This window comes from Sphingobacterium thermophilum, from assembly GCF_039541675.1.
Classification (GTDB): domain Bacteria; phylum Bacteroidota; class Bacteroidia; order Sphingobacteriales; family Sphingobacteriaceae; genus Sphingobacterium; species Sphingobacterium thermophilum.
In genome coordinates this window covers 57672-153587 of record NZ_BAABGR010000035.1, presented here as the reverse complement: position 1 = coordinate 153587, position 95916 = coordinate 57672, and the positions used below count along the sequence as shown (strand labels likewise).

The following is a 95916-nucleotide window of genomic DNA, read 5'->3' as shown; positions in this document are numbered from 1 at the left end:
ACCCGCGTCTCCGCAATATTCCGTATGCGCTGCCGTAGTGGAGCATCGTTCTTACGAACATTTTTATAATACCACACGGACGTACTCAGCAGTGATACATTGCATGCTCTGCGAAGGGAAACTCGATAATCAGAAACCAATCCAGCAACCATTTTTCGACGTTGAGCAGGATTTAATACTTTTTTTTAAAACGTCTTGCAGCATCTGCTTATCCAGGCTCAGATCCGCAACCAACTTTTTTAATTGAGCATTCTCCTCTTCAAGCTGCCGCAGACGGCGCAGTTCCGCTACCCCTAAGCCACCATATTTCTTCTTCCAGTTGTAGAAAGTGGCTTCACTGATTCCCATTTTGCGGCACACTTCCTCGACGCATGTACCGGTCTCGGCCTGCTTGATGGCAAAGGCGATCTGCGCTTCGGTAAACTTTGATTTTTTCATGGATATTCCTCCCGTTTAAAATTAGTAATTCATAAACGAATTCTCTACTTTTAAATGCTCCAGTTTTAAGGGGAGAGGTCATCGCAAAATGGAGGTGGTCGTATCATCTTTCCGGCAGGGAAATATTTGACAGGTACCATCTACCTGAAGTCTAATGTAACATTACATCTAGAGAGGGGAGCTGTCATCTTAGGTTCCAAAAACCCTTTCGATTACCCTTTGGATACGCTGGGTTCTATTACATGGAAGGCTTTGATCTATGCTGTACGTCAGGAAAATATTGCCATAACAGGGCAAGGTATGATCCAAGGAGGAGGCATAGACAATGCATTGAATACGTTGAATATGGTGCAGCGTGGTCTTATCGAAGATGAATTGAAATATGATCGTGTAAGGGAGTGGAAACGCCCGCAGAACATTTATTTCCTCGCTTGTAAAAATATAGTAATACAAGGGATAACATTGAAAGATCCGGCAAGCTGGAACCAAACCTACGACCAATGTGAGGACCTTTTGGTGGACGGTATCACCGTCGATAGCAAGTCGTACTGGAACAATGACGGTATAGGCTTGGTCGATTGTGTCAATGTGGTGGTAAGAAACTCTTTCTTCGATGCGGCAGACGATGCTATATGTCTCAAATCACATGATGCCACAAAATTTTGTGACAACATTTTAATCGAAAATTGTACGGCCCGCTCGAGCGCCAGTGCCTTTAAGTTCGGTACGGTTTCACGTGGAGGCTTCAGAAATGTTACCGTACGTAACCTCACTGTCTACGACACTTATCGCTCGGCCATAACTTTTGCTGCGGTAGACGGTGGTTTCGTGGAAAATATCTTAGTCGATGGCGTACGTTCTATCAATACCGGAAACGTCATATACCTGCGTATCGGCGACCGCTGGAGTAAAGGGAAAAAGCCTTCCATGAAAAATATTACTATAAAAAATGTATATGCTGAAGTTCCAGCAGCAAAGCCGGATGCAGGATATAGCTACGAAGGTCCTATAGAAGATTTGCCACGCAACATTTCTCCGGCAAGTATCGTAGGACTTCCAAATTACAAAATTCAAAATGTGCTGCTGGAAAATATAGAAATGGTATATCCGGGTGGAGGAGATCCTTTCTATGCTTACCGTGGTACAAAGGCTGAAGACCTTGAAAGCATACCAGAGATGGAAACGGCCTATCCGGAGTTCTCGCAATTCAAAGAGTTGCCTGCTTGGGGCTTTTATTTGCGTCACGTCGAAAACATCACTTTGAAGAATATAACCTTCAAAGCATTGAAAGCAGATTACCGCCCTGCCGTAGTGGCCGACAAGATCAGTGACTCCAGATTCGTCGATGTAAAGACAGTAGAACCCGATGCAGGACAAAAACAGCAAATTGTTATTTACAAATCGCCTAATACCGTAATTCAATAATCATGAAAAGACTTATTTATAGCTTCATCATAACACTATTCTTTATTCAGAACCTTTCTGCGCAGGAATACAATGCCTCTAAGTTTGGTTGCATATCGGATGGCATCACCAACAATACTACTGCCATACAATATGCTATAGACTTTATTTCGGCCAAAGGAGGAGGTAAGCTGAATTTTTATGTAGGACGCTATGTTACGGGGTCTCTGCAGCTGAAATCCAATGTTACCATCGAGCTTCATGAAGGTGCTGTATTGTTAGCTAGTCCCAATCCGAATGACTATACGCCACTGAAGGGAGAGCGTGCACTCTTGATAGGTGACAGTGTACAGCATGTTCATCTTACGGGAAAGGGTGTTATCGAATTTCAGCCGCAGGCTATGACATCCTTCATCGAAAAAATAAATAAGGCGGGGATACTAAGCTATGCTATAGAGCAGCAGCCGGCCTCTATCGCTTTAATTCATGTAGAAGATGTCAAGGTGGACAGCATCTTGATCTCCAAAAATGTTAACTCAGCTATCAATCGGCATTTACCATCGCCGTGCCCGACGGAGGCATAGCAGAAGATATCTTAGTGGATAGCCTATACGCCTATCATACCGGAAACCCTATTTATTTACGTATAGGATCTCGCTGGAATAACAAGCGTATCGGTGTTTTGAAAAATGTGACCATACAAAATTTCTATGCCGAGATTACGGAGGAAAAGCCTGATGCTGGCTATGTGTACGAAGGGCCTATTGAGGATAATCCACGCAATGTGTCTCCTTCCAGCATAGTAGGTCTGGAAAATATGAAAATTGAAAATATCATTCTAAGAAATATAGAAATTTCCTATCCGGGGAAAGGAAATCCTAATTATGCTTTTAGAGGGGTGTCGCCAAAAGATTTAGAATCTATCCCCGAAATGGCGGAGGCCTATCCGGAATTTTCTCAATTTAAAGAACTTCCTGCCTGGGGTGTTTTTGTGAAAAACGCGAATAACATTACCTTTGATAATGTGAAGCTTATTGCCCGCGACCAAGATTATAGACCTGCCATAGTATTGGACAAAGTAAACGGGCATACGCTAAAGGGTGTGAGGGTGATAGAAAAAGGCGTTAAATCCAAAAAACAAATTATAAAGCATAACACGAAATAGTATGATGAACCTCAAAAACATTTGCAGTATTATGGTCTTAACCGCTACGGTATTCTCCAATGCCGTCGCACAGAAAAGACCGGTAGACTATGTAAACCCGATGATAGGAACTGCCCGTATGGGACACACTTTTCCTGGAGCTACAGTACCTTTCGGCTCCGTACAGCTGAGCCCCGAAACGGATACCTTGTCTTATGAACATGAAGGAAAGTATAACAAAGACGTATATAAATATTGTGCCGGCTATCAGTATGAGGATAACTCCATTGTAGGGTTTAGCCATACCCACTTTAGTGGGACCGGTCATTCAGACTTGGGGGATTTCCTTATCATGCCGACAGTAGGAAAGTTGCAGCTTAACCCCGGCGTGGCACAGGATACGCGTACAGGATACCGCAGTAAGTTTAGTCATCAGAATGAGGTGGCGGAAGCCAACTACTATAAAGTGCTGTTAGAAGATTACAATGTGCAGGCTGAGCTGACAACAACCGAGCGTGTAGGCTTCCACCGCTATACTTTTCCTGACTCCAAAGAGGCACATATCATCCTCGATTTAAAGTCCGGAATTTATAATTATGACGGCAAGAATGTATGGACGGTGGTGCGTGTAGTAAACGACACCTTAGTAACAGGCTATCGCCAAACACACGGTTGGGCGCGCACACGTACCGTATATTTCGCCATGACATTTTCCAAGCCTTTCAAGAGTTATGGACGTAAAAGCTTTGACAAGAACCAGGTGTATAGAGGCTTCTGGCGTAAGTTCAATCAAGATGAAAACTTTGCTGACCTCGCCGGAAAAGATATGGTCATGTATTTTGACTTCGATACCAACAAGGATGAACCTGTTCAGATCAAATTTGCTATCTCACCTGTAAGTCAAAGCAACGCACTACAAAACCTTCGTGCGGAAGTGCCACATTGGGATTTCGACCGTGTCAAAGAAGCCGGCAAAAGCAAGTGGAACGAAGAGCTTTCCAAAATCGCAATAGAGACTATCACCGAAGATGATAAGGTCAATTTCTATACAGCCATGTACCACGCCTATTTAGGCCCTACCATCTATATGGATGTAAACGGTCAGTATAAAGGATTGGATCAGGAGGTACACACAGCTCAAGGGTTTACCAACTATACTACCTTTTCATTGTGGGATACGTTCAGAGCTCTCCATCCTTTCTTTAACATCCTCCAGCCGTCGCGTAATGCCGATATGGTGGAGTCTATGTTGGCACATTACGACCAAAGCGTGCTCAACATGCTTCCTATCTGGTCGCACTATGCCAACGACAATTGGTGTATGAGCGGTTATCATGCCGTTTCTGTCATAGCAGATGCCATCCTTAAGGGTGTCTATAAAGGAGACCCTCACCGCGCTTTGGAAGCTTGTATTGCCACCTCAAACAGAAGAGACTATGAAGGTATCGGTGAATATATAGATTACGGCTATATTCCGCATGAAGTAAATAGCAATTCGGTGTCTACAACCTTGGAATATGCATATAACGACTGGTGTATCGCCCAGTTAGCGCTTAAGTTGGGCAGAAAAGATGTGTACGACACCTACATGAAACGTGCTCAAAACTGGAAGAATGTCTTTGACCCTTCTATAGGCTTTATGCGCCCTAAGGATGCCAAAGGTAATTTTGTCAAAGATTTCGATGTATTGGATACACATGGACAAGGTTTTATCGAAGGTAACTCGTGGAACTATAGCCTGTTCGTACCGCAGGACCCTAATGCCTTGGTAGCCTTGCATGGCAACAAGAAAAGGTTTGTCAACTACCTTGACTCTCTGTTTACGATGGAACTTCCGGATAAGTATTTCGAAAATACAGAAGATATCACCCGTGACGGAATCATAGGAAACTATGTCCATGGCAACGAACCTTCACATCATGTGGTGTATTTATACAATTATGCCGGCACACCTTGGAAAACACAAGCCCGCGTGCGTCAAATCTTGAGAGCCATGTATCAGGCCCGTCACGATGGCTTGGGAGGTAATGACGACTGCGGACAGATGAGCGCTTGGTATCTTTTCGGCGCCATGGGATTTTATCCTATAGCACCGGGCTCGCTGCACTATGACTTAGGTAGCCCTCTCGTAAAACAAGCAGTCATCAATCTCGATAACGGAAAACAATTTGTCATCAGAACCAAAAACCAGTCCGAAAAGAACGTTTACGTATCTAAGGTTTTGTTGAACAATAAAGAGTTGGACAGAACATATATCACTCATGAGGAAATCATGGCTGGCGGAGAATTGTTATTTGTGATGAGTAGTAAACCGGTGAAGTAGGAAATGCGTGTTTTTTCAATTCTGTTCTTAATTCATTTTATAGGAATATCTTGGGGTGTAGCCCAAACTAATGATACTCTTTTTGTAAAGAAAAATTATACCAAACGCGAGGTATATATCCCTATGCGTGATGGCGTCAAACTCTATACGGCTATTTACGAACCGCAGGATAAAAGCAAAGATTATCCTATCCTTATGATTCGTACGCCATATAGTATAGCACCTTATGGAGAAAGCAACTATAAGGTACCTTTAGGTCCCAATAGGGACTATATGTATGATGGCTATGTTTTTGTATATCAGGATGTTCGCGGTAAATATATGTCCGAAGGTCATTTTATCGCGAACAGACCGGTAGCCACGGACGGTAGTGTTGATGAAGCTACGGACACCTATGACACTATAGACTGGTTGGTGAAAAATGTTAAATCCAACAAGAAAGTAGGCATATGGGGAGTTTCGTCTCCCGGCTTATACGCTTCCATGTCTTTGATAAACGCGCATCCCTGTCTAAAGGCAGTATCGCCGCAGGCCCCCGTAACGGATTGGTTTCTAGGAGATGATCGTCACCATAATGGTGCTTTCATGTTGATGGGGACCTTTTCTTTTTTGAGTTCTTTCGGACGCGAACGCGATTCTATTTCCACACGTCATCCAGGAGGATTCGGGGCTTACAACACTTCGGATACTTACAACTTCTACTTAAAGACAGGTGCGCTCAAAAATTTCAACGAGAAGCACCTCCATTATAAAAGCGTTCTGTGGAATGAGATGATGGCTCATCCCAACTACGATCAGTATTGGCAGGATCGCAATTATCTGAAGCATATCAATAAGTTTCATCCGCAGGTGTTGGTCGTAGGAGGTTGGTTGGTTTGACCAAGAAGATCTATATGGTCCTCTGAAGACCTATGCTCATCTAAAAAGACGAACCCTTCTCATACGCATTTTGTCATGGGACCGTGGTATCACGGCTCTTGGCTACGTGGCAAAGGGGATAGCCTTTTCAACTTGAATTTTGAAAGCAACACTTCGGAATATTACCGTAAGCATATAGAGATGCCTTTCTTCAGGAAATATTTGAAGGATGAAAGCGAAAGAGAAATTCCTAAGGTGCAGGTGTTCTTCACCGGTGCCAATTATTGGAAGACTATGGATAGCTGGCCTTCTCATAAAGTATCCGAAACACGTTTTTACTTACATGCCGACCGCACTGTTAGTTTTGTAGCACCACGAGCTGCTGAAGGTAAGCTTAACTATGACAGTGACCCTAACCATCCTGTGCCTTACACCAACGAAAGAACAGTATTTCGTGGGCATAAGTATATGGTTGAAGATCAGTTTTTTGCTGCTAAACGCCCCGACGTGCTGGTCTTTGAAAGTGATGTGCTTGAAGAAGATGTGACAATAGCCGGCAATATAATGGCAGATTTATATGTTTCGACGACAGGAACGGATGCCGACTTTATTGTCAAGCTTATAGATGTCTATCCTTATAATTCTAAATCCGCAATGTCAGACTATCAGCTGATGATAAGAGGGGAAGTCATGCGTGCCAAATACCGCAATAGCTTCTCTGAGCCGGAGCCTATGCTGCCGAATAAGACTTATCGCGTCAAATTTGATATGCAGGATGCTGCCCATGTGTTTAAGAAAGGACATCGCATCATGGTGCAGATACAAAGTACTTGGTTCCCGCTGGTGGACCGAAACCCTCAGAAGTTTGTAGATATCTACAAAGCGGAGGATAGCGATTTTAGCAAACAGACACACACTATTTATCTTAATAAAGAATACTCTTCAAGTTTAATTTTACCTGTTTTATATGAAAAGTAGACTGTTAGTTTTATTCTTGTTGCTTGCGACGGTGGTGTCAGCACAAGAGGAGTATGGAAGACGTATTGTCAAGGAGATTGCGTCGGCAAAATATTATGGTCGTGGATTTGTGTTTGACGGTGACCGCAAAGCAGCAAATTACATTGCCAAAGAATTTAACAACAATGGAATTGTACCTTTGTCAGGAACCGATAAAGGCTACTTCCAATATTTTACCCTTTCACCGAATACTTTTCCCAAGGAAACTACTGTTGCTATTGATGGGAAAAAGCTTAAAGTAGGATGCGACTTCCTTATCGATGCGGCTAGCAAAAGCATCAAAGGCTCTTTCGCGTGGATCAGATTGACAACAGATGATTTCACGAAAGACCTAGAGAAGGACATTCTTTCCAACGTCGCGTACCAAGGTCGATTCCTTTATATTGAAGAAAAGGAAGCTATCGCCCAATTGGGTAATGACACTTTTAGAAAATGGATAGAAGTCTTGAAAAATAAAGGTGTTCATGCCGGCGTAATTATAAATTCTTCCAATAAACTGTTGTGGAGAACGCTATTATACCAAATTGAAAAGCCTGTATTATATCTTAAAGATTTCGAAACATCAAAGAGAGAAGGTCTGTTGACACTTCAAGTAGTGGCAGAACATAAGAAAGATTACCAAACCCAAAACGTATGTGGCTTCCTTAAAGGAACTGGCGATACGGATTCGACTATCGTTATCACCGCCCATTACGATCATATAGGGGCTATAGGTAAAAATGTCATCTTCAAAGGTGCAAACGACAATGCCAGCGGTACGGCTCTGATGTTGTATTTGAGCAACTATTACGCTAAGCATCCTAGTAAATACGATATGGTGTTCTTGGCTTTCTCGGCTGAAGAGAGTGGTCTTTTGGGTTCTAAGTTCTTCGCTGAAAATCCCCTTATCGACCTGTCGAAGATAAAATTTTTGTTAAACCTAGATATGGCAGGAACAGGAGATGACGGTATACAGGTGGTAAATGGTTCTATATTCCGTAAAGAATTTGACCGTATGGTGGAACTGAATAAGGAGAACAACTTCCTTCCCGAGGTGCGTATCCGAGGAGAGATGAACCGCAGTGATCACCAGCCTTTCTACGAACGAGGTGTACCTTGTTTCTTTATCTATACTTTGGGTGGAATCAGTGCTTATCATGATATTTATGATGTTTATGAAACACTGCCTTTTACCAACTTTACGAATTACGCTAAGCTATTGATAAAGTATATAGACACGTTCAAATAGATTCAGCTGCTAGTAAGAATATAAATTCCTCTAATTATTTTATTAGAGGAATTTTTTTTATTAGTAATTTGGATAAGATGTGTGAGTTAAATGGAAATTCAAATTGTCATCGAGTTGCAAAAAAGTAATATCTTTAGTGACATGTTGAGGGTCAAAAGCATTGTATCATGACAGTATCCATTACCGAATTCTTTGATTCAATAGAAATTAGTGACTTATCTGCTACGCCAAAGTATAAGCAACTTGCCGATTCTATCATCAATGGAATTCATCATAAAATTTTCAAGAAGGGAGATGTCCTTCCTTCTATCAACGAAATTTCTAGCTTTTTGGAGGTGTCGCGCGACACCGCGGAGAAGGCATACAAATATCTAAAGAATAAAGGGGTGATCTATTCTGCTCCAGGCAAAGGTTTCTTTATCGCCGTGAATGAGCTCAAACAGGGACCACGCATTGCCGTCTTACTCAACAAGCTTAGTGAGCACAAAAAAATAGTTTACGATGCTTTCGCCAGCGAGATGGGAGAATGGTCCGCCTTGGATCTTTTCGTGTATAATAGCGATATCTCTTATTTGAAATCTCTACTCCTGAATTTTACTAAGACTTACGACCATTACGTTATCTTTCCACACTTTAAGGAAGAAGCAGATCAGGCAGCAGAAATCATTAGCCGATATATCCCTTCGGAGAAGCTACTGCTGTTGAGTAAACTTATTCCTGACTTGGAAGGAGAATTCCCCGCAGTCTTTGAGAATCATGAGAACGATATCTATACGGCGCTCAATAAGGCGATAGAGCATCTGAAAAAGTATGAGACCATAAAGCTGGTGTTCCCTGTTCATAGTGACTATCCGAAAGCCATAATCAAAGGATTCTATAAGTTCTGTCAAGAACATGGGATAGACCATACCCTTGTGTCCAATTTGAAGCAGGAGAAAATAAAATCTGGTACCTGTTATATCAATATCGTTGAACGGGACTTGGCACTTATGCTGGAAAAAATCCTTGCTCAAAAACTAGAGGTGGGAAAAGATGTAGGTATCATCTCCTATAACGAAACGCCGCTGAAAAAATTTATTCTGAACAGCATTACAACCATTTCCACAAATTTTGAATATATGGGTAAGGCGGCCGCACAGTTGATTAAAAACAAGTCGAAAGAGCATGTGGAAGTGCCATTCGACATTATCATAAGAGCATCTATCTAGTGAATACATCTCAAATAAAAGAGCTTTCCGTTAAGGAAAGCTCTTTTTTACTTAGTGGATTTTATAGGGTATTCTTTCATGATGCCGTGAATAAGGTTTGGCAAAGCGTTTATAGCTTTTTCTGGTGCATCGACTTCGGATGTTCCGCGTGCCTGCCAGATCACGGTTTTATTGTTACGGTCTATGGCTTCTAGGATGATATGTCCGTAGCGCACCTTCTGTTTGCCAATGGGAACGGAAGGTCCGTAGTAGGCATAGCCTGCCCAAGGATACCATCCCCACCAAGGTCCTCCCCATCCGAAATAAGTAGGATGACTATAGACTAACCTGCTTTTGTTGTTGACAATGGCTATATATCTAAAAAGTATGTCTGGATTTTCTTTGCTATAGGTAAGTCCGCGAGCTTCAATCTCTTTATTTGCCGCAGACATGATGTTGGCTTTTGCAATGTCGTTGTTATAGTAATCTTTAGACAATGAATCGACAGGAGGAAGCCAGCCGTAAGTTTTAAACTTACTGAAGTCTATCTCATACACACGTGTAGTATGAAAACGGTTGGTCGTACATGACGATAATATCCATATCGCCAGACCTATGAATATATATCCAAGATTTTTCATGACCAGGCTATTCTTGTTGTATAGCTTTGGACAGTCATAAATCCCATTGGTTTAATGCACTAAAAAATATTTTTAGCGACCAAAGGCATTGCCCTTCCGGCGCCAAATGCTTTAGGACTCACTCGTAGAATAGGAGGGGCCTGGAAACGCTTGAATTCGGCTCCGGCTAGCATCTTGGAAATGCGCTGTACTAGTGTTTCTTCAAAACCTAAATTTACGACCTCACTGCCCGATTTTTCTTTCTCTATAAGCTGATACAAGATAGCATCTAAGATTTCGTATGGAGGTAAGGAGTCAGAGTCTTTCTGGTCAGGACGCAGCTCTGCAGAAGGTGCTTTGGTTATTGTGTTAAGCGGTATAATTTCTTCATTGCGGTTAATGTAGTGGGCGAGCTCGTAGGCTTGGGTCTTATAAATATCGCCTATAACACTTAATGCTCCAGCCATATCGCCGTACAGTGTGCCATATCCCACCGCGGCTTCACTCTTGTTGGAGGTGTTAAGCAGGATGTATCCAAACTTATTGGATACGGCCATAAGCAGCGTTCCACGTGTACGTGCCTGTATGTTTTCTTCCGTAGTGTCCGGCTTTAGGCCAGCAAAAGCTTCTGAGAGGGTATTTTCAAAAGCTTGGGCAATATCTTTAATTGGTAAGATCAGATGCTTACAGCCTGTGTTTTCTACCAAAGCTAAGGCATCACTGATGGAGTGATCCGAGGAATAGATGGAAGGCATGAGTACGGCAAGTACATTCTCTCTGCCTAAGGCTTCGACGGCTAAGGCCGCCACTACGGCAGAGTCCAGTCCTCCTGAAAGTCCTAACACTGCTTTTTGGAATCCTGACTTGCTGAAGAAGTCTCTCAAGCCTAGAATCAGGGCATCATGAATCAGTGCTATTTCCGATTTTTCTTCCGTCACGGGTGGCTGTTCTGCTTTTAGTTCTTTACCCTGAAGTTCCACAAACTGCATATCTTCTTCGAAAGCTTTCAGCTCAGCAAGGACCTGTCCTTTGGAGTCGAGAGCCAAAGAGCGTCCGTCGAAGATGAGGTCTGTATGTGCTCCCACCTGGTTTACATACAAGAGGGGGGTCTGTGCCTTTTCAATATTGGAACGCAAGACTTCCAGACGTTTGTGGTAATGAACGTAAGAAAATGGCGATGCAGCGAGGTTAATGATGATATCCGGATTCTGCTTGCTGAGTTCCAGCATCAGATCTCCCTTGTACGAGTTGTCGAAATCGTTGTCCCAGAGGTCTTCACAAATGGTTAAAGCAATTTTGGTGTCCTTCAGCGTGATACATTCGTACACGTCGTTGGGCTCAAAATAGCGGTATTCGTCGAAGACGTCATAGTCAGGCAAGAGGGATTTGTGTACTGTGCAGGCTATTTCTCCTTTCGAAAGGACGACAGCAGCATTTACTAGGGCTTTGCCCTCGCCTTTAGGGTTTTTTAGTGGTACCCCGATGATACAGTCAATATCTGTACAGTGAGTGGCAATGTTTTCAAGAGATTTTCTACATCTTTCAATGAAAACAGCATTGCGAAGTAGGTCTTTGGCCGGATATCCTCCGACGGCCAGCTCGGCAAAGAGAATCAGATCTGCCTGCTGTTCTTTAGCTCGTTGGATGGCTTGAATAATTTTCTCTTCATTCGATTCAAAATTGCCGATATGATAGTTCAGTTGCGCTAATGCTATTTTCATTGTAGATGTATAAGAATATTATGTTAGAAGAATAAAGCCAAGTTAAGAGCTACGTATGATGTTTTTGGTTTTCCAGAATTGTTGATGGCACGTGTAAAGCCGTTGTTGAACGACAAGCCGGTCATGAAATTCATGTTGTCAGACAATTTCCATTCTTTTCCCCCACCGAGTTGCAAGCCTAGACGGAAAAGGTCATCTTTAGGGATGCTTGTCTTTTTGGTCTCTCCTTCAAGCCTTTGTCTTCCTGATACTTTAAATCCCGCAGTAAAACCGAATTGTCCGTAGAATCTGCCTGTTTCATTTTCTTCTGATTTCAATTTGATAGTCAACGGTATATCAACATATTGAAGACGTTGCAAATCGTATTTTACATCTGCATATTCTGCCTTCGAGGAAATAGTATTAATCAAAAGACCTGTAGAGAAATAATAATTTTTTGCAAAGCCTAAATCCGCGATTAGACCGTACGAGAATCCCACCTTAGCACCAGCATTGTTTTCGTCATCCGCAAATCTGAACCAGCCAATGTTAGGGTTTACAGAAAGTGCCAAACGAATATTCTTCTCGTCGTCGAAGCCTTTTGCTCTCGACTTAGTATAATAATCCTGAGCTTTTGCTGTGAATGCCATACATAATAAAGCGATGGCTCCTAGGGTCTTAACAGCAGTTTTGGTAAATTTTGACATACTTTTAATTTTAATGTTAAATTTGAGGTTTTAAAAATCGTGTTTTACATGAGAATTATATCACTACAAAAGTATTTCTTTTTTTTAATACTTGCCATAACTTCCTGTCGCGAATCCTCTACAATTCAGAGACCTGATGTGTCGGACATCGCCGTTGAGGTAAAAATAGAACGTTTTGATCAAGAATTGGGAAATTTACAGCCAGGGGACATTCTAAACAAAAATAGGAAATGGCAGCAGCAGTACGGCGAGTTTTATACAGACTTCATGGTACAGATGCTCAAGATTGGCAGCCCCAAAGATTCTGTCAATGTGCAGAAACAGTTGCAATATATTCTGCAGCAGAAAGAGTTTAACGGCCTGAGTGCTGCTGTACAAAAGAAATATCCTTCTATGAGCCAGTATGAAAAGGAAATATCTCAGGCCTTACGCTATATCAAGTATTATTTCCCCGAGTATAAGATTCCGCGTTTTATCACGTATTTCAGTGGTTTTGAATATCAAACACCGATTGGTGAAGACTATGTCGGAATAGGATTGGATATGTTTTTGGGTGCCGATTCAGAGTTTTATCCGGCACTTATACATTCCATTCCTTTATATATTTCCCGTCGTTTTGCTCCTGAATATATTACGCCAAGGGTGATAGAAGTCATACTGCGGGAGGACCTTTTTCCTATGGGAGAAGAGGTACAAAACACATTGCAACACATGATATATAATGGGAAAATTCTATATGCGATGGATGTCTTGTTAGAGGATGTCAGCGATGAGATTAAAATAGGATATACATCGGAGCAGATGGCTTGGGTCCGCAAATACCAGTCCGATATCTGGTCGTGGTTTATTCAGGAAAATCTGCTTTATAGCACAGATTGGAATCGAATACAGAAATATTTTTCGGAAGCGCCTTTTACGCCGGAGCTGGGAGAGAGGAACGAATCCGCCCCTAAGTTGGGGTCCTATATGGGTTGGATGATTGTCCGCCGCTATATGGAAAAACATCCGCAAGAGACCTTGAAAACGCTGTTTGCCAAAACTGATGCACAGCAGATCATGGAAGCCTCCAAGTTTAAGGGCAAATAAAAAAGCAAACCTGAAAGGTTTGCTTTTTTATTATTGGTTTCTACATTCGGATAAGTCAGTTCTTTATTGGATGTCCAATACCTCAAATTCATATACCAAAGGTGAATTTGCCGGTACTTTGCCAGAAAGACCTGTGCTTCCATACGCATAAATCGATGGCACCACTAGCTTGATTTTGCTTCCCTTTTTCAAACCTTTCTCGGTAAGCCCCACGTAAGGGATGAACGAACCGTTAAGGGAGTAACGCGCAGGGAAGAAAGCTACAAGCCAAGCATAAGTGAAAATGTTATTGTTGTCATTGGATGTCAATGAATATGTGGATCCTTCTGTATCCGAAAAGACAGGAGTATCACTGGTCAGTAGTTTTACCGAGTATTTTAACTTCCACGTTGGATACACTACGTTTGTCTGAGTAGCGTTCAATTTATATTCGTATGAGTCGTCTGTAGGTTGGGATAATATTTCATACCAAATACCTCTTTTTACTTGTTTGTTTAAAACTTCGAAAGGATATTTTGTGGTATCTTCAACAGCATTAATCAAATTAGCTTGAACGTACGCTTCGATTTTAGGTTTTTCAACACTTAAAATAGAATCCGCATACTGATCGTTTCTCAATCTTATTTCATTGATGTCCGGGCCATCGGTGTCGTTGCAGGATGTAAATGCTGCAGTGGATAAGGATACGACAAAAAGAAAGCGAATTAGTTTTTTCATAAATGGTATTTCGTGTTAATTAATGATGAAAAATATAGTTTTAAGTTTATAACGTTAAGATTTATACTTTTGCTACAGGGTGGCTGTCATTTTTTATTTTGTTGGACAAATGTTTTCTCCATGGCTGTCAACAGCTCGTCCAACTGTAAAACATTTAACAGTCCCTTTTGTTTGAAAACTTGTTGGTAACCGGGAGATAACAGAATCCAAGTGGGATAAGCCGCCTTGTCATTGTCGTTTAAGTGCTGCGTCAGTTCGTGGCTACCTACATTCACTCCTGATGGTCGGTAGAAATATTCTTTGCCTTGATAGATGACCCTTTCTCTGCTTTCACCGTTGAACTCCACGAAGTAAAAATGGGGGGATAGCTGATGAAACCTTTTATGTTTGCGGAGGATGTCTTTCTGGGATGCACAAATGGAACACCAGTCTGTAGAAAGCAAAATAAGCACCGGTTTTGGGGCATGGAGCATAAGGCTGTCCAGTTGATTAATATGTACTGAAAAAGCCTGTGCATGACTGTATTGCCATGCACAGAGGCTTATAATGAAAGCTATTAAGGTTGTTCTGCTCATAATTTTTAGAGTAGATTGTATCGTAAACCTAAAAATCCACGAGCTCCTTGATTAGGACCGTATACGTAGCTAGTGTCGAAAGGCAAGAGATTAGGATCGTCAATCTTTTCGAAAGGATCATGTGAACGGGAAATGATCTCGATACCTCCTTTTGTCGGTGTCCAGTTGAGGAAGTTCTTTACCCCACCGAAAATTTCCCATCCGTTATTGAATTGCTTAGTCACCTGAATGTTTTGGATGCTCCATGCTTTCGATTTGTCAGGACGAGGATCGTTTTCTCCTAGTGTCGGCAGTTTCATTGGTCCTATCAGGTTTCCCGTGTAGTCGAACGAGATTTTATGGCGTCTTAGGTTGTATCCTATAGTCCAGGTGCCCATCACTTTTTCTGTCAGCATCTGCTGCTGTCTGATTCCTTCTTCTACGCTATACACATCCATCAGTGTGGACCCTATCATTGCTTTAAGGCCACTGCTATGTGCCCAGTCAATATTTAGGGATACTCCTTTGGAGACAGCATGTCCTTCCAAGTTGCCATATATGATTTGATTTACATTGGTTTCGTAGTCCGGAATAATTTTGTTATCGAAATAGGTGTAAAAGGCGCTGGCATCCACAGAGAATACCGAACCGCCCGGCATGTAGAATTTTTTGATATAGTTTATATTTCCATTCCAAGAAGTTTCAGGTTTCAGGTTGTCGACAAACACCACTTGGCGGGCACCTGTAAGGGCTGCATGGTCTTCGGTGAAGATATTAGCCACACGGTAGCCGTTTCCTACGCCTATGCGTAGTACCTGAGTTCTGTCCTCCGAATTCCATTTATAGTTGATACGTGGAGAGAGGATACTTCCATGGATGGAGTTATAGTCATATCGTGCTCCCAATAGCAACTTGTGTTGAGGATGTATTGTGATCTCATCCTGAACAAAAAATCCCGGCAAATGTGTCTTGGAAGCTTCTGTGGTGGCTACGGTATTATCGTCATAATAGGTATAACGATAGGCTGCTCCCATCAATAGGTCATGCTTGCCGAATTCTTTACGCCAGGTCAGCTGTCCATAGGCAATTTTCTGATTGGCAATGTAGAAAGTGTTGCCGTAGGCACTGTTTTGGTCATGGCCGTTTAAGCTGAAGGTGAAAGTAAAATTTTCCGTAGTAGGCAAATCATAAGCCCCCATCAGTTCCCATCGTTTGGTATAGATACTTTCACCATACACTTCATCTCCACCGCGGAATTTGCGGGACCAGTTCATCTCACCTCCCCATCGGTCTTCATAAACATACCGAGCAGCGACGCTGAACAGTTTGTTATCTGCACGATCGATATTCCATTTGTTGAAGATGGATATTCTATTTTGGAGGGTTACGTCCGTAAAGTTATCTCCATTTTTATCTTCAGGGTTTCCGTATTTGAAGTAGTTGGCCCCCAGAAGAGATTGCGCTTTGCCGAGTTTAAATTTTCCTCCCACGTCAAGGTTGTATTCCTGCCATGAGGTACCGAAGCTTTCTACATTAAATCTTGGTGCCGAGGTTGGTGTTTTAGTGATGATATTGATAAGTCCTCCCACCGCTTCACTACCATATAGGGTAGAGGCGGGCCCTTTTACCACTTCTACACGTTCCACCAATGCCTGAGGGATTCCGTTCAGACCGTATACGGTAGATAGTCCCGAAACAATAGGCATGCCATCAATCATGACCATGGTGTAGGGCCCCTCTAGTCCATTGATGTGGATGTCACCGGTGTTGCAGATGCTGCAGTTTATCTGTGGGCGTATTCCATTAATATTTTGTAGGGATTCGAAAATTGTAGGAGCAGGGTTAGTTTGAAAGAACTTAGCGGTAAATACCTCCACGGGTATGGGGCTGTCCAGCTTAGAAACTTGCTTAAGGGAGCCAGACACCACTACCTCTTCGAGTTTATAGTCGTCTTTTTCTAAGATTATCTCTATCTCGTTCTTAAAGTCGGAGCTGATGGTTTTTTGTGTCAAGGCGTAGCCTAATGCTCTTACGGTAATTTTGGTTTTGCCTGCCGGAATTTGTAGGGTAAATTTTCCGTTAGCGTCTGTAGAGGTGGCAGTTTTTGTGCCATCTACGGTTACAGTAGCCTTTTCGATAGGCGTGTTATCTGTGGTTTTTACGATACCTTGTAAGATCTGTTGTGCCTGAGCAAAGAAAGTAAATCCTACGAAAGCGAGCATTAATATAATGTACTTGCAATATTGTTTCATATTGGTTTATAGCTTGTTTTACGATTAATATGGGTTATAGCATAAGCTGTATACAGCATTACAGTCAAGTTCCGGTCCTGGTCCTTGACTACGAATACAGGTACAGCACTGCCTAAAAGATTAGACAATAATCTTGCAAGGCATGATTATCATACCTTGAAAATTTTTATGTCAATCAAACAAGCGTCGGTGGGCCTCGTAGGTACGAATGGAAAATCGTTACAGCAGGGATAAAGCAGCTGTAAACGACATTTTTCTCAATAGGGAATTCAGGAAAGAAAGGAACTTCAAAGACCTGAATGTCTGTTTGTATGAAAGTTCCCTGATAGATGACGTCCAAGAAGCGTATTTCGGCGTCGCTCTTGTGTTTGTGTTTCTTGGTAAAATCATAAGGGTGGACGTGAATGACGATTTCACCCTTAGATGTTACCTCCTTGTGCATAAAGACTATTCCGCTAATCACAATCACACTCATCCACGCTGCTAACAGCGAGGCTATGAGTCGGCGATATGTCGAAATAGTGTGTACCATCTGATGATACAAATTTATTTAATCAGTCTATTATTTTCATCCGGGAAAACTACTTTCGGTTTATAGGATTTCGCTTCTTCCTTGTCCATGAGAGCGTAAGAGATAATAATGACGATATCTCCTACCTGCACCAGGCGGGCTGCAGCACCGTTGAGACAGATTGTGCCGGAACCTCTTTCGCCCGGGATGACGTAAGTTTCTAATCTTGCGCCATTATTGTTGTTTACAATTTGTACCTTTTCGTTAGCAATAATATCTGCTTCGTCCATCAAATCCTCGTCGATGGTAATACTCCCCACATAATTCAACTCGGCTTGTGTAACACGAGCACGGTGAATTTTGGACTTCATTACTTCAATCATCATAATACAAAGTTACGCTTTTTTAAAATAACGCGTTTTAGTCGTTTAACAGCATATTGTCAATTAATCTTACACCTTCAATCCAAGCTACTATATGTGCTACATACTGTTTTCCTGGCTCTATGCTGTCCGCTCTTTCGAGTGTTCGAGTCTCACTTATGGCAAAATATTCCAGATCTACGTCTCTTTCTGCAGCAATCATATTTTCTGCCAGCTGCTGAATTTTGTCCAGCGCTATATTTTCTTGGAAAGCTTGCTTTACGGCTGACAGCGTCCTGTAAAGGATGAGGGCTTTCTTTTTACCTTGTTCAGAAAGGCGCGTGTTTCGGGAGCTGAGTGCCAGTCCTTCCTCGCTACGTATAATGGGACAGATGACCAATTGTATGTTGAGGGTTTTAATCTCTATGAGACGCTGAATTACCATTACCTGCTGGAAATCTTTCTGTCCGAAGCACGCTATATTCGGGTTTACGAGCGTGAAGAGCTTGTAGACAATCTGCGTGACACCCTGAAAATGTCCAGGTCTTTGAGCTCCTTCCCATATTTGGTCAAGACGTCCTAGGTCAATATGCCATTGTTCCTCCGGGTCGGGATACATCTCTTCGACAGTGGGCAGAAAAAGGACGTCACATCCTTGCTTTTGTAACAAATCTATATCTTGTTCTATAGGTCTGGGATACTTTTCCAGATCTTTCGGATCGTTGAATTGCGTAGGGTTTACAAAGATGCTGCAAACAACAATATCTGCGCGTTGCTGGGCTTGTTGGATGAGGGACAGATGTCCTTCGTGCAAAGCGCCCATAGTAGGCACTAACGCTATTTTTTTGTGCTCCGCACGTGGCTTTTCAAGGTAGTTGCGAAGCTCTTTTTGGGTTTTGAAAATTTCCATATCTATATGGGTAAAATAGGGGTCAAAATTGCATAATAAATTTGTAATTAGAAAGGTATAAATCCCAAAGAATTGTAAAAATTGTTTATTATTCGTATCTTTGTGAACCGATTTTACTGTTCATATAAAAAAAACACAATTGGAGATGGCAAAAACGAAAATATTGTTTATTACCCACGAAATGTCGCCTTTCCTTGAAATAAGTAAAATTTCTGAAATCACACGCCAGTTACCTCAAGCGATGCAAGAAAAAGGATTTGAAATCCGTATTCTTATGCCTCGTTTCGGTAATATCAATGAGCGCAGAAATCGTCTTCACGAGGTAATAAGGTTGTCGGGAATGAATATTGTGGTGGATAATAACGATAATCCATTGATTATTAAAGTAGCCTCATTGCCAGCAGCACGTATGCAGGTGTATTTCTTGGATAATGAGGAGTACTTCCAAAGAAAGAAAGTATTCAGAGATGAAAACGGATCATTCTTTGAAGATAATAACGAGCGTTCTTTATTTTTCTGTAAAGGAGCGTTAGAAACAGTTAAGAAGTTAGGCTGGTCGCCGGATGTGGTACATTGCCATGGATGGTTTTCTGCTATGGTACCTATGTACTTGAAGAAGGTTTTCCATGACGACCCTACCTTCAAAGATGTGAAAGTGATATATTCTTTGTTCAACGAAGATGCTGACTTTGGTCAAGATACGTTGACTTCTAAATATGCCGAGATGGCTGCTCAGGAAGATGTAAGTGCGGATGATGCTGCGGTGTACGGCTCAGGAAGTTATGTAGATATTTACAAGGGAGCTTTAAGCTATACGGATGTTGTGGTGAAAGCTGATGACAACCTTAATGCGGAAGTGTTGAAGTTCGTGGATGACAATAATATTCGTGTCGTTACTCCTGAATCTTCTGATGATTATGAGAGCTATGCTGCACTTTACGAAGAGTTCTCTTCGGTAGAGGTGGAAGCATAAATTAACATACAACATACATTAAAAGGCTTTCCTGTCAAGGAAAGCCTTTTTGTTTTATAGCATAATTACCTTCTCAATGAGGGAGACTTTCTTATAATAGTCTATTACTTCGTCTGCTGTGGTGACGTACGTTTTTACGGTCAGTGAGTTGTATTTTCCTGTTTTAGAGTCTTTGGAAGAAATCTGTGTGCTAGGATGAGCAAATATTTGTGCTATATCCTCGCTTTTGTTTTCTCCCGCCGGTACGATAAATTTAAACGTATAGATAGAAGGAAACTGTTCTATATCCATCAGCTTTCTTCTGAAGCCTTCGTAAAAATCAGCGCCATTGTTATCGTTGATATCGTTGACGCTGATGTTATTGAACTTAGTCATTAAAAATCCTTTCTTATAAATATTTTCTTTGATAGGCAATTTATGTGCCGATGAAATATTGTCAGCTTTTAGGGACGAAATGTCTTGTCGGCGGCAAACTTTTTATTGGGTTTTGCCGACATCTCAAATTCCAGTTCTCCTCCCTGCATGATCAGTTCGTGTGTTATATAGCTATAAGGATAGTTTTTGCCGTTGAGTTTTACTTTGTTTATGTATATGTTTTTTGGTCCGTTATTTTTTGTTTTTATGCTAAATGTTTTTCCGTTAGGGAGATTGAAGGTGGCTTGCTGCATAAGCGGGCTACCAAAGACATATTTACCATCCATAGGATTAGCAGGATAAATTCCAACGGCTGAGAATACATACCATGCACTCATCTGTCCCACATCGTCATTGCCACAGAGTCCTGCAGGGTCGTTTGTGAAATATTTGGTCATGGTTTTATGCACTAGCTCAGCACCTTTCCATGGTGCTCCTGCATAGGCGTAAAGGTATGGTACGTGGTGGTTAGGCTCATTACCTTGAGCATACTGGCCTATCATCCCCGAGATGTCGGGAGAGGCGTTGTCGAGTTGTTCGGGTAGGTTAATAAACTCGTCGAGCTTTTCGACAAATTTTCTATCTCCTCCCATTAGGTCAATCAATCCTTGTACGTCCTGTGGCACCAGCCAAGTATATTGCCAAGCATTGCCTTCGCAGTAATCATTGTTTCTATGTTCGGCGTAAAAAGGGTCGAAAGGTCTTCTGAATGTTCCATTGGCATGTCTTCCGACGAAATGACCTACTTCAGCGTCGTAATAATGCTTGTATAGTTTGTATCGTTTTTCGAAGTATGCGGCGTCCTCCTGTTTGTTTAGGAATTTGGCGGCTTGGTAAGCTCCGAAATCGGCGATAGCATATTCCAATGCCCACGCTACAGATTCATTCGACATATTTTCAATAGGAATATACGTAAGTTTAGTCACGAAATCCAGGCCGTGCTCATACCCCATGGCGGTCGTTTTTATGGCTTCGTAGGCCAGTTCAAGGTCTTGTTTATCTATTAAGCCCTTAAGCATGGCGTCCGCTACTACTGGGATAGCTGGTAGTCCTACCATAGTGTTCGTTTCATTGGCCCACAGATGCCATACTGGCAGTTTGCCCTGTTGTTGATAGATATTCAACATAGACTTTACGAAGTTTTTGCTCTTTTGCTCTTCTAAGATTGTCATGAGGGGATGCAACGCACGATAGGTGTCCCAAAGTGAAAACACCGTATACTGTTGATGTGTTTTGTCGTTGTACACCTGTTTGTCCGTGCCCATATAGTCTCCGTTGACATCACTGAAAAGGGTAGGAGCGAAATAGCTGTGATATAAGGCTGTATAGAAGATAGTTTTAGTGTTATCGTCTGCCTGAAAGTCTATTTTTTTGAGCACATCATTCCATTTTTTCTGGGCCTTCTGTGTTGCTTTGGCGAAATCCCAATCCGGAATTTCAGCTTCTATGTTTTGCAAAGCATTCGTAGTACTTACAGGCGAAAGACCTACCTTCAGCTCCACAGGTTTAGCAGGATTGAGGGTAACGATGGCTTTGATACTTTTACCTTGGGCTACGCGGTAACCTTTTACTGCTGTAGAGTCGTTGTAGAAATCGATATTGTCGAATTTAGTGTTCGATTTGATAGCGAAATAGACTTTCTGGTCGTTTGCCCATCCTTTAGAGAAGCGGTAGCCGATGATGGTATGATCATCTACCCATTTGAGGTAGGTGTCTGTGGGGGTATCCCAGTTCATACGAAAGCCTAAGTCTATAAGCAAGTGGGGGTTGTCTTTCTTGTTGAAAGTGTATTTGTGGTAGCCTACCCTTTCTGAAGCCGTTAATTCGGCAAGGATGTCGTAATCTTCCAGAAGCACTTTGTAGTATCCGGCTTCCACCTTTTCATTGGCTTTGCTGATTTTCGAACCATATCCCTTATCCATTTGGTTGAAAGGAGCTGGATGAAGGTGTGGAGAGCCATTAGCCGGTAAGATCAAGATGTCATTCAGGTCACCGATACCTGTTCCGCTGAGATGTGTATGGGTAAAGCCTAATATTTCTTCGCTGATGTAGTTGTATCCGCTACACCAATCCCAACCGTTAAAGCGGTCCCAGGTCTGGGCAATCTGGCTAGGTCCCAGCTGTACCAATCCGTTAGGGACGTTAGCGCCGACGAAGACATGGCCATGGTCTGCCGAACCTATATAAGGATTGACATATTGAATATAACTGGGTTCCTGAGCTTTAGCAGCAGAAGAAGCGATAATACTGAAAGCGATAGTTATCGTAGTCCTGAATATCCATTTCATGGTGAACTATAATTTAATGTTTATAATTTTCTGTTAAATTAAAACCTTTTAGCAAAATACCCTAATTTTATATTGCAAAATTTTCCTTTTTTGTGTTATAGGGCTGTTTTAAAGAGAAATTTGTCTTTTTTTGTGGTTATTGGCTTTATTTATTAAATTTTATCTACTTTTATTAGAAATTAAAAAGATATATTGAATTTGTCCTAAATCATATTCAATAGGTTCCTTCAAAAGCATTTGCGTATATGAAAAAACGGCTTTCAATTAGTGATATAGCTAATGATTTGGGTATTTCGGTGACGACGGTATCTTTTATTTTGAATGGAAAGGCAAGAGAGAAAAGGATAAGCGAATCCTTGACTAAACGGGTGCAGGAGTATGTCAAAAAGGTAGGATACAAACCTAATCAGCTGGCTAAGAGCTTACGTACTGGCAAGACTAAAAGCATTGTTTTGCTGGTAGAAGATATTTCCAATCCTTTTTTTGCGAATATTGCCGACCATATCGAGCAGCAGGCTTACGAGCATGGTTATCACATTATATATTGTAGTGTGAAGAATGATGAGCAACGGGCTAAAGAGTTGATTAATCTATTTTATGACAGGCAGATTGACGGCTTTATCATAGCACCTACAGAAGGTCTTAGCGATGTGATAAACGTGTTGTTGAAGCGGGGTGTGCCTGTGGTGCTGTTTGACCGTCCTTTGGTAGATGTGGATGCCCATACAGTAATTACGGAAAACGAAAAAGGAGCTTTTGATGGAACGATGTTTCTCCTACAGGAGAAGAAAGCCAAGCGTATAGGTTTCGTCACTATTACGAGCAGCCAGTCGCAGATGAAGGGAAGGCTTGAGGGATATATGAAAGCCGTGGATAGCGTAGGGATGGACTTGCTCGTAAAGAAAATCAATCCTTCGCAGAAAGATGAGGAGGTGGTAGATCAGTTGCGGGATTTTATTCAGGATAACAAGTTGGATGCTATATTTTTTGCCACCAACTATTTAGCAATAAATGGGCTACGCGCTATAAAAAAATACAAATTAGATATAGAGAAGCTGGTTTCCTTTGATGAGAATGCCGCTTTCGAGTTGGTAGTACCACCAGTGTCGGCTATTTCACAGAATATTCCGGAAATAGCCAAACAGGTAGTTCGTATTTTACTGAGTCAAATCAACGGTAAGCTGGAAAGCGTGGAGAAGGTAGTCGTTCCTTGCAAGTTGATAGCCCGTTAGGCTATTTTTCTGCAGGAACAAACTTCATGGAGATAGAGTTGACGCAATGTCTCACGTTTTTCGGGGTGAATCCTTCACCTTCGAATACATGGCCTAGGTGTGCACCGCATTTGTTACAAAGGATTTCTATTCTACGTCCATCAGCATCCATCTCTCTGCGGATGGCTCCCGGAATTTCGTCATCAAAGCTAGGCCATCCACAATGGGACTCAAATTTGTCTTCCGAACGATAGAGAGGAGCATCACACCTTTTACAGATATAGGTTCCCTTTTCTTTATTGTTTAACAATTCACCCGTGAAAGGCATTTCTGTGCCTTTATGAATAATAACATACTCTTCTTCTGGCGTAAGTTTATTATATTTATTGCTGTCCATAGTCGTTAAGGTTTTATGTCTATTGTTGTATTGACAACTTATTAATGATATGACAATTATTATACCTATAATATAGTGATATTTTTTTGTGCGCATCATACAAAGTTAACATATATAAAGCAATAAAGTTTGATCCGGATAGAGAAGTATTTTATTTGAGTTAAATTGGCTTAAATGGCTAATTGAATAATATTTATAGAATAAAACAGGAGGGGTGGAGTCGAAATTGTTGACGCGTTAATTTTGCTTATTTAGAATGATTTTAAATTGATAATTTGAGTCATTAAATTGTCAGGGATTGCTTATAAAGTTATACTTTTGTGCATTGTTTGGTGGGTGAAGACCATTCAGGCAGTGCAAAGTAATTTTTATATTCATAAATAAATAGTATAAAGTGCTAAATATGAGAAATATCTCATCCGTTTTGGGAAGATTTGCGAAGTCAATATCAGTTAGCTTGGTATTGTTATTTGCTGTTACGATGTCGTCGAATGCGCAGGATGCTAAGGAAGGAGCAGCGTTGTTTAAGGCGAACTGTACCGCTTGTCACAAGGTGGACAGAAAATTGACAGGTCCTGCTTTGGCGGGGATGACTGAGCGTCACTCTGAAGAATGGTTGATTAAATGGATCAGAAACTCACAAGCGTTGATCGCTTCAGGAGATCCTGTAGCTAACCAGATTTTTGAAGAGTACAACAAGGTTGCGATGCCTGCGTTCTCGCAATTTAGTGATGACCAAATCAAAAGTATCATTGCTTATGTAAAGGAAGAGGAAGCAAAAGCAAATGATCCTAACAAGGGAGGTGCTGCTGGTGCAGCTGCAGCTAGTTCGGATGTAAACAACTTGATGATCGTAGGTATTGCTGCGATTTTGTTGTTGGCTATCGGTGTGATTGTGATCTTAAGTCGTGTTATCAAGACTTTAGAGAAAGTTATTGCCAACAATGCTGCTGCTATTGAAGCTGCTAAAGCACGCAACGAGGCTTACGAAGAATCTCGTAAAGTAAAATTTGCTCAAAAATTCCTAAAAAACAAAAAGCTTGTCGGCTTCACTGCTTTGATGGTTGTGGCTTTACTAGCTGTGTTGGGCTGGAAAACAATGTGGAACGTAGGTGTTCATACGGGTTACAAGCCTGTACAACCTATTAAGTTCTCTCACCAAATCCATGCTGGTGTAAACCAAATCGAGTGTCAATACTGTCACGGCGGAGCTTACAAGTCTAAGAATGCCTCTATTCCATCGGCTAATATCTGTATGAACTGTCACAACACCATTACTGCGGCAGATCACTATGATGGAGAAATTTCACCAGAAATCTTGAAACTATACCGCGCCGTGGATTGGGATCCTGATACACGTACTTACGGTAACAATCCTCGTCCTATCGAGTGGGTTAGAATCCATAATCTTCCAGATTTTGCGTATTTTAATCACTCTCAGCACGTTAGTGTAGCTGGTGTGGCTTGTCAAACTTGTCACGGTCCTATAGAAACAATGGAGGAAGTTTATCAATACTCTCCATTAACAATGAAATGGTGTGTGGATTGTCACAGAAATACAGAAGTTAATGCTGACAATAAATACTACGATCAGTTGATCGAAGCACACGAGAAGTTGAAAAAAGGTGAGAAGATGACTGCCGCAATGATTGGTGGATTAGAGTGTGGTAAGTGTCACTATTAATAATAATTTAATTAGGGAAACGCAATCTTATATACAGCTTAAATGGATAGCAATAAAAAATATTGGAAAGGTTTAGAAGAGTTAAATCAAACTCCTGCTTTCGTAGAAAAAAGCAAGGGTGAATTTGCTGAGCCTATTCCTGTAGAAGATGTATTAAACGAAGCAGGCTTAAGTACAAGAACACCTCGTCGTGATTTCTTGAAGGCTTTAGGTTTTGGTTTGGGAGCTGTTACGTTGGCGGCTTGTAACCGTACTCCGGTGCACAAGGCTGTTCCTTACGTTATCAAGCCAGAAGAGGTAACTCCTGGTATTCCAAACTATTACGCTTCATCATTCAGAGGACAAAGTATTTTAGTAAAAACGCGTGAGGGTCGTCCTATCTTCATCGAGCCTAACCCTAACGCTGTCGGATTGAACCAAGGTACTGATGCTACAACTACTGCGTCGGTATTGGATCTTTACGACATGTCTAAACTACAGAATCCTCAATTGGACGGAAAAGATGTAGAATGGTCGAAATTGGATAGCGCCGTAGTCGCAGCGTTAAATAAAGCTGCACAGGCGGGCAAACAGATTGCTATCGTTTCTACGACAATCAATTCGCCATCTACGTTGGCTTCAATCGCTAAGTTGACCGCCAAATATCCTACTACCACTTTGGTACAAGTAGATCCTGTATCGTATAGCGGTATCATTGAGGCTAACAAAAATTCATTTGGCAAAGCTGTAATTCCGTCATACAATTTTGGTAAAGCACAAGTGGTGGTTTCTGTTGCTGCTGACTTCTTAGGCACATGGTTGGCAGGAGAGGAACACACACAAGACTATATCAAAAATCGTGACTACAAATCATTGAAGAATGGTAAGATGTCACGTCATATCCAGTTCGAGTCGGGCTTATCTATGACAGGTTCGAATGCGGATGTGCGTATCGCTATCAAGCCATCCGAGGAGGGTGCCGTGTTGATTTCGTTATACAACGAGATTACAGGTCAATCTTTAGCAGGTGGTACTACAAATAAAAAAGCACAGACAGCGATCAAGTTGGTGGCTAAAGAGTTGGTAAATGCTAAAGGTGCTGCTGTTGTAGTGGCAGGTGCTAACGATGTGAACATCCAATCATTGGTAAATGCTATCAACACTCAGTTAGGCGCTTACGGTACTATCATCGATTTAGACAACTACTCTAAGCAATATCAAGGTTCGGACGCTGCATTCCAACAATTCTTGGCTGCTGCTAAAGCAGGACAAGTAGGGGTAGCAATGTTCTTGAATAGCAACCCAGTGTACAATTACTTCAATGCTGAAGAGGTTAAGGAAGCTCTATCAAAAGTCGACTTTACCTTGTCTTTCTCTGACCGTAAAGACGAAACAGCTTCATTGACTAAAGCTATTGCTCCTGTTCCTACATTCTTGGAATCATGGGGTGATGAGTCAGCCAAAGAAGGTTTATACACTATCGTTCAGCCTACTATAAATCCAATTTTCAATACACGTCAAGCAGAGCAAAGTTTCTTAGTATGGTCTGGTGACAATACCAGCATCTATGACTTTGTAAGACAAAATTGGGAAGCTAACATTTTAGCCGGAACAGGCAAATCGTGGAAGGAGATTTTACAGGCAGGTTACTTATACAAAGGTTCTGCTTCCGGATCCGCTTACTCGGCAAATGTAGATGTGGCTGCTGTTGCTGCCGCTATTGTTGCTGATGCGAAGAAGATTGCCGGTGATGTAGAATTGAAATTATACGAATCTCCGGTAATGCGCGATGGTCGCTATGCGAACAACGCATATCTGCAAGAGTTGCCTGATCCAGTATCGAAAGTTACTTGGGACAACTTCGCTGCTATCAACCCTAAATTTGCTGAGCAGTTAGGTTTGAAAGAAAATGGTAAAGTGAAGGTAGAAGCTAACGGTAAATCTATCGAATTACCGGTATTGTTTCAGCCAGGTCAAGCTATCGGTACCGTATCTATCGCTGTAGGTTACGGACGTACAGCCGTAGGTAAAGCTGGTGACAATGTAGGTAAAAACGCCTATCCTTTGGCTTCTCTAATCAACGGTACAGTTCAGTTTGTTGCTAAAGCTACTGTTTCTAAGGCTTCTGGCACTTACGAATTGGCACAAACACAAACACACCACACAATCGAAGGTCGTAACATCATCCGTGAAACTACTTTCGCTAAATATCTGAAAGATCCTAACTCAGAAGCAGGTCGTTTCACAGATACACACAAAACATATGACTTGTGGAACAAGTATGAAGCGCCAGGTCACAAATGGGTAATGGCTATAGACTTGAACGCTTGTACAGGTTGTGGTGCATGTATTGTAGCATGTAATGTAGAGAACAACATTCCTGTGGTAGGTCGTGACGAGGTACGTCGCCGTCGTGAAATGCATTGGTTACGTATCGACCGTTACTATACTATCTCTGACGAGGAATCAAATAAATACACTAAAGAAAAAGAAATCAACAAAGCTGATGCTTTAGATTTCGAAAATGTGTCAGTAGTTTACCAACCGATGTTGTGTCAGCACTGTGACCATGCACCTTGTGAAACAGTATGTCCTGTGTTAGCGACAGTTCACTCTTCAGAAGGTCTTAACCACATGGCTTACAACAGATGTTTCGGTACACGTTACTGTGCTAACAACTGTCCATACAAAGTACGTCGTTTCAACTGGTTCAACTACTGGAATGATTCACGCTTTGATAACTATTTGAATAACGAGTTTACACAATTAGTATTGAACCCAGATGTGACAACACGTTCGCGTGGGGTTATGGAAAAATGTTCAATGTGTATTCAACGTATTCAAGCTGGTAAGTTGAAAGCCAAAATGGAGAACCGCAAGTTGGTAGACGGAGATGTTAAGATGGCTTGTCAGGCTGCATGTTCGGCAAACGCTATCATCTTCGGTGATGCTAACGATCCTAATTCGGAAGTATCGAAAGCATTACGCAACGAGCGTGTTTACTATGTGTTAGAAGAGATCAATGTTCAACCGAATATCGGTTACATGACTAAAGTTAGAAACACATTTGAAGCATAATTTTATTCTTTATTTGAAATAAAACAACTATGTCATCGCATAACGAATCAATATTAAGAGAACCATTGGTGACCGGTAAAGACATCACGTATGCACAAATTACGGATGATATCTTGCTACCGGTTGAGAATAAGCCCAACAAAGCTTGGTGGATAGGTTTTATCGTAGCCGCATGTGGAGCTATGTTATGGGTTATAAGCGTTGGATACACGTTCTGGACAGGTATCGGTGCTTGGGGACTAAACAAAACAGTAGGTTGGGCGTGGGATATTACCGACTTCGTATGGTGGGTAGGTATCGGTCACGCGGGTACGCTGATTTCTGCCGTGCTCTTGTTGTTCCGTCAAAACTGGCGTAACTCGATCAACCGTTCAGCGGAAGCGATGACGATTTTCGCCGTTATCTGTGCCGCAACATACGTAGTAGCGCACATGGGTCGTCCATGGTTAGCGTACTGGATTTTCCCTTTGCCAAACCAATTTGGTTCATTGTGGGTTAACTTCAACTCACCATTGGTATGGGACGCCTTTGCGATCTCAACATATTTCACAGTATCGTTAGTATTCTGGTATTGTGGTTTGTTGCCAGATATCGCTTCTGTGCGTGACCGTGCTACAGGATTAAGAAGAAGAATCTATTCTATATTATCTTTCGGGTGGAATGGTTCGGTGAAGACATGGCAACGTTTTGAAATCGTATCCTTGATCTTGGCCGGTATTTCTACACCGTTGGTACTTTCGGTACACACTATCGTATCCTTCGACTTTGCTACTTCCGTAATTCCGGGATGGCATACGACGATCTTCCCTCCATATTTCGTGGCGGGTGCGATCTTCTCGGGATTTGCGATGGTACAAACCTTATTGTTGATCCTTCGTAAAGTATTAAACTTCGAGCACTACATTACGATGTTCCACATCGAGTCGATGAACAAGATCATCATGGTGACAGGTTCTATCGTAGGTATTGCTTATTTAACTGAGTTGTTTATCGCTTGGTATTCAGGTTCAGAATACGAAATGTATGCCTTTGCAAACCGTGTTTCGGGTCCTTATGCTTGGGCGTACTGGTCGATGATGACTTGTAACGTAATCTCTCCGCAGTTGTTCTGGTTCAAGAAGATTCGTACAAGTATTCCTATCTCATGGGTATTGTCTATCGTGGTAAACATCGGTATGTGGTTTGAGCGTTTCGTGATTATCGTTACCTCACTACACCGTGACTATTTGCCATCATCGTGGGCAATGTTCTACCCTACATGGACTGACGTAGGTATCTTCGTAGGATCTATCGGCTTATTCTTCGTATTGTTCTTATTGTTCTTACGTTTCTTGCCAGGTATTGCGATTGCAGAGGTTAAATTGTTGTTGAAGAGCGCAAGTTTACAACATAAAACTAAGCTGGTTCAAGAAGGTGCATTCCCTGAAGAACAAGTGGAATTCTTTAGAGAATCATTGGATAAATACGATTCGGTTACACAAGAGGATATTAACGCTTTACGTAAAAAATAACAGCAATGAGCAATACAAAATATATAATTGGTAGTTTTGCCGATCCTGATGATTTGATGCACGGGATTGAAAAATTGCAAGCAAACAACATAAGCATATATGATTGTTATACGCCTATGCCTATCCACGGGATAGAAGCTAAGTTGGGCGTAAGACCATCACGCTTGCCGATAGCAGCTTTCTGCTTTGGTGCCTTAGGTGCGATATTAGGTTTTAGCTTACTCTACTATACAATGGCTTATGATTGGCCTATGAATATCGGTGGTAAGCCATCATTGCCATTACCAAACTTTGTACCTGTGACATTCGAGTGTACTATCTTATTATGTGCATTGGGTATGGTTGCAACTTTCTTTTTCCGCAACCACCTGTTCCCGGGCCGTGCACCTCGAGTGATGGATTTGAGAGCTACAGACGATCGTTTTATTTTAGCAGTTGACGCTCGTGAAAATACAGATCATGCTTTGGTTGACAGATTATTAAAAGAAGCTGGAGCAGTAGAAGTTAAGTACAATGAAAGAAAATATGTTAGTTATGAATAAGAAGAATTTTCTTGGCGCTGTATGTATGGCTGTAGCTTTCGCAGCAGTAACTACTGCTTGTGGGGATGGTACTACGCGTAGTACTGGTTGGGAATTTTCGCGCAACATGTACGATCCTATAGCATACAACCCTGATCAGCCAAACAATAATTTTAAAAATAAACAAACAGCTCAAACTCCTCCAGCAGGTACCTTGCCACAGGGATTTGAAAAGTTTGGTGAAGAATACGCTAATACACCTGAGGACTATGAAAGAGCGGGACGTGAGTTGACAAACCCACTTCCTGTGAATGAGAAAAACCTGGCAGAGGGTGAGCACCTATATTTGGTGAACTGTGCTGTATGTCATGGTAAAGAAGGTAAGGGTGATGGTTCGATTACAAAGGATCGTACGGTGACCGATTCAAGAGGTACTCGTCAATTGGAGAACTTCCCGAATCCTCCAGCGTACACCAGATCTAGTGGAGCCAACTCGTCAAGAGGTGGATTAATGGCAGATTTGACTGCCGGAAAGATTTATCATACTATTTACTACGGTTTGAATGCAATGGGATCGCACGCATCTCAATTGAATCCTGAAGAGCGTTGGAAAGTAGTTATGTATGTTCAAGAATTACAAAAGAAATAATCTAACATCAATTTAATAAATGGGAACTCACAATCATCATCACGATTATAATTTCAGCGAGCAATATACATTTGCTGGTACAGCGAAGGTTGTTAGCTTAGTTGCTGTTGTATTAGGTGTTGCTACCATTGCATATGGTCTTTCTACCGGTGATACAACGCGCACTTTCGCAAACCTACTATTGATGGGATATTATTTTGCTTGTGTATGTGCTGCTGGTGCCTTCTTTATAGCGCTTCAGATGGTTACTCAATCTGGATGGTCAGTAGGTATGCTGCGCATTCCTCAAGCTATGGCAAGTGTTTTACCTATCGCCGCAATAGTATTGTTTGTTATTGCTGCTGCTGGATTAAACACACATACGTTGTATCATCACTGGGCAGATCCAGAGCTATTGGATACTAACAGCCCTAAGTATGATCCAATCATTGCTGGTAAGTCGGCTTTCTTGAATGTTCCTGCATTCTTGATCCGTCAGATCTTATTCATGGGATCTTACAGCATCTTTGCATTCATCATCGCTAAATTATCTTACAAAGAAGATTTAGAAGGTGGTCTTAACTCCTATAAGAGAAGCTTCAAATTATCAGCTATCTTCTTAGTAATCTTTGGTTTCACTACGCCTATATGGTCTTTCGATACTATCATGTCATTGGAGGCACACTGGTTCTCTACAATGTTCGGATGGTACAATTTTGCGGCTATGTGGGTAAGCGGTATCGCTGCTATCGTAGTAATCCTTGTTTTATTGAAGAAAGCAGGCTACATGGCATGGGTTAACGAGAACCACTTGCATGATTTGGGTAAACTTATGTTCGGTTTCTCAATTTTCTGGACATATGTATGGTTTGCTCAGTTCATGTTGATTTGGTACTCAAACATTCCGGAAGAGACTGTTTACTTCTACAAACGTTGGGAGCCTGAGTACAAACCTTGGTTCTGGCTAAGCATTGTTATCAACTTCTTGGCGCCATTGCTAATCTTAGTTGATAGAGACGCTAAACGTAAACAAAACATCATGTTGTTCGTAGCGATCTTATTGTTGTGCGGACATTGGTTAGATTATTATATTATGGTTATGCCTGGTACTGTTGAGGCTGACAGACACTTCGGATTGATTGAAATAGGTACTGCTATTGGTTTCGCCGGTCTGTTTACTTTCTTGGTAATGAACAAGATCAGTAAGCATGCCTTGGTTCCTAAGCATCATCCATTCCTTGATGAAAGCTTAAACCATCAGATATAATTATAATATAGATTGAAGCATTTACGTTCAAACGTTTATATAAGAAATGAATTTAAAAAGTAATATCGGGTTAAAATCCATAGCGGGTTTACTACTATTAATCAGCATGTTTTTTGCATCGCCGGTATCGGCAGTGCAAAGTGATTCTACAGTAGTTGACACAACAGCAGTAGCTGCTGCTCCTGCTACGACGGTAGATGGCGCTGCTGCAACGACAGATTCAGCTGCTACGTCTGCGGTGGAAGCATCATCAAGTGATGCTAGCGCTGCCGCTACTACTACAACAACTACAGAAGAGGTGAAGAAAATTGACCCTCAGGTTTACAAAAACTTCTTCTACTATGTGTTGTTATTCTTGGTAGTATGTACAATTATTGCCATAATCGGTAAGATTCATTCGATTTATGTGCTGACAAGAAAAATGAACGGTAAACACAACGAGTATGCTAACAACAACTTGCAAGCTGGTTTGTTTATCGCGTTCCTAGTTGTTTTCTTAGGCGGTGTTTACTATACATACGATGTTTGGGGTAGCTGGGCTTGGAGAGAAGCTGTTACGGAGCATGGTAAGGATATCGACCGTATGTTTATCATCACATTGGCGATTACCACGACAGTATTGGTGTTGACACACATCGTTCTATTGTCTTTCACTTACATTTATAGAGCTCGTGCTAAACGTAAAGCTTACTACTACCCACATAATGATGCTATCGAAAGATTGTGGACTATCGTTCCGGCAATCGTTTTGACTGTGTTAGTGTTGTTCGGTTTCTTTACTTGGAGATCTATCACCAACATTCCTGAGGAATTGCAGAAAGAAGCTATCCAAATTGAAGTATTAGCTGAGCAATTCAAATGGAACATCCGATACCCAGGTGTTGACGGTCAGATTGGTAAGCGCAACTATAAGTTGACTACACCATCAAACCCTTACGGTATCGACTTCAATGATAAAGCGGCGTGGGACGATTTACAGACTGATGATATCGTTATCCCTGTAAATAAATCAGTTCGTTTCCATGTTCTTTCAAAAGACATTATCCACTCATTCTATATTCCAGATTTCCGTGTGCAGATCAACGCGGTACCAGGTATGACCAACTATTTCCAATTTACGCCAACTGTAACTACAGAAGAGATGCGTGATAAGTTGAACGATCCGAATTACGACTTTATCATGTTGTGTAACAAAATCTGTGGTTCTGGTCACTACAATATGGGTAAAAAGGTAATTGTTGTTACCGAAGCTGAATATAAGGAGTGGTTAGCAAAACAAGGTAAATACTTCACTGAAGATTTGCAGAAAGAATTTGCTGCTAATAACGTTGAATTGGAAGGTGCTAAAACAGCTTCAGTAAATTAATTATAGAAGATTTTTTATAAAGTAATATGTCAAGTACAGTTATATCACACGACGCAGCTCATCACGATGGACATGGACATCACCATGAGACGTTCCTAACTAAATATGTATTTAGTCAGGACCACAAGATGATTGCGAAGCAATTCTTGATCACTGGTATCATTATGGCGCTTTTCGCCATGGCTTTATCACTTTTGTTCCGTATCCAATTGGCGTGGCCAGACAAAGAATTCCCTATTTTAGAGGTGTTCTTAGGAAAATGGGCAGAAGGTGGTCGTATCAAACCTGATTTCTTTTTGTCATTAGTTACTATTCACGGTACTATGATGGTATTCTTCGTATTGACTGCGGGGCTATCAGGTACTTTCAGTAACTTGTTGATTCCATATCAAATAGGTGCCCGTGATATGGCGTCTCCTTTGATGAACATGTTGTCCTACTGGTTCTTCTTGGTGGCGTGTGTTATCATGGTAGCGTCTTTCTTTGTAGAAAGTGGTCCTGCTTCAGCGGGATGGACTATCTATCCTCCTTTGTCCGCCGTTCCTACTGCAATTGCAGGGTCGGGATTGGGTATGACCTTATGGTTGGCTAGTATGGTATTGTTTATCGCTTCTCAGGTATTGGGTGGTGTAAACTATATCTCTACTATATTGAACATGCGTACCAAAGGTATGGACCTTTGGAAAATGCCTTTGACTATCTGGGCGTTCTTCCTTACAGCTATCGTAGGTTTGTTATCGTTCCCAGTATTGGTGTCGGCAGCGGTATTGTTAATTTTCGACCGTTCTGTTGGTACGTCGTTCTACTTGTCAGACTTAGTTGTTCAAGGACAGATCTTACCTAATGAAGGTGGTTCTCCTATCTTGTTCCAGCACTTATTCTGGTTCTTAGGTCACCCTGAGGTATATATCGTAGTAATGCCTGCGTTAGGTTTGACGTCAGAAGTTATTTCTACAAACGCTCGTAAGCCTATCTTCGGTTACCATGCCATGGTTTACTCTTTAGTAGGTATTACAGTGTTGTCATTCATCGTATGGGGTCACCACATGTTCGTAACAGGTATGAACCCATTCTTGGGTGGTGTATTTATGATCACTACCTTGATTATCGCTGTTCCTTCTGCGGTGAAATCGTTCAATTATATGGCTACATTGTGGAGAGGTAACATTCGTTTCACTCCGGCGATGATGTTTGCCATCGGTATGGTGTCGTTTTTCATCTCAGGAGGTTTGACAGGTCTATTCTTAGGTAACGCTACGTTGGATATCAACCTTCACGATACATACTTTGTAGTAGCTCACTTCCACTTAGTGATGGGTTCAGCTTCTATCTTCGGTATGTTGTGTGGGGTTTATCACTGGTATCCTAAGATGTTTGGTAGAATGATGAACGAGAAGTTAGGATATTTCCACTTCTGGTTGACATTCATCGGTGCTTACCTGGTGTTCTTCCCAATGCACTTTATGGGTGTGGATGGTGTTCCTCGTCGTTACTATGCTTTTACAGAGTTTGCCTTCATGGAAAAATGGGTATCAGTAAACGTATTGGTAACATGGGCGGCTATCATTGCGGGTCTAGGACAGATAGCTTTCTTGATTAACTTCTTCGGTTCTATCTGGAAAGGTAAGAAAGCTACTCAAAACCCTTGGAATTCGAACACATTGGAATGGACTACTCCTGTAGAGCATATCCACGGTAACTGGCCTGGAGAAATTCCTACAGTATATCGTTGGCCTTATGACTACAGTAAACCAGGTCACCACGAAGATTTCATTCCTCAGACTGTTCCTTTCTCTGAGACTATGAGTTCGAATATGTATCACGACTTCGAAGGAGATGAAGAAGCGATCCGTATTCAGGAGCAGTGGAACAAAGAAAATAATAGAGTAGTAGAAGGTTAGGTCTTGGGCCTATCCTTCTATTACAAAATATTTTGAATTGAAATAAAGAGAGAGTAATGTATCCAGCAGGTGAAAAAAGATTTATAAATGCTAATAGGTTCACTATTATCGTCTTATTTCTTGTCATCATTGCTGGAGGTGTGGTGAGAAGTACTGGCTCAGGAATGGGATGCCCCGACTGGCCGAAATGTTTCAACCGCATTGTGCCGCCTACCGACATAAGCCAGCTGCCCGAAGGTTATGAGCAGCATTATGTGGAAGGAAGGATAAAGAAGAACGAACGTTTTGCCAAGCTGATAGAACGTTTGGGCTTCGCGGAAATGGCAGATAAGATTCGACATGATGAATCCATCAAGCAGCATGAGGACTTTAATGTTGCGAAAACATGGACAGAATATATCAACCGTTTGGTTGGTGTCGTTTCAGGTTTTGCTTTACTTTTCACAGCCTTTTATTCCTTCATTTATGTCAAGTCAAAACCATCTATTGTAGTTTGGAGCGTTCTTAATGTATTGTTTGTAGTTCTTCAAGCTTGGTTGGGATCTATTGTTGTATCTACCAACTTGATGCCTTGGATTATTACAGTACATATGTTGTTAGCATTGTTAATAGTAGGAGTGAGTATTTATACATTCTATCTTGCTACGACAATGCGCAATAAAAAGATTTTGGTCAATTATCCTTCTACCGGACTGAAGGTTCTGGCTATCATATCCTTGATTATTACGATTGTTCAAGTGGTATATGGCACCGAAGTGCGGGAGATTATTGACCAGCTGAATGTGAAAGGACTTCCTCGCGAGCAATGGATAGAATCGATAGGTGTCAATTATGACATCCACAGAATGCTTGCGTATGTTACTCTTTTGATTACTGTGTTATTTTTCTTCTTGGTGAAAAATAGATTCAGTAAATCGTCACTACAGAGTAAATATGCATGGGTAATATTGATATTGGTAGGAATACAAATGTTGTCTGGAATAATATTAGTTAGATTTGCAGTTCCAGCTTTTGTTCAGACAACACATCTAGTAATTGCAAGTTTGTTTTTCGGAGCTCAGTATTATTTGATGCTGTTGATGACGAAGCTGAAAAGGTAGATAATGGTAATTGTCGCCGGAGGATAAGGAGTAAGGAAGTCAAATGAAAACTTTTATTTCAGATTTTAACAAGCTTGTCAAATTACGATTGACGTTAACTGTTGTTTTTTCTGCTTCCATATCGTTTTTGATGGGAGCGAAGCAGCAGGGTGAAATAATGTGGATCAACTGGTTGATGCTGACGATAGGCGGTTTCTTGGTGACGGGAGCGGCAAACGGCTTCAACGAGATTATAGAGAAAGACATAGATAAGCTGATGAAGCGCACTATGGACCGTCCTTTGCCGGCGGAGCGTATGACTACAGGTCAGGCGCTAGTATTAAGTGTTCTTATGGGCATTTTAGGTACTTTGGTGTTGGTGAAGCTTAACTTTGTGGCGGGCTTGCTTTCTGTGTTCTCTATCTTTTTGTATGCTTTTGCCTATACACCGTTGAAACCAAAGTCGCGGATTGCCGTATTGGTGGGTGCTATTCCGGGAGCTTTGCCTCCGCTGATAGGATATTTTGCAGCTTTTGAATCTTTAGGATTCGGATTAGCCTATACGGAAGTCAATGAATATGCTATCGTCGTGACGCCGTTCATATTGTTCTTGATCCAGTTTTTCTGGCAATATCCTCATTATTGGGCTATTGCTTGGGTTGCGGATGAGGACTACAAGCGGGCGGGCATCAGGCTGTTACCATCACTGGAGAAGGATAAAGTTTCTGCTTGGTTTATCTTTATCTCTTCTTTGCTGATGATTCCGGTAGGTTTTCTGCCTATGTATTTCGGCTTCGGAGGATGGGTATTTACAGCAGTAGCGTTACTAGGGGGGCTGGCCTTCACTTGGTATGGTTACAAGCATCTGGTGGAACGCACCGACATGTCGGCGAAGAAAGTGATGTATATATCGTTTCTTTATCTGCCTTTGATTCAATTAATATTATTATTTGATTTTATTCCTTTCAAATAACGTAAATGGAAGTGAACGACATAAAATTGGAAGAACTACGTAAACAGCGTAAGGCCAAGAAATTCAACCTTTGGTTGGGTATGATTGGTATGTTTATGATGTTTGCAGCTCTTTCAAGTGGATTTATTGTGTATACGGCGAGTGGGGTAGACAAAGGAATTAAAACTATTTTGCCTCAGACATTTGTTTACAGTACAATAGTTATTATCCTTAGTAGCGTTACTTTGCATATGGCTTTTAAGGCTGCGAAGGTTAACAATTTGGCTAAGCAAAAACTATTGTTGTTAGCAACGATTGTTTTAGGCATTGTGTTCTTTGTATTGCAAGTACAGGCTTGGGGGATATTGACAAGTCAGGGGGTGTATTTTATCAATAATAATGCATCACAGTCTTTTATCTATATTTTTACGGGCTTGCACTTAGCGCACATTATTGCAGGAATATTGGTGCTGTTGCGTGCCTATGTAGGTGCGGCGAAGCCTATTCCACAAGACAATAATGTGTTTAGAATGGATCTAGCGACAATTTTTTGGCATTTTCTAGATCTTTTATGGATTTATATATATGTTTTCTTACTTTTGAATCAATAATAGTAAACAATGAGTACAACAACTGTATCGCACTTGGATAAGGTTAAAGACGGGCCATGGTCTGGTGGTAAGTCGCCTTGGAATTTAGAGTATGGAAAGATCATGATGTGGTTTTTCCTAATTTCAGATGCTTTTACATTTTCAGCATTCTTAATTTATTATGGTGCTCAAAAATTTGCGCAACCTACATGGATTGATGCGGACAAAATTTTCCAATCTATTCCGGGGATTGCTGATTCAGGGCAACCATTGGTGTTCGTAGGTATTATGACATTCATTTTGATTATGTCATCGGTAACTATGGTGTTGGCTGTAGAAGCGGGACACAGAAATTCTAAACAAGAGGTCGTGAAATGGATGTTGTGGACCATCTTAGGCGGTTTATGTTTCGTAGGCTGTCAGGCTATGGAGTGGTCACACTTGCACCACCAAGGATTCTGGTTCGGAAGAAACCCTGCTACAGGTTTGACTGATCCGGATGCTATTGCAGCTGCCTTGCAACCATACTTCTCTAAAGAGATTTCGTACACAGCAGCATTGCAATTCTCTAACTTATTCTTCACTATTACTGGTTTCCACGGCTTCCACGTATCCGTAGGGATATTGTTGAACATCATCGTGCTTTTCATGACTTTAAACAACACTTTCGAAAGAAGAGGTACTTACCTAATGATTGAGAAAGTAGGTTTATACTGGCACTTCGTGGATTTAGTGTGGGTATTCGTATTTACATTCTTCTACTTAATCTAATTTGTGGACTTATAATTTTTATAAATAGAAAATGGCACATCACGATCATATAGCAGCACATGATGCTCACGAGCACGGTGAAGGCATGGACAAAAAACGCATTTGGAGTGTATTCTTTGTGTTGTTAGCATTGACAGCATTGGAATTCTTAATTGCGTTGGGATTTGTTCATCACTGGGGTATCTTACAAAAAGGTGCTTTAGTTAATACTATCTATATTGCATTGACGTTGTTGAAAGCTTACTACATTGTAGCATTCTTCATGCACTTGAAATTCGAGAAATCTAGTTTCATCGTCATCTGTAGTATAGTCTTTATTTTCATTGTTTACTTCATCGCTTTATTGTTAATTGAAGGCGGTTATTTGTTGCATCATTTCAATGAACATCCGCTTTATCCTAACAAGTAATAATGACTAAAATCTCAAACAAGAGAAATATATCAAAGCTTATAATCCTGGCAATGGTTTTACTGGTGCCAGGATTTTTGTATATAGCCATTAATAAAATCGCTTCGAATCAATATCTGAAGCTGCCTATATATGGTGAGAAAACCTTGTCTGGTAAGATGAACCGTAAGATGGGACGTGAAATTCCTGACACGGTATATCATCAGATCAGGCCGGTAGCGTTATACGACAGCGAAGGGAAAGCTTCAAAATTTTTGCAGGAAGATACGGTGATTACCGTGGTACATCTATTTGTTGCTAAGGACGACGGTTTATCCAAAACCTTGTTGACCAGCGTGCAGCCTGTGGTGGAGCGCTTCAGAAATATTCATAAAGTGAAATTTTATTCTATCTCATTGAATCCTGAAGAATCCCGAGAGGATCTTGCATATATCCAAAAATCATATGCGCGTCAATATCCAGATACCTGGTTTATTGTAAGGCCGGATTCTGCTATCTTTGACTATGTGCAGGATAACTTTTTGATCGATGCGCATCAAAATGCTGATGGAAGCTATATTTTTAGCAACAATTATATTTTGATAGACACACAACGACGTATTAGAGGTTTTTACGACATCAACCAATACAAGGAGATGGAACGCTTGGAGGATGAGATTAAGGTTCAGTTGGTTGAAGAGGCGCGAAACAGACCTCTTAAAATAGAACAAAAATAATCATGGGAATGACAGAAGCAGAAAAAAAGTATAAGAACATTATCTGGATATTATCGATATTGATTCCTTTGGCTGTGGCAGCCCTATTTGTCATCAACCTTAGAAAGATGGGGTATGATGTGCAGCCTTTATCATTCTTGCCTCCTATCTATGCTTCCATCAATGGACTGACGGCGGTATTGCTTGTGTGGGCGGTATCGGCGGTAAAGAAGGGTAATACATCGTTGCATGAGACCTTGATCAAGGTGTGTATGGCATGTTCTAGTTTATTCTTATTGATGTACGTGGCATACCATATGACTTCGGATTCTACACCTTACGGAGGCGAAGGTTTCATCCGTTATGTATACTACTTCATATTGTTCACGCATATTGTGCTATCTATAGCCATTATTCCTTTCGTGTTGTTCACTTTCGTGAGAGGAATAGCTGGGGCTTATGAAAGACATAAGAAGCTGGCGAGGATAACCTATCCTATGTGGTTGTATGTAGCTGTGACAGGCGTGATCGTCTATCTTATGATTTCTCCTTATTATAATCATTAAGCGTATGAGCAGAGTGTGGATATATCAGGCTGACAGATTTCTTGAAGAATCTGAAGTTAAGGAAATAGAAAAGCTGTCGGCAGAATTTGTTGCTTCTTGGACGGCGCATGGTACGCCTCTGGCAGGAAAGATCACTGTCGTTGACAAACTTTTCCTTGTGGTGGAAGTGGATGAGGCCGTAGCTTTGGTGACAGGATGTTCTATAGATAAGTCAGTGCATTTTATAAAAGGACTGGGAGAGAAGTTCGGAGTGGACTTCTTCGACAGACTATGGGTGGCGTATATCGATGAAGAGGGTAAGACAGCTCTAGTGCGAAGAGAAGAATTCGAGGAAATGGTAAATAGCGGTAAAGTGCAGGAAGACACCTTGGTATATAACCATCTGATCCAAAACTCTGAGGAGCTGGCTTCCAAGTGGAAAATCCCTTTTTCACAAAGCTGGCATTATAGGGTGTTTAAATAAAATCGAAAGTGTAAGAACTATCAAATCTCCTTGAGACTATAAAACGAGCGAGAGGATGAATTGAGAGAAGGGAAGGAAAAAGCGGTGATTTTCACCGCTTTTTTATTATAGTGTAGTTTTTGGTGCTGCAGAAAGGATTTCTTCGTTGGCGTGCTGTTCGTACTGTTTGAAGTTGTTGACAAAGAGTTTTGCCAGCTCTATGGCCTGCTTATCATATTCTTCTTTGTCGTCCCAAGTGTTGCGAGGGTTCAGCACTTCGGCAGGCACACCGGGACAAGACTGCGGTTTCAGTACGCCAAAGACCTCGTGGGCCACATATTCCACGTTGTCCAAATCACCACGCATGGCTGCATTAATCATTGCCCTTGTATATTTGAGGTTCATGCGCTTACCCACACCATACTTACCGCCGGTCCATCCCGTATTTACCAACCACACGTTTACGTCCGGATGCTTTTCGAGCTTTTCCCCCAATAGTTCGGCATACTGCGTAGGGTGAAGCGGCAAGAATACGCGACCAAAACAAGCTGAGAAGGTTGTCTGAGGCTCCGTAACACCTACTTCTGTTCCCGCGACCTTGGCAGTATATCCTGAGATGAAGTGGTACATAGCCTGTGCTTTGGTAAGCTTGGCGATAGGAGGAAGGATACCAAAGGCATCGCAGGTCAGGAAGAAAATGTTTTTAGGATTTCCTCCCAAGGATGGCACCTTAGCGTTAGGGATATAGTCTATGGGATATGCTACACGAGTATTTTCGGTGATGGAGGTATTGGAAAAGTCAACCACGTTGCTGTTTTCGAAGAATACAACGTTTTCTAGCAGGGCTCCGGGACGTATAGCCCCATAGATTTCGGGTTCTTTTTCGGCGCTGAGGTCTACGACTTTGGCGTAACAACCTCCTTCGAAATTAAATACCGACCCTTCTGCCCATCCGTGTTCATCATCTCCGATAAGGCATCTGTTGGCATCGGCCGACAAGGTGGTCTTTCCTGTACCACTCAATCCGAAGAAAAGTGAAACGTCGCCATCTTTACCTTCGTTGGCCGAGCAGTGCATCGGCAGAATGTTGTATTGATGAGGCAGGATGAAGTTCAGTACCGAGAAGATACCTTTTTTCATCTCACCGGTATAGGCGGAGCCCCCGATGAGGATGACTTTCTCCGTGAAATTTAATATGGTGAAGTTCCCTGATCTTGTTCCATCCACAGCAGGGTCGGCAAGGAATTCAGGAACTTGAAGTATAATCCATTCTTTTTCAAAAGAAGAGAGTTCTTCTTCCGATGGAGAGATGAAAAGATTATTGCAGAAAAGGTTAGCCCAAGGGGTGGTGTTGATTACTGTAACATTGATTCTGTAATTTTTGTCTGCTCCGGCAAAGCAATGTCTCACCCAGATGTCTTTCCCTTGCAAGAAAGCTTTCATCTTAGTATATAGGTTATGAAACACCTTCTCCGATATGGGAAGGTTGACGTCTCCCCAGTCTATGGTATGTGCCGTAATACTGTCTTTAACGATAAACTTGTCTTTAGGCGAACGGCCAGTGAACTTTCCTGTAGTGACGCATAGGGCCCCTAGGTCGTTCAGCTTTCCCTGACCCAAATCCAATGTCTGTTGGGTTAACGTTTGATTATCAAGATTGAAGTAAACTTTTCGGGCGATAATGCCCATTTCTGTTAAGTCGATTAAATCGCTCTTTGAGCCAGCATCTAATCTCTCCATGATCATAAAGTGTTTAATTTTAAGGCTAAGGTATAGAGTTATGCCAGCTGTAACTTAACTTCTTTTATTTTTATGATTTTTTTTGCGATGTCTGGATTTCGTTGGATTTTTCTTCTGTAATCAAAACGATTATTAAAAATCGTTTTTTAATTCAAAGCCAGAATTAATAATAATTTAATTCCAGCTCCAAAATCTTTTAATCCAAATTCATAAAAAAGACAAAATATGTTTATTTTTTGTCAATAGCATAAGACCCTGCTCCCGTGATAACCAACGCTATGAGAACGAGCATGAGTTCCAAGGGGTGGGAAGCGGCTGCTAGCGAATCTCCTTTGCTAAGATGGCTGATGAATGCGATGAGCATGGTAAATGCCAACACGGCTGCCGAAGGTCTCAAAAATAAACCTAAAATGACAAAAAGTGCTCCCACGGTTTCGGCCATGGTGGCGGCAAAACCCCAAAAGGGGGTAAAAAAATGTATACCTATATTGCTCATTGCTGCCCCAATTTTTTCCCAGACTTCGGGCCCTTTCATAAGTTTGGGTATCCCGTGAAAGGCTAGCATGCTGCCTCCCACGGTCACACGTATAAGCAATAAGCCTATGTCGATTTGTTTTCTGCGTGATGAACGGCTCATGATTTATATTGTATGTTTACGTTTGACTCATCGACTGTCAGGACAATTTCTTTGCCAAAGGTCAGAGCTCTATTGTCTTCGATATGTCCTGCCGGACAGCCGAAAGCTACGGGATAATCGTATTCTTTGACCTTGTCGAAGATAATCTCCTGGAAGCTTTGCCCAAAGGGAGGGTCGTAGTCTTTCAGTTCGGTGAAGCCTCCGACGATAAACCCTTTAAGTTTTTGCAGGCGGCCGGCTCTTTTCAAGGTCCACAGCATACGGTCTATGTTGTAGAGCGATTCTCCGACATCTTCGATAAAGAGAATCTTGCCTTCATAATCTACTTCGGATGGTGAGCCTATGATGCTGTGTAGCAATGCCAGATTTCCTCCGGTGAGGATAGCTTCCGCCGTTCCCTGGCGATGAGGAAACTCAGAAAAAGTATAGCTGATGTGGTTCGGCAGGCCGAAAAGAGCATTTTTCAGACTTTCCAGCGATTCTTTGGTGGCATCGAGGAAAGTTTTCACCATCTGGCCATGAATTACGGGAACGCCGAACTGCTGCTGTATATGGCTCAATATCACGGTCACATCGCTGAAGCCCACCATCCACTTCGGATTTTTACGGAAGGCGGAGAAGTCTATGCTATCGATGATACGTACACATCCATAGCCACCACGCGCTGCAATGACGGCCTTAATTTCGGGATTGTCGAGAGCTTCCTGCAGGTCTTTGGTACGAAGTTCATCTTCCCCGGCAAACTGGTAATGCTGTGCCAATACCGAATCATAAATGACCGGTTGTAGTCCCCAACTTTTCAATATGTCGTAAGCCGGCGTAAGGTCCGCCTCAATATAACTGGCGGGACATAGTACGGCAACTTTATCTCCTTCTTTTAGATATGGAGGAATGTTCATATTCAATTTGTTAGTGCTTTTTAATACGAAATTGTTTCTTTCGCAATTTACACATTATTATTTTGAGTCAGGCGTATTAATATAAACTCAAATTGAATTATCTTTGTACTCTGAGTTTTGAGAGTTTCACCATTAAAAATACAATATATTGAGCAGTCTGACTAAAAAACGTTATACGATCACTTCAGCACTTCCGTATGCAAATGGACCGTTGCATATAGGACATTTGGCTGGAGCATACATTCCGGGAGATATTTTCGTTCGATTTTTGCGTCTTAATAACAAAGACGTAGTGTATGTGTGCGGTTCGGATGAGCATGGCGCTGCCATCACCATCCGTGCTAAGAAAGAGGGAATCACGCCGAAGGAAGTTATAGACAAATACAACAAGCAGATTAAAGAATCTTTCGAAAATTTCGGCATCTCTTTCGACATTTATCACCGTACGTCGGAGGCTATACATCATGAACTGTCGCAAGAGTTTTTCTTGAACCTCTACAACAAAGGAGAATTTATCGAGAAATATTCCGAGCAGTATTATGACGAAAAGTTCGATCAGTTCCTAGCAGACAGATACATCACGGGAACGTGTCCACACTGTCAGAGCGAAGGAGCTTACGGTGACCAATGTGAGAAATGTGGTACTTCACTGAATCCTACCGACCTTATCAATCCAAAATCTACTTTAAGTGGTGACACGCCTATCTTGAAAGAAACGAAGCACTGGTACCTGCCATTGGACAAGTATCAGCCTTGGCTGGAGAAATGGTTGATAGAGGGTAAGAAGGATGTGTTGAAGTCCAACGTGTTCGGCCAATGTTTGTCATGGCTTAAGTCGGGATTGCAGCCTCGTTCGATGACACGCGATCTGGACTGGGGTGTTGATGTACCATTGGAGGAGGCTAAAGGCAAGAAGCTGTATGTCTGGTTGGACGCTCCTATAGGATATATTTCAGCGACCAAGCAGTGGGCTTTGGACAACGGCAAAAATTGGGAGGATTACTGGAAGACACACGACAATCCGGAAGACGATTCTACGTTGATTCACTTCATCGGTAAAGACAATATCGTATTCCACTGCATTATTTTTCCAGCAATCTTGCATGCCCATGGAGGTTACATCTTGCCGGAAAATGTTCCAGCAAACGAATTCCTCAACCTCGAAGGTGACAAACTTTCAACCTCACGTAACCATGCGGTGTGGTTGCACGAATATCTGGAAGAGTTCCCGGGCAAGCAAGATGAACTACGCTATGTGTTGACGTCAATCTTGCCTGAGACATCGGATAGTGAATTCACATGGAAAGATTTCCAGGCACGCGTCAATAATGAGCTTGTCGCTATCTTGGGTAACTTCGTAAACCGTGTGATGGTTCTTTCTCACAAATATTTTGGAGGCAAGGTGTTGTTGGGTTCGGCGTTTAATGATACCGATAAAGCTGTATTTGACGAATTAAGCAAATATCCGGAGCTTATTGCCCAGTCCATTGGCAACTATCGTTTCCGTGAAGCTTTAGCACATTTCATGAATGCTGCCCGCCTAGGCAACAAATACTTGGCTGATGAAGAGCCATGGAAGGTCATTAAGACAGACGAAGAGCGCGTGAAAACTGTCCTCAATGTAGCGGTGCAGATTGTAGCCAACCTAGCTATTATGGGACAGCCGTTCTTGCCTAAGACGACTGAGAAGCTGTTTCAAATGCTTAACATAAACCCTCAAAGCTGGGATAAGGCCGGTAAGGCGGACATCCTTCCGGTGGATGCTCAGCTAGGAGAAGTACAGATGCTATTTGAAAAGATTACCGATGAACAGGTGGAAGCTCAGTTGGCAAAATTGGCGGCAGCAAAAGCAGCAAACGCTAAGGCTGCAGCTCCCGTGACGCCGGCAAAAGCCAATATCTCGTTCGACGACTTCATGAAATTAGATATTCGCGTAGGAACAATCCTAGAAGCGGAAAAGGTCGCCAAAACCAAAAAGCTATTGAAGCTTAAAATAGATACCGGTATCGACCAGCGTACGGTAGTTTCCGGTATTGCAGAATATTTCAAGCCGGAAGAAATTATTGGTAGACAGGTTTCTATTCTTGTTAACTTAGAACCAAGAGAAATCAAGGGAATACAATCACAGGGTATGATTCTGATGGCAGAAGATGCAGACGGAAGATTGGACTTCGTCAGTCCGCACACGGCTATCAAACCGGGAAGTACCGTGCGATAAGTTTAGAAGGCTGAAGAAAAATAGGGCTAAGAATTTCTTAGCCCTATTTTTATTGCTTTTTCAGTTTATCGAAAGCTAATCCTATCAGAAAACCAAGGATAGATGGAACTACCCAAGCTAGATCTAAGTCGGATAGTGGTAATTGGCTGAAGAAAGGAACCTGCTCTTGATTCAGCAGGTTTAGCATGATTCCTACGTTGAAAGCAGCAACCACTGTTGTCGCTATCAAAGCTCCCACATAAGGAGCTTTACTTTTAATGAAGTTTCCGAAAATAAGAATGTAGAGCACCAAGGTAATGGCGATAGGATATACAAACGCTAATGGAGGGTAGGCAAACTGAATGATTTTATCCACTCCGGAAATAGACAGCACACCGGAAAATATAGTACATAGGGTTACCAACAGTTTATAGCTTAACTTGTTGTTTGTAAGCTTTGAGAAGAAGGTGCCTACAGCCGTAGTGAGAGCGATAGACGTAGTAAGACATGCTAACGCAATACATAAACCTATGGCCATCATTCCCAAATCGCCTAAGGTGCTGCGCGCTATATGTATCAATAATGCTGATCGGCCTATTTCTTTGTCTTCAATACCGGAGGTGGCTCCTAGGTAGACGAGCCCTCCATATATGCACACGAGACAAAGAGAAGATATGGCTCCGGCAGATGTTACTACTGAACTTTTCTGATGAATTTCTTTATATCCTTTGGCCTGTGCTGCCGCGATGATGATGCCAGCAAATACCAGAGAGGCTAACATATCTACTGTCTGATATCCTTCGGTAAAACCGAACTTGAAAGACTGTGTAGGGGTCAATCCGGAAGAAGCAAAAGGCCCGATAGGATGCAACAGACCTACCACAATCAGGATAAACAAAAGCACCAAAAGAAGAGGTGTAAGAATATTTCCTATGATATCCACCACCTTAGAGGGTGAAATACTCAAGATCCATGTGAGACTAAAGAAAATAATAGAGGATATAATAGGATTGAAGTTGGGAAAGTTAGGTAATATTCCTACTTCGAATGTGGTAGCTCCCGTACGTGGGATAGCTATTAAAGGTCCTATGCAGAGCATAATGATTGTTCCGAGAATGGGAGCAAGATATGGATTCACCCGATTTCCTAAGTCGTAGATGGTATCTCCAGATTTAACGATGGATAGGATTCCCAAAAAAGGAAGGAGAATACCTGTCAGCCCGAAGGCTAAGATGGTTATGAGGGTGTGTTCGCCGACCTGAAGTCCTATAAAGGGTGGCAAGAGTAGGTTGCCTGCTCCAAAAAACATGGCAAACAGTGCAAAACCTATCGTCAGGATGTCTTTTCTTTTCTTCATACTGTGATTAGAATAATAATTGAGTTAGTTGTTTTGCCTCTTTAACATCGTGTACACGCAAGATCTGTACCCCACGTTCCAACAGTAAAGTATTGAGTGCTGTCGTACCGTTTAGGGCTTCCTGCGGACTGATGTTCAGTTTCTTGTATATCATCGACTTACGGGAAATGCCTCCCAGGATAGGTAAACCGTGATAATGAAGTTCGTCCACACGGAATAGCAGCTCGTAGTTTTGTTCTATAGTTTTCGCGAACCCATATCCGGGATCTAAGATAATATCTCTTACCCCTAATTCCCGAAGCTTGGAAATTTTGCTACCTAGGTCTATGGCAACATCATTTACCACGTCGTCGTAATCGGTCAGCTGCTGCATGGTTTCCGGTGTACCACGCATATGCATTAGCACATAAGGCACCTGAAGCTTAGCCACGGTATTGAACATGTCGTCATCCAGCAGTCCTCCCGAAATGTCGTTGACGATATGAGCTCCGGCGAGAATAGCAGCCTTTGCGACATCCGCACGAAAGGTATCTATTGAAAGCGGAACCTCAGGAAATTGTCTACTTAGCGCTTCGATGACAGGCAAAGCTCTGTCCATCTCTTCCTGAGAAGAAATCAGTGGTGCTCCCGGTCTGGATGAATAGGCTCCTATATCGATGATATCTACCTCATGGGCTATCATCTGTTCGGCATGGATAAGAGCCTTTTCTAGAGATTGATGTTTACCACCATCAAAAAAAGAGTCGGGTGTAACGTTCAGTATCCCCATAATCTTGGGTTTCTCGAAAGTCATGAGCCGACCTCTTAGGTTAATAGATTGACAAGGATGAGTCGTTAGCTTATTCATTATACTGTAAAAATAAAAAAAAGGCTGTAATAAACTACTACAGCCTTTCTTTGATTCGATGTTAATATTTATTTAACGACTAACACACCGTCCGCAATAATGTTGATATCTGTTTTTGGAGAGGTGATTTTTGCTATTTCTTCAGCGCTTTTGCCTGCATCTTCTGCATTGTGTTTCAGCTGCTCCACGGAGAGCTCTTTGACTTTGGCTTTCCCTTCAATCACAACCTTTTTACCTACAATGTCGGTAGGGACGAAGTAGCCGTAGTCTTTGAAACGAACCATGATAGGCTCTTCTTGTCCATCTCTTTTTAATGTGAGAAAACAACCTTTTTTCTTGCAAACTCCTACAACTTCGCCTTCAATCTTTCCTGTGTATTCTTTTTTCTCTTTCAAGGACTGCTCCAACTTTTTCACAGAGATAGCATTTTTGGCAGTAATAGTCTTACCGTAGTTAACCCCTGGTTTTGCCGGTTGAATGCTTTGTTGTGCAAAGACAGTAACGGTCATTGCTAAGACGAAAGCGAACAAACTAACTAACTTTTTCATATCAAATTGATTATTTACGTATAAATTCAAACTTTCCCGAAGGGTCCAGCTTCATGATAATGGAAGGTTTTCCCTTCGTAGTATCTTGTTGGCCATATTGCACGATGTAGTCTACTCCTTGTTTTATTTCTTCGGCGATTTCATCGAAGGCAGCAGCAGAAGGCTGTCCACTGATGTTTGCTGAGGTGGACACGATAGGCTTTCTGAAGCGTTGTAATAGCTGCTGGCAGAAAGGATGATTTACTATGCGTATGCCGACACTTCCGTCTTCTGCTATCACATTGGATGCCAGATTTTTGGCGTTGGAGTAGATGATGGTCATCGGGCGGTCAGCCACTTCAATAAGCTGGTATGCCACTTCCGGCACGTCGTTGACGTAGCCGGCAATCTGATTGTCTTTATGGAGAAGGACAATCATACTTTTGCTTTTGTCACGGCCTTTCAGTGCGAAAACTTTCTCCACAGCCTCAGGATTTGTCGCATCGCAACCTATACCCCATATAGTGTCGGTGGGATACAATATTATTCCTCCATTTTTCAGTGTTTCTAAGGCCTTATTTAAGTCCTCTTTATCTACTAAGGTGCGAGCCATGGTTGTGCTAATGTTATACTGCTACATTATGTTCACGTAAAGCATCGTTCAAAGACGTTTTCTTGTCTGTAGATTCTTTACGCTTGCCGATGATAAGAGCACAAGGCACTTGATATTCTCCGGCAGGGAATTTTTTGGTGTATGAGCCCGGAATTACCACCGAACGGGCAGGCACATAGCCTTTGTACTCTACCGGCTCATCACCTGTCACGTCAATAATTTTGGTGGACGCGGTAAGTACTACGTTAGCTCCCAACACGGCTTCTTTTTCCACACGTACCCCTTCTACCACGATGGCACGAGAACCTACAAAAACATTGTCCTCAATAATTACCGGAGAAGCTTGTACTGGCTCCAACACACCACCTATGCCTACACCTCCAGAAAGGTGGACGTTTTTACCGATCTGGGCACAAGAACCTACCGTAGCCCAAGTATCTACCATAGTACCTTCATCTACGTAGGCACCGATATTCACATAGGAAGGCATCATGATAACCCCTTTGCCAAGGAAGGCCCCATAACGTGCCGACGCTCCCGGTACTACGCGTACGCCTAACTCTTTATAGTTGGTTTTTAACTTCATCTTGTCGTGATAGACGAAAGGTGTGTTTTCGATAACCTTCATATCACGTATTGGGAAATATAAAATTACGGCCTTTTTGATCCAGTCGTTGACATGCCATAGCGATCCCATAGGTTCCGCTACACGCAACTCGCCGTTGTCCAACTTCATGATCACGGCTTGGATAGCCTCGAAATATTCTTTATTACCTAATAATTGTCTGTCTTCCCAAGCTTCTTCTACTAGTTTTTGAAGTTTTAGAATTTCCATTTTTTTGATTTAGTATTCGTTATTATTAACTACAAATATGATTATTTTTCTTTAAAACCTTGGTGTGTAGAAAGTAATATTTTAAGAGAATAATGGTATTTTTGGATATGGCAAACGAGTCTGAAAAATTACGTATCGATAAATATTTGTGGGCTATCCGCATCTTCAAGACGCGCAGCTTAGCGACGGAAGCCTGTAAGGCCGGACGTGTCAAGCTGAGCGGACAGAATGTGAAGGCCTCGTATGTCGTGAAGGTGGGGGATACTTTCACCATACAGAAAGGAATAGAGAAGAAGGTGGTGAAAGTCACCGGGCTGCTGGAGAGGAGGGTAGACGCCAAGACGGCCGTACAATATTATGAAGATCTGACGCCGGTAGAGGAAACTTACGGCTTTAAATCCATGTTTCATGCCCCTATATTGAAGAGGGATCGCGGTACGGGACGTCCTACCAAACGTGACCGCCGCGAGATCGATGAGCTGCAGAGCAGTGACTGGTGGGATATAGATGATGAAGATGACGATTAATCATTAATAAATAAAAAAGGCAGGATATTCCTGCCTTTTTTATGAAAATGAAAGTAATGATTATCTGTTTTCGATGTCTACATATTCGCGGTCTACTTCACCAATATATACTTGTCTTGGACGACCGATAGGCTCTTTGTTGTCGCGCATTTCTTTCCATTGGGCAATCCATCCAGGAAGACGGCCTAAGGCAAAAAGCACAGTAAACATTTCTGAGCTGAAGCCCAATGCACGGTAGATAATGCCAGAGTAGAAATCTACGTTTGGATATAGTTTTCTTTGGATGAAGTATTCGTCCGAAAGGGCGGCTTCTTCCAGTTTCTTTGCAATATCCAATACAGGATCTTTAACACCTAATTTAGCCAATACATCGTCACACGCTTTTTTGATGATTCTAGCACGTGGGTCGAAGTTTTTGTAAACACGGTGTCCGAAGCCCATAAGGCGGAACGGATCGTTTTTATCTTTTGCTTTGGCAATGTATTTCTGAACGTCGCCACCATCGTTTTTGATAGCTTCCAACATCTCGATAACGGCTTGGTTGGCACCTCCGTGTAGAGGACCCCACAAGGCGTTGATACCTGCAGAAATAGAAGCATATAGGTTGGCATTTGAAGAACCTACGATACGTACGGTAGAAGTAGAACAGTTTTGTTCGTGGTCAGCGTGTAAAATCAACAACACACGCATAGCGTCCAACACCACTTCGTCGAAGATCTTATCACAGTTTACTTCGCCGAAGATCATATTCATGAAATTGTCGATATATCCGAAATCTTTCTTAGGATATACTACTGGATGACCTAACGATTTCTTGTGAATCCAAGAAACGATGGTAGGCATTTTTCCTAAAAGGTTTACGATAGTACGGTACTCTTCGTCTTCGTTTTGATTAGGATTTAAAGATTCTGGATAGAACGCTGATAAAGCACCTACCAAACACGAAAGCTGACCCATAGGGTGAGATTTTGATGGGAATCCCGCGAAGAAATTTTTCATGTCTTCGTGAACCATCATTTGGGATTTGATATCCGACCTGAATTTTTCCAACACTTCTTTAGTTGGCAATTCTCCGTATATCAAAAGGTAAGCTACTTCCAAGAAGGTAGATTTTTCGGCTAAGTCTTCGATCTTATAGCCGCGATATTTTAAAAGACCTTTTTCACCATCCAAAAAAGTAATGGCACTTTTGGTAGCACCTGTGTTTTTGAATCCTGGGTCTAAAGTTATATATCCTGTTTGTTGTCTTAATTGTGAAATATCAATAGCTTTCTCGTTCTCTGTTCCTGTGATAACAGGCAGCTCTAAAGTCTTGCCATTTAAAGTAATAGATGCTGTTTCCGACATAATCAATTTTCTTGTATTATACAAAAGTATAAAATTCAATAAGAAATTCTAAACTTATAGGGACTTAAAATGCCATTTATCGGTCATATTAATAGTAAGACACAATACTGTTTAACTCCCTGATTATCTATTTCTGCCTAAAATTTGGTTAGAATGATAACTTTCCGAAATGGGTTACCCTTTGCTTATCGCGTAGACAATATAAGAAAAATTAAAAACATATACACAGTTAATTCCCTAGGGGGTCTTAATGACCCCGAAACGGTCTTTTTTTATGATTTAACTGTGGATAGCCCCGAAAAACCAAATGTAAAATCGTTCCATTTTCTACCATCCAGATACCATTATTAAAGAATTATTTCATCATTTAGACCGACGTGGCTCTTGTTGAGCTTTTCGTTTCATAGGAGCTCTTAGCTTCATTAGCGACAATTTCAGAAAGACTTTGTCTAAAATCTTTCACTTTTGACATTAGGTTATTGAAGAAGATGCCAATTCTTTGGTTCATACTTGTTTATATTAAAAGGTTAGTATATTTGTACTACAGGAATGTCATCCTTATGGTATGACAACCCACCCAAAGGAGATTGATTCGTCAATCTCCTTTGTTTTTATAAGGATTTTGCAATGTCAATATTTTGTCCTTATGTCTGAATTCAATAATATCTAAATAACGTCTAATATTGAACGCCCCTTTGGCTTTATTAATTAAGTATTGGTCACCGGGATAATCTTCAATCATTAGTGAAATTATAATGTTATTTGCTCGGTTTGTCCCCTCTTTGATTGCATCAGAAATTGTGTTCTTACTCAGCACATATACACCTTCTTCTTTCCATAACATTTTATTAATGGGTAAGTAGGAACGTTTCATCAACACATGAGGCACGTCTTGATTTACCAAGCCAACAAAATAAATGTGTTAATGTGCTGAAAACCAGCTATTGTGAAAAAGTGTTAAAATTTTACGAAAAAATTGTACATCTACGAAAAGTTCGTAATTTAGCCTTTGAAATAAAATATTACGTGTGTTATGGAGAAATTGACTATTCAGGAAGAAGAAGCTATGCGATCGATTTGGGAGCTGAACGGTGGATTTGTGAAGGAAATTTTGGAAAACATGAAGCCGGAGGAGAGGGTTCCTTATACGACACTGGCTTCTACCATAAAGAATCTAGAGCGTAAGGGGTATGTGAAAGCCGTAAAATATGCCAATGCGAAAAGATACGAGCCTTTGATTTCCCTTGAAGACTATAGAGCTAAGTTTGTGACCTCTTTTGTGGGCGATTATTTCAAGAATTCCTACAAGGAGATGGTTTCTTTCTTTGTGAAAGAGGAAAAGCTTAGCCCGCAAGAATTGGAAGAAATATTGGAGATGATAAAGAACAATAAATCCTAAAATTATGGAAAGTCTACTAACCTATATTATACAAGTCAACCTGCTGTTGGCCTTGTTGTACCTAGGATACTATTTCTTATTGAGAGGACTTACATTCTACCAGATGAACCGGCTGTATCTACTGCTGGGCAGTATGTACGCTTTTGTATATCCTTTTTGGGATGTAAAAAGCTGGTTCATGCGCTATGAGGTTATTCCGGCGCAACAGCTTCCTGATATTTTGTCGTTACTGGCGTCGTTGTCTAGTGAGGAGGTCAAAGAGGCGGCTTTCACCTTGACGGACAGCATAATTGCAGTGATGGAAATTGTCGCGGCAGTTTTCTTTTTTCGTCTTCTTATCCAGCTGTTGAGCTTAAGACGCATCCATCGCAATTCGGAGCCTTCCACATGGAATTCTTACAGCTTCCGTAATGTGCTGTTTCCGGTAGTTCCTTTTTCGTTCTTCGACAAGATATACGTACATAGGCCTCAGCATAAAGAGAAGGAATTATATGACATTTTTGCACATGAAAGCGTACATGTAAGGGGGATTCATACACTAGACATCCTTACTTTTGAGATCATCCTCATATTGTGTTGGTACAATCCCTTTGTATGGCTTATACGTAAGGCTGTGCGTCAGAATCTGGAATTTTTGACGGACCAGCAAGTGTTGAACAAAGGTGTAGACAAACAGAAATATCAATATTCGTTGTTGCATGTGACACAAAATGGCTTGTCTGTGGATGTGAGCACGCGCTTCAACTTTAAGATCCTAAAAAAACGTATTATGATGATGAATAAAAAACGTTCTTCGAAAGTGCATTTAGGAAAGTATGCCTTTCTGCTTCCTATTCTGTTGATGGCGGGTGCTTCATTTTCCGTAGAGAAGGCAGATCAAGTTATTACAGATATCGTACGTTTTACGGGAGAAATACCTTTGGTAGCTGTAGAAGTTCCCGAAGACACCATAATCATAAAGTCAAAAGGCACCGTTAAACAGATTATTACGCCAGACACAGGCATTCTTGTAGATTTTAAGACACTGAGCATACCTGAACCACCGGTAATAAAGATTGACGGGAGGGATTCCCTTATTTCGGCGCTCACCATAATGAGAAAAGACAATATTAAAGCGTTGACAAAAAGCTTTGATGCCAAAAGGTTGGTTGATAGTGTCAAAGGGGCCGTATCTTTTGTTATCGGGGACTCTGCTTTTCACAAGAAAATCTACCTTGGAGCTACAGCTTTTCCTTCTTATGATGCGGAAGCGGTAAAGAAACTGACAGATAGCATTAGCAAATCCATGACCTTTACTTTCTGGGGCAATGGAGAAAAATTCTTCATCAACGATAAGCAAATAAACCTCCAAGAGCTGAAGAGCCTCAGAGACCAGAGTTTGAAGATAGCTATGGGGGCGCTAGCGAATGCCGATTCGGCTATAGCTGTGACAGGTTTCCGACTCAGAGGAAATAAAAACCCGCGTGGCAACGATCTGCTCTATGTGGTAGATGAGAATGTCATGAAGGATAATTTTGAGTTGTCGGATCTTGCTCCCGAAGAAATCTCCTCTATCACTATTCTAAAAGGGGATAAAGCAAAAAAATATTTGGGCAATAGCAACAAGAAGGCGGTCATTAAGATTAAGACCAAAAAGGCTAACTCCTAATCTTTATTTGCACTTTTCCATCACTAAAAATAAATCAAAAAGCACTCGAAATTTCGAGTGCTTTTTTTCTATTTGTAGGCGAAAACTTCACCCAAGTCGCTATTGTTGGTGAAGGTATTACCTGTATCTATCAACTCTCCTGTGGCAATGTTAATGACCATACCATGGACGGCAAGATCGTCTCTTTCTTTCCATGCATTCTGGACGATGGAAGTAGTACATAGGTTGAACACCTGCTCTTTGACGTTCAGCTCTACCAGACGGTCTGCTTTTTTCTCCATATCTGCTATAGCGTCAATCTCTTTGGCGTGGATGCGGTACACATCTTTAATGTGGCATAGCCAGTTGTCGATGATGCCAAACTGTCGGCGGCTGAGGGCTGCTGCCACCCCTCCACAACCGTAATGTCCAGCGACGATAATGTGTTTTACCTTCAGCACGTTTACGGCATAGTCTAGTACCGACAACATATTCATATCAGAGTGTACACACATGTTGGCAATATTCCGATGAACGAATACTTCACCCGGTTTATTTCCTGTCAGCTCGTTGGCCGGTACACGGCTGTCCGCACATCCTATCCATAAAATCTGTGGGTTCTGCCCTTTGGCCAATTGTTGGAAACGTCCAGAAGTGTCGTTCTTTACGAACTCCATCCATTCTCTGTTTCCATCCAAAATTTTTTTAAATCCTAATTCTAAATCTTTATTAATCATGTGTGACTGATTTTGAGCCTCTCAAATGCGAGGCAAGTTACTGCTTTTTGATTTATTATTGTGTTATTTTTTACTTAAATTACTTTCTGAAGGCGTCTGTTGCGGCTTGTGCGCACTACTTTCCTTTTACTTGTCACCTCCTGAAGCTGGATGTTGAGCCCCTTGCTGAGAGCATTCTGTTCAAAATCTTTCAGCACCTCTATAACATCCTTATCTATAAATTTACTTTTTTCTCCGTTGATGACCACGCGGTTTACCGTTTTAGGTAGGTTGTACAACCTTTTCTTTATGGGTACCTTGTTAAGGAAGGATACCTCTTCGGCGAGGGTCAATACCGCTGTGTTTTCGTCTTTAATTTCGAAGTTGTACGCATTCTGCATGTTGGCCTTCAATATATAGAAGGTAGCGACCAGAAGCCCTATACCTACTCCCATGAGCAGGTCTGTCATCACTATAGCCAAGATTGTCGCCGCAAAAGGAATAAACTGGTCCAACCCTCTGCGGAACATCTGGCGAAATAGTGCTGGCTTAGCCAACTTATATCCTGTATGAAGCAGGATAGCGGCCAAACAAGCCAACGGTATCATGTTAATGAGTTGTGGTATTGCTAGTAAAGCTACCAGTAGCCAGACGCCGTGTAACATGGCCGACTGACGGGTACGTCCTCCGGCATTGACGTTGGCTGAGGACCTTACGATTACGGAAGTCATCGGTAGCCCTCCCAAAAAGCCGGAAGTCATATTTCCTATCCCTTGGGCTATAAGTTCCCGGTTTGTCGGGGAGTTACGCTTGAAGGGGTCCAGCTTGTCTACAGCTTCCAGACTTAATAGTGTCTCTAAGCTGGCGATGATGGCAAGAGTGAAAGCTATTACCCATACCTCCTTTTCCAGGATATAGGTAAAGTCTGGAAAAATCAACAAGCTTGTAAGCTCCGTCAAGGAAGAGAGGGTAGGTATAGACACATAGTGTGCCGGCATCAGTGCCAATGACGTATATTGAAAAAGAAGAGCCAGACCTACGCCTAGCAACACAGCAGCCAAAGGTGCAGGTACCTTGTTGAGGTAGCGGAAGCGTGGCCAAAATATTAAGGTCAGAAGCGACAGGAGACAGATGATGGTAGCTCCCCAGTGAATCTGTGCGAGGAAAGCTGTGAGAAAAGGCTGTGTCGCTTCGGTTTCTCCTGTATTTCCGAAAGCTAGGGGAAGTTGCTTTAGGATAATGGTAATGCCTATTGCGGCCAACATCCCCAATATTACTGAGGAAGGGAAATAGTTGCCTATCATCCCTGCCTTGACTAACCCCAGCAAAAACTGTATTAAGCCGGCAAGAACCACCGCCAGCAGAAATATCTCATAGCTGCCTAATTTTTCTATAGCACCAAAGACAATGACGGTAAGTCCGGCGGCCGGGCCGCTAACACTTAATGGAGAGCCGGAAATCGCACCCACCACCAATCCTCCTATCACTCCGGTCAAGACGCCTGCAAACAATGGTGCTCCAGAAGCCATCGCTATACCCAAACAAAGTGGAAGTGCAACAAGGAATACAACAATGGATGCAGGAAAATCATATTTTAAATCTCTTTTCGATAATTTCAGAAAAGCAGATACACGTGTTCCTAACATAATAATTAATTATATCTAATGAATGAATAGATTAAACAATAAGAAATCCTTTAGATTAATTATTTCAATTAATCGAGATAAGAAATGACGATATAATCAATTAACAATTAGGAGGAGGGGTAGGCACGGAAGGATGATAGCTGCAGATTAACTTTTCGTTTTTGACGTAATGCTTTTGACTGTCGGTGTAAGTGACAATAGGATTAAAGCTCATGTCAAAAGCGTCCGGCTTGAATACCTTAACCCCATGTTCGTGAAGATCTTCATTGTTGGTGTTGGTACTTTTTGCTGTGAGTTCTATTTCCAGCTGCATGACCACTTGAAGTATGGTGCCTTTGTCCACCACATCCATAAACATAGGGGTAGCCGAGATAAGCATCTTAGAAAAGAAAACAAAGAAGCATAGCTTCGCCGCTAATATCCTCTTAGATTTATTAAACATTTCTATAGGGCCTATCTTCATATACAAACAAAAATATAACAAGTACGCAAAAAAACAATAGAAAGTTGTGTTTTGTTACGAAAAAACAACAGTTTGTAATATAAAATTTGGAATTGTAGTTTTTAGTGATAAAAATAACCCTATCGCAAGGTAGGGGATTTCGGTATTGCATTTAATATTTTTAAATTAGGTTCGTAAAATTTAATTCTATGAAAGAAGCATTTATTGAGCGTATAACGACTTCTTATAATCCTAAGGGTGACTTTATCCAACTGGGATCGGGGATTCTGGAAGGGGAGGTGGTTACGGAGGCCCAAGTAAAGCTGGCCTTGAAGATGATGAACCGTCACGGCTTGATTGCCGGAGCCACCGGAACAGGAAAGACCAGGACCCTGCAGCTTATCACTGAGCAACTGTCAGACAAAGGAGTTCCTGTATTTATGTTGGATGTGAAGGGAGACCTGTCCGGATTGGCTGAAGAAGGGACAACCAACGACGCTCTTATAGAGCGAGGCAATGCCGTAGGAATCCCTTTTGTGCCGACAAGCTTCCCAATAGAAATATTTTCCCTAACAGGAAAATTAGGAGCACCAATGCGTCTTACTGTAGAGGATTTCGGCCCCGTAATGTTGTCTCGTATTTTAGATCTGAATGATACGCAATCCGGCGTGTTGAGTGTGTTATTCAAGTATGCGCAAGATAATTCGCTTCCTTTAGTAGATTTTGACGACCTGAAAAAACTTCTATCGTATCTGGCTGACGGACCGGGAGCGACGGAGATTAAGGAAGATTATGGTAAAATCAGCTCCGCCAGCTCCGGAGCTATCCTCCGTAAGATAGTAGCCATAGAACAGCAGGGCGTAGCCCATATCTTCGGAGAAAAAGAATTCGATATTCAGGATCTTTTTGGTAAAGTAGACGGCAGAGGCGTGATCACCTTGCTAAACATTTCCGACATACAGGACCAGCCGGTGTTATATTCTACTTTCCTTTTAAGTTTGTTGGCGCAGCTGTTCAAAAAACTTCCTGAAGTGGGAGACCTGGATAAACCTAAGCTTGTGTTTTTCTTGGATGAAGCCCATCTTCTTTTCAACGGAGCTTCCAAAGCTTTCCTCGCACAGATTGAGCAGATTGTACGGCTGATACGTTCTAAAGGGGTAGGCGTATTTTTCTGTACGCAGGCAGCGACAGACATTTCGGAAAGTGTGTTAAGTCAGTTGGGGAACCGCGTTCAGCATGCACTGCGGGCATTTACACCCAACGATGCGGAAAACCTGAAAAAGACCGTAAAGACTTATCCTACCTCGCAGTTTTACGAAATAGACAAGGTGCTGACCTCTCTTGGTACGGGGCAGGCTTTGATAACGGTATTGAATGATAAGGGTATTCCTACGGAGGTCGTGGCCACGCATCTTGTTCCTGCAAGAGCTGTGATGGGGCCTTGCAGTAGCCAAACTTACGAGCAGATCACGAAGACTTCGGAATTCTATACCAAGTACCAAGAGCGTATAGAGCGTAGGACGGCAGCAGAAATTCTAGAAGAGCGGGAGGCAGCCGCATTGGCCAAGGAGGCGCAGGAAAAAGCCAAGCAGGAAGCTGCCAAACAAACATCGCGCAGCCGGACTTCTACATCGCGTCGTCAGACCCCTCTAGAAGCAGCGCAGACCCAGGCAAGCCGAACGTTAGCCCGTGAAGGTGTTAAGTTGTTGAGTAGAATTGCCACAGGAATCTTAAATTCTTTCTTTAAAAAGAAATAGTATATTTGCGGACAATATTTATAATCAAAATATGAAGAGACCTACTTTATTAGTTCTTGCGGCGGGTATGGCGAGCCGCTATGGATCGCTAAAACAAGTTGACAGCTTTGGACCTCACGGTGAGACTATAATCGACTACTCTATATACGATGCCATACGTGCCGGTTTTGGAAAAGTTGTATTCATCATTCGTAAAGAATTCGAAGATGTAATGCGTTCAAAATTCGACGAAAAATTGAAGGGAAAAATCGAGGTAGACTATGCTTTCCAAGATTTTGATCTTACCAAATTCGGCATAGATAAAGTTATTGAAAGAACAAAACCTTGGGGTACTGCCCATGCCGTGATGAGCGCTAAAGATAAAATTAATGAGCCTTTTTGTGTGATTAATGCCGATGACTTTTATGGCGCTGACGCATTCGAAAAGATGGCCAAATTCTTAAATGAAGAGGTTAAAGACAGCCATATGGCTCTGATGGGCTTTGAAATAGGCAATACCATGTCCGATTATGGCTATGTATCACGCGGCGTGTGTGAAGTAAGTCCAGAGGGAAATATGGAGTCCGTAACCGAACGTACCAATATCTATTATAAAGGAGAAGGTGAAAACCGTAAAATCGTGTTCAACGAGAATGACGTAGAATACGATTTAGATCCTAAGACCCGCGTGTCTATGAATTTCTGGGGATTTACACCACGTATCTTTGATATCTGTATGGAATTGTTCCCGACCTTTGTAGAAGAGAATGCCGATAATCCAAAGGCTGAATTCTTTATACCTTCCATTCCGGACTATATGGTGAAACATGGGCTAGCCGATTTTAAAGTTATTCCTACTTCGTCGAAATGGTTTGGAGTAACTTATCCGGAAGACAAGCCTATCGTACAAGAGAATATTACTGCTTTAATTGCTCAAGGAGTATATCCTGACAAATTGTTTTAATGAATAACCCAAGCAAAGATATGAGGGCACAAATTATTTTGTGCCCTTTTTGTTTAATGCTGATTTTCACGGATTAGCAGAAAATTACATGGTTTTGTAACAATACTTTTATGTGTAAGGCTTTGATTATGAATGACTTTGTTGTATTTTTAATGCGTTAAATTTAATCACTATGAATCTGTTCAGTCTACTTGGTCGCAGCCTACGCATGTTGATAGCCGTAGCTCTGTTGTATTCTTTCATTATGCAGATCCAAGGCAATGTGTTGGAAACTAATCTTTTAAATGTGGCCCATAAAATAGAGGGAGAATTAAAGTTAGATATAGCTCAGCAGTATGGTGTGAAGCTTATCTATTCGAAAAATAAAATTCAGTTGGAATTGAAAGCATAAGCCTTCGTCGGTTTAATTTGGATACAGTTATACTTGCGATTCCCGTTTATAGATTTATTCAATGTCTTAGAAAATAAAAAGCCCCCTAAGAGTAATCTTAGGGGGCTTTTTTATGCTGAGAAGATTATTTTACTTCTTCGAATTCTACGTCTTGCACATCATCACCTCCTTGGTTGTTGCCTTGTTGAGCTTGACCGTCGGTGTTTTGTGCCTGCTGAGCGCCTCCTGTTGCGGCGTACATCTCTTCAGAAGCTGCGTTCCAAGCGTTTTGAAGCTCGGTAGTAGCAGTGTCGATGTCGGCAAAGTTGCGTGCAGCATGTGCTGATTTCAATTTTTGAAGGCCGGCTTCGATAGCAGATTTTTTATCAGCAGAAAGTTTGTCACCATACTCTTTCAATTGTTTTTCAGTGGAGAAGATTAGGGCATCTGCTGTATTCAGTTTGTCTGCTTCTTCTTTCATTTTTCTGTCGGCCTCAGCATTTGCTTCAGCTTCGCGTTTCATCTTTTCGATTTCTTCCTGAGAAAGACCGGAAGAAGCTTCGATGCGGATATTTTGCTCTTTGCCTGTGGCTTTATCTTTTGCTGATACTTTTAGAATACCGTTCGCATCGATGTCGAAAGTAACTTCAATTTGAGGTACACCACGTGGTGCCGGTGGAATATCTGTCAATTGGAAACGACCTAAGGTACGGTTTTGTGCGGCCATAGGACGCTCACCTTGTAATACGTGGATTTCTACCGAAGGTTGGTTGTCCGTAGCTGTAGAGAAGATTTCCGACTTTCTTGTAGGAATGGTAGTGTTGGCTTCAATCAATTTGGTGAACACCCCACCCATAGTTTCTATACCTAAAGAAAGAGGAGTAACGTCTAACAACAATACGTCTTTTACTTCTCCTGTCAACACACCACCTTGGATAGCGGCACCCAATGCTACCACCTCGTCAGGGTTAACGCTCTTCGAAGGCTCTTTGCCGAAGAAATCTTTAACGGCCTGTTGGATGGCTGGGATACGTGTAGAACCACCTACCAAGATTACTTCATCGATATCTGCCGTAGTGAATCCTGCATTTTTCAAGGCTATACGGCATGGCTCGATAGTACGTTTTACCAAGTCAGCTACCAACGTTTCGAATTTAGCGCGTGACAAGGTGCGTACTAAGTGTTTAGGACCTGTAGCGTCAGCGGTGATATATGGTAAGTTGATTTCGGTAGATGTCGAGCTTGAAAGTTCGATTTTTGCTTTTTCGGCTGCCTCTTTAAGGCGTTGTAAAGCCATAGGATCTTGTTTCAAGTCGATGCTGTATTCTGCTTTGAACTCGTCGTTCAACCAGTTGATGATAGCATTGTCGAAGTCGTCACCACCTAAATGTGTATCACCGTCAGTAGCTTTAACTTCAAATACGCCGTCACCTAACTCCAATACTGAAACGTCGTGTGTACCCCCACCACAGTCGAATACGACAATCTTCATGTCTTTGTTGGCCTTGTCAAGACCGTAGGCCAATGCAGCCGCAGTAGGTTCATTGATGATACGTTCTACTTTGAGACCGGCGATTTCTCCAGCCTCTTTAGTAGCTTGGCGCTGTGCGTCATTGAAGTAAGCCGGAACAGTGATTACGGCACGTGTCACTTCCTGACCAAGATAATCTTCGGCAGTTTTCTTCATTTTTTGAAGAATCATGGCCGAAATTTCTTGTGGTGTATATTTGCGGTCATCAATTTCCACACGTGGAGTATTGTTGTCGCCTTTAACAACTTTGTAAGGAACGTGAGGGATCTCTTTTTGCGCTTCGTCAAAAGAAGTTCCCATGAAACGTTTGATAGAATAGATTGTTTTATGCGGATTTGTGATCGCTTGACGTTTTGCCGGATCACCTACTTTACGCTCACCACCTTCTACAAATGCTACGATGGAAGGAGTCGTGCGTTTACCCTCGTTGTTTGCGATAACTACGGGCTCGTTACCCTCCATTACAGCAACACATGAGTTCGTAGTTCCTAAGTCGATACCTATAATTTTAGACATATTTTGAATATTGTTTATTTACTAACTTTTAATTTGATAACAATATATCAACCCTTGTGCCAACAACACATATCGTTCAAAAATGAAATAAAAACACTCAAACTGTCTTAAAAATGTCAGGTCTTAGTGACAAATTGTCTTTTTGTTAATAAATAAGCTGTTCTTGAACCTGTCTTTTGCTGGAATTACTGTCACGTCCGCGTTGGTAAAATCTGCCAAAAGATTTTAAAAAGTCATCGAAGGTAATGGTCGTACTCTTTTTGTTTTTCCAGTCAGCGGGTACGGTATTGTTAGTATATTCCACTTTAGTGGCCCAATACTGAATATGCATTTCGGGGATGGCGAGGCCGAGAATCATGCCCGGCAGTCCGCTGGTAAAGGCAGGTCCGGCAGATACAGGGATTTCATCAGTGAAGAAGGCTACCAAATACAGGGAGTCGGCAGTGGCGCCGTTAGCTCTTCGGCATTCAAAGCCTGCGATGTTTCGGTATTCATCGGTGAAACGCCAAGTAATTTGGTTTATGGTATCGGTGATGATGTAATTTTCATCCACCTCAATCTGTAAGTTGGTCGTTTTCTTCTTCAGGTCTTGAAACATGACTTTCGTTGCATTATTGGGACGGCTGCCTGACATCCCTATACGCGTTTCACCTTGTAATCTGGCCCTTTCTCCGCCTCGGACTGTCACCGTGCCACCACGGGGAGCCCCGGCAACAGTGTTGCCTCTTCTTCCTACCATGCCTGCACCTGCTATAGCTCTATTGCCTGCACGAGCTCCTTCGGAAGCATTTTCTGCACTTGGGTCCGTTACCAGTAAGGTGCTGTTCTCATCAAAATACAGGAGTAGCTTCTGCGTGGTAGACTCCGGCATATTGTCGGTGTTGAACATACCACGTCCGAAACCACCGTTAGGTGAATTTTGAGCAGCACTTTTAAGTCGTGCTTTGATGTAAGTAATTTTGTCGAAATATATGCGGCCCCGTGTTCCGAAATAGCTGTACTGAGCCTGTGTGCTTAAGGTGGAAACACACAAAAACAGCAGCACCAATATCTTAATCTTATTCATTTTTCTTTTTACCTAAATTTTTGTTGAAATCCCATTTTAAACCGAAAAGAATATAACGTGTCAGCATGAGCTGTGTGGATTCCGAATATTCTGTTTCTGATACACTTCGGTTTGTGGTATTATACGTGTTGAAAATGTCGAAAGCCTTTATAGAAACTACGAGGCTCTCATTTTTCAGCAGTTTCTTGCTGAGTTCCACATTTGCGTAGAACTGCTGTATGCTTTCTTTGTAAAGCTTGGTCGGCCCTTCCAAATTGTAATGTATGTTTGCCGATACGTTGAATTTCTTTGGAAAGAAATAGCGCAAGTAGGAAGAACCTCCTGTGATGAGGTTGGTGGAATTCAAATTCCTTTGAAGGCTGTTGCGCTGGTTGTTGACAGTAACTCTCCAGCTGAAATCATAATCTAACCCGGAAGAGTTCTGTTCGTTGAAGCTAATGCCTGTGAAGAGGGAAGCGTTTTGTGTGTTGTTGAGCTCGTATTGACCTTGGATAGGGCTTCCCGGCTCTTGATATCTGGTATAGCTAAAACCGTTGTTGTAGTTTACTCCTGAGGAGATGTTGAACTGAACTATTTGTTGGAACAGCGGCAAGCTGTAGTTGGTATTCAGGTTGGCGTTCCAGGACGATTTGCCTGAGACATTGACATAGGTGCTGATAGTTACCGAATCTGTAACGGTCCGTTTGTTGACAATAGGATTGCTTTTTATGTTGATGCTGGAGTTTATGTTCCAGCTGGTACCTTTCATCAGACTGATTGTATTGTAGTTGATATTAAATCCATTGTTGACAGCTCTTTTTAGATCAGGATTACCTTCTTGGATAAAGATGGCAGAGGTCTGCGGCTGTAGCGGCTGCAGTTGGTTGAACGAAGGTATATCAAAATTTTGTTGATAGTTTAACGATAGATTTTTTCGGTTTGATATCTTATAATTTCCGGAAAGATTCAGGTTGTTATCCCAGAAGTTTCTGCTGAGGTCGATATCTCTGTAAGAGTCTGTTAGTTTCTGGCTGCGGTAGTTGGTTCGGTTTGACAGGGATACGCTTACTTTTTCAGCGTTGAAATTAAGATTTGCCAAAAGGGTATTATTACTACTCTTGTTGATTTGGTTTTGCGAGTATTGCAAGTCCAGTTCATCATTGTTTGCCAGCTTGTTGAAGGCGTCCACCTTGTTTTTATCGTGGCGGAATCCTAGGTTGTAGCCTAGAGAATAGTTCAGATTTTGGTTGATTCTATTGGAGAAATGTATCTGGGAGTTGAAATTATAGTTGCGGGAGTCAGAAAGCCGATTTTGATCCACGATAGTTTCTTTATCTTCTTTATGTAGATAGGTGCGTTGGAAGACATCGCTCTGTTGGTTAGATTCGTCGAATTTATTACTTAGAAGAAGGTTTAAAGCCTGTCCTTCTTTGAGTCTTCGTCTGTAGTTTATGCTTATTTCGCTCGATTGGCTGTCTCCGGTGCTGTTGTTTTCACTTCTGTAATCGCGGATGGAATCCACACTGTTGTTGATCATATAATTTTCTGAGGCACTCCAACTAGAGGACTGCGATTTTCTGGCGTTGAAATGGACATCCATGTTGGATTTGGTGTTCGGACGAAATCGGAATATAGATCTGAAAGAGTGACCTTGATTGTTGTTGGAATTTTGAGATAGGCTGTTTGTTTCCTGTACTTCCTCGCTAGAGATGATTTCTTTGTTGTATCTTTCTCTCTCGTTTCTGTTGCTGGCATCATTGAAGTTATAGTTAGCATTGACGTTCAGTTTCTTTTGAAAGAACTGGTTTTCGTAGTTTGCGCCAACGGAGGTGTTGCGTGGTTCTCCCGTGATCTGGCTGTTCATGCGCAGACTACCTTCTCTTCCTCCGGCATTCGCACCCATATTGTTGGTATTGGCGGTAAGTCCTATACGTTCGGTTCGATTGAATTTGGCAGCAAACAGGTTTGCGGTGTAGAGTTCTTCTGTGCCTAAGTGTCCTTCTATATTGCCAAACAACCCTACGCGAGCTTCTTCTTTGAGTACTACATTGACAGTTTGAAAGCGCTGTCCATCATCAATACCGGTAAGCTCTGACTCCTCGGACTTTCGTTCGTACACCTGTACTTTGTCCACGGCATCTGCCCTGATGTTGCGTATTGCGATTTTAGGGTCGTAGCCGAAAAATTCTTCCCCGTCAATCAACACTTTGGAAACGGTCTTTCCATGCGCCGTAATGTCGCCACTGGCCGACACTGTCAGTCCCGGCAGGCGGCGTAGCAGATCTTCTAGTTTGGCATTTTTCTCCGTTTCAAAACTTGCTGCATCATATTCTATGGTGTCACCCTTCAGTCGAATAGGGATTTTGGCTTTCACGACTACCTCCTCTATCAGATGGGCGCGTGAACTTAACAATATGGGCTTAAGGTTGAGGTTTTTATCCAGTTCTATGGGTTGGGAATATACTTCAAATTTAGGATAGGAGACGATAAGGAGATAATCCGCTGGCTTGATTCCTTTGAACTCGAAGTTTCCGTCTTCATTGGCTCTAACAAAATATTGAAGGATAGAATCCTGATTAAGGAGTACGATGGTAGCATTGGTTAAAGGCTTACTGTCGTCTCTATTAAGAACTTTACCCGTAAGATTGGCTTGAGCAAAACAGGTAATGGTCAATAGGCAGGAAGTAATTAACGTAACAAAAAATTTCATTCAGGTTTGATGTTAGTAACAAACATCAAAGTTAGATAGTGTAAAGGAAAAAAGGTTTAATGAAGATGCAACAATATCATGACGGAAGATATGTTTTATTAATGTATTTTTGCTGCGCATCAACTTAGAAATGTTGATGCCGAAAAGGGTCTTTGACCTAGCGACACGTTAACTCAATTTACAAGCATGACATTTGAAAATTATATCCGTAATTTCGAAGAGATCGTAAATCATCCAGAGAAGTTTCCTCTATATCAAGATGAGAATTATTATAACTACGTAAAGTTGAATTGGTCAAGGACCAACCGTTGGTTAAAGAAGTTTGTTCCTTCCGATGAAGTTAAGCAAGCTATAGCTGATGTTAAGGAGCCACAGCAATGGATTTTGATTACCGAGCCATGGTGTGGGGACGCTGCCCATTCTGTTCCACAGATTTACAACATGGTGAAGGATAATGCTAATATCACGTTGGATATCCAGCTGCGTGATGAAGACCCATTTTTGATTAACAGCTATCTTACTAATGGAGGGAAATCCATTCCTAAGTTGGTCATCCGCAATAGTAAGGGAGAAGATTTAGCGGTGTGGGGGCCACGTCCGGACAAACTACAGCATATGTTTTTAGAATTGAAAGAAAAGAATGCTTCCATGGATGAAATTAAAGAAGTCATCCAGAAGTGGTATAATGAAGATAAAGGTCAGGAGATACAAAGAGAACTAGTTCAATTGCTGAGGCAATAGTTTTTTGTCATGCATATCGAGGATATACGGCTATATTGTCTTTCCAAATCTACCCAAGTGGTGGAAGAATTGCCTTTCGGTCCCGACACCTTGGTGTTTAAGATTGGTGGGAAAATATTTCTTTTGATATCCTTGGATCAATATGACGAGATACGGTTTAATGTGAAATGCGATCCCGACTATGCTGAAGAGCTACGTGAACGGTATAGTCAAACCGTTTTTCCGGGTTATCATATGAACAAAAAACATTGGAATACGGTATATGTGGGGAGAGAGCTGCAGGAAAAGGAACTTAAGGCGCTTATAGATCACAGCTATGAGTTGGTAGTTCAATCCTTACCTAGAAGTGTGCGTAACAATATAAATAAATAAGGACAATCAGCGATTGTCCTTGTTTATTTTATTACATTTTCAAACCGATTTCTCTTAACCTTTCATCCAAGTATTGACCGGCAGTATAGTCTTCATACTGTTTAGGATATTTTTCCGAAATACACGATTCAAGACATGCCAAGCTCATGCTGGCTTTAGGATGCAAGAAGAACGGCACCGAGTAGCGGGATGTTTTCATCAGCTCGCGAGGAGGATTCACCACACGGTGTGTGGTAGATTTGAGTTTATTGTTGGTAAGACGCTGTAGCATGTCTCCCACATTCACCACTATATCTTCACCCTTAGCTTTTATAGGGAACCACTCTCCATTTTTTGTCAAGACTTCCAGACCGTCGGCACTGGCACCTATCAGTAGGGTAATTAGGTTGATGTCTTCATGTGCGCCGGCACGTACGGCGTCCGCAGGCAGCTCGTCCGGATTTTCGATAGGAAAATAGTGTATTGCTCTCAAAATAGAGTTTCCGTTGATGACATGTGGTTCGAAATAATTTTCGTCTAATTCCAGATATGTAGCTATGGCTTTTAGCAAGCTACGGCCTGCATCTTCCAGTTTTTTGTATACCTGGGCCGTGATTTCGTTGAAGCGAGGGAGTTCCTCTACGAAAGGGTTGTCCGGAAAGTCTTCTTTTGAATATTCTTCACCGACGATAGTCTGACCTCGTTGCCAAAACTCTTTAAGGTCTGGAACTTTAGCGTCTTTGGCTTTCTCTTTTCCTTTGCTGGTATAGCCGCGCTGTCCAGCAAGTTCAGGGAATTCGTATTTGTTTTTTATCTCTTGCGGTAGGTCGAAGAAAGCTTTCACAACGCTGTATAGCTCGTCGATAAGTTCTTGGCTAAGACCATGATTTGCTATGGTGACAAAGCCTGTCTCGTTGAATGCCCGGCCAAGGTCTTGGATAAACTTCTGACGGTCTTCCGCCGAGCCCTGCGTATATTGCTGCAAATCCAATCGTGGGATGTTTACTAATGTCATAGTTTATGTTGTTGTTTATGCAAAGTTAGTCGAATATAATCTTATAGGTTAAAGATAATGTTTATAACCTTTTGTATGCAAGATATAACTTTAAGATTTTCAGTATTTAAAAGTTTTCAACATTATGGTTTTGTAACATAAAATAGAAGCAAAAAAATCCCTTTAATCCGTTAAAGACAAATATTTATCAAAAAAACTTTGAATTGCTTGAAATATTAAACTGTAATATATAAATTTGTTATGCTTGCATAATAAACTAAATTTAAAAACCTTATACCTAATTGACAATGAACCAAAACAACAACAGTAAGACAATAGATTATTTCTTAAAAGCCGCCTGGCAGACTGTGGCGAACAAATACAATAACATTGCGTCGCAGTATGGTTTTACTCAAGCTGCAGGGTATATTTTGATAAATATTCATCGGGAGGGTACTCCTGTGTCGCAGATAGCAAATTCCACGGGCGTGCGTACGACCTCGCTATCGCGTGTGTTGGCAAATCTGGAGAGTTTAGGTTTCATTTATAGAGAGATTAGTGATAAGGATAAACGTTCGGTTAAGGTGTTTTTAACTCCTTTGGGGGTGGAGAAGCGCAAAATCGCAAAGGATGTTGTTCGCGGTTTTAACGATTATCTGAATGCCCATTTTACCGAGCAGGAGCGCGAGCAGTTGATGAATATGCTGGCAAGAGTAAATGATCTGGCCAACAAATATGAGCCGGAGCTACAACTTGAAAACAAATAAAATAGATAATTCGATTCGATAACTAATATAAACTTATGATGAGACGTATTAATAAAGTAGCTGTACTTGGATCCGGGGTGATGGGGTCTCGCATAGCTTGTCATTTTGCTAATGTCGGCGTAGAAGTACTGTTGTTGGACATTGTTCCGCGAGAGTTACTTCCGGCGGAGGAAGCAAAAGGACTTACCTTAGACCATCCGCAAGTACGCAACCGCATTGTGAATACATCATTGGACACTGCTATAAAATCCAATCCTGCACCATTATTCAGCAAGTCATTCGCCAAAAGAATAAAAACGGGGAACTTTGAGGATGATATGTCCAAGATTGCTGATGCCGATTGGGTAATAGAGGTGGTAGTAGAGCGTTTGGATATTAAAAAATCTGTATTTGATCAGGTAGAAAAATACCGTAAGGCAGGAACGTTAATCACCTCGAATACTTCAGGTATTCCTATACACATGATGAGTGAGGGACGTTCGGAAGATTTTAAATCCCACTTCTGTGGTACGCACTTCTTTAATCCTCCTCGTTATTTGCCTTTGTTGGAAATCATCCCAACGAAAGACACCAAGAAAGAGGTCGTAGACTTCTTGATGGAATATGGAGACAAGAAATTAGGAAAAACAGTTGTGTTGTGTAAAGATACGCCAGCTTTCATCGGTAACCGCATTGGCGTTTACTCGATGCTGGCGTTGACACATCTTGTAGAGCAGTTAGGTCTTACTGTAGAAGAAGTCGATAAGTATACGGGACCTGCCATGGGGCACCCTAAGTCAGCAACTTTCCGCACGGCGGATGTAGTGGGGTTAGACACATTGGTGAATGTGGCCAATGGCTTAGATCAGAATGCTCCGGACGATGAAGCACGTGGTGTCTTCAAACTACCTTCATATATCACCAAGATGGTGGAAAATAAGTGGCTGGGAGAGAAAACAAAAAAAGGATTCTATGAAAAGGTAAAAAGTGCGGATGGCAGCTCAGAGATTTTGTCGTTGAACCTGAAGACCCTTACCTACGGCCCTCAGCAGAAGGTTAAGTCGTCGACGCTGGAAGCTACCAAATTGGTAGAAGATATCCGCAAGCGTATGAAGGTGTATGAGCAGGGAACAGATAAAGCTGCTGTTCTTTTCCGTGCCATGCATTACCCGCTATTTGAATATGTGTCGAAGCGTGTTCCAGAAATTACGGATGACTTCTTCCGCATTGACGACGCTATGCGTGCCGGCTTCGGATGGGAGTTAGGTCCTTTTGAAGTGTGGGATGCCTTGGGGGTTCGGGAGACTATAGAGAAAATCAAGAATGAAGAGAAACGTCTTCCAGGACAAACCGGAGAGGTAGCTCAATGGGTGCATGATATGCTTGCTTCAGGTGCAGAGTCTTTCTATAAGGTAGAAAATGGTGTAAGACACTATTACGATATTGCTAGCAAGTCGTATAAGCCTATACCGGGAACGGAAGACTTAATAGTGTTGGATCATATCCGTGAGCAGAAAACAATATGGAAAAACTCTGGTGTGTCAATTATAGACTTGGGGGATGGCATCATCAACTGCGAGTTTCACACCAAGATGAACACTATAGGTGGAGATGTGATTCAGGGATTGAACAAGGCTATAGATATTGCGGAAAAGGATTACCGAGGGTTGGTCATTACCAATGATGGAAAGAATTTTTCTGCTGGAGCGAATATAGGTATGATCTTCATGATGGCTGTGGAGCAGGATTACGATGAGCTCAACATGGCCGTACGTATGTTCCAAAATACATCTATGCGCATCCGCTACTCGTCGATTCCTGTGGTGGTAGCTCCTTTCCAGCTGTGTTTGGGAGGAGGCTGTGAGTTTGCTATGCATGCCGATTTCGTGCAGTTGCATGCCGAAACCTATATGGGATTAGTGGAGTTCGGTGTGGGGGTGATTCCGGGAGGTGGAGGATCTAAGGAGTTTGCCCTCCGTGCATCGGATGAATATAAAGACGACCAGATTGTGCAGAATACGTTGAAAGAGCGTTTTTTGACTATAGGTCAGGCAAAAGTGTCTACCTCGGCAGTGGAAGCATACGAGCTGGGTTACCTGCAGCAGGGCAAATATGGTATTACCATGAACCGGGCAAGGCTTTTGGCCGATGCCAAGGCGAAGGCTATAGAGCTTGCCGAAGCAGGATATACGAAACCTATACCACGTACAGATATCAAAGTGCTTGGAAACCAAGGTTTAGGGATAGTTTATGTGGGGGCTGATTCTATGCGTGCCGGTGGCTATATTTCGGAGCATGACAAGAAAATCTCCGAGAAGCTGGGGTGGGTGATGTGTGGAGGAGATCTTTCAGCACCAGCAGAGGTATCAGAACAGTATCTGTTGGACTTGGAACGCAAAGCCTTCTTGGAGTTGTGCGCCGAGCGTAAGACGCTGGAGCGTATTCAGCATATGTTGACGAAAGGAAAACCATTAAGAAACTAGAGTATAATACAGAGACAGAATATATTACAGGTTGTAGGGAGGTTCTCAAAAGTTTATTATGCAAGGCAAAAGGATTAAACCGATACAACCTTCAAAAAAGAAAATAACATGGAAGCATATATTGTAGCAGGATATCGTACCGCAGTTGCAAAAGCTCCTCGAGGAGGTTTTCGATTTATGCGTGCGGATGATTTAGCCGCTGAAGTAATTAAGCATCTGGTAGCTTCGGTACCGAATCTTAATAAAGAAGATATCGATGATGTTATCGTTGGAAATGCGATGCCGGAAGCTGAGCAAGGAATGAACATGGCGCGTTTCATATCGCTCATGGGACTGGATACGGACAAAGTACCGGGAGTTACGGTAAACCGTTATTGTGCTTCCGGGCTGGAAACTATCGCTACAGCTACGGCTAAGATCAAATCCGGAATGGCCGATATCATTATCGCCGGCGGGGCAGAAGTCATGTCAGGAATGCCGTTTGGAGGATGGAAAATCGTTCCCAACCCAAAAGTCGCTAAGGAGCATCCAGACTGGTATTGGGGTATGGGGCTTACTGCTGAAGCTGTAGCCAAAGAATTTGGCGTTTCACGTGAAGACCAGGATGCTTTTGCCTTAAAGTCACATCTTAAAGCTATAGATGCCATCAAAAACGGTCGTTTTAAAGACGAAATCGTACCTGTAACTGTAAAAGAAAATTACATCAAAGACGGTAAGCTTAGCTCCCGTGAGTATGTCGTAGATACGGATGAAGGTCCCCGTGCTGACACCAGCCTGGAAGCTTTGGCGAAGTTGAAGCCCGTATTTGCTGCTAATGGATGTGTTACGGCAGGAAACTCATCACAGACGTCGGATGGGGCGGCATTCGTCCTTGTAATGTCCGAACGTAAGGTGAAAGAGTTGGGGTTGAAGCCTATCGCCAAACTTATATCCTATGCTGTGGCAGGGGTTCCTCCACGCATCATGGGGATAGGTCCTGTGGCGGCTATTCCTAAAGCTTTGGCAATGGCAGATTTGGACAAAGACCAAGTGGATCTCTTTGAGCTGAATGAAGCCTTTGCTTCGCAATCTTTGGCGGTTATCCGTGAATTGGGCTTGGACGAAGAGAAGGTAAATGTCAATGGTGGGGCGATAGCTTTGGGACATCCTCTAGGATGTACAGGGGCTAAACTGACCGTGCAAGTGTTAAACGAATTGCGCCGTCGCGGTAAAAAATACGGCATGGTTACCATGTGTGTGGGTACAGGTCAGGGGGCTGCCGGAATATTTGAATTATTAGACTAATAAATAATTATCATCGGAAAATTTAAAAAACGAAGACAAGGAGATTCCTTGGTGTATTCGATAACCAAAAGACTTAAAAAATTATGACAACAAAAGCAATAAAAGGAGGAGAGTTTGTAATACAAGAAACTTCTTACGAAGATGTATTCATCCCTGAAGAATTTGATGAAGAAGCTCAGATGATACGCCAAACGTGTTTGGACTTCCTAGATACGGAAGTACTGAATAAGCTGGATCGTATCGATGCTCAAGAGGAAGGGCTGATGCAAAGTTTGTTGGATAAGGCTGGAGAGCTGGGCTTATTAGGTGTATCCATTCCGGAAGAATACGGTGGTTTCGGTAAAAATTTCAACACCTCCATGCTTGTTGCAGATGCGGTGGGGGGAGGATTCTCCTTTGCTGTAGCACTTTCGGCACATACCGGAATCGGTACTTTGCCTATCCTCTATTATGGTAATGCAGAACAAAAGGCTAAATATATTCCCAAGCTGGCTACAGGAGAGTGGAAAGCTGCTTACTGTCTGACGGAACCAAACTCCGGGTCGGATGCCAACTCGGGACGTACCTCTGCAAAGCTTAATGCCGAGGGAACCCATTATCTGATCAATGGTCAGAAGATGTGGATCACCAATGGGGGCTTCGCGGACATCTTTATTGTCTTTGCGAAAATCGATGATGACAAGAACCTGTCTGCTTTTATAGTAGAGAAGAATTTCGGCGGTATTACGATGAATCCTGAAGAACATAAAATGGGTATCAAGGGTTCTTCGACACGCCAAATCTTCTTCAATGACTGTCCTGTTCCGGTAGAAAATATGCTGTCGGAAAGAGGTAATGGGTTCAAGATTGCCGTGAATATTCTGAATATTGGACGTATTAAACTGGGGGCAGCTACAATCGGTTCGGCACGGTCGGTAATTAGCAAGGCGGTGAACTATGCTAATGAGCGCGTACAATTCAACTTGCCTATTTCTAAGTTTGGTGCCATACGCTATAAGTTGGCGGAGATGGCTACACGACTTTTCGCGACAGAATCGGCAGCCTACAGAGCCGGCCAGAATATCGATGATGCTTATGATGCATTGATTGCTGGTGGCATGGATGATGCTAAGGCTAAGCTCAAATCTGTAGAACAATTTGCTATTGAATGTGCTATCATCAAGGTGTGGTGTTCGGAAATGTTGGACTACGTGGTGGATGAAGGTGTTCAGATTTACGGCGGTATGGGGTATTCTGCCGAAGCTCCCATGGAAAGAGCGTATAGAGACTCTCGCATCAATCGTATTTTTGAAGGTACGAACGAAGTGAACCGTCTGTTGATTGTAGATATGCTCTTAAAGCGTGCGATGAAAGGTGAACTGGATCTGATGGGACCGGCACAGGCTGTAGCTAACGAGCTGATGTCTATCCCTGATTTCGGTGAAGAAGATGACAGACCTTTTGCTGCCGAAAAGAAAATTATCGCCAATCTGAAAAAGGCGGGGTTGCTGGTGGCCGGAGCCGCAGTGCAAAAGCTAATGATGACCTTGGCCAAAGAGCAAGAAATCCTTATGAATATCGCCGATATCATTGGTTATGTGTATGTGGCTGAATCGGTGCTTCTACGTGCAGAAAAAATTTATCATACGAAAGGAGAAGAGGCTGCGGCATTACCTATCGATATGGCTCGCGTATATCTATACAGTACTATCGATAAAGTGTATGTTGCCGCTAAAGAAGCCCTTTACTCTTTCGGTGAAGGAGACGAACTAAATATGATGCTTGTGGGTTTACGTCGTTTTACAAAAGCTCAACCTTTCAATGTGAAGGAAGCTCGTCAACGTATTGCCCGTAAAATCATCGAAGAAAATAAGTACTGTTTTTAGTATTCGTTAATTTGTTGATTAGGTAAAGCCTGCTGTGAAGCAGGCTTTTTTATTGCCTGAGGTTTTATTTAATTGGTTGTGTATTAGTGTTTTATTTTAAAATGTATATTAAATCTATAAAAATAGTATACATTTTTGAAATAGTTTTTATATTTGTAAAGCAAAGCTTTCAATATTACGGCTTTGTAAGTTAACAGACTAATAGAAGACAAAATGGAAAAGCAAGCAAAAATTTTCAAAGCCCTTTTATTTTATGAACGGTCCGTGCAACGAATAATTACCCGATATATGCGAATGTGTAAATAGTTTCTTTTCCCTTATTTATATGAAAAGGGGAAGTGTGCGGCTTCCCCTTACATTAAATAATGGTTACAAGTATAAAATGGAGTTAGCACTTGCATTACACACTATTTAACGACTTAAATTTATGAAATTTAAAGCTAATTATGGCATCAACATATTCTTAATTTTACTACTTCTTGTGCAATCCTCTAAGGCTCAGCAGCCTCAACCGATTATCAACGCATCTCTTACAGGTGTTGTATTAGACAGCTTGACAAAAGGGCCTTTGGGCGGAGTAACTGTACAGTTGGAAGGAGTAACACATAAGGTTAAAACTGACATTGAAGGTCGCTTTGAATTTATTACGGGGCAGAAATTACCTGTTACGCTTCTTGTTTCCTTCGTAGGCTATGCATCCAAAAAGCTTGTAGTGGATCGATCTCCTATTGTAATTTCTCTATCTCGGAAAATTAATGATTTGGAGCAGGTGCTTGTCACTTCGCGTCGCAGGACTGAGAAAATTCAGGATATCCCTATTCCTGTCTCACTGGTGAAGGCATCTACCATTGAAGATGTGGGTGCTTTTAACGTAAGCCGTATCAAGGAGGTTGTACCTACAGTACAGCTATATTCATCCAATGCACGCAATACTACCTTGAATATCCGCGGGTTAGGATCTACTTTTGGACTGACCAACGATGGAATAGAACCTGGGGTGGGCTTTTACCTAGATGGTGTATATCTGGCACGTCCGGCGGCTACGGCATTGGACTTTATTGATGTAGAGCAGATTGAAGTGTTACGTGGTCCACAGGGAACGTTATTCGGTAAGAATACTACTTCCGGGGCTTTTAACATTACCTCACGTAATCCTTACTTTGAGCCGCAGGCATCTTTTGAGTTGAGCTATGGTAATTATGGCTTTATTCAGGCAAAGGCTTCTTTGACAGGGCCGCTGTTGAAAGACAAGCTAGCTGCACGCATTTCATTTTCCGGCACACAGAGAGACGGATTGTTTTACAATGTACATTCCGATCGCAAGATCAATGACCTTAATAATTTGGGGCTGCGTGCTCAACTGCTGTATACCTTCTCGGACAACCTCAAAATATCTTTGACGGCAGATGTGACTAAGCAGCGACCTGATGGCTACGGATGGCCTATTGCCGGCATAGTAAAAAATCAGCGTTCAGCTTATAGACAGTTTGAAACCATCATTCAAGATTTGGGGTACACCATCCCTTACCAGAGCGCTTTTGAAAGAAAGGTGGATTTAGATACACGTTCGAAAGCCGACAATGAGCTTGGGGGGATAGCCTTAAATGCAGATTATAAAGTAGGTAATGCTACGTTGACCTCTACCACGGCTTGGCGCTATTGGGATTGGGTGCCGCTGAATGATCGAGATTATCTGGGAATTCCCGTGTATACTATTTCATCAGGTAACTCCACTCACCAGCAGTGGTCACAGGAGTTTAGGTATTCGGGACAGATTAACGATAGATTGAGTGGGGTGGTGGGCGTATTTGGCTTATGGCAGGATTTGAAGACCGACCCCGTCCATACGGAAGAAGCAGGAGATGCGCTATGGCGTTTTCAGCAAAGCAGTCCTTCCGCGACACAATGGGGGCCAGGCTTGATACACAATGTGGGTATTCGCACTGTTTATGGAATTAAAAGTACAAGCTTGGCGGCATTCGGTCAGCTGGATTGGGCTATAACGGACAAGCTACATCTATTGCCAGGCGTGCGATACAACTACGATCGAAAAAAGACTAACTACAACCGAAAAAAATATATAGAAAACGATATAGCCTATACGGATCAGCAGTATGCCGCGGTGAACAGTATTTATTCGGATCAGGCATTTGACATTGATGCCGATGCCGATAACTTTTCTGGACAGCTTTCTTTACAATACAGGTTTACGCCGAACTATAATGCCTATCTTACCTATTCCAAAAGCTTTAAACCAATAGGTATAAATGTGGGGGGATTACCGGTTGTTGAGGGGCGTGTAGCTACGGAGTTGGCAGAGGTGAAGCCGGAATCGGTTAATCACTATGAGATTGGTGTTAAGACTTCACCTACCAGTAACGCTTTGTTGAATATCACCCTTTTTTCTACCCACATCAGCGATTTCCAGACGCAGGTGCAGACACCCGATCCGGGAGTCAACAGGGGATATCTGGCCAATGCCGAAAGGGTACGGGTACAAGGATTGGAGATTGACGGAAGCTGGAAGGCCAATAATAATTTAAAACTTAACGGAGCATTCGCTTATACGGACGGCAAGTATATTTCTTTTACGAACGCTCCCGTACCTTTGGAAGAGGTAGGAGGAGCTGAAGCCTTTAAAGATATTTCAGGTGGAGTGTTACCTGGTATATCCAAATGGTCTTGGACGTTGGGACCTGAAGCGACGTTAAGAGGCACTTTATTATCCTTACAGGGCAACTTTTTTCTCGGGGCTGATGCATTTTATCGATCTAAATTTTCTTCAAGCCCTTCGCCATCACAATTCCTGAATATTGACGCTTACACATTGGTTAATGGTAGGGTTGGATTTCGTGCTGTAAATGGTCTCTCATTTTTTGTGTGGAGCCGAAACCTAACTAATAAAAATTACTATGAGCAGCTGTTGGCAGCTCCTGGCAACTTCGGTCAGTATGCAGGGGTAGTAGGTGAGCCCCGAACCTATGGAATAACATTAAGATATAATCTAAAATAAAATACGATGAGTGAAAAGGTACAAGTCTTGGATGTACAGCTGGAAAAAAGCAAAAAGTCTATATCTTCTATAGTTTTAATCATCTTGGTGCTTAAGGGTGCCATACTCTTTTACTTTGCGTATCTGCTGAAGGAGGCCTACATACAAGGAGAAATGCATTTTGACTATACATTTTTGTTTTTTATCGTGGCGGGCTTTGTGGCACAGCTTATTGATGGAGCTTTAGGCATGGCCTATGGTGTGAGCTGTACTACGCTGTTGTTAAGCCTAGGTATATCTCCAAAGTTAGCCTCGGCCAGTGTGCATACCTCCGAAATTTTCACAACAGGTGTGTCTGGCTTATCACATATCCGCTTCAAAAACTTGGATAAAAAGCTTTTCGTGCGCATCGTCTTTACCGGTGTTTTGGGGGCCACGCTAGGTGCCTATATATTGTCCGACGTGTTGGATGGTTCGACGTTAAAGCCCCTAATTTCTGTGTATTTGATTTTTTTGGGTGGATATTTGATTTATAAAGCCCTTCGGAAAAAAGATAAGCATAAGCCTAAAACTAAATATGCACCTTTATTGGCTCTGTTTGGTGGATTGCTGGACGCCATAGGTGGAGGAGGGTGGGGACCTATCGTCACTTCCAACCTTTTAAGTCAGGGGCATAATCCTCGAAAGACCATAGGTACAGTAAATACCGCTGAATTCTTCGTGACTTATTTTGCAACTGCAGTATTTATCTTTCTGCTCGGCGTACAACATATTGACATAGTTCTTGGTTTGGTGTTGGGAGGCGTGCTTGCAGCTCCAATAGGAGCATATGTCGCATCCAAAGTCAATTCCAAAATCTTGCTCATCCTTGTGGGTGCATTAGTGATTATCACCTCTTCCGTAAATGTTATTAGCCTACTCATCAAATAAAGTTAAAACCTATGAAGATCATGGATAATAATTTGTTAGATCCTTTTTATCCTAATGCGGATTTCGTCATTCTCTATAGCATCTGCTATAAGTCCCGAATGTGTAACTAACCTATATTTCCATTAGGAAAATCATCATAACAAACTTCTTCGAATGTTCGGACAGCATATAAGTCTGTCTGAAGTAAGATTTATTTACTTTAAAATTTGGTATTATGAATTATAAGTGGGTGTTTTTTTACGCTCTTGGAATACTATTGTCTTTATTTTTTGTTCATCCTTTGGCCATAGCACAGGAAACAAAACCCATTATCAATGCTTCATTGATAGGTACCGTTATTGACGTTGTCACCAAAGAACCCATTGAAGGAGCTACCGTACAGTTAGAAGCTGTTACGCACAGTGTGAAGACGGATAAGAGGGGAAGGTTTCAATTTGTCACAGGACAAAAGTTACCTTTCACTGTTGTGGTAACTTATGTAGGCTATGAAACCCGCAAATTAATCATTCGGGAGTCGCCGACAACCATAGAGTTGCATCCTTCGGAGAAGACTATAGATGAGGTTGTTGTGGTAGGATATGCAACTTACGAGAAGAAGAATGCCATAGGCTCCATTGAAAAGGTGAAAGCCGAAACATTGCGAGACATTCCGGCAGGTTCCTTTGATGAGCAATTGCAAGGTAAGGTTTCGGGAGTACAGATTGCACAGAATACAGGAGTGCCGGGAGAGGCTTTGAATATCAGGTTAAGAGGAGCTACGTCCATTAATGCGAATAACAATCCCTTATATGTTATTGATGGAATCTTTATTAACGGAGAAAGTCTTCAGACTATCAATACCGGAGGGAAGGCTACTTCTCCTATAGCGGACATTAATCCATCGGATATCGAATCCATAGAAGTGTTAAAAGACGCTGAAGCTACAGCTTTATATGGCTCTCGCGGCGCAAATGGAGTGATTCTCATCACTACTAAGAGAGGTAAGTATTCCCAATCTACAAAGATAGATCTGAATCTATATAGTGGAAGAGCCAAAGCTATAAGACTCTGGGAACTTACAACAGGGGAAGAGCATGCTATTCTGGTAAACGAATATTTCAGAAATATAGGGAAAGAAGAGCCCTTCCGCCCTGTATCGGAGGGAGGACGTGGGTTGCCTTCTGAGCAGCAGACATATGACAGACTTTCGGAAGCTTTCCGTACGGCGGGACTTTACAATGCCGATATAGCGCTGTATGGAGGAGGTGAAAATACTACCTATTATATTGGTGGTGGTTATAACAGCCAAGAATCTATTTTGCGCCCTATATCGTTCGGCCGTACCAGTTTCCGTGTCAATCTCGATCAGGGTGTCAATGCACGTGTAAAGATAGGTGCGTCCAACGCCCTGTCACGGACGACCAGAAATCAAGGACGTGCAGGAGATGGCCCCCAAGGTGGAATTCTTCAGGCAGCACTTCACACACCGACCTACTTGTCTCCCTATAATGCAGAGGGAGTATTGGTAGGAAGAGCTGGATTCGACAACCTGACGTTGCTGTTGGAAAACTATGACGTCACCAATAAAAGCCTTCGTTATATTGGCAATATTTATGGGGAGCTGCAAATCCTGCCTTCCTTAAAACTGCGTTCCACTTTTAGTGTAGATTACAACAATTACAATGAGCGCGAATATTGGAACAGCTTACTTATAGCGGGAAGTCCGGATGGTTTGGCGACGTCTGCCATTACGCAGGCAACCACATGGATCAACGAGCAGACGCTGACCTTCCGCAAGAAAATTGACGACCGTCACAGCTTCGGCGTGCTGGTAGGAAACACTTTGCAGGAAACTTCTTTCGAACTTACTTCAGCGAGTGGTAGAGGCTTCGCCAGCAATAGCTTCAAGTTGATAAGTTCGGCTGCCACCACCACCAGTTCTCAGGACTGGGATAAGTTTACCCTTGCCTCCTTCTTCGGAAGAGTCGACTACGGATACAAGAATACCTACCTCATAGATTTCTCCATCCGTGCGGATGGATCATCAAAATTTGCCAAAGGAAGGCAGTGGGGGTATTTCCCTGCTGTAGGGATAGCATGGCACATCAAGAATGAAGGTTTTCTGCGTGATGTGGAATGGGTTAGCGAGCTGAAGTTACGAAGCAGTTACGGCGTGACAGGCAATCAGAACGGTATCAACTCTTTCGCCTCGCGTAAGCTGTGGTCAGGACTTAATGCCTCCTATCAAAATGTTGCAGGAATATCACCGGAAAGTTTAGCCAACGAAGAACTCAGCTGGGAGAAAACAACTCAGTTTAACATCGGAGTGGATGCTTCCATCTTTAAAAATAGCATCAACCTATCCATCAATTATTACAACAAGTACACAAAGGACGGGTTGCTGACCAAGGTACTTGCAGCTACTACAGGGTTTCAGAGTTATATAGACAATGCCGTAGAAATCTCCAACAAAGGATTTGAATTTTCTCTCAGCTCGAACAATATTAAAACTGCTCATTTCTCATGGACTACGGCGTTCAACATTGCTCGTAATGTCAATAGAATAGAGAGGTTGGAAAGTCCTATGAATTTTGGAAGCCGTGATTTAATTCTTTTCAAAGAAGGCTATCCTATGTATTCGTTTTGGGTATATAACCAGCTTTATGTAGATCCTGAGACGGGAAATGCCGTTTACGAAGATGTGAATAAAGATGGAAAAATCACTACGGATGATCGTCAGATCTTAGGCAGCATATGGCCAGATTATTTCGGAGGATTTTCCAACAGCTTTAATTATAAAGGATTTGACCTTAATGCCTTCTTCTCTTTTTCGGTAGGTAACAAAGTGTATAATCATAATAGGTTTTTCGGAGAGGGAGGCGGTGCCAGAGATGCGGCACGTGTTATCTTCGCTTCTAACCTGGCACGTTGGCAGAAGCCTGGTGACATTACCGATATTCCTAAAAGCGATGGCGTAAATGTAAATAATTACTTGGATGGTGGTGGACGGTGGTTGGAAGACGGCTCTTACTTGCGCTTTAGAACACTTAGCCTAGGATATAATTTTAGTAAAAATAAAAATCCTAAGCTGCCATTCGGCAAACTCAGAATATATCTACAAGCCAATAATCTATTTCTGTGGACGAAATATAGCGGACTGGATCCGGAATCGGCAGCTAATGCAAGTGCTAACCAACAGGGTATAGACTTGGGAACGCCACCTCAGCCTCGCAGTTTTCAACTAGGTGTTAATCTAACATTATAATGAAATGAAAAACGTTATCTACATATTCTTTTTGTTTGGGTTGACCGCTTGCACTTCCTTCCTAGAGGTAGAGCCCAAATCCTCGATCTCAGGAGAATCTGTTATCGTGGACGAAACATCTGCCAAGGCGGCATTGAACGGAGCATACAGTGCCCTTCGTGATTATTATAGCGTAAACTATCAGTCTATCGCTTATTTATCTGGCGACAACATAGAATGGACAGGCTCCCAATCGCAAGTGCAGGAATTTATCAATCACCGTGTGAAGCCTGAGAATCCAACCATTTCTTCCACTTGGTCAGGAATCTATAAGACTATCAACAGAGCTAACAGTATCATCAAAACGTTGAAGACCATCTCGTCAGAAAGTATATCCACTACAGTAAGAAATCAGGTGCTGGGGCAAGCATTGGCCATACGAGGATTGGCTTACTTTGACTTGGTACGTGTATGGGGTGGGGTGCCTATCATTACAGAACCGACAGATAGGGTAGGGCAAAATGTAGGGATTCCGAGGGCTACGGCAGAAGAAACATACTTACAGGTCCTGTCCGACCTTAATGAAGCGGAAGGGCTGCTCCCCTCAACTACCGATCGCTTCAGCATTACCAAAAAGACCGTTCAGGCACTTAAGGCCCGCTATTTTCTCTATCGTAAGGAGTGGCAGCAAGCACAAGCTTATGCTTCTCTGCTTATTGATGATCCGGAGTATGAGTTGGTAAATCCTTATTATAATTTTTTTGTCGACAATGTAGTAGGAACAAAAGAATCAGTTTTTGAACTGTTTTACAGTGCTAATGAATTAAATCCTCATCGCGGACAGTGGCAGCCCCAGAATAATGGCGGTACGCGGCAGTGGGCTCCTAATGCCGCTTTGGTGACACTGTTGAACGACCCAACCAAGGGAGGAGCACGTAGTGCTTTAATCGCCAAGGATAACCAAGACCGATGGTATGGAAACCTCTATTATCGCAGTCCGGCCACAGACCCAACTTATATCGTACGTATAGCAGAGCTCTTCCTTATCCGTGCGGAAGCTCGGGCACAGCTGAACCAGATTGAGGTAGCGCAGCAAGATCTGAATAGGGTTAGAAGTAGAGCTCAGCTTCAACCATTGAACTTTGAGAGCAAGGAGGATCTGCTCATAGCTATCGAGGAGGAAAGACGCTTGGAATTCGCCTTGGAAGCACATAGATGGTTCGACCTAGTGCGTACAGGAAGAGCTAAGAGCGTCTTGGGTTTTACCGAAGATTATAAGCTGCTGCTTCCTATTCCTTATAGTCAGATTCTTGCAGACCATGTATTGAAGCAAAATCCCGGTTACTCACTATAAAAAACAATACCTATGTCACGAGTAAAAAAAATATACGCAAGTAATAGTTTTAAAGACATCCTTTTACGGATATCTTTGTTGTGGATAGTATTGCTGAGTATCCCTATCCAGCAGGACTTTTATTCTATCCTGTTAAGCTTGAGCTGGCAGTATCTTTTGATAGATTTTTATAATCTGGTCACCTTTCTTCCTCATTTTTTTGACAAGAACTCCACGATATTGGATTGGACTATCTATCTAGGCATAGCTGTGGCACTGGCCTTGTTGTGGCGAAGCAGGCAGCCTCATCTGGAATTGAACAAGTGGTACTATTACCTACGCATTTTTTCGCGATATAAACTTGCTTCGATTCTATTGGTTGCAGGCTTTCTGAAAGTTTTTCCTCTGTATGTTCCGGAGATTTCTCTGAGCCATCTTAACACTGGCTATGGCTATTTTCAGCATTGGAAGCATCTGTTGTTGAGTCTGTCTGCCGCTCCAGCCTATCTTGTCTTCCTCGGCATTGTGGAGGTTGCTGCGGCCATCCTTTTATTATTTCGAAGGACAGCATTTCTTGGCGTAATCTTCATCATCCCCTTTTATGGCAATGTTTTCTTGGCAGATCTGGCGTATGAAGGTGGTGATTTTCTTGTTTCTACCTATATAGTACTGCTGTCGTTGCCCGTATTTGTGTATGATTTGGGGCGTCTTGGAAGGTTGATCTACCATAAGGCCTTTACGCAGCCTGCAGCTTGGCATTTGGAGTGGAATCATTCGCGATGGAAGAAGGTAAGGGTTGTGGGTAAGATCTCCTTTGCAGTGGTTTTTTTCTTTGTGGTGGGATTCAAAAGTTATTCTGCCTTTCGGCAGCAGCAAAACCTTTTTTACCCTCAACATAAAGGTTTGGAAGGCATTGTAGGAAAATATTGGGTGAAAGACTTTGTACTGAACGGAGATACCATAGCTCCTTCACCTTTTGAGAATGGAAGGTGGAAAGATGTGGTCTTCGAAAGGTGGAATACATTGAGTATTCGTGTGAACGAAAGCATCGTGGTCGAGGAGCCGGCAAGTAGATTGTGGCCGCGTCAAGACAGCCTACGCAATTACGAATATACACAGGTGGGTGACCGGCTGTATTATACTTTTCAATTTAGTGAGCAGGATTCCATACTTACTCTAGCTAATAGAAATAAGCATTATATCGCTGATAGCTATAGATTCCAGCTGTCACAGCCCGACAGCAATGCCGTACTACTAAGAGGAACCAACGGTCGAGGGGACTCCCTGCAAGTTCTTCTGGTAGATGCAAAAAAGAAATATTTATTGGAAGAAGTCAAGAAAGTAGGAAGAAGAAAAGTAGGGTATAAACTCTAACCAAATCAAATCTGTAAAGTTATGTCTAAGAAAAAAATAGATACAGCAGTAATCAATCATGACACTTCTTATGTCGACAGGAAGCAGTGGCCACAATGGCAACGTATATTGTTTCGCATAAGCTTTATATTTTTCATTCTTATTGCTATCCCCAATAATCCCCATTGGTATACCCATGTGTGGAATATAGACTGGTGGAATCTGGACTACCGCGATTTGTATGATATATGTCGTTTTGGTTCGGGAGTCAATTATTTCGGCACCACTACGTTTGGAGCACGTCTGCTCGGTTACAGCATATGGGTGAACACCTTGATCTTTGCAACGATAGCAGGTCTTTTATGGACTCTCATAGTCAAAATTCTTAAAAGGGAGCGTAAGGAATACGAGAGGTTATACTACTGGCTTAATGTTATTGTCCGTTACCGTGCGGGGCTAGGGATTATAGGCTTTGGTTTTACGAAGCTGTTTCCTGTGCAGATGCCTTATCCTTCTTTGGGATTATTAGATACGGATTATGGTGACTTGACAGCCCAGAAAATTTTCTGGTTGTCCTTTGGGATAGTGCCGTGGTACCAAGTGTTTGCTGGAGTATTGGAGGTTGGTGCGGGAGCGTTGTTGTTTTTCCGCAGAACCGTAGCAATAGGAGCGGCATTACTTGTGGGGGCCTTGGGAGCCATAGTGGTCGTAAACTTTGCCTACGATGGTGGTGTGCACGTTTATAGTTCCTATTTCGTGCTGTTAAGTCTTTTCCTCCTTGTACCCTACTATAAGCCTTTCTATAAGGTTTTCGTCAAAGAGATTCCTGCGCAGGTATCGTTATTTTTTCCTGTCTTTGCTACGCCCTTGCAGGTTGTTAGATATAGCTTAAAGGCGCTAACTATCTTCTTATTCATTGGTGTTTTTTTTTATCTGCAATACTTGGATTTCCGTTATGATCCTTATAAGCAGCCCTCCACGGCAGGATATAAGGCCTTCCGCGGCAATTATGCTGTTAGTGAGTTTAAGCTCAACGGTGTAGAACACCCTTACGATCCTCTGGATACTGTAAGATGGCAGTCAGCCACCTTTGAAAAATGGTCTACGTTGACCTTCAAAGTTCACCGTCCTCTGCCTTTGGATTTATCCAACGGTGGCGGTGATCCTAAAAGAGATGTCAACCGTACTTTCGAAATTTCGGGAGTGGCGGGTGGTCAAAGAGCTTTTCACTATTATATAGATACAGTAACCCAAACACTTTACCTTGAGGATAAGTACAAGCCCATTCCGGATGAGCGCAATAAGACGGCAGATTCAGGAGGAGACAGAGGGGTACGTAACTATATATCCCTGAATGACATGAAGATAGATAGTCCTACCATATCATTGGAAGAGTGGATTCCGGCCGAGGTGAAGCGGCGTTTAGGAAATGAGGCAGATTATGTTCATCCTAAGGCCCGAACCACACGTAGGCTGCGTGAATTTGCTAAAGCGGATGAATTGGCAAAAAGAGAGATAAGACAACGATTCGTCGTGCGCTATACCATACAAAATGATGGGGAGCGAGTAATTTTACGTGGTGTTGATGAAAATAGAGATTCCTTGTATGTGGTGTTGGATAGGGTAAAAAAAGATTACAAGATTTCTCCGGGAAAATTAGTTGCTGGACAGTATGAATAAGATATCTTCGTTCTTGTTTGTCGTAGGGGCATTACTTTTGGCGATAAGCTGTTCAGACCGGCAAGCAGAGAATGTATCTTATGCTGCTCCTTCCGGAGAAGGAGAGTGGAAAGAAAATCTGGACCTTTATCAGAAAACATGGCCTCAAAAGTTCGGTATTGGCAGGCAAGCTTCCAAGGAAAGGATAAAAAAATGGGATATCGATGTCAATCCGCAGGGGGAGAGGTTGCCAAAAGGAGAGGGACTAGCGAGCAGAGGAAAGGAAATTTATTTGGCTAAATGTGCTTCCTGTCATGGCAAAAACGGTCATGAAGGACCATATGATCAACTTGTCGTTACAGACACTTCCAAGCGCAATACCATTGGTAATTATTGGCCCTATGCTACAACAATATTCGATTATGTGCGCAGAGCTATGCCTTTCAATGCTCCCGGCTCCCTTAGTGACCAAGAGGTCTATGATGTGACTGCCTACCTTTTATATCGGAATAAGATTATTGAGGAAGAATATCCTGTGAATGCCAATACCCTTCCCCAGATCGAGATGCCTGCAAAGTCTCGTTTTGTGCTGGACGACCGTAGAGGAGGAAACGAAATCAAATAATATGATTAGAATGGACACAAAAGTATATTGGAGAAGGCTTTTTAAGCGTTGGATGGTGGGTGTTCTGCTGGGCGTAGCAGTAGCTTTTGTAGTGGTAAAAATGTGGAACAACCGAATCATCGAACCAGACAAGGACACCAAAATTGTGGTGGATCCCTCGAAGGTGCAGGGGCGTGGCCCTGATAAGGCAGGTTATCGCTCTAAATATGAACGTCTGCAGAAGATTACATCGACAACAGCGGCCCGTACACCACTTCAGGATCTGTATGGCACCATTACACCTTCAGATCTTCACTTCGAAAGGCATCATGCCGGAATACCGGAAATAGATCCAGAAAAGCACGAGCTCCTCATTCACGGCTTGGTAGAACAACCTTTGGTGTTGAAGCTGAAAGATTTAAAAAGATATCCTTCGGTAACACGCATTTGTTTTATAGAATGTTCGGGGAATTTTAGATATGGAAAAAGGGAAATGACACCACAGGAAGTTTGTGGGCTTACCAGCCAGAGTGAATGGACCGGGGTGTTACTCTCTACCATCCTTGAGGAAGCCGGTATTAAGCCTCAAGCGGAATGGTTTCTTGCTGAGGGAGCAGATGGCGCTTTGATGGCCCGTAGTGTACCGCTCAAAGAAGCTTTGGCAGAAGCGATGATAGCTTATGCACAGAATGGAGAGCCGATACGACCGCAGCAAGGCTACCCTATGCGATTAGTGATTCCGGGGTTCGAAGGAAATACACAGATAAAATGGCTGAGGAGAATAGAACTTTCTGAAAAGCCTTTTATGACAAGGGAAGAAACATCAAAGTACACAGAAAAGATAGCAAAGGGTAAGATCAGGATGTTCAGCCTTGTCATGGATGCGCGATCTATTATAACCTATCCTGCCTATCCTAAAAAGATAGAAAAAGGATGGCACGAAATAAGGGGCATTGCCTGGAGTGGAAGAGGAAAAATAAAAAAGGTGTTCATAAGTACGGATAATGGTCGTAAGTGGAATGAGGCGCACTTGCAGGGACCTGTTCTGGAGAAAGCACATACCGCTTTTCGATACATGTGGAACTGGGATGGAAAACCTACTCGTATCCTAAGCAAGGCCATTGACGAAACAGGATATATTCAGCCCACCTATAGCCAACTGGTGAAAGCTAGAGACTCAAAAGGAGGCTATCATTTCAATCCTATAGTGGGTTGGGATATAGAAAAGTCAGGAGAAGTTTTCTTGGCTGACGTAAAAGATATAAAATGAAGAATTTGATTATTTTTATATAATGGCAAAATACGATGCGGTCATAGTGGGCAGTGGCCCCAATGGACTTGCAGCTGCAATAACCTTGCAGCAGCAAGGGCTATCGACATTGCTTGTCGAGGGTTCGGACACCATAGGAGGGGGGCTGCGCACGAAAGAACTTACCCTGTCGGGGTATAAGCATGACGTCTGTTCGGCTATACATCCCATGGCTATGGCATCTCCTTTCATGCGGTCTTTACCTTTAGAGGAGTATGGGTTGTCTTTCACCTTTGCCAGATATGAGGCGGCTCATCCCCTATTAAGGGAAACCGGGGCCGTGCTATCCAGAAATCTGGAAGAGACCATACAACAGCTTGGTGATGATGGGAAGCTCTACCGTAGCCTCATACAAGAAGTTGTAGACCGCTGGGAAATATTAGCAGAAGATACAATGGGTCCCCTACTGTTTCCGAAGGATCCTATACTGTTGGCATCGTTTGGATGGAAGGCTGTGCTACCTGCCTCATGGGTCGCTTCACGATTTAAGACGGAGAGAGCTAAAGCCTTGTGGGCAGGCATGGCAGCCCACGGTATTCAACCGCTCAGCAACTGGACCACGTCGGCCATAGGGATGGTGTTGATGGCGGTAGGGCATAGGTTTGGTTGGGCTATTCCTGTCGGGGGATCTCAGAGCATAGCTGATGCCTTAGCGACCTATTACCTCAAGTTGGGAGGAGAGATTCAGACAGAGGTGTGGGTGAAGGACCGTGCCGCACTACCCGATCATCGACTTCTTATTCTAGATCTCACCCCTAAGCAGATACTTTCCATCAAGGGTTTGAATTTTACATCCTCTTATGAGCGTCAACTCAGGAAATATAGACAAGGGATGGGGGTGTTTAAGGTGGATTGGGCCTTGTCGGAGCCTACTCCCTTTACGGACTTACGAGCGAGACAGGCAGCCACAGTACACATAGGCAATACTTTTGCTGATGTTGCCCGTGCGGAGCGTGAAGCTCACGCTGGAAAGGTTGTGGATCGCCCTTTTGTGCTTTTTGCCCAACAAAGTCTGTTTGACCGAAGTAGGGCTCCAGAACGCAAACATACAGGATGGGCTTACTGTCACGTTCCCAATGGAACAGAATATGATTACACCGACATTATTGAAAATCAGATCGAGCGTTTTGCTCCTGGCTTTAAGGATACTATTTTGGCACGCCATACGTACGGCCCTAAGGCGTTGGAAGCCTACAATCCCAACTACATAGGAGGAGACATTAATGGTGGTATAATGGATATAGGTCAGCTCTATACACGACCGACACGCTCGTTGACACCTTACCGCACTGCGGACAGTTCGGTATACATATGTTCGTCAGCCACCCCTCCCGGAGGAGGTGTTCATGGTATGTGTGGATTTCATGCTGCACGAACAGCACTAAAAGATCATTTTGGTATCATCATTAATTTGCCTTAATATGAAAAAGATAATATTGGCCGGAGGTACAGGGAACGTCGGCAGAGTGCTCAGTGAGGAGCTTCTGAGGCAAGGTTATGAAGTCATTATACTGAGTCGAACGACTAAATCTTCCAACCGCCAGAACCTCTCTTACGTGCTTTGGGATGGTGAACAGTTGGGGGAATGGATGTCGGTATTGGAAGGGAGCGATACTTTAATCAATCTTTCAGGGCAAAGTATCCAATGTAGGTTTACCGAGAAGAACAGAAGGACGTTAACCTCTTCACGCATAAAGCCTACATACATCTTGGGAGAGGCCATTCGAGGATTGAAAGAACCTCCGCGATTATGGATAAACATTTCCGGAACTTCTATTTTTGAGGGCCTTGAGCAGCTTAGCGATGAGGAGAGCACTCGTTTTGCAGATACTTTCTTAGCCAACCTTGTCAAGGAATGGGAAAAGACTTTTTTTATGTTCCACTTGCCCGCCACAAGGCAGGTTTGTTTGCGGCTGAGTCCCGTGTTGTCCAAGGATTTTGGCATGTTCAAGGAATTGAATCTGCTGACAAGATTCGGATTGGGGGGTAAGGCGGGAAACGGAAAACAGTTGATAAGCTGGATCCATGAGGTGGACCTAATAAATTTGGTGCTATGGATTATCCATCATCGGGATCCGTCGTCGCTCTATCATGCTTGTGTTCCTCTGCCGGTAAGCAATAAAATCTTCATGAAGGAACTGCAACGTGTTAATAAAATTTCTTTTGGACTGCCTTTGCCGGCCTTTCTAGCCAAAGTTGGTGCCTACTTTAAGGGGGTAGAGAGCGACATGATTTTACAGACTAATGCAGTATCTTCCAGCAGAGCAGTACGTGAAGGGTTTGTTTTTAAATTTCCAACGATTAAAGAAGCATTTTTAGAACTAACTAAACATATACACTAAATTATGTCAGAAAAGAAGATTGTCATTACAGAAGATTGGGTTGTTGTCATCTTGGGGTTGGGAACGATTTTTTTAGCTTTGGCAGGAATTATCGTTCCGAAGCCTACCTTCAGTTGGCCCTCCTGGACAGAATTAAGTGAGAAGATTTTTTCGGCTCAAAACATCATCAACTTACTTACTCAGTTTGGAGCAGTATATGCCATAGCACTGCTTGGGGCTATATTGCTTGGTAAGTCGGTAAAATCTTTGCTTGTAGTGTTTCCTTCGGTAGCGGTGCTGACGGTGTTAGCCTTGTTGCTGGCAGGAAACAGTACAGTGAAAGATTATAATTTGGAAGCTGTCATCTTTGCTTTGGCCATAGGGCTGCTTATTAGTAATATTTTTTCTTTGCCTTCTTGGTTTAGGGAGGCTCTCAACACGGAGATGTATGTTAAGATAGGGTTGGTCCTGTTGGGCACTACAGTCATCTTTGGGGATATTTTGAAAGCCGGGGCTTTGGGATTGATACAGGCGCTAGTGGTAGTGCTTTCGGTATGGTATTTCGCCTTTTGGGTATGTAAGAAGCTTAAGATAGACAAGGAGATGTCTCTGATGTTGGCTAGTGCTGTATCTATTTGTGGCGTGTCGGCAGCTATTGCTACTTCCGGAGCTATAAAGGGGGACAGCAAGAAACTATCCTATGTTATTTCTTTGGTGCTTATAACAGCGATACCTATGATGATAGGAATGCCATACCTAGCAGAATGGATGGGGCTATCCGAGGCAGTGACAGGAGCGTGGTTGGGAGGTTCCATAGATACTACGGGAGCTGTAGTGGCTTCCGGCTCTTTGGTAGGAGATGAAGCTTTGAAGATTAGTACTATAGTGAAGTTTTCTCAAAATGTGTTGTTGGGAATAGCAGCCTTTGCCATCAGTATCTATTGGACTTATTCTAAGTCTGTGGACGAGGAGACGAAGAAAGATAAACCTACCTTGCGTGTAATCTGGGAACGTTTTCCCAAGTTTGTTTTGGGGTTTGTCTTTGCCTCCTTACTTTTCTCCTTCGTAATCTCTCCGGAGACTACGAATCAGGTTAAAGACAACCTGAAGAGTCTACAAAATCTTTGGTTTGTGCTGGCCTTTACCTCTATAGGTCTGGAGACAAACTTCAAGGATCTGTTTCAACAAAGCAACAAAAAGCCTTTATATGCGTTTTTGATAGCGCAGTCTTTTAATATTGTCATTACGCTTCTTGTGGCGCTAATTTTGTTTAGATAATTTATGGAAATAGCCATGTTGGGACATCTTCATAATACATAAAGCATATATGAGCGAAAAGGAGTTATTGGACAGATACCGTGCTACAGGAAGTGTAGAAGTGTTGGGCAAGCTGTATGCTCCTTATATGTCGTTGCTTTACGGTGTGTGTTATAAGTATCTGCAGGATGCCGAGCGCAGTCAGGATGCGGTGATGCAAATTTTTGAAGAGTTAATAGATAAGTTAAGGACACACGAAGTAAAAAGTTTTAAAAGCTGGCTTTATGTATATGCTAAAAACTTTTGTCTAATGCAGCTACGTAAAGACAAAAGGTTTGAGAAGGTAGATATTGAAGATAACCTTTATGAAAGCGAGAGAAAGCTAAGTGCTGAGGGGGAGACAAGATGGGAAGAGCATGATTTTGAAATGCTGGAATATTGTCTTGAAATGTTGAATGCGGATCAGCAGCGTTGCGTACGTCTTTTCTACCTAGAGCAAAAATGTTATAAGGACATAGCCGAGGAGACGGGGTTGGACTTAGGGAAGGTGAAGAGTGCCATCCAGAATGGCAAGCGCAACCTCAAAATATGTATGGAGAACAGAAAACATGGAAAATAATTACCAATTATCTCGTATTCACAATTACATCCACGACTTGATGAGTCGGGAGGAGATGCATGCGTTAGAACGCGAGGCATTGGAAGACCCTTTTTTGCAGGACGCGATAGACGGGTATAGGATGCAGCAGGGAGTAGATGCCAAGCAGCTGAGTTTGCTGCAGCAGCGGCTTACCGCACGTGTAGACTCCTTGGCTGGGGAACGCAGCAAGCGCTTCTATAGCTGGCAGCGCCTTGCTGTGGGTATGGCTGCCGGTGTTATGTTTTTGATAGTTTGTATCTTGATATTGATGCGACATCTACCTAACCAAAATACGGCGGACTTGACGGAAGTAGAGATTATGCCGGTCAAAGAGTATGTGGTACAGGTTATACCTTCTGCCGGTGACGCCCAGCCGGTGCAAGGGTGGCAGCATCTTGAAGGACGTATTGCTAAAGGGTTAGAAAATAAGACTGTTGAGGAGGGAGAGAAGCATGTTCGCCTACTTTTTGATGAGAGAGGGAAGCTTACAGTTTCTAACGTGAGAAATGGACTGCTAAATCAAATTTTTGAAGAGGAGGAATGGAAGGGTAAGGAAGCTGTATTCTCTCTGAAGGTCAATGCCAAAAAGTAGAAATGTCATTTCAAGCGTATAGGTAATATTCCTATACGTACTCGAAATGACATTTCTTATTATTCTTCCCAGCGGATCTTATCTTCTATACTTCCGCGTACGGGCTCACGAGTGTCCATATTGTGGTGTCCCATATAGAAGATACCTATACATTTCTGGTTTTCTTTAAGTCTTAGGAATTCTCCTAAGTGGTTGATAAGTCCAGGTGTTGCCCAGTAACCACCTATTCCTAAGGAATGTGCTGATAGCCATATATTCTGTACAGCACAAGCTGTGGCTGCCAACTCTTCCCACTCAGGCACATCTCCAGTGTAGTTGACGATGATGGCTATGGCCACGTTTGACATGGTTGCCTTCTTAGCCATGTTTTGTTCTCCCTGCTCTGTGTATTTATCGGCAGGGGTAACCTGTCTGTAGATGCGTGCCAGCTCATTTCCCAAACGTTGAAGACCTTCCTTGCGGAAGATGACAAACCGCCACGGTTGAGTACGTTTATGTGTTGGTGCTGCATTTGCAGCTTCCAAGATGGTGAGGATATCCTCCTTGGAAATATCTTGATCTGTAAAACTGTTTTGTGATACAGTTCTACGGAATTTTATTGCATTTAAAACTTCGTTTGACATAGTATATTATTTAAGCTCTTTCTTCCCAAAGTGCAGCGATATGCAGTATTGTTTTTACGGCTTTTTCCATATCTTGGATACTTACCCATTCCATTTTTCCGTGGAAGGCATGTCCACCAGCGAAGATGTTAGGACAAGGTAAACCCATAAATGAGAGGCGTGAGCCGTCGGTGCCTCCGCGTATACTGCGACGTTCGGGTGTCATGCCTGCTCTTCTGATAGCTTCAAGCCCTATTTCCATGATTTCCGGATATTGATCCAGCACTTCTTTCATATTGCGGTACTGCTCTTTTGTTTCGAATGTATAGGAACAGCCCGGATATTGTGCTAAAATCTTTTGGGCTATGCTTTCCAGTTCTGCTTCATGGCGTGCCAGGTTGGCAGTCACATGATCCCGGACGATAAAGTTTATCGTAGCTTTCTCTACCGATCCCGAGATATTGGTAGGGTGTATAAATCCTTCTTTATCGGAAGTACTTTCCGGCGTTAGACGATCTTTTGGCAGCGCTTCAATGATTTTTGCTGCAATTTTAATGGCGCTTTGCATTTTCCCTTTAGCAAAGCCGGGATGTACCGAAACACCATGTATGGTCAATGTGGCGGCATCCGCCGAAAATGTTTCATCTTCTATGGTGCCGGCTTTCTCAC

At 42.3% G+C, this 95916-nt stretch carries 82 protein-coding genes and 2 pseudogenes (1 of these 84 cut by a window edge); 52 read left to right on the top strand and 32 right to left on the bottom strand.

What is annotated here, in order from left to right; genetic code table 11:
- Window positions 1–438, bottom strand: a pseudogene (locus ABD873_RS11355) (transposase); the annotation flags it as partial.
- Window positions 439–540: 102 nt separating this feature from the next.
- Here ABD873_RS11355 and ABD873_RS11350 point away from each other — a divergent pair.
- The 7 genes and pseudogenes from ABD873_RS11350 (at window position 541) to ABD873_RS11320 (ending at window position 9620) form a co-directional block, all read left to right on the top strand.
- Complete coding sequence (locus ABD873_RS11350) at window positions 541–1863, top strand: glycoside hydrolase family 28 protein (RefSeq protein WP_345068820.1); 1323 nt, start codon at window positions 541–543, stop codon at window positions 1861–1863.
- Window positions 1864–1865: 2 nt separating this feature from the next.
- Entirely contained in the window at window positions 1866–2426 is a 561-nt protein-coding gene (locus tag ABD873_RS11345; protein ID WP_345068409.1) for a glycoside hydrolase family protein, read from the top strand.
- Window positions 2408–3007 (top strand): hypothetical protein, encoded by a 600-nt coding sequence (locus ABD873_RS11340; RefSeq protein WP_345068407.1) that lies wholly within the window; start codon window positions 2408–2410, stop codon window positions 3005–3007. Before ABD873_RS11345 ends, ABD873_RS11340 begins: the two co-directional genes overlap by 19 nt.
- Before the next feature lie 4 nt (window positions 3008–3011).
- Window positions 3012–5309: a GH92 family glycosyl hydrolase gene (locus tag ABD873_RS11335; protein WP_345068818.1), complete on the top strand. Its 2298-nt coding sequence runs from the start codon at window positions 3012–3014 to the stop codon at window positions 5307–5309.
- A 3-nt stretch (window positions 5310–5312) separates the two neighbouring features.
- A pseudogene (locus tag ABD873_RS11330) lies at window positions 5313–7145 on the top strand (CocE/NonD family hydrolase).
- On the top strand, window positions 7135–8412 hold the full coding sequence (locus ABD873_RS11325) for a M28 family metallopeptidase (RefSeq protein WP_345068405.1): 1278 nt from the start codon (window positions 7135–7137) through the stop codon (window positions 8410–8412). The pseudogene ABD873_RS11330 and the gene ABD873_RS11325 overlap by 11 nt, the downstream one beginning before the upstream one ends.
- A 167-nt stretch (window positions 8413–8579) precedes the next feature.
- On the top strand, window positions 8580–9620 hold the full coding sequence (locus ABD873_RS11320; RefSeq protein ID WP_345068403.1) for a GntR family transcriptional regulator: 1041 nt from the start codon (window positions 8580–8582) through the stop codon (window positions 9618–9620).
- A 47-nt stretch (window positions 9621–9667) separates the two neighbouring features.
- Here the strand turns inward: ABD873_RS11320 and ABD873_RS11315 are convergent, their stop codons facing one another.
- Genes ABD873_RS11315 through ABD873_RS11305 form a run of 3 tightly spaced genes read right to left on the bottom strand, consistent with a single transcriptional unit; the run spans window position 9668 to window position 12626 of the window.
- Window positions 9668–10240, bottom strand: coding sequence for a DUF4136 domain-containing protein (locus ABD873_RS11315; RefSeq protein ID WP_039053224.1), 573 nt, complete (start codon window positions 10238–10240; stop codon window positions 9668–9670).
- A gap of 59 nt (window positions 10241–10299) precedes the next feature.
- Window positions 10300–11940, bottom strand: coding sequence for an NAD+ synthase (locus ABD873_RS11310; RefSeq protein WP_345068401.1), 1641 nt, complete (start codon window positions 11938–11940; stop codon window positions 10300–10302).
- A 23-nt stretch (window positions 11941–11963) separates the two neighbouring features.
- Entirely contained in the window at window positions 11964–12626 is a 663-nt protein-coding gene (locus ABD873_RS11305; protein ID WP_345068399.1) for a porin family protein, read from the bottom strand.
- Window positions 12627–12674: 48 nt separating this feature from the next.
- Here ABD873_RS11305 and gldB point away from each other — a divergent pair, with 48 nt between their 5' ends.
- Window positions 12675–13712 (top strand): gliding motility lipoprotein GldB, encoded by a 1038-nt coding sequence (gene gldB / locus ABD873_RS11300; RefSeq protein WP_345068397.1) that lies wholly within the window; start codon window positions 12675–12677, stop codon window positions 13710–13712.
- Window positions 13713–13775: 63 nt separating this feature from the next.
- Here gldB and ABD873_RS11295 read toward each other — a convergent pair whose 3' ends face one another.
- The 6 genes from ABD873_RS11295 to panC all read right to left on the bottom strand — a co-directional run bounded on the left by ABD873_RS11295 (window position 13776) and on the right by panC (window position 19018).
- A complete protein-coding gene (locus tag ABD873_RS11295; RefSeq protein ID WP_345068395.1) occupies window positions 13776–14429 on the bottom strand; it encodes an FKBP-type peptidyl-prolyl cis-trans isomerase in 654 nt (217 codons plus the stop codon).
- A gap of 86 nt (window positions 14430–14515) precedes the next feature.
- Window positions 14516–15004: a thioredoxin domain-containing protein gene (locus tag ABD873_RS11290; protein ID WP_039053227.1), complete on the bottom strand. Its 489-nt coding sequence runs from the start codon at window positions 15002–15004 to the stop codon at window positions 14516–14518.
- A 5-nt stretch (window positions 15005–15009) separates the two neighbouring features.
- Complete coding sequence (locus ABD873_RS11285; protein WP_345068392.1) at window positions 15010–17235, bottom strand: TonB-dependent receptor; 2226 nt, start codon at window positions 17233–17235, stop codon at window positions 15010–15012.
- A 175-nt stretch (window positions 17236–17410) separates the two neighbouring features.
- A complete protein-coding gene (locus ABD873_RS11280; protein ID WP_345068390.1) occupies window positions 17411–17767 on the bottom strand; it encodes a hypothetical protein in 357 nt (118 codons plus the stop codon).
- Between the two features lie 14 nt (window positions 17768–17781).
- Complete coding sequence (gene panD, locus ABD873_RS11275) at window positions 17782–18132, bottom strand: aspartate 1-decarboxylase (protein WP_039053228.1); 351 nt, start codon at window positions 18130–18132, stop codon at window positions 17782–17784.
- Between the two features lie 34 nt (window positions 18133–18166).
- Window positions 18167–19018, bottom strand: a complete 852-nt coding sequence (panC, locus tag ABD873_RS11270; protein ID WP_345068388.1) for a pantoate--beta-alanine ligase — start codon at window positions 19016–19018, stop codon at window positions 18167–18169.
- A 145-nt stretch (window positions 19019–19163) separates the two neighbouring features.
- Between panC and ABD873_RS11265 the strand changes: the two genes are divergently transcribed.
- Window positions 19164–19991 (top strand): glycogen/starch synthase, encoded by an 828-nt coding sequence (locus ABD873_RS11265; RefSeq protein WP_345068386.1) that lies wholly within the window; start codon window positions 19164–19166, stop codon window positions 19989–19991.
- Window positions 19992–20045: 54 nt separating this feature from the next.
- On the opposite strand, the gene ABD873_RS11260 is transcribed toward ABD873_RS11265, so the two are convergent.
- On the bottom strand, window positions 20046–20366 hold the full coding sequence (locus ABD873_RS11260) for a DUF493 domain-containing protein (protein WP_345068384.1): 321 nt from the start codon (window positions 20364–20366) through the stop codon (window positions 20046–20048).
- 68 nt (window positions 20367–20434) lie between these two features.
- Window positions 20435–22693 (bottom strand): GH92 family glycosyl hydrolase, encoded by a 2259-nt coding sequence (locus ABD873_RS11255; protein ID WP_345068382.1) that lies wholly within the window; start codon window positions 22691–22693, stop codon window positions 20435–20437.
- Window positions 22694–22938: 245 nt separating this feature from the next.
- On the opposite strand from ABD873_RS11255, the gene ABD873_RS11250 reads away from it, so the two are divergent.
- Complete coding sequence (locus ABD873_RS11250; RefSeq protein WP_039053231.1) at window positions 22939–23925, top strand: LacI family DNA-binding transcriptional regulator; 987 nt, start codon at window positions 22939–22941, stop codon at window positions 23923–23925.
- Between the two features lies 1 nt (window position 23926).
- Here ABD873_RS11250 and ABD873_RS11245 read toward each other — a convergent pair whose 3' ends face one another.
- Window positions 23927–24397, bottom strand: a complete 471-nt coding sequence (locus ABD873_RS11245) for a methionine-R-sulfoxide reductase (RefSeq protein ID WP_082021812.1) — start codon at window positions 24395–24397, stop codon at window positions 23927–23929.
- Window positions 24398–24704: 307 nt separating this feature from the next.
- On the opposite strand from ABD873_RS11245, the gene ABD873_RS11240 reads away from it, so the two are divergent.
- The 16 genes from ABD873_RS11240 to ABD873_RS11165 are packed head-to-tail and all read left to right on the top strand — an operon-like array spanning window position 24705 to window position 41761.
- Window positions 24705–25985, top strand: a complete 1281-nt coding sequence (locus ABD873_RS11240; RefSeq protein WP_345068378.1) for a cytochrome c3 family protein — start codon at window positions 24705–24707, stop codon at window positions 25983–25985.
- A 42-nt stretch (window positions 25986–26027) separates the two neighbouring features.
- Window positions 26028–29042 (top strand): TAT-variant-translocated molybdopterin oxidoreductase, encoded by a 3015-nt coding sequence (locus tag ABD873_RS11235; RefSeq protein WP_345068375.1) that lies wholly within the window; start codon window positions 26028–26030, stop codon window positions 29040–29042.
- Between the two features lie 29 nt (window positions 29043–29071).
- The gene (gene nrfD, locus ABD873_RS11230) at window positions 29072–30553 is read left to right on the top strand and encodes an NrfD/PsrC family molybdoenzyme membrane anchor subunit (RefSeq protein ID WP_345068373.1); all 1482 of its coding nucleotides are present in this window, start codon (window positions 29072–29074) and stop codon (window positions 30551–30553) included.
- 5 nt (window positions 30554–30558) lie between these two features.
- Complete coding sequence (locus ABD873_RS11225; protein ID WP_345068371.1) at window positions 30559–31095, top strand: DUF3341 domain-containing protein; 537 nt, start codon at window positions 30559–30561, stop codon at window positions 31093–31095.
- Window positions 31067–31723 (top strand): cytochrome c, encoded by a 657-nt coding sequence (locus ABD873_RS11220; RefSeq protein WP_345068369.1) that lies wholly within the window; start codon window positions 31067–31069, stop codon window positions 31721–31723. The genes ABD873_RS11225 and ABD873_RS11220 overlap by 29 nt, the downstream gene beginning before the upstream one ends.
- A gap of 19 nt (window positions 31724–31742) precedes the next feature.
- Window positions 31743–32969: a hypothetical protein gene (locus tag ABD873_RS11215; RefSeq protein WP_039053238.1), complete on the top strand. Its 1227-nt coding sequence runs from the start codon at window positions 31743–31745 to the stop codon at window positions 32967–32969.
- Between the two features lie 46 nt (window positions 32970–33015).
- Entirely contained in the window at window positions 33016–34335 is a 1320-nt protein-coding gene (locus ABD873_RS11210) for a cytochrome c oxidase subunit II (protein WP_345068366.1), read from the top strand.
- 26 nt (window positions 34336–34361) lie between these two features.
- Complete coding sequence (locus ABD873_RS11205) at window positions 34362–36236, top strand: cytochrome c oxidase subunit I (protein ID WP_345068364.1); 1875 nt, start codon at window positions 34362–34364, stop codon at window positions 36234–36236.
- Window positions 36237–36292: 56 nt separating this feature from the next.
- The gene (locus tag ABD873_RS11200) at window positions 36293–37336 is read left to right on the top strand and encodes a COX15/CtaA family protein (protein WP_039053240.1); all 1044 of its coding nucleotides are present in this window, start codon (window positions 36293–36295) and stop codon (window positions 37334–37336) included.
- A 43-nt stretch (window positions 37337–37379) separates the two neighbouring features.
- The gene (cyoE, locus tag ABD873_RS11195; protein WP_345068361.1) at window positions 37380–38288 is read left to right on the top strand and encodes a heme o synthase; all 909 of its coding nucleotides are present in this window, start codon (window positions 37380–37382) and stop codon (window positions 38286–38288) included.
- Window positions 38289–38299: 11 nt separating this feature from the next.
- Window positions 38300–38878: a cytochrome c oxidase subunit 3 gene (locus tag ABD873_RS11190; RefSeq protein WP_345068359.1), complete on the top strand. Its 579-nt coding sequence runs from the start codon at window positions 38300–38302 to the stop codon at window positions 38876–38878.
- 9 nt (window positions 38879–38887) lie between these two features.
- A complete protein-coding gene (locus tag ABD873_RS11185) occupies window positions 38888–39628 on the top strand; it encodes a cytochrome c oxidase subunit 3 (RefSeq protein ID WP_345068357.1) in 741 nt (246 codons plus the stop codon).
- A gap of 31 nt (window positions 39629–39659) precedes the next feature.
- Window positions 39660–40037: a cytochrome C oxidase subunit IV family protein gene (locus ABD873_RS11180; RefSeq protein WP_039053243.1), complete on the top strand. Its 378-nt coding sequence runs from the start codon at window positions 39660–39662 to the stop codon at window positions 40035–40037.
- A gap of 53 nt (window positions 40038–40090) precedes the next feature.
- A complete protein-coding gene (locus ABD873_RS11175) occupies window positions 40091–40753 on the top strand; it encodes a thioredoxin domain-containing protein (RefSeq protein WP_156138197.1) in 663 nt (220 codons plus the stop codon).
- Between the two features lie 2 nt (window positions 40754–40755).
- Window positions 40756–41298, top strand: coding sequence for a DUF420 domain-containing protein (locus ABD873_RS11170; RefSeq protein WP_039053245.1), 543 nt, complete (start codon window positions 40756–40758; stop codon window positions 41296–41298).
- A 4-nt stretch (window positions 41299–41302) separates the two neighbouring features.
- Window positions 41303–41761 (top strand): hypothetical protein, encoded by a 459-nt coding sequence (locus ABD873_RS11165; RefSeq protein ID WP_039053246.1) that lies wholly within the window; start codon window positions 41303–41305, stop codon window positions 41759–41761.
- Between the two features lie 105 nt (window positions 41762–41866).
- On the opposite strand, the gene pckA is transcribed toward ABD873_RS11165, so the two are convergent.
- From pckA to ABD873_RS11150, 3 genes are all read right to left on the bottom strand, one after another.
- Window positions 41867–43480: a phosphoenolpyruvate carboxykinase (ATP) gene (pckA, locus tag ABD873_RS11160; protein ID WP_345068352.1), complete on the bottom strand. Its 1614-nt coding sequence runs from the start codon at window positions 43478–43480 to the stop codon at window positions 41867–41869.
- Window positions 43481–43709: 229 nt separating this feature from the next.
- On the bottom strand, window positions 43710–44117 hold the full coding sequence (locus ABD873_RS11155; RefSeq protein ID WP_039053247.1) for a DoxX family protein: 408 nt from the start codon (window positions 44115–44117) through the stop codon (window positions 43710–43712).
- On the bottom strand, window positions 44114–45016 hold the full coding sequence (locus tag ABD873_RS11150; RefSeq protein WP_345068350.1) for a S66 peptidase family protein: 903 nt from the start codon (window positions 45014–45016) through the stop codon (window positions 44114–44116). The genes ABD873_RS11155 and ABD873_RS11150 overlap by 4 nt, the downstream gene beginning before the upstream one ends.
- Window positions 45017–45164: 148 nt before the next feature.
- On the opposite strand from ABD873_RS11150, the gene metG reads away from it, so the two are divergent.
- Window positions 45165–47234: a methionine--tRNA ligase gene (gene metG / locus ABD873_RS11145; RefSeq protein ID WP_345068348.1), complete on the top strand. Its 2070-nt coding sequence runs from the start codon at window positions 45165–45167 to the stop codon at window positions 47232–47234.
- Window positions 47235–47283: 49 nt separating this feature from the next.
- Here metG and brnQ read toward each other — a convergent pair whose 3' ends face one another.
- From brnQ to ABD873_RS11120, 5 genes are all read right to left on the bottom strand, one after another.
- Window positions 47284–48570 (bottom strand): branched-chain amino acid transport system II carrier protein, encoded by a 1287-nt coding sequence (brnQ, locus tag ABD873_RS11140; RefSeq protein ID WP_345068346.1) that lies wholly within the window; start codon window positions 48568–48570, stop codon window positions 47284–47286.
- A gap of 7 nt (window positions 48571–48577) precedes the next feature.
- Window positions 48578–49363: a dihydropteroate synthase gene (gene folP, locus ABD873_RS11135; protein ID WP_425568718.1), complete on the bottom strand. Its 786-nt coding sequence runs from the start codon at window positions 49361–49363 to the stop codon at window positions 48578–48580.
- A 122-nt stretch (window positions 49364–49485) separates the two neighbouring features.
- Complete coding sequence (locus ABD873_RS11130; RefSeq protein WP_345068341.1) at window positions 49486–49965, bottom strand: DUF4920 domain-containing protein; 480 nt, start codon at window positions 49963–49965, stop codon at window positions 49486–49488.
- Window positions 49966–49975: 10 nt separating this feature from the next.
- Window positions 49976–50557 (bottom strand): L-threonylcarbamoyladenylate synthase, encoded by a 582-nt coding sequence (locus ABD873_RS11125; protein ID WP_345068339.1) that lies wholly within the window; start codon window positions 50555–50557, stop codon window positions 49976–49978.
- A gap of 13 nt (window positions 50558–50570) precedes the next feature.
- Window positions 50571–51392 carry a 2,3,4,5-tetrahydropyridine-2,6-dicarboxylate N-succinyltransferase gene (locus ABD873_RS11120; protein WP_345068337.1) on the bottom strand — a complete coding sequence of 274 codons (822 nt, stop codon included), beginning with the start codon at window positions 51390–51392 and terminating at the stop codon, window positions 50571–50573.
- A gap of 107 nt (window positions 51393–51499) precedes the next feature.
- Here ABD873_RS11120 and ABD873_RS11115 point away from each other — a divergent pair, with 107 nt between their 5' ends.
- Window positions 51500–51919, top strand: a complete 420-nt coding sequence (locus tag ABD873_RS11115; protein WP_039053258.1) for an RNA-binding S4 domain-containing protein — start codon at window positions 51500–51502, stop codon at window positions 51917–51919.
- Window positions 51920–51979: 60 nt separating this feature from the next.
- On the opposite strand, the gene ABD873_RS11110 is transcribed toward ABD873_RS11115, so the two are convergent.
- Window positions 51980–53266: a citrate synthase gene (locus ABD873_RS11110; RefSeq protein ID WP_345068334.1), complete on the bottom strand. Its 1287-nt coding sequence runs from the start codon at window positions 53264–53266 to the stop codon at window positions 51980–51982.
- A gap of 595 nt (window positions 53267–53861) precedes the next feature.
- A complete protein-coding gene (locus ABD873_RS11105; RefSeq protein WP_345068332.1) occupies window positions 53862–54110 on the bottom strand; it encodes a hypothetical protein in 249 nt (82 codons plus the stop codon).
- 189 nt (window positions 54111–54299) lie between these two features.
- On the opposite strand from ABD873_RS11105, the gene ABD873_RS11100 reads away from it, so the two are divergent.
- Both ABD873_RS11100 and ABD873_RS11095 read left to right on the top strand, forming a co-directional pair.
- On the top strand, window positions 54300–54665 hold the full coding sequence (locus ABD873_RS11100; protein WP_039053253.1) for a BlaI/MecI/CopY family transcriptional regulator: 366 nt from the start codon (window positions 54300–54302) through the stop codon (window positions 54663–54665).
- A 4-nt stretch (window positions 54666–54669) separates the two neighbouring features.
- Complete coding sequence (locus ABD873_RS11095; RefSeq protein ID WP_345068330.1) at window positions 54670–56313, top strand: M56 family metallopeptidase; 1644 nt, start codon at window positions 54670–54672, stop codon at window positions 56311–56313.
- Window positions 56314–56381: 68 nt separating this feature from the next.
- On the opposite strand, the gene ABD873_RS11090 is transcribed toward ABD873_RS11095, so the two are convergent.
- The 3 genes from ABD873_RS11090 to ABD873_RS11080 all read right to left on the bottom strand — a co-directional run bounded on the left by ABD873_RS11090 (window position 56382) and on the right by ABD873_RS11080 (window position 59096).
- A complete protein-coding gene (locus ABD873_RS11090; RefSeq protein WP_345068328.1) occupies window positions 56382–57029 on the bottom strand; it encodes a carbonic anhydrase in 648 nt (215 codons plus the stop codon).
- Between the two features lie 74 nt (window positions 57030–57103).
- Entirely contained in the window at window positions 57104–58654 is a 1551-nt protein-coding gene (locus ABD873_RS11085; RefSeq protein WP_345068326.1) for a SulP family inorganic anion transporter, read from the bottom strand.
- A gap of 100 nt (window positions 58655–58754) precedes the next feature.
- Window positions 58755–59096, bottom strand: coding sequence for a hypothetical protein (locus tag ABD873_RS11080; protein ID WP_345068324.1), 342 nt, complete (start codon window positions 59094–59096; stop codon window positions 58755–58757).
- Between the two features lie 209 nt (window positions 59097–59305).
- Here ABD873_RS11080 and ABD873_RS11075 point away from each other — a divergent pair, with 209 nt between their 5' ends.
- The 3 genes from ABD873_RS11075 to ABD873_RS11065 all read left to right on the top strand — a co-directional run bounded on the left by ABD873_RS11075 (window position 59306) and on the right by ABD873_RS11065 (window position 62187).
- Window positions 59306–60853 (top strand): helicase HerA-like domain-containing protein, encoded by a 1548-nt coding sequence (locus tag ABD873_RS11075; protein ID WP_345068322.1) that lies wholly within the window; start codon window positions 59306–59308, stop codon window positions 60851–60853.
- A 31-nt stretch (window positions 60854–60884) separates the two neighbouring features.
- A complete protein-coding gene (locus ABD873_RS11070; protein WP_039054210.1) occupies window positions 60885–61796 on the top strand; it encodes a nucleotidyltransferase family protein in 912 nt (303 codons plus the stop codon).
- A gap of 172 nt (window positions 61797–61968) precedes the next feature.
- Window positions 61969–62187, top strand: coding sequence for a hypothetical protein (locus ABD873_RS11065; RefSeq protein ID WP_039054209.1), 219 nt, complete (start codon window positions 61969–61971; stop codon window positions 62185–62187).
- A 124-nt stretch (window positions 62188–62311) separates the two neighbouring features.
- Here the strand turns inward: ABD873_RS11065 and dnaK are convergent, their stop codons facing one another.
- The 3 genes from dnaK to ABD873_RS11050 all read right to left on the bottom strand — a co-directional run bounded on the left by dnaK (window position 62312) and on the right by ABD873_RS11050 (window position 67968).
- Window positions 62312–64213: a molecular chaperone DnaK gene (gene dnaK, locus ABD873_RS11060; protein ID WP_345068319.1), complete on the bottom strand. Its 1902-nt coding sequence runs from the start codon at window positions 64211–64213 to the stop codon at window positions 62312–62314.
- A gap of 145 nt (window positions 64214–64358) precedes the next feature.
- Window positions 64359–65279, bottom strand: coding sequence for a GLPGLI family protein (locus ABD873_RS11055; protein ID WP_345068317.1), 921 nt, complete (start codon window positions 65277–65279; stop codon window positions 64359–64361).
- Window positions 65272–67968, bottom strand: a complete 2697-nt coding sequence (locus ABD873_RS11050; protein ID WP_345068315.1) for an outer membrane beta-barrel protein — start codon at window positions 67966–67968, stop codon at window positions 65272–65274. Before ABD873_RS11050 ends, ABD873_RS11055 begins: the two co-directional genes overlap by 8 nt.
- Window positions 67969–68154: 186 nt before the next feature.
- On the opposite strand from ABD873_RS11050, the gene ABD873_RS11045 reads away from it, so the two are divergent.
- Both ABD873_RS11045 and ABD873_RS11040 read left to right on the top strand, forming a co-directional pair.
- Window positions 68155–68709, top strand: coding sequence for a thioredoxin family protein (locus ABD873_RS11045; protein WP_345068313.1), 555 nt, complete (start codon window positions 68155–68157; stop codon window positions 68707–68709).
- Window positions 68710–68718: 9 nt separating this feature from the next.
- Window positions 68719–69081 (top strand): MmcQ/YjbR family DNA-binding protein, encoded by a 363-nt coding sequence (locus tag ABD873_RS11040; protein ID WP_345068311.1) that lies wholly within the window; start codon window positions 68719–68721, stop codon window positions 69079–69081.
- Window positions 69082–69112: 31 nt separating this feature from the next.
- On the opposite strand, the gene ABD873_RS11035 is transcribed toward ABD873_RS11040, so the two are convergent.
- Entirely contained in the window at window positions 69113–70075 is a 963-nt protein-coding gene (locus ABD873_RS11035; RefSeq protein WP_345068309.1) for an isopenicillin N synthase family dioxygenase, read from the bottom strand.
- Between the two features lie 287 nt (window positions 70076–70362).
- Here ABD873_RS11035 and ABD873_RS11030 point away from each other — a divergent pair, with 287 nt between their 5' ends.
- From ABD873_RS11030 to ABD873_RS10950, 17 genes are all read left to right on the top strand, one after another.
- Entirely contained in the window at window positions 70363–70821 is a 459-nt protein-coding gene (locus ABD873_RS11030) for a MarR family winged helix-turn-helix transcriptional regulator (RefSeq protein WP_345068307.1), read from the top strand.
- 35 nt (window positions 70822–70856) lie between these two features.
- A complete protein-coding gene (locus ABD873_RS11025) occupies window positions 70857–73283 on the top strand; it encodes a 3-hydroxyacyl-CoA dehydrogenase/enoyl-CoA hydratase family protein (RefSeq protein WP_345068305.1) in 2427 nt (808 codons plus the stop codon).
- A gap of 108 nt (window positions 73284–73391) precedes the next feature.
- Window positions 73392–74567 carry an acetyl-CoA C-acyltransferase gene (locus tag ABD873_RS11020; RefSeq protein ID WP_345068303.1) on the top strand — a complete coding sequence of 392 codons (1176 nt, stop codon included), beginning with the start codon at window positions 73392–73394 and terminating at the stop codon, window positions 74565–74567.
- A gap of 83 nt (window positions 74568–74650) precedes the next feature.
- On the top strand, window positions 74651–76432 hold the full coding sequence (locus tag ABD873_RS11015; RefSeq protein WP_345068301.1) for an acyl-CoA dehydrogenase family protein: 1782 nt from the start codon (window positions 74651–74653) through the stop codon (window positions 76430–76432).
- Between the two features lie 427 nt (window positions 76433–76859).
- Window positions 76860–79445, top strand: a complete 2586-nt coding sequence (locus ABD873_RS11010) for a TonB-dependent receptor (RefSeq protein WP_345068299.1) — start codon at window positions 76860–76862, stop codon at window positions 79443–79445.
- Window positions 79446–79451: 6 nt separating this feature from the next.
- Window positions 79452–80354: a sulfite exporter TauE/SafE family protein gene (locus ABD873_RS11005; protein ID WP_345068297.1), complete on the top strand. Its 903-nt coding sequence runs from the start codon at window positions 79452–79454 to the stop codon at window positions 80352–80354.
- A 214-nt stretch (window positions 80355–80568) separates the two neighbouring features.
- Entirely contained in the window at window positions 80569–83598 is a 3030-nt protein-coding gene (locus ABD873_RS11000; protein WP_345068295.1) for a SusC/RagA family TonB-linked outer membrane protein, read from the top strand.
- A 4-nt stretch (window positions 83599–83602) separates the two neighbouring features.
- Complete coding sequence (locus ABD873_RS10995) at window positions 83603–84931, top strand: RagB/SusD family nutrient uptake outer membrane protein (RefSeq protein ID WP_345068293.1); 1329 nt, start codon at window positions 83603–83605, stop codon at window positions 84929–84931.
- A gap of 12 nt (window positions 84932–84943) precedes the next feature.
- Entirely contained in the window at window positions 84944–86284 is a 1341-nt protein-coding gene (locus ABD873_RS10990; protein ID WP_345068291.1) for a hypothetical protein, read from the top strand.
- 21 nt (window positions 86285–86305) lie between these two features.
- Window positions 86306–87943 carry a hypothetical protein gene (locus tag ABD873_RS10985; protein ID WP_345068289.1) on the top strand — a complete coding sequence of 546 codons (1638 nt, stop codon included), beginning with the start codon at window positions 86306–86308 and terminating at the stop codon, window positions 87941–87943.
- Complete coding sequence (locus tag ABD873_RS10980; protein ID WP_082021743.1) at window positions 87936–88547, top strand: c-type cytochrome; 612 nt, start codon at window positions 87936–87938, stop codon at window positions 88545–88547. The genes ABD873_RS10985 and ABD873_RS10980 overlap by 8 nt, the downstream gene beginning before the upstream one ends.
- 10 nt (window positions 88548–88557) lie before the next feature.
- Entirely contained in the window at window positions 88558–89796 is a 1239-nt protein-coding gene (gene soxC, locus ABD873_RS10975; RefSeq protein ID WP_345068287.1) for a sulfite dehydrogenase, read from the top strand.
- Window positions 89797–89818: 22 nt separating this feature from the next.
- The gene (locus ABD873_RS10970) at window positions 89819–91255 is read left to right on the top strand and encodes a phytoene desaturase family protein (protein WP_345068285.1); all 1437 of its coding nucleotides are present in this window, start codon (window positions 89819–89821) and stop codon (window positions 91253–91255) included.
- Between the two features lies 1 nt (window position 91256).
- The gene (locus ABD873_RS10965) at window positions 91257–92177 is read left to right on the top strand and encodes a TIGR01777 family oxidoreductase (protein ID WP_345068283.1); all 921 of its coding nucleotides are present in this window, start codon (window positions 91257–91259) and stop codon (window positions 92175–92177) included.
- A gap of 3 nt (window positions 92178–92180) precedes the next feature.
- Window positions 92181–93434 (top strand): YeiH family protein, encoded by a 1254-nt coding sequence (locus ABD873_RS10960; protein ID WP_345068281.1) that lies wholly within the window; start codon window positions 92181–92183, stop codon window positions 93432–93434.
- 49 nt (window positions 93435–93483) lie between these two features.
- Window positions 93484–94032 carry an RNA polymerase sigma factor gene (locus ABD873_RS10955; protein ID WP_345068279.1) on the top strand — a complete coding sequence of 183 codons (549 nt, stop codon included), beginning with the start codon at window positions 93484–93486 and terminating at the stop codon, window positions 94030–94032.
- Window positions 94022–94645, top strand: a complete 624-nt coding sequence (locus ABD873_RS10950) for a hypothetical protein (protein WP_345068277.1) — start codon at window positions 94022–94024, stop codon at window positions 94643–94645. The genes ABD873_RS10955 and ABD873_RS10950 overlap by 11 nt, the downstream gene beginning before the upstream one ends.
- A 59-nt stretch (window positions 94646–94704) precedes the next feature.
- On the opposite strand, the gene ABD873_RS10945 is transcribed toward ABD873_RS10950, so the two are convergent.
- Together ABD873_RS10945 and pepT are read right to left on the bottom strand one after the other, a co-directional pair.
- Window positions 94705–95268: a nitroreductase family protein gene (locus tag ABD873_RS10945; protein ID WP_039052710.1), complete on the bottom strand. Its 564-nt coding sequence runs from the start codon at window positions 95266–95268 to the stop codon at window positions 94705–94707.
- Between the two features lie 10 nt (window positions 95269–95278).
- Window positions 95279–95916: the 3' portion of a peptidase T gene (gene pepT / locus ABD873_RS10940; RefSeq protein ID WP_345068275.1), read on the bottom strand. The gene runs 625 nt beyond the window's last position; 638 of the gene's 1263 nt are visible here — the last part of the coding sequence; the start codon falls outside the window, past its right edge; the stop codon is at window positions 95279–95281.

What these genes read in the sequence shown, in the direction of transcription:
- ABD873_RS11345 (WP_345068409.1), top strand. Translation starts at nt 1,866, where the DNA reads ATGAAAAGACTTATTTATAGCTTCATCATAACACTATTCTTTATTCAG.
- ABD873_RS11335 (WP_345068818.1), top strand. Translation starts at nt 3,012, where the DNA reads ATGAACCTCAAAAACATTTGCAGTATTATGGTCTTAACCGCTACGGTA.
- ABD873_RS11325 (WP_345068405.1), top strand. Translation starts at nt 7,135, where the DNA reads ATGAAAAGTAGACTGTTAGTTTTATTCTTGTTGCTTGCGACGGTGGTG.
- ABD873_RS11320 (WP_345068403.1), top strand. Translation starts at nt 8,580, where the DNA reads ATGACAGTATCCATTACCGAATTCTTTGATTCAATAGAAATTAGTGAC.
- ABD873_RS11315 (WP_039053224.1), bottom strand. Translation starts at nt 10,240, where the DNA reads ATGAAAAATCTTGGATATATATTCATAGGTCTGGCGATATGGATATTA.
- ABD873_RS11310 (WP_345068401.1), bottom strand. Translation starts at nt 11,940, where the DNA reads ATGAAAATAGCATTAGCGCAACTGAACTATCATATCGGCAATTTTGAA.
- ABD873_RS11305 (WP_345068399.1), bottom strand. Translation starts at nt 12,626, where the DNA reads ATGTCAAAATTTACCAAAACTGCTGTTAAGACCCTAGGAGCCATCGCT.
- gldB (WP_345068397.1), top strand. Translation starts at nt 12,675, where the DNA reads ATGAGAATTATATCACTACAAAAGTATTTCTTTTTTTTAATACTTGCC.
- ABD873_RS11295 (WP_345068395.1), bottom strand. Translation starts at nt 14,429, where the DNA reads ATGAAAAAACTAATTCGCTTTCTTTTTGTCGTATCCTTATCCACTGCA.
- ABD873_RS11290 (WP_039053227.1), bottom strand. Translation starts at nt 15,004, where the DNA reads ATGAGCAGAACAACCTTAATAGCTTTCATTATAAGCCTCTGTGCATGG.
- ABD873_RS11285 (WP_345068392.1), bottom strand. Translation starts at nt 17,235, where the DNA reads ATGAAACAATATTGCAAGTACATTATATTAATGCTCGCTTTCGTAGGA.
- ABD873_RS11280 (WP_345068390.1), bottom strand. Translation starts at nt 17,767, where the DNA reads ATGGTACACACTATTTCGACATATCGCCGACTCATAGCCTCGCTGTTA.
- panD (WP_039053228.1), bottom strand. Translation starts at nt 18,132, where the DNA reads ATGATGATTGAAGTAATGAAGTCCAAAATTCACCGTGCTCGTGTTACA.
- panC (WP_345068388.1), bottom strand. Translation starts at nt 19,018, where the DNA reads ATGGAAATTTTCAAAACCCAAAAAGAGCTTCGCAACTACCTTGAAAAG.
- ABD873_RS11265 (WP_345068386.1), top strand. Translation starts at nt 19,164, where the DNA reads ATGGCAAAAACGAAAATATTGTTTATTACCCACGAAATGTCGCCTTTC.
- ABD873_RS11260 (WP_345068384.1), bottom strand. Translation starts at nt 20,366, where the DNA reads ATGACTAAGTTCAATAACATCAGCGTCAACGATATCAACGATAACAAT.
- ABD873_RS11255 (WP_345068382.1), bottom strand. Translation starts at nt 22,693, where the DNA reads ATGAAATGGATATTCAGGACTACGATAACTATCGCTTTCAGTATTATC.
- ABD873_RS11250 (WP_039053231.1), top strand. Translation starts at nt 22,939, where the DNA reads ATGAAAAAACGGCTTTCAATTAGTGATATAGCTAATGATTTGGGTATT.
- ABD873_RS11245 (WP_082021812.1), bottom strand. Translation starts at nt 24,397, where the DNA reads ATGCGCACAAAAAAATATCACTATATTATAGGTATAATAATTGTCATA.
- ABD873_RS11240 (WP_345068378.1), top strand. Translation starts at nt 24,705, where the DNA reads ATGAGAAATATCTCATCCGTTTTGGGAAGATTTGCGAAGTCAATATCA.
- ABD873_RS11235 (WP_345068375.1), top strand. Translation starts at nt 26,028, where the DNA reads ATGGATAGCAATAAAAAATATTGGAAAGGTTTAGAAGAGTTAAATCAA.
- nrfD (WP_345068373.1), top strand. Translation starts at nt 29,072, where the DNA reads ATGTCATCGCATAACGAATCAATATTAAGAGAACCATTGGTGACCGGT.
- ABD873_RS11225 (WP_345068371.1), top strand. Translation starts at nt 30,559, where the DNA reads ATGAGCAATACAAAATATATAATTGGTAGTTTTGCCGATCCTGATGAT.
- ABD873_RS11220 (WP_345068369.1), top strand. Translation starts at nt 31,067, where the DNA reads ATGAAAGAAAATATGTTAGTTATGAATAAGAAGAATTTTCTTGGCGCT.
- ABD873_RS11215 (WP_039053238.1), top strand. Translation starts at nt 31,743, where the DNA reads ATGGGAACTCACAATCATCATCACGATTATAATTTCAGCGAGCAATAT.
- ABD873_RS11210 (WP_345068366.1), top strand. Translation starts at nt 33,016, where the DNA reads ATGAATTTAAAAAGTAATATCGGGTTAAAATCCATAGCGGGTTTACTA.
- ABD873_RS11205 (WP_345068364.1), top strand. Translation starts at nt 34,362, where the DNA reads ATGTCAAGTACAGTTATATCACACGACGCAGCTCATCACGATGGACAT.
- ABD873_RS11200 (WP_039053240.1), top strand. Translation starts at nt 36,293, where the DNA reads ATGTATCCAGCAGGTGAAAAAAGATTTATAAATGCTAATAGGTTCACT.
- cyoE (WP_345068361.1), top strand. Translation starts at nt 37,380, where the DNA reads ATGAAAACTTTTATTTCAGATTTTAACAAGCTTGTCAAATTACGATTG.
- ABD873_RS11185 (WP_345068357.1), top strand. Translation starts at nt 38,888, where the DNA reads ATGAGTACAACAACTGTATCGCACTTGGATAAGGTTAAAGACGGGCCA.
- ABD873_RS11180 (WP_039053243.1), top strand. Translation starts at nt 39,660, where the DNA reads ATGGCACATCACGATCATATAGCAGCACATGATGCTCACGAGCACGGT.
- ABD873_RS11175 (WP_156138197.1), top strand. Translation starts at nt 40,091, where the DNA reads ATGGTTTTACTGGTGCCAGGATTTTTGTATATAGCCATTAATAAAATC.
- ABD873_RS11170 (WP_039053245.1), top strand. Translation starts at nt 40,756, where the DNA reads ATGGGAATGACAGAAGCAGAAAAAAAGTATAAGAACATTATCTGGATA.
- ABD873_RS11165 (WP_039053246.1), top strand. Translation starts at nt 41,303, where the DNA reads ATGAGCAGAGTGTGGATATATCAGGCTGACAGATTTCTTGAAGAATCT.
- pckA (WP_345068352.1), bottom strand. Translation starts at nt 43,480, where the DNA reads ATGGAGAGATTAGATGCTGGCTCAAAGAGCGATTTAATCGACTTAACA.
- ABD873_RS11155 (WP_039053247.1), bottom strand. Translation starts at nt 44,117, where the DNA reads ATGAGCCGTTCATCACGCAGAAAACAAATCGACATAGGCTTATTGCTT.
- ABD873_RS11150 (WP_345068350.1), bottom strand. Translation starts at nt 45,016, where the DNA reads ATGAACATTCCTCCATATCTAAAAGAAGGAGATAAAGTTGCCGTACTA.
- brnQ (WP_345068346.1), bottom strand. Translation starts at nt 48,570, where the DNA reads ATGAAGAAAAGAAAAGACATCCTGACGATAGGTTTTGCACTGTTTGCC.
- folP (WP_425568718.1), bottom strand. Translation starts at nt 49,363, where the DNA reads ATGACTTTCGAGAAACCCAAGATTATGGGGATACTGAACGTTACACCC.
- ABD873_RS11130 (WP_345068341.1), bottom strand. Translation starts at nt 49,965, where the DNA reads ATGAAAAAGTTAGTTAGTTTGTTCGCTTTCGTCTTAGCAATGACCGTT.
- ABD873_RS11125 (WP_345068339.1), bottom strand. Translation starts at nt 50,557, where the DNA reads ATGGCTCGCACCTTAGTAGATAAAGAGGACTTAAATAAGGCCTTAGAA.
- ABD873_RS11120 (WP_345068337.1), bottom strand. Translation starts at nt 51,392, where the DNA reads ATGGAAATTCTAAAACTTCAAAAACTAGTAGAAGAAGCTTGGGAAGAC.
- ABD873_RS11115 (WP_039053258.1), top strand. Translation starts at nt 51,500, where the DNA reads ATGGCAAACGAGTCTGAAAAATTACGTATCGATAAATATTTGTGGGCT.
- ABD873_RS11110 (WP_345068334.1), bottom strand. Translation starts at nt 53,266, where the DNA reads ATGTCGGAAACAGCATCTATTACTTTAAATGGCAAGACTTTAGAGCTG.
- ABD873_RS11105 (WP_345068332.1), bottom strand. Translation starts at nt 54,110, where the DNA reads ATGTTATGGAAAGAAGAAGGTGTATATGTGCTGAGTAAGAACACAATT.
- ABD873_RS11100 (WP_039053253.1), top strand. Translation starts at nt 54,300, where the DNA reads ATGGAGAAATTGACTATTCAGGAAGAAGAAGCTATGCGATCGATTTGG.
- ABD873_RS11095 (WP_345068330.1), top strand. Translation starts at nt 54,670, where the DNA reads ATGGAAAGTCTACTAACCTATATTATACAAGTCAACCTGCTGTTGGCC.
- ABD873_RS11090 (WP_345068328.1), bottom strand. Translation starts at nt 57,029, where the DNA reads ATGATTAATAAAGATTTAGAATTAGGATTTAAAAAAATTTTGGATGGA.
- ABD873_RS11085 (WP_345068326.1), bottom strand. Translation starts at nt 58,654, where the DNA reads ATGTTAGGAACACGTGTATCTGCTTTTCTGAAATTATCGAAAAGAGAT.
- ABD873_RS11080 (WP_345068324.1), bottom strand. Translation starts at nt 59,096, where the DNA reads ATGTTTAATAAATCTAAGAGGATATTAGCGGCGAAGCTATGCTTCTTT.
- ABD873_RS11075 (WP_345068322.1), top strand. Translation starts at nt 59,306, where the DNA reads ATGAAAGAAGCATTTATTGAGCGTATAACGACTTCTTATAATCCTAAG.
- ABD873_RS11070 (WP_039054210.1), top strand. Translation starts at nt 60,885, where the DNA reads ATGAAGAGACCTACTTTATTAGTTCTTGCGGCGGGTATGGCGAGCCGC.
- ABD873_RS11065 (WP_039054209.1), top strand. Translation starts at nt 61,969, where the DNA reads ATGAATCTGTTCAGTCTACTTGGTCGCAGCCTACGCATGTTGATAGCC.
- dnaK (WP_345068319.1), bottom strand. Translation starts at nt 64,213, where the DNA reads ATGTCTAAAATTATAGGTATCGACTTAGGAACTACGAACTCATGTGTT.
- ABD873_RS11055 (WP_345068317.1), bottom strand. Translation starts at nt 65,279, where the DNA reads ATGAATAAGATTAAGATATTGGTGCTGCTGTTTTTGTGTGTTTCCACC.
- ABD873_RS11050 (WP_345068315.1), bottom strand. Translation starts at nt 67,968, where the DNA reads ATGAAATTTTTTGTTACGTTAATTACTTCCTGCCTATTGACCATTACC.
- ABD873_RS11045 (WP_345068313.1), top strand. Translation starts at nt 68,155, where the DNA reads ATGACATTTGAAAATTATATCCGTAATTTCGAAGAGATCGTAAATCAT.
- ABD873_RS11040 (WP_345068311.1), top strand. Translation starts at nt 68,719, where the DNA reads ATGCATATCGAGGATATACGGCTATATTGTCTTTCCAAATCTACCCAA.
- ABD873_RS11035 (WP_345068309.1), bottom strand. Translation starts at nt 70,075, where the DNA reads ATGACATTAGTAAACATCCCACGATTGGATTTGCAGCAATATACGCAG.
- ABD873_RS11030 (WP_345068307.1), top strand. Translation starts at nt 70,363, where the DNA reads ATGAACCAAAACAACAACAGTAAGACAATAGATTATTTCTTAAAAGCC.
- ABD873_RS11025 (WP_345068305.1), top strand. Translation starts at nt 70,857, where the DNA reads ATGATGAGACGTATTAATAAAGTAGCTGTACTTGGATCCGGGGTGATG.
- ABD873_RS11020 (WP_345068303.1), top strand. Translation starts at nt 73,392, where the DNA reads ATGGAAGCATATATTGTAGCAGGATATCGTACCGCAGTTGCAAAAGCT.
- ABD873_RS11015 (WP_345068301.1), top strand. Translation starts at nt 74,651, where the DNA reads ATGACAACAAAAGCAATAAAAGGAGGAGAGTTTGTAATACAAGAAACT.
- ABD873_RS11010 (WP_345068299.1), top strand. Translation starts at nt 76,860, where the DNA reads ATGAAATTTAAAGCTAATTATGGCATCAACATATTCTTAATTTTACTA.
- ABD873_RS11005 (WP_345068297.1), top strand. Translation starts at nt 79,452, where the DNA reads ATGAGTGAAAAGGTACAAGTCTTGGATGTACAGCTGGAAAAAAGCAAA.
- ABD873_RS11000 (WP_345068295.1), top strand. Translation starts at nt 80,569, where the DNA reads ATGAATTATAAGTGGGTGTTTTTTTACGCTCTTGGAATACTATTGTCT.
- ABD873_RS10995 (WP_345068293.1), top strand. Translation starts at nt 83,603, where the DNA reads ATGAAAAACGTTATCTACATATTCTTTTTGTTTGGGTTGACCGCTTGC.
- ABD873_RS10990 (WP_345068291.1), top strand. Translation starts at nt 84,944, where the DNA reads ATGTCACGAGTAAAAAAAATATACGCAAGTAATAGTTTTAAAGACATC.
- ABD873_RS10985 (WP_345068289.1), top strand. Translation starts at nt 86,306, where the DNA reads ATGTCTAAGAAAAAAATAGATACAGCAGTAATCAATCATGACACTTCT.
- ABD873_RS10980 (WP_082021743.1), top strand. Translation starts at nt 87,936, where the DNA reads ATGAATAAGATATCTTCGTTCTTGTTTGTCGTAGGGGCATTACTTTTG.
- soxC (WP_345068287.1), top strand. Translation starts at nt 88,558, where the DNA reads ATGGACACAAAAGTATATTGGAGAAGGCTTTTTAAGCGTTGGATGGTG.
- ABD873_RS10970 (WP_345068285.1), top strand. Translation starts at nt 89,819, where the DNA reads ATGGCAAAATACGATGCGGTCATAGTGGGCAGTGGCCCCAATGGACTT.
- ABD873_RS10965 (WP_345068283.1), top strand. Translation starts at nt 91,257, where the DNA reads ATGAAAAAGATAATATTGGCCGGAGGTACAGGGAACGTCGGCAGAGTG.
- ABD873_RS10960 (WP_345068281.1), top strand. Translation starts at nt 92,181, where the DNA reads ATGTCAGAAAAGAAGATTGTCATTACAGAAGATTGGGTTGTTGTCATC.
- ABD873_RS10955 (WP_345068279.1), top strand. Translation starts at nt 93,484, where the DNA reads ATGAGCGAAAAGGAGTTATTGGACAGATACCGTGCTACAGGAAGTGTA.
- ABD873_RS10950 (WP_345068277.1), top strand. Translation starts at nt 94,022, where the DNA reads ATGGAAAATAATTACCAATTATCTCGTATTCACAATTACATCCACGAC.
- ABD873_RS10945 (WP_039052710.1), bottom strand. Translation starts at nt 95,268, where the DNA reads ATGTCAAACGAAGTTTTAAATGCAATAAAATTCCGTAGAACTGTATCA.